This window comes from Pseudomonas sp. LBUM1662, assembly GCF_059695915.1.
In genome coordinates this window covers 4,583,521-4,698,863 of record NZ_CP166793.1, presented here as the reverse complement: position 1 = coordinate 4,698,863, position 115,343 = coordinate 4,583,521, and the positions used below count along the sequence as shown (strand labels likewise).

The window sequence follows — 115,343 nt, the reverse complement described above, 5'->3', positions numbered from 1 at the left end:
ACCGCGTGGCGTCCATTGCTGCTGTGCATCGGCGCCAACACCCTCGGGATTGCCGGGGTGTATTTCACCAACACCTTCATGATCGCCTACACCACCCAGCAACTCGAACTGCCGCGCTCGCTGATTCTCGAGTGTCTGTTTGTGGTGGCGATCATTCAGTTCTGCATTCAGCCGCTGGCGGCGTGGGTTGCCGAGAAAATCGGGGCGACGCGGTTTTTGTGCCTGATGTCGTTGCTGGCGATGGCCTCGCCTTATCCGATGTTCGTTTTGGTCAGCTCGGCCCAGGCGCCGCTGATCATCCTCGGCATCGCCCTGGCGGTGGTGTGCATGGCGTCGTTCTATGCGGTGATCGCCGGTTACGTCAGCGGCATGTTCGAGACCCGGGTGCGCTACACCGCGATCTCGTTGGCCTATCAGATTTGCGGTGCCCTGGCCGGTGGCCTGACGCCGCTGATCGGCACGATGCTGGCACACAAGTTCGCCGGCCAATGGTGGCCGATGGCGGTGTTCTACAGCCTGATCGCCGCGACGTCGCTGATCTGTGTCCTGTCCCTTGCCCGTCGCCATGCCAGTGCTGAACGCATTGAATTGGCCAACGCTTAATCCAGAATTTCCAGGAGTCACTCATGTTGAAGATCAATGGCGAACGCCTGTGGGCGAGTCTGATGGCCATGGCCGAAATCGGCGCCACCGCCCGTGGCGGTAGTTGCCGCCTGGCCCTGAGCGATGAAGACAAGGCCGGCCGCGAACTGTTTGCCCACTGGTGCCGAGAAGCCGGCATGACCCTGAGCGTGGACGCCATCGGCAACCTGTTCGCCCGCCGCGCCGGCACCGACCCGGATGCCGCCCCCGTGATGATGGGCAGCCACCTCGACACCCAGCCTGAAGGCGGGCGCTTCGACGGTGTCTACGGCGTACTCGCCGGCCTGGAAGTGGTGCGTTGCCTCAACGACCTCGGCATCCAGACCCGCAAACCGCTGGAAGTGGCGGTCTGGACCAACGAAGAAGGCGCACGCTTCACCCCGGCCATGTTCGGGTCGGCGGTGTTCACCGGCATCATGCCTCTGGACGCGGCGCTGGTGGTGCGGGACATCGATGGCATCAGCGTCGCCGAAGCGTTGCAGCGCACCGGTTATGCCGGCGAGCGTCCGTTGGGCGGCGCAGTGGATGCGTACTTTGAAGCGCACATCGAACAGGGCCCGATCCTCGAAGACAACGCCAAAAGCATCGGCGTGGTCAGCGGTGGGCAGGCGATTCGCTGGCTCGACGTGCGGGTCGAAGGCATGGCCGCCCACGCCGGCACCACGCCGATGCCGCTGCGCAAGGACGCCTTGTACGGCGTGGCGCGGATGATCCAGGCGATTGAAGGTTTAGCCACTGATTTCGCCCCGGAAGGCCTGACCACCGTGGGCGAATTAAGCATCAACAAGTCCTCGCGCAACACCATTCCCGGCCTGGTGAATTTCACCGTCGACCTGCGTCATCACCGCGACGAAGCCATCGAAGCGATGGAGCAACAGGTCCGTGCGCGACTCCAGGCAATTGCCGACGGCCGTGGCTTGAACCTGACCATCACCCCGCACTGGATCAGCCCGGCGACACCGTTCGATGCCGACTGCGTGGCAGCCGTGCAGCAGGCGGTGGACGCGCTGGGCTACGCTCAGCAATCGATTGTCAGCGGCGCCGGGCACGACGCGATTCACCTGGCGCGGTTCTGCCCGACGGCGATGGTGTTTATCCCGTGTGTTGGCGGGTTGAGCCACAACGAAGCCGAAGACGTGCTGCCCGAGGACGTGCGGCAGGGCACCGACGTCCTGCTCAACGCCGTGCTGGCCCGCGCCGAAAAAGCTGAATAAACATGATCTCTGTAGGAGCGAGGCTTGCCCGCGAAGGCGTCAGCACATTCGACATCGACGTTGACTGACACACAGCCTTCGCGGGCAAGCCTCGCTCCTACAGAAGGGCGCACCCGGTTCAAGAATAGGAATTTATCCCATGCGCAGTTTTTTCCACCCCGAACAATTGCTCCACCATCCACGCAGCTATTACTCACGGGGGCAGATGCGCACGCCGCAGGAAGTGCCCGAGCGTTTGCAGCGATTGGTGCAGGCCTCTCATTCCCTTGGCTTCAAGGTCGAGCAACCCGCCGATGCCGGACTGACGCCATTGCTGGCGGTCCACGGCGCGCCGTACCTGACATTCCTGCAGGAAGCGCATCGGCGCTGGAAGGAAATTCCCGAGGATTGGGGCGACGAGGTGATGTCGAACATTTTCGTGCGCGAGCCCAATGCCTTGCGCGGGATTCTCGCTCAAGCCGCGCGCTATCTGGCGGACGGCAGCTGCCCGGTAGGCGAGCAGACCTGGCGCTCGGCGTATTGGTCGGCGCAAAGCGCGGTTGCCGGTGCTCAGGCGTTACTCGATGGCGAGCCGGCGGCTTATGCCTTGTGTCGTCCACCGGGTCACCATGCCCGGGCCGAAGCGGCAGGTGGTTTCTGTTATGTGAACAATGCAGCGGTGGCGGCGCAGGTGTTACGCGCCGGGTTTGAAAAGGTTGCGGTGCTCGACACCGACATGCATCACGGCCAGGGGATTCAGGAGATTTTCTACGACCGCGATGACGTGCTCTACGTCTCGGTACATGGCGATCCGACCAATTTCTATCCTGGAGTTGCCGGGTTTGCCGATGAGCGCGGCGTCGGGGCCGGCGAGGGGTTTAACCTAAACTTGCCGATGGCGCATGGATCGAGTGAGGCGCACTTCCTCGAACAATTGGACGTGGCGTTGGCGGCGGTGAAGGACTTTGGTGCCGAGGTGCTGGTGCTGTCCCTGGGCTTCGATATTTTCGAACTGGACCCGCAGAGCAAAGTGGCGGTGACGCGGGAAGGGTTTGCGCTGCTGGGCGAACGGATTCGCAGCCTTGGGTTGCCGTGTTTGATTGTGCAGGAGGGCGGGTATCACCTGGAGAGCCTTGAGGATAATGCCCGGGCGTTTTTTGTGAATGCCGAGGTGTGGCAGCTCTGAGATCATTGGTGCCAGGTAGATCGCCTTCGCGGGCAAGCCTCGCTCCTACAGGTTATTTGCCTGGCGGGAAATTTTGGTTCGCCCGCGATGAACGATAACGCGGTCCCCCGGATGAAACACAAGCGCCGTAAGGCACTTGCCATCGCCCTGACGTTAACGTAAAGATTGCGGCAGGGCGCTGATCTTGAATAAGCGCAAAGCGGACCGATCCGGAGCGCTTGATGACGCTAATAAAAACAACTCTTCCCAAGCTTCACCGCGAAGCCCGGCTGGCCCGGGAAAAACTCCATCTCGAGGGCGAAGTCCCCGATGGCGTGTTGCGGGCCGAAATCGATGCGTCGTGGCGGCGCAGTCTCAGCCATGGCGTGCATTTCAATGCCAAGCACGAACTGGCGCTGGAGTCGTCCGCTAGCCTGGACGTGCTGCTGGCGAGCAATCGCCTGCTGATCGACGCCGCATTGCCGGCCATCGACTACCTGGCGGACCGCCAGGGCAAGGAAGGCCTGATTATCCTCGCCAACTCCGACGCCACCATTCTTGCCGTCGAAGGTCGCGCCGATCGCCTCAAGGGCAGCGGCCTGCAAGACATCACCCTCGGCGCCTGCTGGAGCGAAGCCGCTCGCGGCACCAACGCGCTGGGCACAGCGCTGGTCGAAGCCCGACCGACGATGATCGATTGCGGTGAACATTACCTCGATCGTCTGACCGATTTCTCCTGCACGTCGGTGCCGATTTACTGCCCCCAAGGCGACATCCTCGGCGTCCTCGACCTGACCCGCGAAGGCCCGCTCGGCCGGGTGCATGACAGCACCGCGTTGCTGGCCATGGCGGTCAGCCAGATCGAAAGCCGCGTCTTTAACTCAAGCTATCCGGATGAAATCGTCCTCGCCTTCCACAGCCGTCGGCAATACCTCGAATCCCCTTGGCAGGGCCTGCTGGCGGTGAGCCTCGGCGGGCAGATCCTCGCGGTCAGCGCCCAGGCCTGTCAGTTGCTGCGTGCCGAGCGTTCGGCGCTGGTCGGTCGCCGTTGCGAAGAGTTTCTGGGGGTCGATGGCCTGCAATTGCTGTCGCGCCTGCATCAGGGCGGCGTCGGCAGTTTGCAGACTGCCAAAGGCGAATTCTTCTACAAAACCCTGCGTGCGCCGCAACGTTCGATCAATGTCAGCACACCGCCGCGCACCACCGCGAAAACCGCCAAACCACAACCGGATCTCGAATCCCTGGCCGGCAGCAACGTCCGTTACGCCCGGGCCCTGCGCATGGCCCGCCAAGGGTTGGCCAACGAATTGCCAGTGTTGCTGCTCGGTGAAACCGGCACCGGTAAAGAAGTCATCGCCCGCGCCTTGCACATGGCCGGAACCCGCTGCGACAAACCCTTCGTCGCGGTGAATTGCGCGGCGATCCCCGAGGGCCTGATCGAGTCGGAACTGTTCGGCTACCGCGAAGGCGCCTTCACCGGTTCCCGTCGTGGCGGCATGATCGGTCGGCTGCAACAGGCCCACGGCGGCACCTTGTTCCTCGACGAAATCGGCGACATGCCGCTGGCTTTGCAGGCACGTCTGCTGCGGGTGTTGCAGGACCGTAAAGTGGCGCCGCTGGGTGCCGGCGAGGAACAAGACATCGATGTCGCGCTGATCTGCGCCACCCACCGGGATCTCAAGCGCCTGGTCGAAGAAAAGCACTTCCGCGAAGACCTGTTCTACCGGGTCAACGGCATCAGCGTGATGCTCCCGGCCCTGCGCGAGCGTGAGGATTTCAGCGGTTTGGTCGCTCGCCTGCTGGCCAAACTTGATGCCCCGGCGATGGTTCTGCATGACGACTTGAGCCGTTTGCTCGACGGCTATCACTGGCCGGGCAACATCCGCCAACTGGAAATGGTCCTGCGCACCGCGCTGGCCATGCGCGAACCGGGGGACACGGTGCTCACCCTCGACCACTTGCCCGACAGCATGCTCGACGAATTGACCGCCACCGAGCGCCCGGCATCAGGCAGCATTCGCGAAAACGAACTGGAGCTGATTCGCCAGTCCCTGGACAGCCATCAGGGCAACGTCTCGGCTGCCGCCGACGCCTTGGGCATCAGCCGCGCGACCCTGTATCGCAAGCTCAAACAGTTGCGCTCGTGATGCAGCGCTTGATCGTTCGGCTGATCGACAGCCAGAACCCCGAAGCCCTGCAGGCGGCATTGCGTTGGCTCTACAGCTTTGTGCGCCCGCATCGGCTGGCGATCGCCGGGTTGCTCGGTTTGTCGGTCTGCGCCTCGTCGCTGGTGCTGGTGCAACCGTGGCTGACAAAACTGCTGATTGACGATGGCTTGCTGGCGAAAAACTTTCCGATGCTGGTGCTGATTGCCGGGTTGATGATTCTCGCCGGGCTGCTCGGCACGGCGTTGTCGGGGATCAATCGCTACCTGCACACGCGCCTGTCCGGGCGGATGCTGTTCAGCCTGCGCGACGACCTCTATCGGCATTTGCAGACGTTATCGCCGAGCTTCTACGGGCAACGGCGCATCGGTGATCTGATGTCGCGCCTCGATGGCGATGTCGCGGAGATCCAGCGCTTCGCGGTGGATTCGCTGTTCTCGGCGGTATCGAGCATCGTTGGCCTGGTGGTTGCGGTGGCCATGCTGCTGACCCTGTCGTGGAAACTCTCGCTGCTGGCGCTGGTGCTGATTCCCCTCGACGTGCTCTGGCTGCGCTGGATGCGGCGCAAGGTCGAGCGCGATGTGCGGCAGTTGCGCGAGCGTTCGGCGGACATGTCCTCGTTCATGGTCGAGACCTTGCCGGTGATGAAATTCATCCAGTCCGCCGGCCAGCAGCAACGTGAGTCGCGTCGGCTGGAGTCGCTCGGTCAAGGCTACATGAGCCAGTTGCTGCGCCTGCAAGTCACCGAGTTTTTCACCCAGGCGGTGCCTGGCACGCTGACGTCATTGTCCCGCGCCTGCGCGTTTTTGATTGGCGGTTATTGGGTGGTGCAGGGCACTTGGCAACTGGGCGCGCTGATCGCGTTTTCCACCTATCTGGGGATGGCGGTCGGGCCGGTTCAGAGCCTGCTCGGGCTCTATGTCGCGATTCAGCGGATGACCGTCAGCCTCGGGCGGGTCATGGAACTGCGTGGTGAGGAACCGACCGTGCTCACACCGGTTGAACCCAAGCCGATGCCGGCTTCCGGTGAATTGCGTTTCGATGACGTGCACTTCAGCCATCCCGGCCGCCCGACGACCTTGCGCGGCATTGAAGCGCGAATCCCCTATGGCTTGAAAGTCGCCCTGAGCGGTGGCTCCGGTGTTGGTAAATCAACGCTCATCGATCTGCTGCAACGCCATCACGATCCGCAATCCGGCCGGGTGTTGTTGGGGGAGGTCGACCTGCGGGAACTGGATCTGTTCCAGCTGCGTCGGCGGATTGCCGTGGTCAGTCAAGACATCGTGCTGTTTCGCGGCAGCCTCGCCGACAACCTCGCTTACGCGGTGCCGGATGCCAGTCGCGAAGCGATTGCCGAAGTCGCAAGGCTGGCGCAACTCGACAGCCTGATCGAGTCGTTGCCCGAAGGTCTCGACAGTCCGCTGGGCGAGCGCGGCCAGCAGCTCTCCGGCGGGCAGAAACAGCGCATCGCCATCGCCCGGGCGCTATTACAGGATCCGCTGATTCTGGTACTTGACGAAGCCACTTCGGCGGTGGACGAAGCCACCGAACGCGAAGTCATCGAGGCCATCGACCGACTGTTTGCCGGGCGTACGCGAATCTTGATCAGCCATCGACCTTCCACGCTGGCCGATGCCGATTTGCGCTTCGAATTGCTCGACGGCGTACTCATTTCAAAAACGGTGCTGCATGAAGCCTGAGCTACGGATCGGCGTGGTCGACAGCGGCCATTCGGCGGCGCAACGGGTGCAGGTGATCGCTGGTCGGCGCTTCTCGCTGCTGGAAGATGGCCTGGCCGAAAGCGACTTGCGCGACGACCCGTTGGGCCACGGCAGCGCGGTGATCGAGGCGATTGGACGTCGGGCGCCTGCGGCGGTGTTTTGCGTGGGGCAGGTGTTTGACCAGCGCGGCGTCACCAGCGCCTTGCAGATCGCCACCGCGATTGACTGGCTGGTGGCGCAGGACGTTCGGTTGATCAACTTGAGTCTTGGCTTGCGGCAGGATCGAAGCCTGTTGCGCGAAGCCTGCGCAGCGGCGGTAGCGCGGGGCATTTTGCTGTGCGCCTCCAGCCCGGCGCAGGGAGAGGGCGTGTTTCCGGCGAATTACCCCCAAGTGCTGCGAGTCACCGGCGATGCGCGCTGCGCCGAGCATGAATGGTCGTGGCTCAACAGTGCCCAAGCCGATTTCGCAGCGTGTGTGCATGGGACCTATCCGGGGCAGTCGGGTGCGAGTCTTGGGTGTGCGGCGTTGAGCGGGCACATTGCGGGTTTTCTGGTGGCCAATCCCGACGCGAGCAACGAACACATCATTGAGTGGCTGCGCGAGAACGCCCGCTATCGCGGCCCTGAACGGCGCTTCGGGCCATGATTCTGATTCTTGGTGCGGGGCCGGCGGGAGCAGCGGTTGCCCTGGGTTTGCGGCGGCTCGGTTATGCCGTGACCCTGGTGAGTGAGTGGCGTCGGTTTGCCGCGTTGGAAGGCGTTTCCACTCGGGTATTGGAGGCGTTGCGCGGTGCGGGTCTGCATCAGGCGTTGGCGGACGCGGCGCTGCCTTCCCAGCGGCAGGTGTCGTGGAACGGTCAGCAGCATGCGCAAAACATCGAATTTCTGTTGGACCGTCCGAGCTTCGACCGAGGCTTACGCGAAGACCTGCGGCTGGCGGGCGTTGAGCTGATCGAAGGTCGGGTGCTGGGCGTTCAAACCTCGGCGACCGGACATCGGGTTGAGATTGAAGGGCGTGAGGCGTTGATCGCGGATTTCCTGGTGGAAGCCCGTGGGCGTCAGGCCCCTGCGCTTGGCAAAGGCCTGCGCGGGCCGGAGACGGTCAGCCTGCTCAATCGCTGGCAAGGCACGTCGGGCAGCACCGCCAGTGCGGTGGAAAGCCTTGAGGACGGCTGGGCCTGGATGGCGCGACGGGCCGACGGTCAGTGTTATTGGCAATGGACGGTGGACGTGGCCAGCGCCGAGTTGCCGGGCAAGGCGCAGTTACTGGATTACTGTCGCGCGCGACGTCAGGGTTCGGCGTTGGCGCGCGAGTTTTTCGGTGTCGATGCTGAAATCGATCTTCAGTTGCATGCGCGCAGCAGCACGGCGATTTTGAGCCCGCAGGTGTGTGGTGAACGCTGGATCCGGGTCGGCGATGCCGCGATGGCGGTGGATCCGCTGTCGGGCAATGGCATCTTCCAATCCTTGTCTTCAGCGTTACAGGCGCCCACGGTGATCAACACGTTGATGCGTAAACCGGAACGGGCGGCACTGGCACAACGGTTTCATCAGCAGCGGGTAGAGCAGCTTTTTTTGCGCTTTGCGCGGATCGGCCGGGATTTTTATGCCGATGAGCAGCGGTGGCGGGAGCTGCCGTTCTGGCAGGCGCGGCGGCAGTGGCCGGATGCTGAAGTGGCCCATGCCGAGGCGGATTTTGCGGCGTTGAGGATTGAGCGGGCGCCGGTGTTGAACGACGGGTTTGTGGATGAGGCCGAGGTGGTGGTGACGGCGGATCAGCCGCTGGGGATCTGGCATGTGCAAGGGGTTGAGCTGGCGCCGTTGCTGCGGCGGGTGCGGACCGAGCCGGTCGAACAGGCGTTGGCGGGGTTGACAGTGGAGCAGGGGCGGGTGGTTCGGGGGTGGTTGTTGGCTCAGGGGTTTAAACCTTGAATGTTTGGTGACTGGTCTGGCTTCTTCGCGGGCAAGCCTCGCTCCTACAGAGGGCTGCGTAATCCTGTAGGAGCGAGGCTTGCCCGCGAAGGCGGCCTGAAGGTCGCCGCAAATCAGAGCTTGATCAACACCGACTTCAACTCGGTGTAATGCTCAATCGCCGCATACCCCATCTCACGCCCGACCCCGGACATCTTGTACCCGCCAAACGGCAGCGCCGGATCGAGCGCGCTGTGGCAGTTGACCCACACCGAACCCGACTTGAGCCGCGGAATCATCCGGTGCACCGCCGCCAAGTCGTTCGACCAGATGCTCGCGCCCAGCCCATAAGGACTGTCATTGGCCATGCGCAGCGCATCGGCTTCATCATCGAACGGAATCGCCACCAGCACCGGCCCGAAGATCTCCTCCTGCACCAGCGAGTGCTTCTGGTCGACATCGACAATCACCGTCGGTTTGACGAAGAACCCCGGCCCGAACTGCTCACCCCCGCAGGCGATGGTCGCGCCACTTTCCCGGCCCTTCTCGATGTAACCGTAAACCCGTTCCTGCTGACGCGCCGAAATCAGCGGCCCCATCTCGACACTCGGGTCCAGCCCGTTGCCGAGCTTCATGGCGTTGGCGATGTCGGCGATGTCCGCCACCACATTGTCGAAATGCTTGCGCTGCACATACAGCCGCGACCCTGCGCAGCACACCTGGCCCTGATTGAAGAAGATCGCGCTGGCGGCGCCGGCGGCAGAGGACTTCAGGTCGGCGTCGGCCATGACAATGGTCGGTGATTTGCCGCCCAGTTCGAGGGTGACACGGGTCATGGACTCCATGGCGATCTTGCCGATCTGCTTGCCCACGGCGGTGGAGCCGGTGAAGGTCAGCTTGTCCACCAGCGGGTTGTGGGTCAGCGCCGAGCCTGCGGTGATGCCGGTGCCGGTGACCACGTTGAACACGCCCTCGGGATAACCGGCTTCCAGCACCAGTTCGGCGAGTTTCAGCGCGGTCAGCGGGGTTTCATCGGCGGGTTTGAGCACCACGGTGCAACCGGTGGCGAGGGCCGGGCCGAGTTTCCAGCAGGCCAGCAGCAGCGGGAAGTTCCAGGCGACGATGGCGCCGACCACGCCCACCGCTTCGCGGCGGATGAAGCTGTGGAATTGATCGTTGGGCATCAACGGCAACGACACTTCAACGCTGGATCCTTCGATCTTGGTCGCCCAGCCCGCCATGTAGCGCAGGAAATCGATGGACAGTTGCACGTCCATGACTTGGGCCACTGCAGCGCTTTTGCCGTTGTTCAGGCATTCCAGTTGCGCCAGTAGTTCGGCGTCGCGTTCCATCAGGTCGGCGAGTTTCCACAACAGGTTCTGCCGCTCCCGTGGGCGGGTGCGGGTCCAGGCGGAATCGTCGAAGGCCTGGCGGGCGGCGAGCACGGCGCGGTCGACATCCTCGGGCGTGGCCCGTGGCACCACGCACAGCACTTCGCCGGTGGCCGGGTTGTGCAGGGGCATGGTCTGGCCGTCGGCGGCCTCGACCCAGTCGCCGCCGATCAGCATGCGCGGGGCGCGCTGGATGAACGCGGAAGTGGCGGGAAGCAAATAAGGGAGGGGCATGGCGAGACCTCTTGTTGTTCGTGAGAACGGAGGCTTTCGCAATGGCTGTGCCAAGTGCCGGGAAAGGGCGGACCACCCTTGGTCGGCGGGGTTTTGGATCAGTCGTGGGTATCGCCGACGCTGTGCGGCTGTTGCAAATTGCGACAACTATGAGACGACGAGCGACCGGTTGCGACCTTGAGACACCCACTATTGGGGACTAGAATTTTCTGGCTCGGTGGATGAAGCGATGGACCGTTCATCCGGCCACTCATCTGGTGTAAGGGAGGTAACGATGTTCCTTTCAACCCTGGAAATTCAAAGCATCATTGAACACAAAATGCTGCCCGCCGTGTGCACGTGCATCATGGAGGCAGACCAGTCTCTTACGATTCGGGTCTGTGACTGCATGACTGGAAAAGTGGATCTGATCGCCACGAACGTCCCCGTATGGAACTTGAACAGTCCCCATGACATTGCGGTACTTGTGGCGGATATTCAGCAAAAAATCGAGGCTCATAAAAGCATCTCCTCGACATTGGCCAGTTGAACCGGCGTCCCCGCAACACGCAAGTGTAGCGGGGTGACGGCGGGTCAGGAATGGATCTTCCGCGAAATCTCCTCAAACGTGTCGCTATCTACGGCAGCCAACAGTTTCTTGTCATCATTGAGCGTCGCCAGGAACGTCACTTCGGTTTCCTTGCCGGCCAGCATGAATCCCGCAATCGCGCCGATAGGGCCCAGGAACATCGCGCCCGCCACGCCGAAGCCGATGGCGTCCTTGATGTTGTTGATCGATTCCTGGTTAGCGACTTCCACGCGCTTGAACGATGAGAGCGGCAGGGTGATGCCGGGCCACGGATGAAGCGACGTTCTAAGGGTGAAAACGCCGTCTCTGTACTCTCCATCACCCTGCAGAAAGTCCCCCGCCAGGACAGTGATGCTTGCCATTGTGTTATCCCCTGACTGGCAATCGGTGAACCACCATTTCGCACCCGCCTGCAACGGCCGTCAATCGTCGGGCGATGAACTGTTCCGGCCGGGGCATCTATGCTTGTCTCAGGTTGCAACACCTGTCGCGATATTAGACGCAGACGACCCCCTGTAGACGCGATTCACAGGTCTTGCCTTCGCGTAACTGCTTGATAAAAAAGGGCATCGGCAAGCTGGCACGCTCCGTGTATTGCTCATCGCAGACGTTTCTCTTGCCTCCGTCAGCGGTGCGCCGCCGGCGGCAGAAACCATAAAAACGATAAGCCACAAAAATAAGAAAGCACCGTGCGAGGTTCGACGTTGATGAAGAGAAGACTCCGATCAGGCCTGAGCGCCAGTCTGCTGGCCGTGGCCGCGTGTGTGGCGCTGCATTCGCCCGACAGCCTGGCAGCCCGCGACGCCCAGACCATCCTCAAGGAAACCTGCCAGGGCTGTCACACCCCCGAAGCCGATAACGCCCTGAGCCGCATCAGCCACCAGCGCAAAACCCCCGAAGGCTGGCTGATGAGCATCGCCCGGATGCAGACCATGCACGGTTTGCAGATCAGCGATGACGACCGCCGCACCCTGGTCAAATACCTGGCCGACACCCAAGGCCTGGCGCCGAGCGAGACCGATGGCGTGCGTTATGCGTTGGAGCGCCGACTCAATACCGTCGAAAAATTCGACGACCAGACGAGCCAGATGTGCGGGCGCTGCCACTCCGGTGCGCGGGTCGCCCTGCAACGGCGTCCGGCCCAGGAATGGGAGCGTCTGGTGAACTTCCACCTCGGCCAATGGCCGTCCCTGGAATACCAGGCGCTGTCCCGCGACCGCGACTGGTTCGACCTGGCTCGAAAAGACATGGTGCCGTTGTTGGCCAAGCGTTATCCGCTGGACAACCCGGCCTGGAAAAAATGGCTGAGCAGCGCGCCGAAAGCCGAAGCGCTGGTGGGTGACTGGAGCTTCAGCGGCCACTTGCCGGGTAAAGGCGAACTGGCCGGAGTGATGAGCGTCACGGCCGATGGCAGTGACACGTTCAAAGTCAGCGTCAAAGGCCAATACGCCGACGGCAGCCCGTTCAATGGCGATGGCAGCGCGATTCTCTACACCGGTTACGAATGGCGCGGCAACGTGACCATCGACGGCGTGACCATGCGCCAGGTGTTTGCCGCCCAGGGCAATGCGATGCAGGGCCGGATGTTCGAAGCCGAGCACGATGAGCGCGGGCTGGACTTCGTTGCCGCCAAGCAGGGCAGCAGTCGTTTGCTGGCGGTTCAACCGGGTTACCTGAAGGCGGGGGCCGAGACCGAAGTCACCCTGATCGGCAGCGGGCTCACCGGCAAACCGAACTTCGGTAAAGGCGTGGACGTGGTCGAAGTCATCGAGCAAAGCCCCGAGCGTATGCGCGTCAAACTCAAGGCTGCCGCCAATGCTCAACCGGGTCTGCGCAACGTCACTGTCGGCACGCTGAAAGGCCCGACCCTGTCGGTCTACAGCAAGATCGCCGAAGTCAAAGTCGTGCCCGAGTTCTCGGTGGCGCGAATCGGCGAGGGCGGTGGTTCGACGCCGAAAGTCCAGGGCCGTTTCGATGCCGAAGCCTGGGGCAAGGGCGCTGATGGCAAGCCGTATCGCATCGGCGTGTTCCCGGCGCAGTGGTCGGTCGAGGCTTTCGACGACCGCGCCAAGGAAGACGAAGACGTCAAGTTCGCCGGCACCATGCAGGCCGACAGTGGCGTGTTCACACCGGGCGATGCCGGGCCGAACCCGCAACGCAAGATGTCCACCAACAATGCCGGCAACCTCAAGGTGATCGCCGCCGTCGACGACGCAGGGAAATCCCTGACCGGCGAAGGCCACATGATCGTCACGGTACAACGCTGGAACAATCCACCCATTCCATGAGTTGGCTGAAACCAACGGCTTCAGACACTTTTCGGAATGACCGCAGACTCCGTCAAACGGGGTTTGCACAGGAGGTTGCAATGGGCGCTATTTTGAATCTGGTTGAGCGGAACCTGCACGAAGTGCACGTCGATGCCGACCGCATGCTGTTTCACATCCCTAGCAGTTCGCTGTTCGCCAGCGATGAGCTGACGGGCACCATCATCGATACCTTACGCGGTCCCGGCTGTTCGTCGGAGGACCTGATCCAGCGTTTGGCTTCGCGTTTCAACGGCGAAGAAATCACCGAGACCCTGCGCGAGTTGATGTCCCTGGAACTGGTCAGCGACGGCTCGCCGCTGACCCCGGACATCGGCACCAAACGGGTCGAGCGCACCGCGATCAATACCGTGGTGCTCAACGTCAACACCGGCTGCAATCTGAGCTGCACTTACTGCTACAAGGAAGACCTCGACAAGCCTTCGGCCGGCAAGAAAATGGACGTCGAAACGGCGATTGCATCGGTGGAAATGCTGCTGCGTGAATCACCGGATGAAGAGCGTTTCACTGTGGTGTTCTTTGGTGGCGAACCGTTGAGCAATCGCAAGCTGATCGAGTACATGGTCGACTATTGCGAGAAGCGTTTCCGCGAGGCCGGCAAGTTCGTCGAGTTCGTCATGACCACCAACGCCACGCTGCTCACCGAAGAGACCGTGGACTACCTGAACGCCCACCGTTTCGGGCTCTCGGTGAGTATCGACGGGCCAAAAACCGTGCACGACCGCAACCGCATCACCGTGGGCGGGCAGGGCACTTACGACGTGGTGCGGCGCAAGGCCGAAATGCTGCTGTCGCGCTACAACAGCCGTCCGGTCGGCGCGCGAGTCACGTTGACCACCGGCGTGACCGATGTGGAAACCATCTGGGATCACCTGTTCAACGAACTGGGTTTTGCCGAAGTCGGTTTTGCTCCGGTGACCTCCGGCGACATCAGCACCTTCAACCTGTCCAGCGACGAACTGATCGAAGTCTTCGCCAGCATGAAGAGACTGGGTCGGCGTTACCTGGAAGCGGCGCTGGAACACCGCAACATCGGTTTCTCCAACCTGCACCAACTGATCACCGACATCCACGAAGGCCACAAAAAAGCCCTGCCGTGCGGCGCGGGCCTGAAGATGCTGGCGGTGGATCACAAGGGTGAGCTGAACCTGTGCCACCGCTTTACCGGTTCATCGTTGCCGACTTTCGGCAACGTCCACAGCGGTGTGAAACAGGTGGAATTGAATGACTTCCTGTCCCAGCGCCTGGACCGCACCAACACCGGTTGCGAGGACTGCCAGATCCGTAATCTCTGCTCCGGCGGGTGCTACCACGAGAGCTACGCCCGTTACGGCGACCCGACCCACCCGACCTATCACTACTGCGAACTGATGCGTGACTGGGTCGACTTCGGCATCGAGGTCTACACCCGGATCATGGCCCACAACCCTGCGTTTATCAGCAGCTACATCACTCCGCGCAAGGCTCACTGATATGAAACATCTCAAGGCAATCAATAATAAAGCGTTGAAACTCGATGAGGCTGCGGCCGAAAACCGTATCGAAGAAGTGGTGGCGATGAGCTCTGTTGCGGGCTGCGCCTCGACCACCGACCCGGGTTGGGAAATCGATGCGTTTGGCGGGGTGTCGTCGCTGTGCCAGCCAATGGAGGCCGACCTGTATGGCTGCTCCGACCCTTGCTGGTGGCCGGCCCAGGTGCCCGACATGATGAGCACCTACCCGGACTGGAACAAGGATGCCCAGGCGTCCAACGACAACTGGCGCAACCTTGGCACTGTCTTCCCGAAAGACAAGTGATCGGACCTCAGAAGGATTTCAGCATGCTTACTGTCAAAGCCTGCGGCCTGGCCGCGTTCGCCGTCCTGAGCGCCAGTTCGCTCTCTGTTCTGGCCGATGAAAACACTGCATTACAAGCGGGTCACGAGTACATGGTGACCACCAATTACCCGAACAACCTGCACGTCATCGACCTGGCGACCGACACGCTGCTCAAGACTTGCAAGATGCCGGACGCTTTCGGCCCCGGCACCGTGCAGCTGTCGCCGGACCGCAAGACCGCTTACGTGCTGAACAATCACTACGCCGATGTCTATGGCGTCGAACTCGACAGCTGCAAGCAGGTGTTCCACGCGAGCATCACCCAGAAGCCGGGGGAAAAAGCCAAGTCGATGTTCGCCTTCACCCTCAGCCACGACGGCAAGGAACTGTTCGCCATCGCCAACCCGACGTTGATGCTCAACGACCGCTACGAGGTGCAACAGCCTCGGCTGGATGTCTACGCCACCGACGCCGGAATGGACGCCAAACCCGTGCGCAGTTTCCCGGCGCCACGGCAGCTGACGATCATGCAGAGCGGTGATGACGGTACGCTGTATGTGGCGGGGGCGGATGTCTACAAGGTCGATGTGAAGACCGGCAAGTTCGACGTGCTGATCCCCAGCCGCCACTGGAAACGGGCAAACTACAGCGCGCCGGACGTGCTGTATGTGTGGAATCAGCAGACCTATCGCCATGACTTCTCGCTGCTCTACACCGCTGCGAAATTCAAGGACAAGAAACAGGATCCGGCGACGGCCGAATACCTGTATGGCCTGTTCAGCATCGACCTGAAAACCGGCAAGACCGAAACCACCGACTTCGGTCCGCTGACGGAAATCTACTTCAGCGGCATGCGCTCGCCGAAGGATCCGAACCTGATGTTTGGCGTGCTCAACCGCTTGGCCAAGTACGACATCAAGGAGAAGAAAATGCTGCAGGCGGCGACGCTGGATCATTCCTACTACTGCATTTCCTTCAACAAGGATGGCAGCAAGATTTATCTGGCCGGGACGTTTAACGACGTGGCGATTTTTGATCCGGAGAGCATGAAGCAGATTGGCAGCATCAAGTTGCCAGGTGGGGATATGGCGATCACGACTGCGCAGATATTTGTCCGGTAATTGCGGCGTCTGAGCTGACGCCTTCGCGGGCAAGCCTCGCTCCTACAGGGTAGCGTCGTACCAAGTGGTGCGATCACTCCGAACCTGTAGGAGCGAGGCTTGCCCGCGAAGAGGCCCTTACAGGCACCGAATCGTCAAGCCCCCGGCACCGGGCAACTCATATCCCCTTCCTGACACTTCAGATAATTCTTGAAAGTCTCCACCCGCGCCTTGGTCAACTCCGTCACGCAGTTGCTGTAGATGAGCGGATACACACTCCCGCCTTCCACCGCGGACGCCGAGAACTTGCACTCGGCATCCCGAAACGCAACCCACGAACGCTGCGCGCCCAACAACAGTTTTTTGCTGTCCGGGTTGCTCTTCAAACGGTTGGTGATCTGCTGGTAAAGCGCATTCAACTCCTTATCCGCCGCCTTGTGCTGCTGCGCCGCACACTGGTTCATCGTGGCCTGGTCGGTGGCGTTGTCGCAGTCGGCCGCGTGGGCAACGGTGGTGAACAGCAAAGGGGTCAGCGCCAGGAGGAAGCGTGGGTGCATAGTGATTCTCGCTGTGATGGGTAAAAGTCGGGATGCAGTGTAGCGAAGAGGGTGGTCAACCAGTAACGAAGTCAGGTGCAACCCTTTTAGCCATGGGACTTGCTCTGCCATGCATTCGTCTGCGAACCAGAACTTGCCACTGCAAATGCAGCCGAATATTTCAGACATCCTTGATTACAACTCCCCATTGATACAACTTTAGGGTTGGTCTTGTGGTCTTACAGGCCTACTGTTCAGTACAGGAGGTGACTTATGAACCCAGCATCAGATCGCATCGAAAGGAAAATCCTGCTCAGAGTGCCGCGCTCGCACGTCTGGCGTGTGGTGGCCAATGCCGAAGCCTTCGGGCAGTGGTTTGGTGTGGCGCTGGAGGGCAAGCGCTTTGTCGCCGGTGAATGGACGCAAGGGCAGATTACATACCCTGGTTATGAGCACCTGCTGTGGAATGTGCTGGTGGAGCGAGTCGAGCCGGAGCGGGTGTTTTCGTTTCGCTGGCACCCGTATGCGATTGAGCCCGATATCGATTACTCCCAGGAGCCCACCACGCTGGTGAAATTCGAGCTCGAAGACATGGATGAAGGCACCTTGTTGAAGGTCACCGAGTCCGGTTTCGATCACATCCCGCAAGCGCGCAGGCTCAAGGCGTTCCGCATGGACAGCCGTGGCTGGGATGAGCAGATGAACAATATCGAAGAGTTTCTGAAAACCAGCGCCAAGGCTCGCGAGCGTCAGGCAGAGTAAGGCTGCATGTTTGAACCTTGGCTGAAACGCTGGGCACTGGTGCCGGACGGCGAACCGATCATCACGCCCGGCAGTCGTTTGCTGCCGGTACGGATGGGTAATTCGCCGGCGATGTTGAAGATCGCCTTCGATGCCGAGGAAAAGTTCGGCAATCTGCTGATGACCTGGTGGAACGGCGAGGGCGCCGCGCGGGTTTACGCCCATCACGGCGAGGTCTTGGTGCTTGAGCGTGCCGAGGGCGAGCGATCGCTGATGCACATGGCGCTCAACGGCCAGGATGACGAGGCCAGCCGGATCCTGTGTGCAGCGCTGGCTCGTTTGCATGCTCCGCGCCCCTCATCGCCACCGCCGCTGGTCCCGTTATCGTCATGGTTCGCTTCGTTGCGCCTGGCCGCCGAGCAGCAGGGCGGCATTTACGTGCTCAGCCTGCAAACCGCCGAAGCGCTTCTCGCGGAGCCGCAGGACGTGGTGGTTTTGCACGGTGACATGCACCACGACAACGTTCTGGATTTCGGCCCGCGAGGCTGGCTGGCCATCGACCCCAAGCGGGTGATCGGCGAGCGCGGTTTCGATTACGCCAACCTGATCTGTAACCCTGAATTGCCGACGGCGACTGATCCGCAACGCTTCCAAAGACAAATCGGTGTAGTGGCCGAAGCCGCGGGGCTTGAGCGTCGGCGACTGTTGCAATGGGTGTTGGCGTTTGCCGGTTTGTCGGCGGCCTGGTTTCTCGAGGATAACGATGGCGTTGCCGCGCTAGGTCAGCTGCAGGCCGCTGAACTCGCGGCTTCCATGCTGGATGCCTGAGGCGTCTAAGGGTTTTCGGAAGGCCGGGTATAGCGAATGTCTTACACGCGATGGTAGCTATGTCGTCTTTTACACATTGGATCCGATGCGTAATCTAGCCTCATCAACTGAAGCACAGGAAGTGCTCCAGGATCACGGATGATCGACCATTAGCAAGGATTCGCTGCCGACAGGGAGTCGATATGGTCTTGGGAAAACCCGCTTCGGCGGGTTTTTTTTCGTCTGCTGAAAACTGTAGTAGCGAGCGCTGCGGTGATCCGACTTGCCCGTGAAAAAGACGCCTCGGGGATTCAGTGGAACCGCGTTATCGTTCTTCGCGGGCAAGCCTCGCTCCTACACGGTCCGTGTGGATTTTGATTTTATGGTCAAAGGCTTACACCACCTGACGGGTATGTCGTCTTTTGATGCTTCGCCGATACGCTTATTCTGGATCCATCAACTGAAGCGCAGGGAGTGCTCAGGGTCAAGGATGATCGGCCATTGGCCAGGACGGCTGCCGACAGGATGTCGAAAATGGTCTTGAGAAACCCGCTGAGGCGGGTTTTTTTTCGCCTGTCGAAAAGTCCACCTACAGCCTGGCGGCCGCCCGCTCAGTGATCTGCGCCCTTTGCTGCAGGGATTGCGCCGAACGCCGATGAGCTTCTGCCAATACGCTTGGCGGCGCTGTTTCAGGGCTGCCGGACTGGAACGGTGGTGCCGGGGCGTATTCCAGTTGCAACTGCACCAGCTCGGCCGTGTCCTTATCGAACAACTCGGCGGCCAGGGTCAGGGCAAAGTCGATCCCGGCGGTAATCCCGCCACCGGTCAGCAGATTGCCGTCGCGCACGACGCGATCCTTCACCGGAGTCGCCCCCAAAGGCGCCAACAGTTCGTGATACGCCCAGTGCGTGGTCGCGCGCTTGCCCTTCAGCAGACCGGCCGCGCCGAGCACGAGCGCTCCGGTGCACACCGACGTCACGTAACGCGCGTTGGCCGCCTGAGCCTTGATGAAGGCCAATGTCTGCTCATCCTCCATCAACGGCCCGACACCGCTGCCCCCGGGAATGCAGATCACATCCAGCGCCGGGCAATCCTCGAAGGTCGTGGTCGGCTTCAGCACCAGCCCGGTACTCGCGGTAACCGGCACCAGGTCCTTCCAGATCAGATGCACCTTCACGTCCGGCAGCGAGGCCAGCACGTCGTAGGGGCCAGTGAGGTCCAGTTGTTGAACCTGTGGAAACAACAGAAAACCGATCTGCAACGTCATGGCTTTTTTCTCATGAAGTGGGTGGACGGCTTCACTCTAGGCTCGTAGGATCTGGCGCATACGCCAATCACCCCACGAATTACGCCAACATGCCGAAAACCATTCATGTGCTCGCGTTCGCCAACGTGCAATTGCTCGACGTCACCGGGCCGCTGCAGGTGTTCGCCTCGGCCAACGACATCGCCCGTCAACAAGGCTTGGCGCTGCCCTACGCGCCGACGGTGATTGCCAGCGGTGGCGGGGCGGTGATGTCGTCGGCGGGGCTTGCGCTGCTGGCCGAGCCGTTACCCGAGCAAGGCAGTGACACGTTGATCATCGCCGGCGGCTGGGGTGTTTACGCGGCGGCGGAAGACCCGTCGCTGGTGGCGTGGGTGCGAGAGCATGCGACGGCATGTCGGCGGGTGTCATCGGTGTGCACCGGGGCGTTTTTACTGGCGGCCAGTGGTTGGCTCGATGGTCGGCGCGTGGTCACTCACTGGACCCGTTGCAAGCAGTTGGCACAAAAGTATCCCCTGTTGCAGGTCGAACCCAATCCGATCTTCATCAACGACGGCCCGGTCTGGACCTCGGCCGGCGTCACGGCTGGCATCGACCTTTCGCTGGCGATGGTCGAAGAGGATCTAGGCCGCACGATGGCCCTGGAAGTCGCCCGGCAACTGGTGGTGTTCCTCAAGCGTCCGGGCGGTCAATCGCAGTTCAGCGTGACCTTGTCCCTGCAAAAGGAAGGCAACCGGTTCGACGAACTTCATGCCTGGATTAGCGAACATCTCACCATGGACCTGGGTATTCCGACCCTCGCCTTGCAGGCCGGCATGAGCGAACGCAGCTTCGTTCGCCACTACCGCGCCGACACCGGCCAGACCCCGGCGCGGGCCATTGAATTGATTCGGGTCGAGACCGCACGCCGCTTGCTCAGTGACACCGGTCTGCCGATCAAACGGGTGGCGGTGCAGTGCGGGTTCGGCAGTGAAGAGACACTGCGACGCAGTTTCCTGCGCGCCATGGGCGTCACGCCACAAGCCTATCGCGAGCGGTTTTCCGTCAGCGCTGAAGCAGATCCAGTAATGCCTTGAGTGTCGCTTCGGGCGCTTCTTCGGGGATGTTATGACCGACGCCCGCCAGCACTCGCCGCTCGTAAACGCCAGTGAAATGCTCGATGTCGTCATCGATCTCCTCTGCCGGTCCGACGCCATCGTCGGCCCCACACAGGGAAATCGTCGGGACGCTGATCGGCGGCTGGTGGGTCAGCGCTTCTTCCATCCATTCCAGTGCCGGATCGCCTGACGTGTACATGAACCGATGACGATACGAGTGAATCACCACCTCGACGAAGTCCGGATTGTCGAAGGCCGGCGCGCTCAGCGGGTAGCGCTCGGGGCCTTGGGTCCAGGTCGGTGACCACAGCTTCCAGAGCAATTGGCACAAGTCCCGGCGATTTTTCGTCAGGCCTTCGACCCCACGCTGGGTGTGAAAGTAATACTGATACCAGAGGCGATGCTCGGTTTCCGGGGCCTGCGGCTGGGTGGAGCCGGGAATGTTCTGGAGGTTGTAGCCATCACCCGTCACCAGGCAACGAACCCGCTCCGGCCAAAGCGCCGCCACGATACACGCGGCGCGACCGCCCCAGTCGTAGCCGCAGAGGGCCGCTTTTTGGACGGCCAGCGCGTCCATCAAGTCCAACAGGTCTTGGGCGAGGGCGGCTTGCTGGCCCGAGCGCAGGGTGTCGGGGCTGTTGAAACGCGTCGGACCGTAGCCACGCAGGTACGGGACGATGACGCGGTAGCCCTGGGCGGCGAGGGCTGGCGCGATTTCATCAAAGGCGCGAGGCGAGTAGGGGAATCCGTGAAGGAGGATGACGGGGTCGCCGGTGGTTGGGCCGTGTGCTTCGTAGGCGACCGTCAAAACCGGGGTTTTGGCGTATTGGATCAACGTTTCATTGTTCATCGGACACTCCAGAGGTGTTTTTTGAAACGAATGATGCACATCGACCAGGGCGCCGCCGTCTCAGGTCTCGACTTCCGCCACTTGGTTGAAGTATTTCGATCGGTCCGGCGTAAACGTCACCGCCATCCTGGTCCGCGAACAGGTCAGCGCCCGCTCTTCATCAAGACCCACATCCAGATCCTCTCCACGCAAACCCTGCCACTGGGCGAGGTATTTGAGCGATCCGTATTTTTCGAGTTTCTTCAGGCTTCGGCTGACCCCACCTTTCCAGCCCAGCACCGGCAGTTCGCCGGCACGGCAGCGTTGGGCGAGTTCGGGGAAACGGACGGCGCGTTGGCGGCCGATTTCCCAGCATTTGATCAGGCCCTTGTCGTGGGCTTCCCACAAATCATCGCGGTTCAGGCCTGTACGGAGTGGGGAGTCGATGGGGCGGTGGATGCGTTGGCTCATTCTGGTTCCTTGAATTCGGGTTTTATCGGGCAGCTCCGCTGCACCCGTTGAGCGTGGATGTTAGGGGTGGATGTAACGGCTGGCAACAAACGTTTTCGGGCGGTTGGAATGAGCGGTTTCGGGTGATTGGGCAGGTTTGTTTAATGGTTGCAGGTGCTTCACTGGTTTTGCGGGCAGGCAGTCAGTCTTGTGTATGGCTGATGGCCTCTTCGCGGGCAAGCCTCGCTCCTACAGGGTTTGTGTCGTACACATTATTTGCTAACGACACAAACCCTGTAGGAGCGAGGCTTGCCCGCGATCGGGGCGACGCGGTCTCAAGGCTGCCAGTAATTCTTCTCCCCACTCAATTTGCGATCCAGAAAACTCGCCGCGCTGATCAACGCCAAATGCGTCAGCGCTTGCGGCGTGTTGCCCAGATGCCGCGCATGGCTGTCGAACTCCTCGGCGTACAACCCCAGCGGGTTGGCATACCTCAGCAACTGTTCAAATTCCAGATGCGCCTTTTCCACCTGACCTGCCCGGGCCAGGCATTCGACGTACCAGAACGAACACGCGGCAAAGGCGCCTTCGGTGCCGTCGAGGCCGTCGATCTGGCTGTCTTCGTTGCGGTAGCGGTAAACCATGCCGTCACGGACCAGGGTTTTCTGGATGGCTTCGAGGGTCGAGAGCCAGCGCGGGTCCTTGGCGCTGACGAAGCGCACCAGCGGCATCAGCAACATCGAACCGTCCAGTGCGGTGCCGCCGATGTGCTGCACAAAATGCCCGCGCTCTTCGTTCCAGAAGTTGTCCCAGATGTCGGCGTAGATCGCCTGGCGAGTCTGGTCCCAACGGGCGAACGGGGCGGGCAGGGAGCGTTTGGAAGCGAGGCGAATGGCCCGGTCCAGCGCGACCCAGCACATCAGCCGAGAGTGCAGGAAGTGATGCTGCTCGCCGCGCATCTCCCAGATACCCACGTCCTTTTGCTGCCAGGTTTCGCAGACCTGATCCACCACTTCCACCGCATGTTTCCAGCCCTCATGGGAGATGGCGTCCCCGTATTTGTTGACCAGGTACACCGCGTCCATCAGCTCGCCGAAGATATCGAGCTGGACCTGATCGTAAGCCTGATTGCCGATGCGCACCGGCGTCGCGCCGCCGTGACCGGACAGGTGCGAGAGCTCGGTTTCCGGCAATTTCTGGCGACCGTCGATGGCGTAGAGGATATTGAGTTTCATCGGTTTGCCATGACAATCGCTGACCCGCCCGCGCAGCCAGCGCATGTAATCGTTGGCCTCCTGCACGAAGCCCAGGCGCATGAAGGCGTAGACGGTGAACGAGGCGTCGCGGATCCAGGTGTAGCGGTAGTCCCAGTTGCGTTCGCCGCCGGGCGTTTCCGGCAGGCCGAACGTGGCCGCGGCGAGGATCGCGCCGTGTTTGCGCGAGGTCAGCAGCTTCAAGGCGAGGGCCGAGCGGTTGACCATTTCCCGCCAGCGACCGCGGTAGTTGGACTGGCCGCTCCAGTCGCGCCAGAACTTCAGCGTGCGTTCCAGACACAACCCGGCGGCGCCTTCCTTGAAACGCGGATCGTCGATGCCGCCGAGCAGGAATTCGGCGCTCTGGTCTTGTTTGAGGGTGAATTCGGCCACTGCCGCGTTGCCATCCAGGCTCAACACCTGGTCCGAAGACAGGCGCAGAGAGGGCTGATCGTCCGCCTCGAACGCCACGTCTTTTTCATCCAGACGTGCGCGAGTCTTGGCGCGCGCGTAGTCATGCCGCACGGCGCAGCGCATGTGAAAGGTCGCCTGGCCGCTTACCACGCGAACCCGGCGCATCAGCACCGGAAAATCATCTTCGCTGTCGCCGATCGGCAGCAGGTCGGTGACTTCAACCACGGCGCGGTCGCTGAGCCAGCGGGTTTGCAGCACGTTGGTGTCAGGCAGGTAAATCTGCTCACGACGGGCATCGGGCAAGTCCGGCGACAGTTGGAAAATACCGGCCTCGGGGGTGTCCAGCAGCGAGCAGAAGATCGACGGGCTGTCGAATTCCGGCCAGCAGAAAAAGTCCACGCTGCCCTTGTCATTGACCAGTGCCGCGCTGCGCATGTCGCCGATGATGCCGTGGGCGTCGATGGCGCTTTGTCGTTCGGGATGATGATCAGCCATTGCCGCGAAACTCCGGATAGAGGCTCATGCCGCCGTCGATGAACAGGGTGGTGCCGACGATGTAGTCGGAGGCATCGGAAGCGAGGAAGACCACCGCGTTGGCGACATCCTCGACTTCACCGACCCGGCCATAAGGAATGAGTTTGAGCAGGTCCTGCAGGTGGTCGCCCGAGGTGGCGTCGCGATTGATCGCCGTGCGAATCGCCCCCGGCGCGATGCCATTGATGCGGATGCGCTGGTGGCTGACTTCCTGGGCGAGGGTTTGCATCAGCATGTCGACCCCACCCTTGGACGCGGCGTAATTGACATGTCCCGCCCAGGGAATCCGCTGGTGCACCGAACTCATATGAATGATCTTGCCGGCAGCCCGGGACACGCCTTCGCGAACACCTTGCCGGTTGAAAATGCGCAGGGCGGCGCGGGCGCAGAGGAACTGGCCGGTGAGGTTGACGCCGATCACCTGGTTCCAGTCGGCGAGGGTCATGTCCACGGCGTTGGCGTCTTTTTGCAGGCCTGAGTTGGCGACGAGAATGTCCAGCGAACCGAAGGCTTCAAGGGTTTGGGCGAAGAGCCGTTCGACGTCTGCTTCTTTGGAAACGTCGGCGCCAATGGCGATGGCGCGACCGCCTTCGGCATTGATCTGCCGGGCCAGTGCTTCGGCGGGTTCAGCCTGGGAATTGTAGTTGATCACCACCGCAGCCCCAGCGGCGGCCAAAGCCTTGGCAGCGCCTGCGCCGATGCCGGAGCTGGCACCGGTGATGAGGGCGACTTGTTGGTCGAGAGAAATCTGCATCAGCGATGGCGCCTTGAGTTGAGGGCTTAATTAGCTGACTGGCGGGGGCTGGCGAGAGTTCAGGGCAGACCATGAAAAGATCTTAATCTTCGTGCATTCAGCGCAGGCGTTTGATGATCAGGTCGGCCAGTCCATGAAGGCGGTCGGTTCTGCCTGCCAGGGTTTTCAATGCGTCATGTGCTTGCTCACCCAGTTGGTGCGCAAGCTCTGTGGAGCGCTCCAGTCCGAGCACCGAGACATAGGTCGGCTTATGGGCAGCGGCATCCTTGCCGGCGGTTTTTCCCAGGGTTTGCGTGTCCGACGTCGCATCGAGAATGTCGTCGACAATCTGAAACGCCAGGCCGAGGGCGGCCGAATAGCGGTCCAGGCTGTCGAGGTTCAGCACGGAATGTTCTGCACACAGCGCGCCCATACGCACGCTGGCCTGGATCAGGGCGCCGGTCTTCATCCGGTGCATCTGTTCCAGCTGCGCCAGGTCGATTTCGGTATCGATGCTGGAGATGTCGATCATCTGGCCGCCAGCGATGCCACTGGGGCCGCACGCCGTGGCCGCTTCGCCCATCAATCGGGCTTTTGTGTTTTCCGGTACCGGCGCCCGACTCAAAACTTCAAACGCCCGGGCCAGTAAGGCGTCGCCCGCCAGAATCGCGGTGGCTTCGTCGTATTGCACGTGTACCGTGGCCACGCCACGCCTCAGGGAATCGTTGTCCAGGGCAGGGAGATCGTCGTGTATGAGGGAGCTGACATGAATCAATTCCAGCGCGGCGCCCACCACATCCAGCGCTTCGAGTGAGGCCGCGGCGGCTTCACCGGCGGCATGGCACAGCAGTGGACGCAAGCGTTTTCCAGCGCCCATCGCGGCGTATCTCATTGCTTCATGCAGGCGCGCCGGGTGCTTGTCGCTGGCAGGCAACGCGTGTTCCAGTGCTGACTGGATGCGCTGCACAACCTCTTGCTTCCAGGCTTCGAACGTAAACAGAACCGGAGACGGCTCCTTTTCCGCCAAGGGTGTGGTTGAAACCGTCCGCGAGCGGTCATTCATGAGCCAGTGCTCCTTTTCGCTCGGCAACCGCTTGCTGGCCGGCTAGGGCTTGGTCTTTCCAGGCGTTTAGCCCGGTAGGTCCGATGATTTCGAGCACCCTGCGAAACCAGATAGTGAAGGTCTCGGGCGCGGCGGCAATACGCTGCGCAAGCTCGGGCAGCGTTTGCCATTGCCAGTCATTGGCTTCTTCGGGATTGGCGACGGGCTCGCAATCGGTGACCCCGACGAATATGTGGCCGTACTCGTACTCGATGAGCTGGTTTGAAACCGGCTCACGGTAGAGAAGGGTAAAAACTTTACGCAACGGACACGTGATGCCCATTTCTTCAAACAAGCGCCGTTTCGCTGCGGCAGCGGTCCGTTCGCCCGGGCGGGGATGACCGCAGCAGGTATTGCTCCACAAGCCTTGGGAATGGTATTTGCCGAACGCGCGCTGTTGCAGCAGCAGGCGGCCGTCGCTGTCAAAAATGAGGATTGAAAAGGCGCGGTGCAAGAGGCCCTGTTGATGGGCTTGCAACTTCTCGGCGATACCTTTTTTACGATCCTGTCGGTCAACCAGGATAAGAAATTCGTCCATAGCCAGACTCCGTGGTGTCTTCGCTACCGGACCTTTACTGCTGACCAGACGACGTAGGGAAATTCAGACGTGTACCTGTATGAATCGAAATTTAGTCAAAGCTTTTGCCCTCTGCAAATTTTCATTAGACCGTTTTTCTTGTCTTGTTAAAGCGCCCGCAGGTGTGCCGAACTAAGCGTTTTGTACAAGGCTTGACTCCAGACTAATTCCCGCCCCACCTCATCCGTTCCCTTGGTAGACAACTTTTCGAGGTAAGCCCGGTGACCCAGCTGACATTGCTGTGCCTGCCCTATTCAGGCGCGAGCGCCATGGTCTATAGCCGCTGGCGGCGCAAGCTGCCGGAGTGGCTCAAGCTGCAGCCGGTGGAACTGCCGGGCCGAGGCGCGCGGTATGGCGAGCCGTTGCACACCGACATGCGGCGCCTGGCGTTGCAGCTTGCGCAGGAACAAAAAGCCACGCTCAAGGCGCCGTACGCGTTGTTCGGCCATAGCCTGGGTGCCTTGCTGGCCTGTGAAATGGCCCATGCGTTTCGCTCGCTGGGCTGCCCGGAGCCGGTGGCGCTGTTCGCTTCCGGCACGGCTGCGCCGACCCTGCGGGCTGATTACGATCGCGGTTTCGCCGAGCCCAAGACCGATGCCGAGTTGATCGATCAACTGCGCACCCTCAATGGCACCAGCGAAGAAGTGCTGGCCAACGAGGAGCTGATGAGCCTGACGCTGCCGGTCCTGCGCGCAGACTTCCTGCTGTGCGGGCGTTTCGAGCCGCAACAGCGTCCGTTGCTCAAGTGCCCGGTGCACGTACTCGGCGGCAAGGCCGACCGCGCCACCACCGAGCAGTTGATCGGCTGGAGCAAGGAAACCCACGGCAGCTTTTCCGTGGACATGCTGGCGGGCGGGCACTTCTTTATCCATGAACACGAGGCCAAGGTGTTGCGGGTGATCAAGGATCAGCTCGACGTGCATCATCGCCGGCACGCCATGGCCGCGAGCGCCTGACGCAATCCCAAACATCACCCAATCCCCTGTGGGAGCGGGCTTGCTCGCGAAGGCGGTGTATCAGTCGACAACAATGGTGGCTGACACATCGCCTTCGCGAGCAAGCCCGCTCCCACAGGGGTTCTTTGACACCCTGACACCTCGCGTTCTACCTCCTTTCTGATACTTGTTCTCATTCGCTAATTTTTCCGGCCTGCATTCGTTTTATAGGGACGACGTGCCTTTGTGCTTCCCGCCACTGATCCGGATGCTTAGAAATGAATGCTGAAGACTCCTTGAAACTTGCTCGCCGGTTTATCGGGTTGCCCCTGGAAAAGCGCCAGATGTTCCTTGCGGCCTTGCAAAAGGAAGGCGTTGATTTCGCCCGGTTTCCCATTCCTGCCGGTGTTGAAGCCGAAGATCGCCAGGCGCTGTCGTACGCCCAGCAACGCATGTGGTTTCTCTGGCAACTGGACCCGCAAAGCGGCGCCTACAACCTGCCCGGCGCGGTGCGTCTGACCGGGCGTTTGAGCCCGCCGGCACTGGAGCAAGCCTTCGCCAGCCTCGTTGAGCGTCACGAAACCCTGCGCACGGTGTTCCAGCGCCAGGCAGAGGACACCTTGCTGCAAGTGCCGGCCAGCGTGCCGCTGGTCATCGATCAGGTGGATTTCAGTGCGCTACCGGCCACGGAGCGCGAAGTGGCGGTGGCCAACGCGGCTGAACAGCAATCGGTGCTGCCGTTTGATCTGTCGGTCGGCCCGCTGCTGCGCGTCACCTTGCTCAAGCTCGCCGAGGAAGAACACGTCCTGCTGCTGACCCTGCACCACATCGTTTCCGATGGCTGGTCGATGAACGTGCTGATCGACGAATTCATCCGCTGCTACGACGCCTTTGAGGCGGGCGTGCAACCGCAACTCGCGGCGTTGCCGATCCAGTACAGCGACTACGCCCTGTGGCAGCGCCGCTGGCTCGAGGCGGGCGAACAGGCGCGTCAACTCGACTACTGGCAGGCGCAATTGGGTGACGAACACCCGGTGCTGGAACTGCCCACCGATCACCCCCGCCCGGCGATGCCGAGCTATCGCGGCACCCGTTACGAGTTCGCGGTCGACGCGCAACTGGCCGAGCAACTGCGGGCAACGGCACAGAAACACAACATCACCCTGTTCATGCTGTTGCTCGGCGCCTTCAATGTGATGCTGCATCGCTACACCGGGCAGACCGACATCCGCGTCGGCGTGCCGATTGCCAACCGCAACCGCGGCGAAATCGAAGGCCTGATCGGCTTCTTCGTCAACACTCAGGTGCTGCGCACGAAGCTCGACGGCCAGACCCGCGTCGACGAATTGCTGCGCGCCATCAAGGAAACCGCCCTCGGCGCCCAGGCCCATCAGGACTTGCCGTTCGAGCGTCTGGTCGAGGCGCTGAAACTGGAACGCAGCCTCAGCCACACGCCGCTGTTCCAGGTGATGTACAACCATCAGCCGCAGGTCGCGGACATTTCCACGGTCAGCACCGCCTCCGGTCTGGCGCTGGGGGTGATCGAGTGGGAAGGGCGCACCACGCAGTTCGACCTGACCCTCGACACCTATGAAAAGGGTGGCAAGTTGCACGCCGCGCTGACCTACGCCAACGACCTCTTCGACGCCGCGACCATCGCGCGCATGGCGCAGCACTGGACGCATTTGCTGCAAGGCATGGTCAGCGATTCGCAGCAGCGCATCAGTGATTTGCCGCTGCTGGAAAGCGCCGAATACCAGCGCATCGTGCATGACTGGAATCGCGCTGACGAAAGCTTCCCGCAAGACCTGTGCATTCATGAGCTGATCAGCCAGCAAGTCGCGGCCAGCCCGGACGCGTTGGCGGTGACCTTTGCCACTAAGCAACTGACTTACGCCGAACTCGACGCTCAGGCCAATCGCCTGGCCCACAAGCTGATCGAGCTGGGCGTCGGCCCGGAAGTCCGGGTCGGCGTGGCCATGCAGCGTTCCGACAGCTTGCTGGTCGCATTGCTCGCGGTGCTCAAGGCCGGTGGCGCCTACGTCCCGCTGGACCCGGATTACCCGACCGAACGCGTTGCCTACATGCTCGAAGACAGCCGCGCCCTGGTGCTCCTGACCGAGCAATCGGTCGCCGCGACCTTGACGGTGGCAGCCGAAACGCAAGTGCTGCTCATGGACGATATGACGTGGACTGCTTACCCGGCCAGCGCGCCGGTCACCCGCGTCACGCCAGACAACCTGGCCTACGTGATCTACACCTCCGGTTCCACCGGCAAACCCAAAGGCGTGGCCATCGCCCATCGCAACGTGCTGGCGCTGATCGACTGGTCGAAATCGGTCTACAGCCGCGAAGACATCCAGGGTGTGCTGGCCTCGACATCGGTGTGCTTCGACCTGTCGGTGTGGGAGTTGTTTGTGACCCTGGCCAACGGCGGCTCGGTGATCATCGCCCGCAACGCCCTGGAACTGCCGCAACTGCCGGCCCGGGATCAGGTGCGCCTGATCAACACCGTGCCGTCGGCCATCAATGCCTTGCAGCGCGACGGGCAGATCCCGCCGAGCGTGCGCATCATCAACCTCGCCGGCGAGCCACTGAAGCAAAGCCTCGTGGAGGCGCTGTATCAGCAGCCAACCGTCGAGCACGTCTACGACCTGTACGGACCGTCGGAAGACACCACCTATTCGACCTGGACTCGCCGCGAGGCCAATGGCCGCGCAAACATCGGCCGACCGCTCAAGCACACCGCCAGTTATTTGCTGGACGCCGACCTGCAACCCGTGCCCCAAGGCGTGTCCGCCGAGCTGTATCTGTCAGGCGCGGGCATCACCCGCGGTTACCTGGCGCGTCCGGGCATGACCGCCGAAAAATACGTGCCGAATCCGTTCGCCAGCAACGGCGAACGCTTGTACCGAACCGGCGACCTGACCCGTTATCAGGCCGACGGCTCGCTGCAATACGTCGGGCGCATCGACCATCAGGTCAAGGTCCGTGGCTTCCGTATCGAGCTGGGTGAAATCGAAGCGCGGCTGTTGCAGCAAACGGCCGTACGCGAGCTGGCGGTGTTGGCGCAGGATGGCGTCAACGGGCAGCAACTGGTCGCGTACATCGTGCCGAGCGATCCGGCGTTGGTCGATGACGCCGATGCGCAAGCCACTCTGCGTGAATCCCTGAAAGCCGCGCTGCGTCAGCATCTGCCGGACTACATGGTCCCGGCGTTCCTGCTGTTCCTCACGCAGCTGCCGCTGACCCCCAACGGTAAACTCGACCGCAAGGCCTTGCCGGCGATTGACGGTTCGCAGCAACAGCGCGAACACGTCGCACCGCGCACGGCGATGGAAAAAGCCCTCGCGGCGATCTGGCAGGACGTGCTGGCCATCGACAACGTCGGTCTGGAGGACAACTTCTTCGAACTGGGCGGCGACTCCATCGTTTCCATGCAAGTGGTCAGCCGCGCGCGTCAGGCCGGTATCGTGTTGAGCCCCAAGGATTTGTTCCAGCACCAGACCATCCGCAGCCTGGCCCAGGCTGCCCGTTCCGGCGAACAGCAACTGATCGACCAAGGCCCGGCGAGTGGCGCGGTCGCGTTGGCGCCGGTGCAACAGTGGTTCTTCGAACAAGCGATCCCCGAGCGTCAGCACTGGAACCAGTCGCTGCTGCTGGTGCCGCGCGAGGCGTTGAACGTCGAGGCGCTGGACCGCGCACTGGAACAATTGCTGACCCATCACGACAGCTTGCGCCTGCGTTACGAACAGACCGCCGAAGGTTGGCAGCAAGCCTACGCGGCGCCGACCACGGAGTCGGTGTTGTGGCAACGTCAGGCGCAATCGGTGGAAGACCTCAACACCTTGTGCGACGAAGCTCAACGCAGCCTCGATCTGCAAAATGGCCCGTTGCTGCGCGCGCTGCTGGTGGCGATGGCGGATGGTTCTCAGCGTTTGCTGCTGGTCATCCATCACCTGGCCGTGGACGGTGTTTCCTGGCGCGTGCTGCTGGAAGACCTTCAGCAGTTCTACAGCGGCAGCACCGTGAAGTTGGCGAAAACCAGCACTTATCAGCGCTGGGTCGCCCGTCTGCAAGATCATCTGCCAGCGTTTGAAAACAGCCTCGGTCACTGGCAATCCGAACTGCGCGACGCTCCAAACGATTTGCCCTGCGAGCGCCCGAACGGCGCGCTGCAAAACCGCTTCGAACAAAAACTTGAGATCAAACTCGACGCCGAGCAAACCCGCAAACTGCTGCAACACGCGCCGGCGGCCTATCGCACTCAGGTCAACGACTTGCTGCTGACCGCGCTGGCACGGGCGGTTTGCCGCTGGAGCGGGCAGGGCAGCACGCTGATTCAGCTCGAAGGCCATGGTCGCGAAGACTTGTTCGACGGCATCGATTTGACTCGCACCGTCGGCTGGTTCACCAGTCTGTTCCCGGTCAACCTGATGCCGTCGAGTGACCTCGGCGCGTCAATCAAGACCATCAAGGAACAACTGCGGGCGGTGCCGGACAAAGGCCTCGGTTACGGCGCGCTGCGTTACCTCGGCGCCCCGGCGATTCGCGCCGAACTGGCCGCGTTGCCGCAACCGCGCATCACCTTCAATTACCTCGGCCAGTTTGACCGTCAGTTCGACGACGCCGCGATGTTTGTGCCGTCCACCGAAGGCAACGGTGTAGCCCAGGATCCTTCGGCACCCTTGGGCAACTGGCTGACGGTCGAAGGCCAGGTCTACGGCGGCGAACTGTCGCTGAGCTGGGGTTTCAGCCGCGAGATGTTCGACACCGCGACCATCCAGCGTCTGGCGGACGATTACGCGCATGAACTCAACGCGCTGATCGAACACTGCTGCGGCGTTGAAGTGCCGCAGGCCACGCCGTCGGATTTCCCGCTGGCGCGCATCAGTCAGGCGCAACTCGACGAATTGTCGGTCGCGACCCTTGAAGACCTCTATCCATTGTCGCCAATGCAGCAGGGCATGCTGTTCCACACCCTGTACGAGCCCGAGGTCGGCGCCTACATCAGCCAGTTGCGCCTGGACATTCAAGGCCTCGACCCACAGCGTTTTGCCCAAGCATGGCAAACCGCGCTGGAACGTCACGACATCCTGCGCAGCAGCTTCCACTGGCAAGGCCTCGACATCGCGCATCAGGCGATTGTTCGCCAGGTCGCGCTGCCGCTCGAAGTGCTTGAGACAACAGACACCGATGCGCTGGCCGACGTCGAACGTGCGCAAGGTTTTGTATTGGGCTGCGCGCCGCTGTTCCGCTTGAAACTCGTGCGCATGGGCGCCAATGACTGGCACCTGATCTACACCAGTCACCATATTTTGATGGACGGCTGGAGCAACGCGCAGTTGCTCGCCGAAGTGATCCAGCATTACGCCGCTGGCCAGTCGTTGCCGGCACCGACCGGGCAATACCGCGATTATCTGGGCTGGTTGCAGCAGCAATCGGCTGCCGCAGGCGAGCAGTTCTGGAAAGCCGCACTGGCACCGCTGGAAGCACCGACGTTGCTGGCCGAAGCGCTGCGTCCACCGGTTGACGCCGAAGGCAGCGAGGAACTTCGTGTCGCCCTCGACAGCCGCGCAACCCAGCGTCTGGCCGAATTCGCCCGCCTACAGAAAGTCACCCTCAACACCTTGCTCCAGGCAGCGTGGAGTCTGTTGCTGCATCGCTACACCGGTCAGGATTGCGTGGTGTTCGGAGCCACGGTCGCCGGGCGTTCGGCACCGCTGCCAGGGATCGAAGAGCAACTCGGGCTGTTCATCAACACGCTGCCGCTGGTCTGCGCGATGAAGCCTGATTGCACCGTCAGCCAATGGCTGGGCGAGTTGCAAGGGCTGAACCTGGCCATGCGCGAGTTCGAGCACGTGCCGCTTTACGACATTCAGGGCTGGGCGGGGCAGCAGGGTTCGGCGTTGTTCGACAGCCTGCTGGTGTTCGAAAACTTCCCGGTGGCCGAAGCGTTGAAACAGGGCGCACCGGCCGGTTTGTCGTTCGGCAACCTGCACAATCACGAACGCACGCACTATCCGTTGACCCTGGGCATCGAACTGGGCGAAGGCCTGAGCCTGGACTTCAGCTACGACGCGGCGCGTTTCAGTGCCGCTCAGGTCGCTGAGTTGTCGGCCAATTTGCAGCATCTGTTGGCGCAACTGGTTTCTCAGCCGGACGCCGCACTGGGTGCGCTGGAACTGCTCGATGTCGACGGCAAAAACGCGCTGCTCGCGATCAGCCAACCGCCGACGATCGAGTTATCCACAACACTTCTGGCCCACGAACACATCGCCGCTCAGGCCGCCGCGACCCCGGATGCGCTGGCGTTGCAGGTTGACGGCCAGTCCCTGAGCTACGCGCAGCTGAACACCCAGGCCAATCGTCTGGCCCATCGTCTGATTGAAAACGGTGCCGGTCCGGGCAAGCGTGTCGGTCTGGCGCTGCACCGTGGTCCGCAATTGATTGTCAGCCTGCTGGCGGTGCTGAAAAGTGGCGCCGCGTACGTGCCGCTCGATCCGAAATACCCGAACGAACGTCTGGCCTACATGATCGGCGACAGCCGTCTCGATGTGCTGCTGTGCGAATCCGGCCTGCTGGAAGAGGTGACGGATGTGCTCCGTCTGAGCCTCGACGACAGCGCTGGCTACTCCGAGACCAATCCGCATAACCACGCGGTGGCTGAAGACCTGGCCTACATCATCTACACCTCCGGCTCCACCGGCCAACCCAAAGGCGTGGCCATCGCCCATGCCGCGTTGCGCGAGTTCTGCCAGAGCGCCGCTGACTATTCGCTGCTGTCGGCGGCGGACCGCGTGTTGCAGTTCGCGACCTTCAGCTTCGACGGTTTCGTCGAACAGTGCTTCCCGGCGCTGTGCGTCGGCGCGGCGTTGATCATGCGCGGTGATGAGGTGTGGGATGCCGGTCGTCTCGCTGCTGAAATCGTCCAACACGGCGTGACCGTGGCGGACTTGCCGGCGGCTTACTGGTATTTGCTGGCCCGCGAATGCGCGAGCGGCGTGGTGAACAGTCTCGGTGCTTTGCGTCAGGTTCACGTCGGCGGTGAAGCGATGTCGGTCGAAGGCCTGCGCTTGTGGCATCAAGCCGGTTTGAGTCACGTGCGTTTGCTCAACACCTACGGTCCGACCGAGGCGACCGTGGTGTCCAGCGTGCATGAGTGCCGTCTCGACGATGCCAACGATGCGTTCGGCATTCCGATTGGACGCGCCATCGCCGGTCGTGCGCTGTACGTGCTGGACGCGGCGGGTCAATTGCTGCCTTCCGGCAGTGTCGGCGAACTGTGCATCGGCGCGCCGGCCTGCCTCGCTCAAAGCTATTTCGACCGTCCGGCGATGACCGCTGAACGTTTCCTGCCGGACCCGTTTGCCCGTGAGCCGGGTGCGCGTTTGTACCGCAGCGGCGATCTGGCGCGCTACAACGCCAACGGTGATCTGGAATACGTCGGTCGTATCGACCATCAAGTGAAGATCCGCGGTTTCCGCATCGAAATGGGCGAGATCGAAGCCTGCCTGCACGCCCGTGAAGACGTGCGTGAAGCGGCGGTCATCGCTCAGGACGGCACGCAACTGGTGGCGTATATCGTGGCCAACGGCGTGGTGGCTTCTGAAGCTGAATATCTGGAAAGCCTCAAAGCCGTCCTGCGCCAGTCGCTGCCGGAATACATGGTGCCGAATCACCTGATCCTGCTGCCGAAACTGCCGCTCAACAACAACGGCAAACTGGATCGCCGGGCCTTGCCGCGTGCCGAGGCCAGCGATGGCCAACGTGATTTCGTGGCCCCGGCCCTAGGTCTGGAAACGCAACTGGCGCTGATCTGGCAGGACGTGTTGCAGGTCGGGCAAGTCGGCCGCGACGACAACTTCTTCGAACTGGGCGGGCACTCGTTGCTGGTGCTGCAAGTGATCTCGCGGGTGCGCCAACAGTTGCAGCTCGAACTGTCGGTGAGCAGCCTGTTCTCTGCCGCGAATCTGGCGGAGTTTGCCGAGCGAGCAGCGCTGGCAAGTGTTAGCGGTCAACCTTTGCTGAAACGTGCCGTGGTCGATCAGCCGCAGGTTTTGTCTTATGCGCAACAGCGCCAATGGATCCTCTGGCAGCTGGACCCACAGAGCCCGGCCTACAACATTCCAGCCGCGCTGCGCCTCAAAGGCCCGCTGAACCGCGACGCCTTGCGCGAAGCCTTCACCCAATTGCAGTCGCGTCACCAGACCCTTCGCACGACCTTCGAACAGGATGGCCAGCAGGCGCGTCCGGTATTGCACGACAACCTGGCGCTGCAACTGGAACAGCGCACGCTCGATCAATCATCGGTCGACACCGCCGTCGCCGAAGAAATCGCCCGTCCATTCGACCTGCGTAACGGGCCGCTGTGGCGGGTGTTGCTGTTGCAAGTGAACACCGACGAACACGTGCTGGTGCTGACCGTGCACCACATCGCCGCCGATGGCTGGTCGATGCAGGTCATGGTCGATGAGTTCAGCGCGTTGTATCAGACGGCTGTCGAAGGCGGCGATACGAATCTGTCGAGTCTGCCGGTGAACTACAGCGACTACGCCCGTTGGCAGCGCGACTGGCTGGAAGCAGGCGAGGGCGCACGCCAACTGACGTGGTGGCGCGAGCAACTGGCCGGCAGCCAGGCGCCGCTGGAATTGCCGAGCGAACTGACCCGTCCGGCCCGTCGCACCGAGCGCGGTGCCAGCCTGTTGCTCAACGTGGATCGCGATCTGCTCGCCGGTTTGCGTCAACGTGCCCAGGAACAACAGGTGACTTTGTTCATGCTGTTGCTGGCGAGTTTTCAGACCTTGCTGCATCGCCAGAGCGGGCAGTCGAGCATCAGCGTCGGCGTGCCGAGCGCCGGTCGTTCGCGCCTCGAAACCGAAGGCTTGATCGGCTTCTTCATCAACACCCAGGTGCTGCGTGCCGAGATCGATGGGCAGCAGCCATTCAGTGCTTTGCTGCAACAAGTCAAACAGGTCGCTTTGGGCGCGCAGGCGCATCAGGACTTGCCGTTCGAGCAGTTGGTCGACGCCTTGCAACCGGATCGCAGCCTCAATCACAGCCCATTGTTCCAGGTGCTCTACAACCACCAGCAGCAATTGGGTGCGAGCGTTGAGCGTACGGTTGCAGATTTGAACGTCGAGCGACTGCACTGGCAGCAACACACCACGCAATTCGACCTGGTGCTCGACACTCAGGAGCAGGGCGAAGCACTCGATGCCAGCCTGACCTACGCCACCGATCTGTACGACGAAGCGTCGATGCAGCGCCTCGCCGAGCAGTGGCTGAACCTGCTGCGCGCGGTGGTCAGCGATCCGCAGCAACGCGTCGCCGAACTGCCACTCATTGACCGGTCGCAGCAAAAGGCCTTGGTGCAGCACTGGAACCCTGCGTTCCAGGCACAACCGACATCGCCGACCCTGCACCAGTTGTTCGAAGCGCAAGCCGCACAACGGCCGGACGCCATCGCACTGACTTACGAAGGCGAGCAACTGACCTACGCCGCGCTCAACGCCCAGGCCAACCGACTGGCGCACAAACTGCGCGAGCAGGGCGTCGGCCCCGAAGTGCGGGTCGGTATCGCCACCGAACGGACGATGCCGCTGGTGATCGGTTTGCTGGCGATTCTCAAGGCCGGTGGCGCCTACGTGCCGCTCGATCCGCAATACCCGGCCGAGCGCCTGAGCTACATGATCGAAGACAGCGGCATCACGCTGCTGCTGACTCAACAACACTTGATCGATGGTTTGCCAGCCCGCGACGGTGTGCAGGTGCTGAGCCTGGAATCGTTGCAACTGGATGGGTTCAGCGACGACAACCTGCCCGCACTGGCGACCCCGGACAACCTCGCTTACGTGATCTACACCTCCGGCTCCACCGGCCGGCCGAAGGGCGCATTGCTCAGCCATGGCAACGTCGGGCGTCTGTTGACCGCCACTGCGGGCGAGTTCAACTTCGGCCCGGACGATGTCTGGACGCTGTTCCATTCCTACGCCTTCGACTTCTCGGTGTGGGAGCTGTTTGGTTCGCTGTGCACCGGCGGGCGTCTGGTGATCGTGCCGTATTACATCAGCCGCGAGCCGCAGGAATTCCATCGCTTGCTCTGTGATGAGGGCGTGACGGTGTTGAACCAGACCCCGACCGCGTTCCGCCAGTTGTTGCCGATTGCCTGCGCCAGCCCACAAAGCATGGCGCTGCGTCAGGTGATTTTCGGCGGTGAAGCCCTCGAAGTCGCGAGCCTGCGTCCGTGGTTCGAGCGCTTCGGCGACCAGCAGCCCACCCTGGTCAACATGTACGGCATCACCGAAACCACGGTGCACGTCACTTACCGTGCGATCCGTCTGGCCGACCTCGACGGCAAGGCCCAAAGCCCGATTGGCCTGCCGATCCGCGACCTGCGCTGGTACTTGCTCGACAGCCAGTTGCAGCCAGTGCCTGTGGGCGTGGCGGGCGAGTTGTACATCGCTGGCGCCGGACTTGCGCGGGGTTACCACGGGCGTTTCGGCCTGACCGCCGAGCGTTTTGTGCCGAGCCCGTTCGAGGCCTCGCAGCGGCTCTATCGCAGCGGCGACCTGGCGCGTCAGCGTGCCGATGGCAGCATCGACTATCTCGGGCGCATCGACCAGCAAGTGAAGATCCGCGGTTTCCGTATCGAACTTGGCGAAATTGAAGCTGCATTGCTGGCCCAACCGGGTGTGCGCCAAGCGGTGTTGAGCGTGCACGCCGGCGACGGCGGGCCGCAGCTCTGCGCCTACGTCGTCGCCGAGCAGACCCCGACTGACCCGATCGCCTGGCGCGACAACCTGCGCGCCGCGCTCAAGGTCGATCTGCCGGATTACATGGTGCCGAGCCATTGGCTGCTGCTCGAGGCCTTGCCACTGACCGGCAACGGCAAGCTCGACCGCAAGGCGCTGCCGGTACCGGATGCCCAGGAATGGCAACGCCCGTTCGAAGCCCCCGAGGGCGACCTCGAACAGCAACTGGCGGCGATCTGGGCCGACGTGCTGGGCGTGGCGCAGATCGGCCGACGCGACAATTTCTTTGAATTGGGCGGGCATTCGCTGCTCGCCGCCCAGGCCAGTGCCCGTGTGGAACTGGAGCTGGGCATCGAGCTGCCGCTGCGCGCGCTGTTCGAATCCACCGACCTTCAGGCTTATGCCGCCATGGCCGGGCAACACGCCCCGGCTGACAACGATGCACGTCTTGATGCGCTTGAGTCGCTTCTCGACGAGATGGAGATCAACTGATGGAACACACCACTGCCCAGCGCATCGCCAGCCGCTTTGCCGGCCTGCCTGCCGACAAGCGCCGCGAATTTTTGGCCCGCATGCAAGAGCAGGGCGTGAGCTTCGGCCAACTGCCGATTCCGCCTGCCGCCGAACCGCAAACGACCTTCGAACTGTCGTACGCGCAGCAGCGCCAATGGTTCCTCTGGCAGCTTGATCCGCAGAGCTCGGCGTACAACATTCCGGCCGCGTTGCGTTTGCACGGGCCGCTGAATGTCGCGGCGTTGCAGCAGAGTTTCGATGTGTTGCTGGAGCGGCATCAGAGCTTGCGCAGCCGTTTCGTCGAAGACGACGGGAAGGTCCTGCAGACACTGGCCGAGTTCACCTCGCTGCCCATCGAACAGATCGACCTGCGCGGCGAACCTCAGGCACAGCGCCTCGATCAGGCGATGAACAGCGTCGAACAGGACATCGCCCGGCCGTTCGATCTGCAGCACGGTCCGTTGTTGCGGGTCACCTTGTTGCAACTCGACACCGAAGACCACGTGCTGCTGCTGACCTTGCACCACATCGTCACCGATGGCTGGTCGATGGGCGTGTTGGTCGAAGAGTTTTCCCGGCTCTACGCCGCGTATTGCCAAGGCCAGCATGCAGCGCTGGAAGCATTGCCGATCCAGTATTCCGACTACGCGATGTGGCAACGTCGCTGGATGGAAGCGGGGGAACTGGAGCGTCAACTCAACTGGTGGCGTGAAACCCTGAGCAGTGAACAACCGCTGCTGGAATTGCCGACTGACCGTCCGCGCCCGGCGCAACCGAGCCAGCGCGGTGCGCGTCTGGATTTCGCCCTCGACGCGACCTTGGCCAGCGGCCTGATGACCTTGGCCAAACAGCGCGGCGTGACGCCGTTCATGCTGTTGCTGGCGAGTTTCCAGGCGCTGCTCTATCGCTACAGCGGCCAGTCCGATGTGCGCGTTGGCGTGCCGATTGCCAACCGCAATCGTGCGGAAACCCGTGGCCTGATCGGCTTCTTCGTCAACACCCAGGTGATGCGTGCTGAACTGGATGGACGTCTGCCGTTCAGCCAATTGCTCGACCAGACCCGCGCGGCGTCGCTGGATGCCCAGGATTATCAGGACTTGCCGTTCGAGCGACTGGTGCAGGCGCTGCAAGGTGAGCGCAGCCTGAGCCACAGCCCGCTGTTCCAAGTGATGTTCAACCACCAGCAAGCCAAACCGGCGGCGTTCAGCGGCCTGCTCGCGGGCCTGCGCGTCGAGGCGCTGAACGCCACGGCGCACACCACGCAATTCGACCTGCAACTGGACACCCAGGAAGAGGGCGACAAGCTGTTCGCCAGCCTGACCTATGCCACCGATTTGTTCGACGCCGAGCGCATCGAGCATCTGGCTCGGCACTGGCGCAACCTGTTGGCCGGTGTGTTGGCCAATCCGCAAACCCCGCTGGCCGAACTGCCGTTGCTGGACGCCGACGAGCGCCTGCGCATCCTCGATGACCTCAACGACACCGCTCAGGCCTATCCGGGCGAAGTCTGCGTGCAGCGCCATTTCGAAGAACGCGTGGTTGAAAACGGTGAGGCGACGGCGTTGGTGTTCCAGGGCCAATCCCTGAGTTACGCCGAGCTGAACCTGCGCGCCAACCGCCTGGCCCATCACTTGCGTGCCCAGGGTGTCGGCCCGGAAGTGCTGGTGGGGATTGCCTGCGACCGTTCGTTTGAAATGGTCGTCGGCCTGTTGGCGATACTCAAGGCGGGCGGCGCGTATGTGCCGCTGGACCCGGAATACCCGGTTGATCGTCTGAGCTACATGATCGAAGACAGCGGCATCTCCTTGTTGCTGACCCAGGAACATTTGCTGGCGCAACTGCCGACCCCGGACAACGTGCGCACCTTGTGCCTGCACGCAGAGGCCGATTGGCTGAGCGATCTGCCGAGCACCGATCTGCCGAACCTTGCGGTCGCAGAAAACCTCGCCTACGTGATTTACACCTCCGGTTCCACCGGCAAACCGAAAGGCGCAGGCAACCGCCATGTGGCGCTGCATAACCGTCTGGAGTGGATGCAAGAAGCCTACAACCTGCTGCCGAGCGATCGCGTGCTGCAAAAGACACCGTTCAGTTTCGACGTGTCGGTGTGGGAGTTTTTCTGGCCGCTGATGAAGGGTGCCACGTTGGTCATCGCGGCGCCGGGCGAGCACCGCGATCCGCAACGCCTGGCCGCGTTGATCGTCGAGCAGGCGATCACCACGCTGCACTTCGTGCCGTCGATGCTCTCCGCATTCATCGGTGCCGACGAAGCGCTGGCCTGCACCTCGTTGCAGCGGATCATTTGCAGCGGTGAAGCGCTGCCGATGGAGCTGCAACGCCAGATCTTGCGCAGTCTGCCGCACGCCAATCTCTACAACCTCTATGGTCCGACCGAAGCGGCCATCGACGTGACCCATTGGACTTGCGTCGAAGAAGGTCGCGACAGCGTGCCGATCGGTCGTCCGATCGCCAACCTGCGCACCTGCATCCTCGACAGCGAACTGCAACCGTTGCCGCTGGGCGCGGTGGGCGAGTTGTACCTCGGTGGCGTCGGCCTGGCACGCGGTTACCACCGTCGTGGTGCGCTGACCGCCGAGCGTTTTGTCGTTGATCCGTTCGGCAGCGGCGAGCGCCTGTACCGCACCGGTGACCTGGCGCGTTATCGCGCCGATGGTGCCATCGACTACTGCGGACGCATCGACCATCAAGTGAAGATTCGCGGTTTGCGCATCGAACTGGGCGAAATCGAAGCGCGCCTGCAAGAACACGCCGACGTGCAGGAAGCCGTGGTGTTGGCCCTCGACGGCCCGAGCGGCAAGCAACTTGTCGCGTACATCGTGCCGCAGGATCGCGCTTTGGTTAGCGCCGATGCCGAGCAGCAAGGCGCATGGCGCGAAACCCTGAAAAGTCATTTGCTGGCGAGCCTGCCGGATTACATGGTGCCGGCGCAGACCGTGCTGATCGAGCAAATGCCGCTGAGTCCCAACGGCAAACTTGACCGCAAACGTCTGCCGGCGCCGACCGTGCAAGTCAGCCAACGCGCTTTCGAGCCTCCTCGAACCGAACATGAGCAACTGCTGGCGCAGATCTGGCAGGACGTGTTGGGCGTGGAGCAGGTCGGGCGTCAGGACAATTTCTTTGAACTGGGCGGCGACTCGATCATTTCGATTCAGGTGGTCAGCCGTGCGCGTCGTGCCGGTCTGAGCCTGCAACCGCGCGACTTGTTCCAGCAGCAGACTTTGCAAGCGCTGGCTGCGGTAGTGAAAGAACAGGCCGCACCGCTGGCGCAACAAGGACCCGTGGACGGTGTGCAAAAACTCACGCCGATCCAGCGCTGGTTCTTCGATGAGCCGATTCCTCAACGCGCGCACTGGAACCAGGCCGTCCTGCTGACGCCGCGTGAAACCCTCGAATTGCCCCGCCTGCAAGCCGCATTGCAACGCCTGCTCAAGCAACACGATGCGTTGCGTTTGCGCTTCAGTCAGGTTGACGGCCAATGGTCGGCGCGTTATGTCGGTTCCGACAGTGCCGACGTGATCGACATGCTGTGGACTGCTCGCGTCGCCAACGAGGCCTCGCTGGAATCGGTGTGCGACGAAGCGCAGCGCAGCCTCAGCCTGCAAGACGGGCCGTTGCTGCGCGTGGCGTTGATCGCCCAGGCTGATGGTTCCCAGCGGTTGCTGTTGGTGATCCACCACTTGGCGGTGGACGGTGTGTCGTGGCGGGTGTTGCTGGAAGATTTGCAAGCCGCTTACCAAGGGCAAGAGCTGCCACCGAAGACCAGCGCCTTCCAGGCCTGGGCCGACAAACTTGACGCGTACGCACGTTCCGAAGCCGCTGCCAGCGAACTGGACTGGTGGCAAACGCAGCTGAGCGAAGCGAATGATTCGCTGCCGGCGGCCAATGCCCAAGCCAGTCAGGCCGGGCATTTGCGCCAGGGCGTCAGCATCGGTCTCGACCGCGAACAGACTCGCCAATTGCTGCAACAGGCACCGGCGATCTACCGCACACAAGTCAACGATCTGCTGCTGACCGCGCTGGCGCGCACCCTCAGCCGCTGGACCGGCAACGCCTCGGCGCTGATCCAGCTCGAAGGTCACGGTCGCGAAGAGCTGTTCGACGACATCGACCTGACTCGCACGGTCGGTTGGTTCTCCAGCCTGTTCCCGGTGCGCCTGACACCGACCGCTGACCTTGCCGGCTCGATCAAGGCGATCAAGCAGCAACTGCGCGAAATCCCCGGCAAAGGCATGGGCTACGGCCTGTTGCGCTACATGGGCGATGCCTCGACCCAAGCGGCGCTGGCTGCGTTGCCGCAAGCACGCGTCACCTTCAACTACCTCGGCCAGTTCGACCAGAGCTTCGCCGAAGACGCCCTGTTCAAACCGGCCACGGAATCCAGAGGTGCCGCGCAATCGGCGGACGCACCGTTGCCGAACTGGCTGTCGGTGGACGGCCAGGTGTATGGCGGTGAACTGAAGCTCGACTGGACTTTCAGCCGCGAATGTTTCGACCAACGGGAAATCGAAGCGCTGGCCGCGGATTATCAAAGCGAGTTGCTGGCGCTGATCGCCCATTGCCTGAGCGATGGCGCGGGCGGCGTAACCCCGGCGGACTTCCCGTTGGCGCGCCTGACCCAGACGCAACTCGATGGCCTGCCGGTGCCGCCGGCACAGATCGAAGACCTGTACCCCCTGTCGCCGATGCAGGCCGGCCTGTTGTTCCACAGCCTGTACGAGTCGGAGTCCGGCGCGTACGTGAACCAGCTCAGCGTCGAAGCCCGTGGCCTCGATGCCGAGCGTCTGGGCCGCGCCTGGCAAGCGGTGCTCGACACCCATCCGATCCTGCGCAGCAGCTTCCACTTCCCGGATGGCTTCGAGGCGCCGGTGCAACTGGTCCATCGTCATCTGCAATTGCCGCTGACCAGCCTCGACTGGCGCGGCCGCAGCGATCAGGCCGAAGCGCTGGCACAGCTGATCGACAGTGAACGCCTGCAGCTCGATTCGACCCGGGCACCGCTGATGCGCTTGACCCTGGTGCGTCTCGACGATGAGCGTCAGCAACTGATCTACACCCACCATCACCTGTTGCTCGATGGCTGGAGCAACTCGCTGCTGTTGAGCGAAGTCTTGCAGCGTTATGCCGGGCAGGACGTGCAGGCACCGACCGGGCGTTTTGCCGATTACATCGGCTGGCTGCAACGTCAGGATGCCCACGCCGACGAGATCTTCTGGCGCGAGCAACTGGCGACCCTCGACAACCCGACCTTGCTGGCGCAGAGCCTGGCCCATGGCGACAGTAAAAACCTGTCGACGGCGGAATTTGCCGACCATCGCCAGACCTTCGACGTTGCCACCAGCCAGCGCTTCAGCGAGTTTGCCCGTCAGCAAAAAGTCACCCTCAACACGTTGGTGCAAGGTGCCTGGGCGTTGTTGCTGCAACGCTACAGCGGTCAACGCAGCGTCGCGTTCGGCGCGACCGTGGCAGGGCGGCCGGTAGATTTGCCGGGGGCTGAAAGCCAGCTCGGCCTGTTCATCAACACCTTGCCGGTGATCAGCAGCCCGGATGCGGTGGAAAGCGTCGGCCAGTGGTTGACCCGCTTGCAGGCACAAAATCTGGAATTGCGTGAGCATGAATTCACCGCATTGGGTGACATTCAGCGTTGGGCCGGGCGTGCTGGTGAACCGCTGTTCGACAGCCTGCTGGTGTTCGAAAACTTCCCGGTGGCCGAAGCGCTGCAACAGGGCGCGCCGGCCGGTTTGAGCTTCTCGATTCCGCAGAACCATGAGCGCACCAACTTCCCGCTGACCTTGGCGGCCACCGCCGAGAGTCAGCTGAGCCTGAACTGGAGCTACCAGTGCGCGCATTTCAGCAGCGAAGCGATTGCCCGCATGAGCGAGCATCTGGCCGCGCTGCTGGCGGCGATGGTCACTGCGCCACAGGCGGCGTTGAGTGAGCTGGACCTGCTGACCGCGCCGGAACGTGCACAACAATTGGTGGAGTGGAACCCGGCGTTCACGGCGGCGGAAAACCCGCTCTGCGTGCATCAGTTGATCGAGGCACAAGCGGACATCCGCCCGGCCGCCACCGCGCTGATCTTCAACGATCTGGAATTGAGCTTCGACCAGCTAAACCGTCGCGCCAACCAATTGGCCCACCGCCTGCGCGCTCTGGGCATCGGCCCCGAAGTGCGGGTCGGCCTGGCCATGCAGCGTTCGCCGGAAATGATCGTCGGCCTGCTGGCGATCCTCAAGGCCGGCGGCGCCTACGTGCCACTGGACCCGGCGTACCCGACGGAACGCCTGCGTTACCTGATGGAAGATAGCGGCATCGCGCTGATGATCAGCCAATCGTGGCTGCGGGAAAAACTGCCGTTGCCCGAAGGCCTGCCGGTGCTGGAAATCGACCGAGAGCCGCTGGAGCAACTGCCGGAAACCAACCCGGTCAACCTGACCTGCGGCGAAAACCTCGCGTACCTGATTTACACCTCGGGCTCCACCGGGCGGCCGAAAGGCGTCAGCGTGGCCCATGGTCCGTTGGCCATGCATTGCCTGTCGATCGGCGAGTTGTACGGCATGACCCCGGACGATCGCGAACTGCAATTCGCCTCGATCAGCTTCGACGGCGCCCATGAGCGCTGGCTGACGCCGCTGGTCTTCGGTTCGGCGGTGATGCCGCGTGACGACGAGTTGTGGAGCGTGGAGCGCACCTGCGCCGAGATCGAAAAGCATGGCATCACCATCGCCTGCTTCACCCCGACCTATCTGGGGCAGATCGCCGAATTCATGGGCGAAGCGGGGCGTGATTTGCCGATCCGTTCTTACACCCCGTGTGGTGAGGGCATGGCCAAGCACGCGTTCGATGAAGTCCAGCAGGTGTTGCAACCCAAGCGCCTGATCAACGGCTACGGCCCGACCGAAACGGTGATCACCCCGCTGATCTGGCTGGCGTATCCGGATACCGAATTCGACTCGGCGTTCATGCCGATTGGCCGGCCGGTGGGCAACCGCAGTGCCTACATTCTGGACGGTGGTTTGCAGCCGTTGCCGGTGGGCGTCGCGGGCGAGTTGTACCTGGGCGGCGAGGGCGTCGCCCGGGGTTACCATCAACGTCCGGACCTGACCGCTGAACGCTTCGTGCCGGATCCGTTTGTGCCGGGCGCGCGTCTGTATCGCAGTGGCGACCTCGCGCGATTCCGTGCCGACGGCGTCGTCGAATACCTCGGCCGCATCGACCAGCAAGTGAAGATTCGCGGCTTCCGTATCGAACTCGGCGAAATCGAAGCCTGCCTGCTCGAACACGAAGGCGTGCGTGAAGCGTTCGTGATCGACCGCGAAGGGCCGGTGAGCCGCCAGTTGGTCGGTTACGTGGTGCCACGCGATCCGCTCGCCGACGAGCAGGATCTGCGTGAAGCGCTGACGGCTCACCTGCGCAGCCGTCTGCCGGCGCACATGCTGCCGGCGCATCTGATGTGCCTGGCGGCGTTGCCGCTGACGCCGAACGGCAAGCTTGATCGCCAAGGCCTGCCGGCGCCGGAAGCCACGCGGCAGAATCACGATCACGTGGCCGCCGGGTCGCCCGCCGAAGCCTTGTTGGTGGAGATCTGGCAGGAACTGCTGGGGCTGGAGTCGGTGGGTGTCACCGAGAACTTCTTCGAGCTGGGCGGTGATTCGATCATCTCGCTGCAAGCGGTGAGCCGTGCCGGGCAGCGCGGGCTGGTGTTCAGTCCGAAGCAATTGTTTGAACAGCAGACCATTCGTGCTTTGGCCGCTGTGGCCGGCAGCCGGGAAGCAACATTGATTGAAACGCCAAAAGTCGAGGCGTTCTCGCTGGTGCCGCACATCGACATCGCGGCTCGTGAGGGGCTGCAAGACTTGTATCCGCTGTCGCCGATGCAGCAAGGCATGTTGTTCCACTGCCTCGATTCACCGGAACTCAACCCCTACGTCAACCAGTTGAGCGTGGCGGTGGACGGTTTGCAGGTGTCGCGTTTCCGCGCAGCCTGGCAGACATTGGTTGCGCGTCATGAAGTGCTGCGTGCAGCGTTCCGCTGGCGCGATGGGTTGGCCGATCCGCTGCAAGCGGTGTTTGCCGATGTCGAGTTGCCGATTGAAGAGCTCGACTGGCGGGAGCGCTCCGACACCGAACAGGCGCTGAGCGAACTGGCGGCTGCGGAACAGGCCAAGGGCTTCGACCTGAGCTGCCCGCCGTTGATGCGTTTCATCCTGGTGCGTCTGGGCGATGACCGTTACCAGATGATCTGGATCTACCATCACCTGTTGCTCGACGGCTGGAGCGCTTCGCGTCTGCTCGGCGACATGCTGCGCCTGTACCACAACGACAGCCTGCCGACCCTGACCGGTCGCTACGCCGACTACATCGCCTGGCTGCAACGCCAGGACGGTGCGCAAGCCGAAGGCTTCTGGCGTGAGCGCCTGGCGTTGCTTGAAGAACCGACCATTCTGGCCAAGGCTTCCGGTGCCGCAGGTTCCGGTCACGGCGTGATGTACAGCAACCTCGACGCCGAAGCGACGCGCAAATTGCACAGCTTCGCCAAACGTCAACGAGTGACCCTGAACACGCTGGTGCAAGGCGCGTGGCTGCTGTTGCTGCAACGTCACAGCGGCCAGCGCAGCGTCGCGTTTGGCGCCACGGTGGCGGGACGTCCGACCGGTCTCGCCGGTGCTCAAGACATGCTCGGCCTGTTCATCAACACCTTGCCGGTGATCCAGACCCTTGACCCGCAACAGCCGCTGGGCGAGTGGCTGCGCGACTTGCAGGATTACAACCTGATGGTCCGCGACTACGAACACACACCGTTGTCGGACATTCAGCGCTGGGCCGGGCAGGGTGGGCAGGGCTTGTTCGACAGCATCATCGTGTTCGAAAACCATCCGGTGGACCGCGCCTTGAAAGGCGGCGAGGAAGGCGAGTTACGCTTTGCCGAAGTCGGCAGTGGCGGGGTGACCAACTTCCCGATGGACTTGATGGTCAGCGCCAATGAAGAAGGCCTGGAAGTTGAATACCTGTTCCTGCGTGATCGCTTCAGTGATGTGGAAGTCGAGCGGATTCGTGCGCAGCTGGAAGGGTTGCTGCGTGCGTTGCCGGAGGATGCTGCGTGTCTGCTCGGCAACATTGGTTTGCCTGAGGCGCGATTCAGTCTGCCGCAGGTGTCCGATGACACCGCTGATTTGCTGCACGCATTCAATCAACACGTAAAAGCGCAACCACAGAAAATCGCCTTGATCTGTGAGGATCGGGAAGTCAGTTATGCCGAGCTGGAGGCGCAGGCCAACGGTCTGGCACAGCAACTGATCGGTCGCGGTATCGGCCCGGAAAGCCTGGTGGCGGTGGCGCTGCCGCGTTCCGAGCGCACCATCGTTGCGTTCCTTGCGGTGCTGAAAGCAGGGGCGGCTTATCTGCCATTGGACCTGGCATACCCGGCCGAGCGACTGGCGTACATGCTGAGCGATTCGGCGGCCAGCCTGTTGCTGTGCGACAGCGATCTGGGCGAGCGCTTGACCTCGGCGGACTGTCCGCCACGTCTGTTGCTCGATCAGTTGAGCGTTGCCGACAACGTTGCGTGCCCGGTTTCCCATCCGTTGCCGGGGCACCTGGCGTACCTGATTTACACCTCCGGTTCCACGGGCCAGCCGAAAGGCGTCGCTGTGGCGCGCGGACCGATTGCCCGGCATTGCCGCGGCATCATCGAGCTTTACGAACTGGCACCGCGCAGCCGCGAGTTGCACTTCATGTCGTTCGCCTTCGACGGTGCGCAGGAGCGCTGGCTGAGTGTGATGTTGGCCGGTGGCAGCCTGGTGATCCGCGATGACAGCCTGTGGACCCCGGAACAAACCCTCGAAGTGATGCAGCGTCACGGCGTCACCGTCGCCTGCTTCCCGCCGGCCTACCTGCAACAGATGGCCGAAGTGGCTGAGCGTCTGGGCAATCCGCCGGCGGTCGAGGTGTATTGCTTTGGCGGCGATGCGGTGCCGGAGGCCAGCTTCGAGCAGGTCAAACGCGCCTTGCGTCCGCAGCGTCTGGTCAACGGTTATGGCCCGACCGAAACCGTGGTCACGCCGCTGTTGTGGCGTGCCGAAGTCAGCGAAACCTGCGACGCGGCGTACGCGCCGATCGGGCGCGGTGTGGCCGGGCGTGGCTTGTACGTGCTGGATGCCGACCTCAATCCGTTGCCGGTCGGTGTCAGCGGCGAGTTGTACCTGGGCGGAGAATGCCTGGCGCGCGGTTATCACCAGCGTCCCGGCATGAGCGCCGAACGGTTCATCCCCGATCCGTTCGAGGCCGGTGGCCGCATGTACCGCACCGGCGACCTGGTGCGCCAGCGTGAATGCGGGTTGATTGACTACCTGGGGCGGCTTGACCAGCAAGTGAAGATCCGTGGGTTCCGCATCGAACTGGGCGAAATCGAAGCACGTCTGCGTGAGTGCGTCGGCGTGCAGGATGCCGCCGTGGTGGTGCACGACACGCCGACCGGCAAGCAATTGGTCGGTTACGTGGTGGCGGCCGGTGCGGTCGGGCTGGATCGGCGCTTGAAGTCTGAACTGCAAGCGCAACTGCCCGATTACATGGTGCCGGCGCGGATCATGGTGCTGGAGCGCTTCCCGCTGTCGGCCAACGGCAAGCTTGATCGTCGCGCACTGCCGACGCCTGAATGGGCGCTCGGCGGTTATCGTGCGCCGCGCAACGATCTGGAAGCGGCGCTGACGGCGATCTGGCAAGAAGTGCTCGGCGTGCCGCAAGTCGGCATCGACGACAACTTCTTCGAACTGGGCGGCGACTCGTTGCAGGTGCTGAAAGTCATCTCGCGGGTGCGTAGCCAGCCACAACTGGGCTTTGAGTTGAAGCTGCGGGATCTGATGCAGAAACCGTGCATTGCCGAGCTCAGTGGTTATCAGGCTGCCGAGCCCGTTGCAGCAGCGCCGGACCCCTTGCTGGCGCTGAATGCGCGGATCCCGAACGTGCCGGCGCTGTTCTGCCTGCACGCCGGTTTCGGCACGGTGTTCGACTACGAACCGCTGGCCCGCCGACTGGAAGGTCGACGCACGGTGTACGGCGTGCAATGCCGCATGCTGCTTGACCCGCACTGGCAGGACGAATCGCTGCTGGCCATGGCGCAAGCCTATGCGGCACGGATTCGCAGTCAGCAGGCCAAAGGGCCGTATTACTTGCTGGGCTGGTCGTTGGGCGGTGCGTTGACGCAGTTGGTTGCCCATGAGCTGGAAAGCCAGGGTGAAAGCGTGGCGTTTGCCGGGTTGGTTGACAGTTACGTGGCTGGCACCGCAGAGGCGGGGGACTGGCGCGAGGACCTCGGTGACTTCCTGAAGTTTGTGCTCGGTTTGCCGGCTGATGAGGCTCAGGCGTTGATCGCGCTGAAAGCCGCTGGCTTGAGTGAGCGTGAGGGCTCCACTGCCGTCATCGAAGCAGCGTTGCACGGTTCCAATGAACAAGCCGCATTGGGTGCGGGGGAACTCACGCAGATCTTCGCCACCGGCTCACGTCTCAAGCAACTGGCGCTGGCGCATCGGCAACTGCCGGCGATCCAGGCCTCGACTCATCGCTGGTGGGTGGCTGAGCGCGACGACGAACGCCGGGTGTTCGAGGCTCAGGTCGGCAGTCATGGCGTTGATCGCTTGTTGGCTGGCGTGCATTACGAGCTGTTGCGCGGTGACGAACTCCTCGACGAGCTTGAGGACCTGCTGGAGCGTCGCCTGGCAATCGCATAACGGAAGCACCACAAGGCCCCCTGTAGGAGCTGTCGAGTGAAACGAGGCTGCGATCTTTTGATCTTGTTTTTAAAGATCAAGATCAAGATCAAAAGATCGCAGCCTCGTTTCTCTCGACAGCTCCTACATAAGCAAACCAATTTAGGTAGAAGGATTCGTCCCATGGCCGTGTTGCCAGAACTTGAAGCATTTCTCGAACTCGCCGAGTTCGGCCGGATGACCGGCAAAAGTCGTGCGATGCATGAACAGTCACCCCAACAGGCACGGATCGATTTTGAAGCCTCTTCCGGATTTCTCGACGTGCCGCTGGACAGCGTGGCCTGCGAAAACTTCACCATTGCTGCGCGGGACGGCCACAGCTTGTCGGCGCGGCTGTATCGCGCAGGGCAAGCAGGCGAGAGCTTGCAGCCGGTGGTGTTGTATTTCCATGGCGGCGGCTATGTGGTCGGCAGCCTGGATTCCCATGATGCGCTTTGCCGGCGACTGGCCTCGCAAGGCGGCTTTGCCTTGTTGACCGTCGATTATCGACTGGCGCCGGAGTGGCGTTTCCCGACACCGGTGCAGGACGCCTGCGATGCCGGCAACTGGCTGGTGCGCGAAGGCGCGGCGCGAGGGCTGGATGCGAACCGGGTGGCGCTGGTCGGCGACAGCGTGGGCGCGACACTGGCCACGGTGTTGTCGATCATGGCCGTGCGTGAGCCTGGGGAACTGGTGTTGAAACCCAAGGCGCAAGTGCTGCTGTACCCGGTGACGGACGCAACCACCCAGCGTGCCTCCCATCGTGATTTCGCCGAAGGCTATTTGCTGGAGACGCCGACGCTGGACTGGTTCTACGCGCATTACGGGCGCACGCCGGAGGACCTGGCGGATTGGCGTTGCTCGCCGTTGCTGGCGGCGGATCTGTCGGGCGTGGCGCCGGCGCTGGTGTACCTGGCCGGGCATGATCCGTTGCGTGACGAAGGGCTGGCGTATGCCGATCGGTTGCGCGCGGCGGGGAATGAGGTGACGTTGCTGGAGCAGCCGGGGATGACCCATGACTTCATGCGGATGGCGGGGTTGTTGGGGGAAGTGGAAGGGATTCACTCGGAAGTGGCGGGGTGGGTGCGTTCGCGGATCTGACTTGAAATGAAAAAACCGCCATGCCTGAGTCGGGGGTGGCGGTTTTTTTGTGGCCGGTCGGGGGGATTTCTGTTGAAGCGACAATTGCCTTCGCGGGCAAGCCTCGCTCCTACAGGGTTAGTGCAGGACCTGTAGGAGCGAGGCTTGCCCGCGAAGGCGGACTAATGCTCAACACAAATCCCTGGCCCAAAAAAAATGCCCGCATCTCACGACACGGGCATTTTTCAGTTCAGCTCACGACTCAGAAATCATACTTCGCGGTGATCTGCAGGTTGCGCGGCTCGCCGTAGAACGTGGTGCCGAAGTTGCCCAGGCCCGACATGTACTTCTTGTCGAAGACGTTGTAGGCGTTGGCGGTGAAGCTCAGGTGTTCGTCGTACTGATAACGGGTCATCAGGTCCACGAGGGTGTAGCCACCTTGTTTGAGCATGGTGCTGCCGCTTGTGCCATTACCCACGTTCGGGCTGAAACTCTGGCCGTAGAACGCGCTCTGCCAGCTGACGCCGCCACCGATGGTGACCTGGTCCAATGCGCCGGGCAGACGGTAGGTGGTGAACGTACGCACCACGTGTTCCGGTTTGCTGGAGGCCAGCGGGAAACCGAAGATACGTTGTTCGTCCTCGTCGCGGGTACGGGCATAGGTGTAGCCGGCAGTCACGTTCCAGCCATCTGCCAGTTCGCCCGCCAGTTCCATTTCCACACCTTTGGTGGTGGCGCCGGAGATGGCTTTATAGACGTCCTGGCCGGTGCCTACGTCGGTGGTGACGTATTGCGCGACGTTGTCCTGCTCGATCTGGAACAAGGCGAAGCTGGCGTTCAGCTTGCCTTCGAAGTAAGCCGCCTTGATGCCGGTTTCGTAGCTGTCGCCTTCAACAGGCTTGAGGGTCGAACCGGTCACGTCCTTGTAGATTTGCGGCTGGTAGATCTTGGTGTAGCTGGCGTAGACCGAGTACACATCGTTCAGGTCATAGACCACACCGGCGTACGGTGTAACGACGCCGTGTTCCTTGTAGCTGGCGTGGGTGTCGGTCTGGGTGGCGCCTGGATAGTAGGTGTAGTCTTCGTTGTACTTGAAGGTGCTCAGACGGCTGCCGAGGATGAACGACAGGTCGTCGGTCGGACGCAGGCGTGTGGCCAGGTAAAGCCCGTTCTGGCTCTGAGTGCGTTCGTACTTGCCGTTTTTCGGGAACTCCTGTTTCGGCAGGTGACCGTTCCAGTCAAAGATGCTGCCCGGCACCTCTGAGAAAGCGCTGGTGTCGTAGGTCGCACCGGTCTGACGCGAGTGGGAAGCCATGAAGCCCGCCACCAATTCATGCTCGCGACCACCCAGGGAAAATGGACCGGAGACGTTTACGTCCGCGCTGTTCTGTACGCGATGGCCTTCCCAGCGACCCCAGTAAAGGAAATTGCCTACGCCCGTGACAGGGTCGGCGGAACCACCGCTGGCCGAGGCCAGTTGGGTATCGTGATCGGTGGTTTTCTGGTCGAAGCTGGCCTTGAATTTCCAGTCATTGGCCAGTGCCTGTTCCAGCGACGAGAAATAGGTGACGCTGTCGAAATCACGACGGCTCCAGTTGGCACCCGGGTTGAAACTACGCGAGAAGTCGGTACGGCTGCCATCGGTGAAGTACGGCGCGTTACCGGTCCACGAACTGCCGCGCGGCGTTGCGCTGGACTTGTCGACGCCAAAGGTCAGCAGGGTGTCGTCGGTCAGGTCGGCTTCAAGGATGCCGTAGTAGATGTCTTTTTTCTGGGTGTAGTGGTCGATGTACGACCCTTTGTCCTGGTAGGCACCCACGAAGCGCCCGCGCACGTTGCCCGAATCGGTCAGCGAACCGGAGATGTCGCCTTCGGTGCGGTAGTTGTCCCAGGAGCCTGCGGTGGCGCTGACCGAGGCCTTGAAGTCCTTGGTCGGTTTCTTGCGGATCAGGTTGACGGTGGCGGACGGGTCACCGGCACCGGTCATCAGGCCGGTAGCGCCTTTGATGACCTCGATGTGGTCGAGGCTGGCTGCATCGTCGCTGTTGTTCGGGTTTTCGCCGTAAACGCCGTCGTAAGGAATGTTGACGCCGTCGTACTGGAAGTTGGTGATGGCAAAACCACGGGCGGAAAACTCGGTCCGGTCACTGTCGTACTTCTGCGACGTGACGCCGGGCGTGTTGCGCAACGCGTCGGCAACGCTGGTGACGCCACGATCGTCCATTTGCTGGCGGGTCACCACGGTCACCGATTGCGGTGTTTCGCGGAGGGTCAGCGGCAGCTTGGTCGCGGTGGTGGTGGCGCCGGTGGTGTAGGAACCGGTGTCTTCAGTGGTCAGGCCCAGGGCCTGGCCGGAAATCGTGGTCGCGCCCAGTTGCAAACCCGAACCGCCGCCCGATACCAGGGTGACGCTGTTGCCATTGATCTGGAACGAAATGCCGGTGCCTTTGAGCAGGGCGCTCAGGGCCTCGGACGGCTCCAGCGAACCGGACACTGCACGGGATTTGATGCCGGCGACCTGGTCAGGGCTGTAGAGGATCTGCAGATTGGTCTGCATGCCCAGCTCGGTCAGTGCGTTGGAAAGCGGCTGTACGGCGATATTCACTTTTACAGGTGCAGCATTGGCCATCGAGCTCCCCAGCAAGGTGGCGGTCAGCAGTACGCTGGTGAACAGGGTGCGATGCAAAGTCGGGCGCTGTACGGCCAGCGCGAGAGGTGTGCGGCGTGGTTGAGGTCGCATTACTTACCTGAGCTCCTGAAAAGTGTTGTGCAGAGTTTTTGTTAATAAGAATGATTATTAGACGCGGCACGAACGTAAAACCGGAAAGAAACCCGTCAAATAATTTTCAGAAAGAAAAAACGATGGGGGCAGAGTGGCTTTTGTAGGAGCCAGGCTTGCCGACGAAGGCGCCCTCAAGATCGCCTTCGCCGGCAAGCCTGGCTCCTACAGGTACGATTTATCAGGCAGGGGCGAGTTCGGTGACGACCCGGCCGCTTTCCATGCGCACCAACTGGTCGGCTACATCGAAGTAGCGGTCATCGTGGGAGATCACGATGATGGTCTTGCCCAGGCGCTTGAGGTCCGGCAGCAGCTCGGTATAGAAAATCCGGCGGAAGGTCGGGTCCTGGTCGGCCGCCCATTCATCGAACACCAGCACCGGGCGCTCTTCGAGCCAGGCATTGACCAATGCCAGGCGCTTGCGCTGGCCGGTGGACAGGTCGGTGGTGGTGAAATTGCCGTCCTTGACGCTGACCTTGTGTGCGATTTCCAGGCGTTGCAGGTATTTGTTCGCGTCCTCGGGGATGTGCGTGTCGCCCTGCACCACGTCATCGAACAGGTAATAGTCAGCGAAGATCGTGGTGAACAATTGGCGGTAGTCATCACGATTCTTCGCATCGATGGCCTCGCCGTTGACCCGGATCTCGCCCTGTTGCGGCGTGTACAAGCCCAGCAGCAACTTGATCAGGGTGGTCTTGCCACAACCGTTCTCACCGACAATAAAGGTGATGTCGCCCTGCTTGATCGTCAGGTTGACCGGCCCGAGCTGGAAGGGCGCGGCACCTTCGACAGCCGGGAAGGCGAAACGCACATCGGCCAGTTTCAGTTCGTGCACGGCTTGCTGGACGTTGCCCTGATCGCTGAGCAGCAAGTGCGGCTCAGGAGTGGAAAACTGCTCGGACAATTCGGCGATCCGGCGGAAAGCAATCTGCGCGCGGCTGACAATCGGCAACGTGCTGATCAAATGCTCCAGCGGACCTTTCATGTACAGCAGCACCAGCACAAAGCCGCTCATCACGGTCTTGTCGGCGCTTGGCCAGAAGGATTGCAGCGCCAGCACCAGGCCGATGACCACGAAGAACAGCATCGAGCCGAAGGTCTTGGCGATCACGAAGGTGTTGACCGAGCGCACCTGGGTCTTGCAAATGAATTCGGCCGTGGCCTTGATCCCCGAAACGAACATGCGCTGGCGGCGCGGGCGGTGGATGCGCAGTTCCTTGGCGCCATCGGCAATCGCGTTGTAGTGCTTTTGCAGTTCGTCTTCCGCGTCACGGGCGGCCATGAAACCCTGCACACCCTTGCTCTGGGCGTAGGCCTGGATCGCCGTGCCGATCAGGATCGCGGCGACCATGATCAGGAACATCGGCCACGACAGAATCGCCAGGTAACCCATGCAACCCAGGGTCACGGTGAGGGAAATCGCCAGCGGCGCGAAGGCGAAGGCGAAGTCGCTGATGGTGTCGACGTCGTGGGTCAGCACCGGAATCAACCGATGGCTGCGATAACGTTCGATTTGTTCGATCGGCGCCGACAGGACTTTTTCACCGAGCTGTTTACGCAGCCTGGCGATGATGTGCTGGCCGACATAGTTGGTACCGATGTCCGAACAGATCGAGCTCAGCAGCGCCAGCACGCAAAGGCCGGCGAACAAGGCGACCACGCCTTGGGTCAGGCCGGTGTCCGAATGCAGGGCGTTGTTGATGGTCGCCAGCAGCACCGTGACGCTCAAGCCGCCGACCATGCCCAGGAAAATGGACGCGGCGACGATGAGTCGAAACGGTTTCAACAGGGCGAACAACTCGCCGATGGCGCCACGGGGAGGCTGGGTCATGGAAGACAGTTCCTTGGGTATAAAGGCAGATACCCAGTAGAACGTCTGATCGCAGGCTTAATTTACAACCTGGCCGACTGGCGGCTTCACACACCACCCTGTAGGAGCTGTCGAGTGAAACGAGGCTGCGATCTTTTGATCTTGCTTGTAAAAAACAAAGTCAAAAGATCGCAGCCTCGTTTCACTCGACAGCTCCTACAGAGAGCACACCAGTCTTGGGTTAGAGGTCGCGCACGACGCGGAAGCCCATCCAGTCGCCACGCTCTTGCGGGTACTGGCTGTTGCGGTTGCCCGAGCGGGAGAACACCGGCGCTTCGCCCCAGTCGTTGCCACGAATGCGCACGGCTTCACAATTGGGTTCTACCCAGGCGCTGCCATCGGTGGGTGCACCGACGTAGTTCGGGTGTTCGCAGTCTTCGACCCATTCGTAGACATTGCCGTGCATGTCGTACATGCCAAACGCATTCGGTGCATAGCTGCCGACCGGCGAGCTGAAGCTGTAACCGTCTGCCGGCCCGTAGGTGTTGGCGTGTTTGCTGATGCTGTATTCCTTGCCTTCATCGAACGGGAAGGGGAACGGACCCTTGGTGCCGCCGCGAGCGGCGTATTCACGCTGGGCTTCGCTGACCATGTGGTACTTCTGCCCGGTCTTCTTCGAGAGCCAGGCGACGTAGTTCTTCACGTCATCGAAGTTCATGCACACCGCCGGCTGACGCGGGCCTTGTGGATAACGCGGCTTGCTGGCGACGCATTCACGACCCGGCCGGGTATCACCGTTGGCGATGGTCACACCGCTCTCGCGCACGTAGCTGTCCCATTCACCGGCGGTGACCTGGAAGCGGCTCATGGCGAACGGCTTGGCGAAGGTCACTTCGTGCATCGGACTTTCGTCGGGTTCGCGCCCGACCTCATCATCCGGCGTGCCCATGGTGAAGGTGCCGGCGGGCAGCACGACCATTTCCGGGCAGTCGCGGCAGTCCTTGAACACTTTGCCGGGTTGCGGGGCGGTGGCTGCCTGGGCGGCGGTTGGCAGCAGACCGGCCATGAGTGCGGTCAGGGCCAGGGCCTTGAGTGGCAGGGTTAGTGAATTACTGTTCATGAGGTGTCTCGTTCAAAGAAAAAACTGGAATCATGCAAGATCAATTGTGGGAGCGGGCTTGCTCGCGAATGCGGTGTGTCAGGCGACAGATACTCAGCAGACACACCGCATTCGCGAGCAAGCCCGCTCCCACAGGGTACGGCGTCAGGCGATCTTGCTCAGCAAGGCCATGAAGCGGTCGATGTGGTTCTCGGTGTTGAGCAGGCCGGGTGCGATGCGGATCACCGGGCCGACATCGCGGTCCACCGAGTCGCAGACCACACGGTTCTCCATCAACTGCACGGCGACTTTTTCGCAGTCGCGGTCCTTGATCCGGAAGAAGGTGAAACCGGCCGACAGGTCCGGGCTCTTTGGCGTGACCAGTTCGATCTGCGGATGCTCCAGCAGCCGGTTTTTCGCATAGGTATTGAGGGCGTGGATGCGCGCCTGCACCTCGGCCTTGCCCAACTCCAGGTGCAGCTTGAACGCTTCGTCCAGGGCCCAGCGGTGTTCGAAGCTGTGATAACCGCCGGGGGTCATGATGGTCGAGAACGTGGTCGCTTCGGAGAAGGTCGGAATCGTCGGCGTCACATCCTTGAGCTCAGCGGAACGGGCGCAGATGATCCCGGTGCCGCGCGGGCCGAACATCCATTTGTGGGTACCGGCGATAAAGAAGTCGCAGTGCATGTCGGGGAAATCGAGGTCGTCGACGCCGAACCCGTGCACGCCATCGACCACATACAGGATGCGGTCCTTTTCCTCGCGGTTGCGATTCTGCTCCTCAACCAGTTTGCCGATCTCGCCGATCGGCAGTTTCACGCCGCTGCCGGACTGCACCCAGGTCATGCCCAGTACGCGGGTTTCAGGGCGGATGCCTTTGGCGATCGAGCCCAGCACCTCATCCGCCGACACGGTGTGGCTGTTCTCGAACAGCTTGAGCTTGCGCACCTTGACCCCGTCCTTCTGCTGGCGGTAACCCAAGGCGTAGTTGGTGGCGTAGTGTTCGTGTTCGCTGGTGAGAATTTCCTGGTCCGGGCGCACATGGATGCCGCCGTAGATCAGCGACAGGCCTTCGGTGGTGCTGCCGGTCAGCGCGATCTGCTCAGGCTTGGCCTTGAGATAGCGGCCGGCCCAGACGCGAACCGCTTGCTCGCGCTTTTCGGTTTCGCCCAGGTCCCAGTCCATCGCCAGGCCCGGGTTGCGGTCGAGGTTGGCGCGGTGGCGTTCAATCGCCTCTCGCACCGGCCGTGGGTGGGACGTCACCAGAAAGTTGGCGAAGTGCAGGTAGTCCGGATCCTGGTCGAACAACCCACGCAATTGTGCCCATTTGTCCTTGGGCAGCGGCGTTGGGTTGGCGGCCAGCGCCGGCAGATTCACGGCAGCACTCAGGGGCAGGCCAGCGGCGAGAATACCGGCCTGCTTGAGGAATGAACGGCGGTTAGTCATGAACTCGGTTCGCTTTTGCAAAAGAGGGCATCAGTTTTTTGCCACCGGTCTGGACGACTTCTGTACCTGGTCCCAGACACGCAGGAAGTTCCCGCCCCAGAGCTTGGCGATATCGGCCTCGCTGTAGCCGCGACTGATCAGCTCGGCCGTCACGTTGCGGGCTTCGCTGACATCCTTCCAGCCATCCAGACCGCCGCCGTCGTTGAAGTCGGAACTGATGCCGACGTGGTCGATGCCGATTTTCCTCACCGCATAGTCGATCGCGTCACCGTAGTCCTTGAGGGTGGCTTTTGGTTCTTCGTCGACGATGGCGTAGAGCTGGCTGGCGTACTCGCCGAAACGCTGTTCGGACCAGACGGTGATGATCGGATCGCCCGGCATCAGTGCCATCTCCAGGCCTTGCAACGGTTGCAGGTCGAAGCGTGCGCGCAGGGCGTTGAGTTTGTCCTGGGTGGCCTGGCTCAACGGGCGGATGTAGGTCGGGAAGCCAACAATCTGCACCACGCCGCCGCTGTTTTTGATCAGCTGCATTTCCTGGTCGCTGAGGTTGCGCGGGATGTCCACCAGGGCGCGCGGTGCCGAGTGCGAGGCGACCATCGGGGTGCGGCTCAACCGGGCGACTTGCTCCAGGGCTTTGGTCGACATCTGCGAGACGTCGATGATCACGCCCAGATCGTTGAGGCGATGCACCGCTTGTTTGCCGATGTCTGAAAGGCCGCCGAGGGCGTCTCGCGAATCATTGAAGAACGGCAGCGGTCGGGACGAATCGGCCCAGGCGTTGTTGCCCACGTAACTGAAACCGAACATGCGCATGCCGCGAGCGGCCCACATGTCCAGGGCGTTCAGGTCGTTGCCCAGCGGGTAGGCGTTGAGCATGCTCATGAAGATCGCGAACTTGCCTTCGCCGTGCAGGCGGCGGAAATCGTCCGGGGTGTAGGCGATGGCGACCTGGTTGGGGAAGTCGCGAACCAGGGTGCTGATGATTTTGTAGCGGGTTTCCTGCTCGAACCGGGCTTCGTCGACGAAACCGGCGGTGGGGCGGTGCGGGGCGTTGGCACCGTTCCAGATTTCCGGCCAGCCGAAAATCGTCAAAGCCGCGCCGGACAGGCGACCGCGGCCGGTCTTGACCAGGTCGAATTGACCGGTGCCGTCCTTGTCCGCTTCATTGCCGGCGGTGCCGAAGTCCAGCGGGACGGTGACGTGGCTGTCGAAGGTGAGGATGCGCTCTTGCAGCTCATCGGCCTGTTTCATGACGTTGACCGGGTAACCGGGATTGTCTTTGAACCAGTAATCCCAAGCCGCATAGCCTGCCCCGGCACTGATCGCCAGGGCCAGCGGCAGGCCGATGTAGAGAGCCTTTTTCGAACGTGGTTTTGTCATTGCCATCTCAGTCAGGTTCGCCGCCCCGGTGCGGGCGCAGGGGCCTTTGCTATCTGGGAAGAACGAATGACCGATCAAGGAATTTAGTTGTTTGTGCTGGCCTCTTCGCGGGCAAGCCTCGCTCCTACAGGTTAATGCAGGACCTGTAGGAGCGAGGCTCGCCCGCGAAGCTTTTAAATTTTCGGAGGCAACAAACGTTCTAGCTTGGATAAAGCCTGCTTCATGGCTGACACAGGTAGGGCAATGACGATTTCTCGACGATGGTTCATGGCAGGCCTGGCGCTGACCGGCGCCGCCGTGCCTGCGGCTTTTTATGGGCATCGCGAATGGACGAAACCGGATCCGACGATCACCCCCGGCGAAGCTTCATTCGATGTGGCGGATGTCGCCGGTCAGCATTTGGCGAATACCCTGCGCGGCGTCTGGCAGATTCGTTTCGAAGGACGTGACGCCGGTATCGAAGGCCTGCCACGGGACGGGCTGGAAGTGTTTCTCGACGTTGGCCACAAAGGACGCGGCTTGATCGGGTTCCTCGACACCGCCCAGCGTCTGCGCTCCAACGATGAACCGCGCTACCGGGTGCTGGGCGATCTGGCGGAAGCCAAACCGGCCGAGTTGAGCTGGCGGCTAGTCAGTGCCAACGCCGCCAACGGCACACCGGATTACGAATTCAGTATGTCGCTGGACGAAGTCTGGGCCGGTTTCGGCAATGCCGGCAGCGGCACGCTTAGCGGCCGGGTGTTGAATCTCGATCGCCCGCTGATGATGACCGCGCAAGACAATCGCTTCATCGCCGTCAAACGGGTGTTCCCCGAGGCCCGCGAGCGCGCCGGTCTCAATGCGTCGCTGCTGGCGTGGCTGGTGTCCGCCGAACATCGACTGTTTCACCAGCTCTGGCATGCCTCGCGGGACAAGTGGCACACGCTGTCCGAAGACAAGCGCAACGCCCTGCGTGGCATCGGCTGGCAACCCGGACCGCGGGACAAGGAGCGCGATGCCCGTGGCGCCCGCAAAGATCGCAATGGCTCGGGCGTGGACTTTTTCTTCATGCACCGGCACATGCTGGGCACGGCGCGGTCGATGCAGGACTTGCCGTCGTGGCAGCATTTTCCATTGCCGCAGCCGGAACTGGCCCGCGATCGCATCGGCTTCGCCAATTACTGCGACAACCACGACGGCACCGCGCTGCCGCCGACCTGGCTGGCCGACGACGACGCCGAATATTCGCAATGGGTCAGCGACATCAAGACGGCCGAGACGTATCACAGCAACTTCCAGGTCTGGGAGTCGCGCTACCGTGATCCGCGTTACCTGTCGAAGCTGACCCTGGGTCAGTTCGGTTCGGAGGTCGAGTTAGGGCTACACGACTGGCTGCACATGCGCTGGGCCTCGGTGCCGCGTGATCCATCCAATGGCCAGCCGGTGCCGTTCGCCCGGGATCCGTCAGACTTCTCTGCGCGCTGGTATGCGCCGGAAAACGACTTCCTCGGCGACCCGTTTTCCTCCCACGTGAACCCGGTGTTCTGGCATTTCCACGGCTGGATCGATGATCGTCTGGAAGACTGGTTCCGTGCGCACGAGCGTTTTCATCCGGGGGAGGTCAGTCGGCAGGAGGTCAATGGCGTGGCGTGGTTTGCGCCGGGGCGTTGGGTCGAGGTGGATGACCCGTGGCTCGGACCGAGCACCCATGGCTGCAGCACGACGCCGGGGTTGCAGACCGGCAAGTCGGTTGAAATGGACCCGGAAACCATGAAGCTGGCGCTGCGCATTACCTTTGGCGAAGACGAGAAAAAGTTGGCGGACCTGTTCCGCAAAGTGCCGCAGCGGCCTTGGTATGCGCGGCATTTGAAGGCCAAGCCGATTACCAGTTAAACCGGTAGACCGAGTTATCGTTCTTCGCGGGCAAGCCTCGCTCCTGCAAGGGCATCATTTATACCTGTAGGAGCGAGGCTTGCCCGCGAAGAGGCCCTCCTGACGACTCAAATCACAAAACCTGCCACCCGCCCCCCAACGCTTTGTACAGCGCAATACTCGCTTGCAACCGCGACAACCGCAGCTGCACATTCAAATCCTGCGCCGCATACAACGTGCGCTGGGTTTCCAGCACCGTCAGCAAATCCTCGGCCCCGGCCTGGTAACGGCTTTGCGCGATATTGAAGGCGGTCTGCGCCTGGTTCAGTTCCTCGCTTTGCCACTGGCGCTGCGCATCCAGTCCGCGAATGCTGTTGAGGGCTTTTTCCACGTCGGCGAAGCCGTTGATGATCGCCCCGCGATAGGTCTCCAGCAGTTCTTCCTGGCGGGCCGTGGCTTTGTCGCGCTCGGCGCCCAAGCGACCGTTGTTGAAGATCGGCGCAAGCAATCCGGCGGTGAGGTTGTAGAAAGGATTGCGCAGCATGTCCGCCGCACGATCCGCGCCCGAGCCGAGTTCGGCGCTCAACGTGACCTTCGGCAGCATCGCCGCGCGGGCGACGGTGACGTCGGCTTGCGCGGCGGCCAGTTGCGCTTCGGCGCGGGCGATGTCCGGGCGGCGGGTGAGCAGTTCGCTGGGCGCGCCCGCCGCGATGGTCGGCCATGACAGCTGATCGAAGCGTTCCTGACCCAGCGCCAGTTCCTGAACCGGCCGGCCGAGCAGGGCGGCCAGACCGATCAAAGCGTCCTGAGCCTGTTGCTGCACCAGCGGCAATTGCCGTTGCTGCGCCGCCACCAGGCTCTTCTGCTGCGCCAGTTCCAGGGCCGTTGCCGAGCCCGAATCAAAACGCGTCTGCACCAGTTTCAACACGTTCTGCGCGTTGGCCAGGTTCAGCTCCGCGATGCGGCTTTGCTCACGCAGCGACAAGGCCTGCGCGTAGGTATTGGCGACGCCGCTGAGCAGCGTCAATTCCACGGTCGCCTGATCGAACTCGCTGGCCTGCAGCGCGAATTGCGCGCTGTCACGGGAAGCCCGTTGACCGCCCCAGAAATCGATTTCGTAACTGGCGCTGAGGCTGGCGTTGAAGTAATCGACGGCCTTGTTATCGCTGTCGGCATCAAGCTGGCTGTAACCGTTGCCGCGTAGCAGTTTTTGCCGATTGGCGTTCAGGGCACCCTTGACTTCGGGTAACTGCGAACCTGCGGCAACCACCGTTTCGGCTTGCGCCTGGCGCACTCGTGCGATGGCGGCGGCCAGGTCGTAACTGCCGACCCGCGCCTGTTTAATCAGCTGATCCAGCTGCGGGCTGCCGAATTGCGTCCACCAGTGCAGGTTGCTGCGGGTGGCGTTTTGCGTGTGCGGCGATTGCCACGAAGAGGGCGGCTGGATGCCGCTGTCCGGACGCTGGGCGGGCGTGCCGCAGGCGCCGAGCAGCAGGCAAAGGGTCAGTAAACTCAGTTGCGGCTTCATGGAGAGATCATTCACTGGTAAGGGCCGTGACCGGGTCGAGTCGGGCAGCTTTGCGGGCCGGCATGAAGCCGAAGACAACACCGGTGACAAGGGCGCAGCCGAAGGCGCCGAGCACCGCTATCAAAGAGAACGCGACAGCGACTTCACTGAGGATCAGCACACCGCCGACGATCAGCGCCAGGGCGATCCCGGCCAGCCCGCCGACCACCGAAAGCATCACCGCTTCCGTCAGGAACTGGCGCAGGATGTCGCGCTGACGGGCACCGGTGGCCATGCGGATGCCGATCTCCCGGGTGCGTTCGCGCACGGTCATGAGCATGATGTTCATCACCCCGATGCCGCCGACCAGCAGCGAGATCGCTGCAATCGAGCCCAGCATCAGCGACAAGGTATTTTGCGTACGCGCTTCGGCCTGAATCATTGCAGCGTTGTTGGTCAGTTCGAAATCCTTCTTGCCGTTGTGCAGGCGCAGCATCAATTGCTCGATGGCGATTTCGGTCTCCTTGACCTTGCGTGCGTCGGCGGCGGCGATGGCCACGTACTCGGGATTATGCGTGCCGAACAGCCGCACACTGGCGGCGGAATACGGAATGGCGATGCGGTCGTCGCTGTCGGAGTCGCCGGAGCTGGCGCCTTTTTCCGCAAGTACGCCGACCACCTGGAACGGCACGTTCTCGATCAGGATGTACTGGCCGATCGGGTTGGCCACGTCCTTGAGCAACTTGGTCCGCACCTTGTGGCCGATCACTGCGACCGCCGCAGCGTTGCGTTCATCGTCCTGGGTGAAATAGCTGCCTTGCACCACCGGCCAGTTGAAGATCGCCGGGAAATTGGTGTCGTTGCCGCCGACGTAGCTCAAGTGGTCGAGGTTGCCGAAACGCACCCCGGCTTCCTGGCCATTGACCGGCATGATCCGCGTCACCTGCGGCAGGCTGCCCACCGCCGCGACATCGTCCAGGGTGACGATGCCCAGCGGCGTACGCGGGTTGGGTGATGAGCCGCTGAGGTAAATAATATTCGAGCCAAAGGCGCCCATTTGCGCCATCACCTGGCGCTTGCTGCCTTCGCCGACGGCCAGCATCACCACCACAGATGCCACGCCGATGATGATGCCGAGAAGTGTCAGCGCCGTGCGAAAGCGGTTGATCCACATCACCCGCCACGCCGCTTGTACCGCGTCGATCAGCTCGCCTTTCCACGCGCCAGTCGCTTCCGCGCCTTCGGTCAGGCGCTTGCGCAGATCCACCGCTTGCAGCGCGCCGGGATTGGCCGAGGTCTGTGCTTCAGGGTTGTCGTGGGCACTGTCGCTGATGATCAGCCCGTCGCGGATTTCGATGATGCGTTTGGCCCGGGCCGCGACTTCGCGGTCGTGGGTGATGAGGATCACCACGTGGCCCTGGCTCGCCAGTTCGTCGAGCAGGGTCATCACCTCGGCGCCGCTGTGGCTGTCGAGGGCGCCGGTAGGTTCGTCGGCGAGGATGATGTGGCCGCCGTTCATCAAGGCACGGGCGATCGATACGCGTTGTTGCTGGCCGCCGGACAGTTGATGCGGACGGTTGCCGGTGCGCGAAGCCAGGCCGAGGCGGTCGAGCAGGGCAGCGGCGCGGGCGTGGCGCTCGGCGGCCGGTAAGCCTGCATAGATGGCCGGCATCTCGACGTTTTCCTGGGCCGAGCCAGACGGGATCAGATGGTAGCCCTGGAACACAAATCCAAAGGCTTCGCGGCGCAGCCAGGCCAGCTCGTCGCTGTCGAGGGCGGCGACGTTTTGCCCGGCGAAGCGGTATTCGCCCGAGGTCGGGCGGTCGAGGCAACCGAGGATGTTCATCAGCGTCGACTTGCCGGAACCGGAGGCACCGACAATCGCCACGAATTCCCCGGCATGGATCGACAGGTCGATGCCGCGCAACACGTGAACTTCCGGTGAATCGCCGCCGCCGTAGGCTTTGCGGATGTCCTGCAGGTCGATCAGGGGCGTCTGCATTCAGCCGCCACTCCCGTCGGCCGGGCCGATGAGCAGGTGATCGCCTTCCTGCAAGCCGTCGAGGATCTGCACCCGCAGACGATCGCTGATGCCCGTGCGCACGTCGCGCTGCTGGATGCTGCCGTTTTCGGCGACGACCTGGGCGATTTGCATGTTCGCCTCATTGCCGGCCTGCAGCGCCGCGACCGGTGCGGTCAGGGTGTTTTTCGCCTGATCGGAAACGAAGAACACTTGGGTGGTCATCTCCGCCATCAACGCGTTGTCGGCGTTATCGACGTCCAGCAACACCGTATACAGCACCACGCGCGCGCTGCCGCTTTTGCTCGAACTGGCCGGGCTGCCGCCACCCTGGCTGGTCTGGTCCAATGGCTTGGGTGGCACCGGCAGAATCTGCCGCACGGTGCTGCTCCAGCGTCGGTTGCCACCGCTGAGGGTGGTAAACCAGGCGCTCATGCCGGGTTTGACGTGACCGATGTCGGCTTCCGAGACTTCGGCCCACACGGTCATCGGCGACAACTTGGCGATGCGCAGAATCAGCGGTGTTTGCTGCTGGGCATTCAGGGTCTGGCCGACCCGAGCGTCGAGGGCGACCACGGTGCCGGCCATCGGCGCATAAATCCGCGTGTAACCGAGTTCGGCCTGATCGCTGCGCAGGCTGGCCTGGGCCTGACGGATCTGCGCCTGAAACATGTCGATGCGGGCCTGGGTGGCATGCAGTTCGGCCTGGGCGGTTTGCACGTCTTCTTCGCGGGTCGCGCCGCCGGCCTTGAGGTTCTGCTGGCGCTGGAATTTCTGCCGGGCCAGTTCGTGCTGGGCCCGCTGTTCCTGGAGCTGCGCCTTGAGGTTCTCGATGGAGAAGCGTCCGGCGTCAAGCTTGGCCTGCTGGGTGGACGGATCGATCTCCACCAGCAGCTGACCTTCCTTGACCACGTCGCCGACTTCCACGTGAATCTTCTGGATCTGCCCGGACGCCTGCGCGCCGACGTCGACATAACGCCGCGGTTGCAGGGTGCCCAGGGCGGTGACGCTGCTTTCAATGTCGCCACGGCTGACTTGCACGGTGGCGAATTTATCCCGGCCTGGCGGGATCACTTGCCAGGCGGCGATGGCGATAACGGGGATCAGGCAAAGTGCTACAAGCAGGGCGCGTCGGGTTTGTCGGGGACGTTTCATGCAGGGTTCCGGGCAATAGGTGTCGGCCCGTCATCCAAAGGGACGGGGAGCTGTCCTGTAAACGATGGACGCGGCGTGGAATTTAGCCGCGGACATATGGCGTAACACCTGTTCTGGATCTGTGTAGGAGCTGTCGAGAGAAACGAGGCTGCGATCTTTTGATCTTGTATTTAAAGAGCAAGATCAAAAGATCGCAGCCTCGTTTCACTCGACAGCTCCTACAGGTAGAGCAGTGTGCGTTGGCTTTGGCAGGACTATTTGTCGGGCAAGTCAAACCAACACTTTAAATCTATATGAGAATTACTATAAATTACGCACCTCGAACTGCCACCATCTTGCCATTGCCTATTTTGGCGGTCGCCGAAGTGGCTCAAGGACAGAAACCGCACCCCGTGCGGCCGGGAGTCATGTTGGAAAACTACTATCGCGAGCTGGTGTGTTTCCTGAACGCCAAGCTAGGCAACCGTCAGGTGGCCGAAGATGTGGTGCATGACGCTTATCTGCGGGTACTGGAACGCTCCAGTGACACGCCGATCGAGCAGCCCCGGGCATTCCTTTATCGCACCGCGCTGAACCTGGTGATCGACGATCATCGGCGCAATGCCTTGCGCCAGGTCGAGTCGCTGGACGTACTCGACAACGAAGAACGCTACTTCACGCCATCGCCGCACAATTGCCTCGATCACGGCCAGCGCCTGGAAATGCTCCAGCGTGCCTTGGCGGAATTGCCACGGCTGTGTCGCGAAAGTTTTCTGCTGCGCAAGATCGATGGCCTGTCGCACCCGGAAATCGCCGAACATCTCGGCATCTCCCGCGCGCTGGTGGAGAAGCACATCGTCAATGCCATGAAGCACTGCCGCATACGGATGCGCCAGTGGGATGCCCATTGATCCCTTCGCTCTAAATTTTTTTTAATTGTCCTCGTTCCTACTCAACAGACGACCTGCTGTCCTGCATCAGGTCACTTAGGCTTATTCCCCTTGTTGAGGGGTTCATCCAGAGGACACTGGAAATGACACAGGCAATTGCATCGCCCATCGTTCACGACCTGATCGGCGTCGGTTTCGGCCCTTCGAACCTGGCGCTGGCCATCGCTCTGCAAGAGCGCGGGCCGAGCCAGGGCGAGCTGGATGTTCTGTTTCTCGACAAGCAGCCCAACTACAGCTGGCACGGCAATACCCTGTCGACCCAGAGCGAGTTGCAGATTTCCTTCCTCAAGGACCTGGTGACCCTGCGCAATCCGACCAGCCCGTATTCGTTCGTCAACTACCTCAAGCATCACGGCCGTCTGGTGGACTTCATCAACCTCGGCACGTTCTATCCGTGCCGCATGGAATACAACGACTACCTGCGCTGGGTTGCCGGCCAGTTTGAAGCCCAGAGCCGCTACGGCGAAGAAGTGCTGACCATCGAGCCGGTGCTGCACAACCATCAGGTCGAAGCGCTGCGGGTGATTTCGCGCGACGCCACGGGGCATCAACACGTGCGCACCACCCGTTCGGTGGTGGTCAGTACCGGCGGTACGCCGCGCATTCCGGAAGCGTTCAAGGCGCTGAAGGACGATGGCCGCGTGTTCCACCACTCGCAGTACCTGGCGCAGATGGCCAAGCAGCCCTGCGTGAACAATCAGCCGATGAGCATCGCGATCATCGGTGGCGGCCAGAGCGCGGCGGAAGCCTTCATCGATTTGAACGACAGCTTCCCGTCGGTGCAGGTAGACATGATCCTGCGTGGCTCGGCGCTGAAACCGGCGGATGACAGCCCGTTCGTCAACGAAGTGTTCTCGCCTGAGTTCACTGACCTGGTGTTCCAACAGGCGAGCAGCGAGCGTGAGCGGCTGGTCAACGAGTACCACAACACCAACTATTCGGTGGTGGACATCGACCTGATCGAACGCATCTACGGGATCTTCTATCGCCAGAAAGTCTCGGGCATCGCGCGCCATGCGTTCCGCACCCTGACCACCATCGAAAAAGCCACCGCGACCGAGCGCGGTATCGAACTGGCGGTGCGCAACAATGCCACCGGTGAAGTGACGGTTCGTCTGTACGATGCCGTGGTATTGGCCACCGGTTACGAGCGCCAGATGCACCGCAAACTGTTGGCGCCGCTGGAGCAATACCTGGGTGATTTCGAAGTGGATCGCAACTACAAGCTGATCACCGACGAGCGCTGCAAGGCCGGCATTTATATGCAGGGCTTCTGCCAGGCGAGCCATGGTTTGAGCGACACGCTGTTGTCGATCCTGCCGATTCGTGCGGATGAAATTGCCGGCTCGTTGTATGACCATGGCAAGCACCGTGGGCATAGCCGGTCGGTGGTGGACCTGCTGTTGGCGACTGCCAGCTAAATCTTCGGCGCCTGTCAGTCCGCCTTCGCGAGCAAGCCCGCTCCCACATTTGACCTGTGTTCGCAGGACTAATGTGGGAGCGGGCTTGCTCGCGAAGAGGCCCTCAAAGGCAGCACAAGTTCTGAAAGCTGAACCCTTCCTCCCACAGTGGATCTCCATTGAACACAGATTTTGTGTATGACAGAGATCAAATGTGGGAGCGAGCTTGCTCGCGAAGAGGCCCTCAAAGGCAGTACAAGTTCTGAAAGCTGAACCCTTCCTCCCACAGTGGATCTCCATTGAACACAGATTTTGTGTATGACAGAGATCAAATGTGGGAGCGGGCTTGCTCGCGAAGAGGCCCTCAAAGGCCGCGCAAATTCAGAATCCTGAACCCTTCCTGAAGAACCCCGCAATTCCCCCACCACCCGCCGCTCCTTCGTTTACTCTCCAGAAATCGGGGCGTAAGCTTCGCGCGTTTTCATCAATAGCGGAGACCCTCAGTGGGTACTTGTTCGAGTGACAGTAGTCGGCCGGTTTCGATAACCGGCACCTTCCCGGCAAGATAACGCGCAACCTGTCGTGCCGTTGTCTCGCCGAACAGCGAGCAGCGGAAATCCTGATCGCGGCCAGTCCCGGGCCGTGTCTCGACCTCCCTCTCATCGACGCCTGACCGTGTGTGATGTTCGACGTGCCTGTCGTCATCGCCGCGACTCGACACGCCTGCTCGAAGGTCTCCCGGCTGACCCTGGGGGCAACGCCATGAACCTTACCCTGCTCAAGGAATTTTTCGCCGGATTCCTGCGCACCCGTCACATCGCTCGGCACTTTCGCCGACTGGCGCTGCTGGAAAGCTTCACCGACACCACGGTCAGCCGTGAAGTGCCGCCGACACTGGCGCAAACGTTGGTCACCGCCGCCAACAGCGACACCGGCGCCTTGCTGAAAAAACTCGGCAGCCACACCGACGGCTTGAGTGAACAGGAAGCCGACACTCTGCGCGAGCAATTCGGCCTCAACGAAGTCGAACACGAACAGCCACTGCCGTGGTGGACTCACCTGTGGCACTGCTACAAAAACCCGTTCAACCTCCTGCTGACGTTGCTCGCGGTGATCTCCTGGCTGACCGAGGACATGAAAGCCGCCATCGTGATTTTCTCGATGGTGGTGCTCTCGACCTTGTTGCGCTTCTGGCAGGAAAGCAAATCCAACCAGGCCGCTGACGCCCTCAAGGCAATGGTCAGCAACACCGCCACGGTGCTGCGTCGAGAAGCGCCACGCAGCGAACTGCCGATCAAGCAATTGGTGCCGGGCGATCTGATCGTACTTTCGGCCGGCGACATGATCCCTGCCGATTGCCGGGTGCTCAGCGCCAAAGACCTGTTCGTCAGCCAGGCAGCGATGACCGGTGAATCGATGCCGGTGGAAAAATTCCCCCGTCAACAGGACAGCGATACCGGCAATCCGCTGGACCTCGACAACATTCTGTTCATGGGCACCAACGTGGTGTCCGGCACGGCGATGGCGGTGATTCTCACCACTGGCAACAACACCTATTTCGGCGCCCTGGCCCAGCGGGTCGGCGCCACCGATCGCGCGCCGACCTCGTTCCAGACCGGGGTCAACAAAGTCAGCTGGCTGTTGATCCGCTTCATGTTCGTCATGGCGCCGCTGGTGCTGTTCATCAACGGTTTCACCAAGGGCGACTGGACCGAAGCGCTGCTGTTCGCGCTGTCGATTGCCGTGGGCCTGACCCCGGAAATGCTGCCGATGATCGTCACCTCGACCCTGGCCAAAGGCGCGGTGTTCCTGTCGCGCAAAAAAGTCATCGTCAAACGCCTCGACGCGATCCAGAACTTCGGTGCCATGGACGTGCTGTGCACCGACAAGACCGGCACCCTGACCCAGGACAAAATCTTTCTGGCGCGCAACGTCGACGTCTGGGGCAACGACTCCGACGACGTGCTGGAAATGGCCTACCTCAACAGTTACTACCAGACCGGCCTGAAAAACCTGCTGGACGTGGCGGTGCTGGAACATGTGGAGATCCACCGTGAACTGAAGGTCGGCACGGCGTTTCGCAAAGTCGATGAAATCCCGTTCGACTTCACTCGCCGGCGCATGTCGGTGGTGGTCGCCGGGCGCGATCAGCCGCATCTGCTGATCTGCAAAGGCGCGGTGGAAGAAGTGCTGGCGGTGTGCACGCGGGTGCGCCACGGCGTGGTTGACGAAGCACTGAGCGATGAACTGCTGGCGCGGATTCGCCAGGTCACCGCCGCGTTCAATGCCGAGGGTCTGCGGGTGGTCGCCGTGGCGGCACGGCCGATGATCGAAGGCCGCGACACTTACAGCCTGGCGGATGAACAGGCGCTGACGCTGATCGGCTATGTGGCGTTCCTCGATCCACCGAAAGAAAGCACGGCCCCGGCCCTCAAGGCGTTGGCCGCTCACGGCGTCGCGGTGAAAGTGCTGACCGGCGACAACGAACTGGTGACCGCGAAGATCTGCCGCGAAGTCGGCCTGGAGCAACAAGGCCTGCTCATGGGCAACGACATCGAGCGCATGAGCGACGCGCAACTGGCGGTAGCGGTCGAAACCACCAATGTCTTTGCCAAACTCACGCCGTCGCACAAGGAACGCATCGTGCGTCTGCTCAAGGGCAACGGCCACGTGGTCGGTTTCATGGGCGACGGCATCAACGACGCGCCCGCGCTACGCACCGCCGACATCGGTATTTCGGTGGACAGCGCCGTGGACATCGCCAAGGAAGCGGCCGACATCATCCTCCTGGAAAAGAGCCTGATGGTGCTGGAGGAGGGCGTGCTGGAAGGGCGCCGGACCTTCGCCAACATGCTCAAGTACATCAAAATGACCGCCAGTTCGAACTTCGGCAACGTGTTCTCGGTGCTGGTGGCCAGTGCGTTCATCCCGTTCTTGCCGATGCTGCCGATGCACCTGCTGGTGCAGAACCTGCTGTATGACATTTCACAGATCGCCATCCCGTTCGATAACGTCGATGACGAAATGCTCAAGCAACCGCAGCGCTGGCAACCGGCGGATGTCGGGCGCTTCATGCTGTTTTTCGGCCCGATCAGTTCGATCTTCGACATCACCACGTTTGCCCTGATGTGGTACGTGTTCGACGCCAACACCCCGGACCATCAAACGCTGTTCCAGTCCGGCTGGTTCGTGGTCGGGTTGCTGACCCAGACGTTGATCGTGCACATGATCCGCACCCCGAAAATCCCGTTCCTGCAAAGCCGTGCGGCGATGCCGTTGATGGTCATGACCGGGATCATCATGGCCGTGGGGATTTTCCTGCCGATGGGGCCGTTGGCGCACTACTTCAAATTGCAGGCGCTGCCGTCGCTGTATTTCGTGTTCCTGCCGGTGATTCTGCTGGCGTACATGGGGCTGACCCAGGCAGTGAAGGGTTTTTACATTCGGCGGTTCGGTTGGCAGTAATTGCCGGAGGCTGCGGTTATTTCAGAAAAGTCCTACAGAAACATCTGTGCGCCTCCCGTAGCCTCGCCGCTTCAAAAATCAGCTATTCACACATGAGGCTACGATGCCGAATAAAGCCCTGCGCATCCTGATCGCCGACGAGCAGCACTTTCACCGGATGATTATCGAGCGGCTGTTCAACCAACTCGATTATTACCGTGTGGCACCGGTGCAAGACCTTGCGTCAATGCTGACCCTGGTCGAGTACGGTTGCGAGCCGTTCGACCTGGTGGTCATCAATGCCGCGCTGGCGGCAGGCGAGCTGGACTTGATCGGCTACTTTCTCGATAACCGTCAGGTTCGCCATGCGCTGATTTTCGACGGCCAACGGGCGCAGTTGCCTTTGATCCCGGCCTGTGGGCAACAGAAGATTCAGGTGAGTCACGCGGCGCTGCCTGATCTGGCATGCATTCAGCCGTTGATGACGATTATTGACCCATCGTCGCAGGGGCTTTATCAGCGGTATGCCGGGTGATTGCGGCATACCGTTCGTCGGAACTGTCATTTCTTACAGGTAGATTCGGCCTTTACCCCATGCAAGAGTCTTGGCGCAGCCGTTGCGTCTGCCCCGGCGTTATCCGGCGGGCATTCGTTGAGTCTTTGCACTGGGAGTTGCCATGAAGAAAGTGCTGATGGTCGACGATCATCCGGTCATTCGCGCTGCACTCAAGCTTGTCCTTGAACGGGAGGGTTTCAAGCAGATTTATGAGGCGTCAAGCGTTGGGGAGGCGTTGACGATACTCCGGGAGCACCCGATCGATCTGCTGATCCTGGACCTGGTGATGCCCGGCGGCAACGGGCTGGATTTGCTTGAGCGCATCAGGGCGAGCGACTGGAAATGCGTGGTGCTGGTGTTTACCTCGCTCGATCCGCTGTTTTTCCAGGAGCGTTGCATGCGCGGGGGCGCCTTGGCGTACGTCTCGAAAACCAACAGCCTGGATCAATTGCAAAAGGCGGTGCATGCGTTGAGGGCCGGTTATACCTATTTCACGCAGTTGCTTTCCAGACCGATGAACCCGCTGCAACACAGCGAAAAAAAGTTGATCGATACGCTGTCCAACCGTGAGTTGACCATCTTGCAGTACCTCGCCCGAGGCCTCTCCAACAAGGCGATCGCCGAAGCCATGAACCTGAGCCACAAAACCGTCAGCACCTACAAAACGCGTTTGATCATAAAACTGGGGGTTGTGGCGGCGGTGCACCTGCGGGATTTCGCCATACGCAATCACCTGATCTGAGTGCGCCCGACCGTGCGTGCCTTGCTGCTGATCCTCATGGTCTGCCTCGTGCCGCCGGCGGCGGCCAGCGTCGGCGATCCTGAGCGTTTGCAGTTGCTGGGCCGTTCTACGGTGGAGGGCTACAAGGTCCATCTTGATGAACAGGACCGCCAATGGCTACGCAACAAGGGCGTCTTGCGCCTTGGGGTGAGCGGGCCGGATTACCCGCCGTTCGAGGTGAAGCGCAATCACGATGAGCTGGAGGGCATCACCGCTGATTACGCCGTTCTGGTAGCACAACTGTTGAACGTGCAGATCGAGGTGCTGCGTTATGTCACCCGCGAAGCGGCCATGGAGGCGCTTAAATTTGGCGAACTGGATGCGCTGGGGACTTCGAACAACTTCGAACTGGCCGACTCCGAGCTGATCCTGTCCAGCGCTTATGCTGACTGAAGACCAGCCGATGCTGGTCACCCGACTGGACGAGCTCATGCCCGAGGATCTGGCGGGCAAACGCATTGCCATGGCCGATGATTACTTGCCGGCGCAGACCGTTGAATCGTTCTATCCCGAGGCCAGCCTGCAACGTTATCCGTCAGCACTCGATGCGCTCGGGGCGGTGGCGTATGGGCAGGATGATGTGTACCTCGGCGACCTCATCAGCGCCAATTATCTGATCAACAACAACTACTTCAATTCCGTTCATCTTGTAGGGCCGTCGGGCCTTGACGCTAACCCGTTCGGCTTCGCACTGGCCCGGGACAACTTGCCGCTCAAGGACCTCATCGACAAGGCGCTGGCGGCGATCCCCATGGATCAGCGCTCGGTCATCGAGCAGCGCTGGAGCGCCGGCAGGGCCAAGGTGGCGGGACAGCAGCGGGTGAATCTGAGTGACAGTGAACAGCGTTGGCTGGATCAGCATCCGAGCGTCAATGTGGGGGCGGTGGAGAATTTTGCGCCCTTGACGTTCTACGATCCCGAGGGGCGATTCAGTGGGTTGACGGCGCAATTGCTGACGCTGATCAGTCAGCGCAGCGGCTTGAACTTCAACGTGTTGCGAGGCCAGACCCTGGACCAGCAGATCCAGCGACTCAAGGCCGGCGAGATCGACATCTTGCCCGCCATCATCCCCACGACCGAAGGCGTCTCCGGACTGCACTTTACCCGGTCCTATTTGACCAATCCTTACACCTTGATCAGTGCAGCAACCCCAGGTAGCCCCAAGACGCTGGGCGATATGGCTGGCAAACGCCTGGCGATTTATCCCCGTCACCCGATGCGCGCGTTTGTTCAGGCGCAGGTGCCCGATGTGCAGATGGTGGACGTACAAAACCCCTCCCAAGGACTGGAGTTGGTGGCGAAGGGACAGGCCGATGCTGCGCTCAGTTCATTGCTCATGACCCGTTACCTGATTGCCCGGTATTACCAGGGACGTTTACGGATCAGCAGCACCGTGGGCGACGAACCGGCGCGCATTTCCATGGCCACCGCCCGTGATGATTCGGTGTTGAATTCAATTCTGAACAAGGCGTTGCTGAGCATTTCGCCCGAGGAAATGGACGATCTGGCCGCCCGCTGGAGCAACGATGTCGTCGTGGATGACAGCTATTGGCTGCGTCATCGCCAAGGTATTTTGCAGGCGTTTTCCGCTGCCGGGGCCCTGTTGTTGCTGGCCCTGGGCTGGATCGCCTGGCAGCGTCGACAGATCCGCCAGCGCCAGCAGTGGTTGCAGCAGTTACAGGAGGCCAAGGATGCGGCGGACGATGCCAACCGTGCCAAAACCACATTTCTGGCGACCATGAGCCATGAAATTCGCACGCCCATGAATGCCCTGATCGGCTTTCTGGAAATGGCCTGGAAGCGGGCAGAAGAGGGCGTGGCAGACCGTAGGGCCCTTGAAGTGGCGTCAGCGGCCGCGCAACAGTTGCTGGCGTTGATCGGCGATATCCTCGACATTGCCCGCATCGAGTCCGGGCATTTATCCCTGACACCTGAACGCGCCAATCTGCGGGCACTGGTGGAGTCGGTCTGCCGGGTGTTTGAAGGGTTGGCACGGGAGAAAAACCTGGGATGGCGTGTCGAGCTGGACGCGCGCAGCGATCGCGACGTGCTGATCGACCCCACGCGCTTCAAGCAAGTGTTATCCAATCTGCTGAGCAACGCGATCAAGTTCACCCGTGAAGGCGAGGTGAGTTTGACGTTGAGTGTGGTGCCCGGATTGTCGGGGCATCTGGCGGTCAATGTGTGCATTGAAGACACCGGCATCGGCATCACCGCAGCTGACCAGAAGCGCTTGTTCAGTCCATTTGTTCAGGGGGGCAACAGCCAGCAATCCGCCCGCAAGGGTTCCGGGCTGGGGTTGGTGATCAGCCGCACGTTGTGCGAAATGATGGGGGGCCGCCTGGTGCTGCGCAGCGTCCTCGGACGGGGCTCGCAGGTCGAGATCAGCCTGTCGCTGATCGCGTTGAAACCGTTGCCCGCCGATGAATCGTTGAGCTGTCCGGGGCTGGTCCCTATGCGGTCGCTGACTATTCTGGTGGTCGACGATTACCCGGCCAATCGCCTGTTGCTCTCAAGTCAGCTGAGCTATCTGGGGCACCGCGTGATGGAGGCCGAGGAGGGCGGTCAAGGGCTGGAACTGTGGCGTGTCCACGAGTTTGATCTGGTTATCACTGACTGCAATATGCCGACGCTCAGCGGTTATGAATTGGCCGGAGCGATGCGCGATGAAGAGCGTGCGCAAGGCCTGCCGCCGACGCTGATTCTGGGGTTTACCGCCAATGCGCAGCCTGAGGAAAAAGTCCGGTGCCTCGAAGCGGGTATGGACGATTGCCTGTTCAAGCCGATTCGGCTGGCGGATCTGAGTCGCTGGTTGGCCGACCGGTTTTCGCAAATGCCGAGCGAATACCCCTCATCGTCCGAGATGGACTTGAGCGAGCTGGAGCAATACGTCGGCGAAGATCGGACGTTAATCAATCGATTGCTGCGCGAATTGGCAGTGACTAATCGAGAAGACCGTGAACATTTGCTTAAAGCACACGCCGACAACAATCTTCCTGGTCTTCGGGACTTGGCGCACCGCATCAAGGGCGGTGCGCGGATGGTCCGGGCCGAAGAATTAGTCAAGTGTTGCAAGGCGCTGGAACGTGCCTGCGCCGAAGGTCGTGCGACATTGATCGACGAGGCCGTCGATCAATTGCAGCACGCCATGCGAAGCCTCGATCAGAGCCTGAACAGGGCGGGCACTTAATCCCAGTGCGGCGCAATGCCTTTGGGGCTGGTCAATCGATGGCCGCGCTCCAGGCCGGCGATCAACGCCATGTCGCCCTCACTCAACGTCAGGGCACTCGCTTGCAAATTGCTTTGCAGGTTGGCGCGCTGGGTCGAAGAAGGGATGACCGCGTAACCCAGCTGCATGGCCCAGGCCAGTGTGACTTGAGCCGGGGTTGCCTGAAGACGATCGGCGATTTGCTGGATGACCGGGTCTTTCAATACTTCGCCGTAGGCCAGGGTCATGTAGGAGGTGATCTGGATACCGTGACGCTGAGCAAACTCGACGACCTTGCGGTTTTGCAGGTACGGGTGCAGTTCGATCTGGTTGGTCGCGATGTGCTCGGCACCGACCGCCGCAATCGCCTGTTGCATCAGGTCGATGGTGAAGTTGGAGACGCCGATCTGTCGGGTCAGGCCCAGTCGCTTGGCTTCGAGCAAGGCGCCCATGAATTCTTCGACCGGCACTTGGTCTTCCGGGGACGGCCAGTGGATCAGCGTCAGGTCCAGGTAGTCGGTCTGCAGTTTGCGCAGGCTCTCTTTGAGGCTGTCGATCAACCGGTCCTTGGCGAAGTTGGCGACCCAGATTTTGCTGGTAATGAACAGTTCTTCACGGGCGATACCGCTGGCCGCGATGGCCTCGCCGACCTCGGCTTCGTTTTCATAGATTTGCGCGGTGTCGATCACCCGATAGCCCAGCTCCAGGCCGGTGCTCACCGAATCGATGACCACCTGGCCTTGCAAGCGAAAGGTTCCGAGACCGAATGCGGGAATAGACATCAATGACTCCAGGGGTTGCAGTGGGAATGGACGGGAGTATCCGCGCCTGCCTCCCTGGGAAAAACCGCTGGCTGGGCAAAGCACTGTTTACCGCAAGTCATGAATCAAAAGATCGCAGCCTCGTTGCACTCGACAGCTCCTACACCGTACGCAATCCCCTGTAGGAGCTGTCGAGTGCAACGAGGCTGCGATCTTTTGATCTTAAGTTCTTACCCCCGAGCCTCGAGAATCATGCAAGTGGTCGACCCGGTCGCATACAACCGCCCATCCACATCATAAATCCGCCCCTCGGCCAGCGCGGTTGAACGGCCCAAATGCACAATTTTGCCTTCGGCCCGCACCGGCCCGCTGGCACCGGTCAATGCGCGGACGTAGCTGATGCGCAAATCCAGCGTCGTATACCCCTGGCCCTTCTTCAGCTGGGTATGAATCGCGCAGCCCATGCACGAATCCAGCAACGTCGCCGCATAGCCGCCATGCACGCTGCCCAACGGGTTGTAATGCCGCGAATCCGGGGTGCCCTGGAAAATGAAAAGACCGGCCGACCATTCGATGGGGATGAAATCCATCAAGGCGCCGATGGGCGGTGAAGGCAGCGCGCCGTCGCCGATTCCCTCGAAAAACTCGGCGGGCGACAGCGCACTGACCTCGGCCATGGACAGGCTGCCCGGCCCGGCCAGACGCGAGCGTATAGCCTGCTCCTGGGCGATCCATTGGGCGAGGGTGGCGTCGCGGTTGGGGCTTTGCATGATGAGGTCCTCAGGCGGGAGCGGATATTATGGTTGTAATCCCGATCGATATTATGTCCGAAATAAAAACTCCGCCAGCCCCGTGTGTCGAGTCCTCAAGCAATGACGAAAGCTTCACCATCGTTCTCCTGATAGGACGATGAGGTTGATTTTTGCGGTCTAGTGCATCAATGGGTTCGGTTTTAAGCTGTATCCATCGCGTCAAACCACGAATTTGGAGACAGGATGAAAAACATCATCGGTATTTACACCAGCCCGCGGACCCATTGGGTTGGCGACGGTTTTCCGGTTCGTACGCTGTTTTCCTACGACAACCTGGGCAAACACATCAGCCCGTTTTTGCTGCTCGATCATGCAGGCCCTGCGCAATTCTCCCCGACCACCGAACGTCGTGGCGTGGGTCAGCATCCGCACCGCGGGTTCGAAACCGTGACAATCGTTTACAAGGGCGAAGTAGAACACCGCGACTCCACCGGCAGCGGCGGCAAGATCGGCCCCGGCGATGTGCAATGGATGACCGCGGCGTCGGGGATTCTGCATGAGGAGTTCCATTCCGAAGGATTCGCGAAGAGTGGCGGCACCCTGGAAATGGTTCAACTGTGGGTCAACTTGCCGGCCCGGGACAAAATGGCCGATGCCGGTTACCAGACGATTCTCGATGGCGACATCCCGAGCCTCCCGCTCAAGGACCAGGCTGGCAGCCTGCGCTTGATCGCTGGCGAATTTGAGGGACACACCGGTCCCGCGCGCACGTTCACGCCGATCGACGTCTGGGATTTGCGCCTCAATGGCGGCAAGTTGTTGACCCTCGACCTGCACGAAGGGCGCAACACCGCGCTGGTGGTGTTGCGCGGCACGGTTGAGGTCAACGGCCTGGAGCTGGTGCGCGAAGGGCAGTTGGCGTTGTTCGAACGCGATGGCCATCAGCTCAGCCTGGAAGCCAATGACGACGCCGTGGTGTTGCTGCTCAGCGGAGAGCCGATCGACGAACCGATTGTTGGCCACGGCCCGTTCGTGATGAACAGCGAGCAAGAGATTCATCAGGCCTTCGCTGATTTTCAGTCAGGCCGGTTCGGCCGGATGAGCGATTGACGCCGGGCTCTGCCAACACACATCCGTTGTAGGAGCGAGCTTGCTCGCGATTGCGGTAGGACAGCCACCGATTCAGTGACTATCTGACCGCTGTCGCGAGCAAGCTCGCTCCCACCGTTTTTTGTGGTGTTATCAGATCCGCAATTGCTCCTACACTGTGCCCATCCGTACATGGCTGGAGTTGCTTGATGTTGTCACTGCTGACCAATCACCCCTTGATCTGCGCACTGGTCCTGATCCTGATCGATCTCGGATTGTGGCGCTTGATCAGTGCCAACGGCAGCAACTGGAAACTGGTCGTGCGGCTGCTGATTTTTGCGCTGTTCAGCGTCCTGCTGTTCAACGAAGGCATGAACCCGCTGGAACCGGCACCCTGGGCTGATAATGTGCCGCTGCACCTGGCGGCCACGGGTTTGCAGATTGGCTGGTGGCTGTTCGCCGCGCGCACCCTGACGGTATTGATCGGTGCGCTGATGATGCAGCGGGTCGGGCACACCGGGCGGTTGCTGCAGGACCTGCTCGGCGCGGTGATTTTCCTGATCGCGGTGATTGCCGCCCTGGCCTACGTGTTAGAACTGCCGGTCAAAGGCGTGCTTGCCACTTCCGGTGCGTTGGCGATCATCGTCGGCCTGGCCTTGCAAAGCACCCTCAGCGACGTGTTCTCCGGGATCGTCCTCAACACCACCAAACCCTATCAACTGGATGACTGGATCTCCATCGACGGCACCGAAGGCCGGGTCACCGACATCGACTGGCGCGCCACGCGCCTGCAAACCTCACAGGGCAGCATGGCGGTGATTCCCAATTCGCTGGCGGCCAAGGCCAAGATCATCAATTTCAGCCGCCCCAGCGATATGTTCGGCGTCTCGATCAGCCTGCAACTGAGCCCGCACGCGCGCCCGCAAACGGTGCTCGATGCGCTGGAACGGGCGATGCAGGGTTGCCGTTATCTGTTGAACAAACCGGCGCCGAGTGTTGCGTTGAAAGGCTCCAATGCCAGTGGCGTGGAGTACGAAATCAGCGGCTTCGTGGTCTCGATGGATCAGAAACGCATGGTCCGCAATCTGCTGTTCGACCTGGCGTACCGGCACTTGCAGGCGTCCGGCGTCAGCCTGTTGTCGAACGTCGAATCCAACGCGCCTGAGGGTCTGTCACGGCCGCGGGCGTTGCTGGACAGCTCGAACATTTTCTCGACCCTGCGTCAGGAAGAGAAAGAAACCTTCAGCCAGAACATGACACTGCAAACCTTCCGCGCCGGCGACATGATCCTGCCGGCGGGGGAGGTCAGCGATCACCTGTTCATTATCGAATCGGGCGTGGTCTCGGTGCAGTTGAGCCGCGGTGGGGTCAAGTTCGAATCCGGGCGCATGGGGCCGGGCGAGGTGATCGGCGAGGGCGGGATCTTGTCCGATACCGCGATGCCGGCCGATTTCAGCGCCAAGACTGCCTGCAGCTTGTACCGGATCGAGAAGGACTACCTCAAACCGTGCCTGGATGCGCGCCATGACATCAGCGAAGCGATGAAGGCGTTGCTGGATTTCCGCTTGCACAAGGCGCAGTCGTTGACTCAGGAAGTGCCGAAGGTGGTGGAGAAGAAAGGGTTTTTGCAGTGGTTGCGCAGTCGGGCTTAGTTTTTCAGGTGGATGGCCGCTGCGCGGTTCGCGGGCAAGCCTCGCTCCTACGAGGTTTCGTGTGTCCCCTGTAGGAGCGAGGCTTGCCCGCGAAGACGGCGGCAGGCCCACCGCACATTCAGATCAGAAATCCAGCGTCGCCGACACCTTCAACGTCCTCGGCGTCCCCTGGGTCAGGTACCCGCCATTGGCGGACGCCCAGTAAGCCTTGTTTGCCACGTTCTCCAGATTGGCGCGCAAGGTGATCTCCTTCTCATCGAGCGTAAAGGCATACCGCGAACCCACATCAAAACGATTCCACGCCGGGATGCTCTGGGTGTTGGCGGCATTCAGATATTGCCCGCCTGTGCGCAACATTCGCGCACTGAGCGCCGCGCCTTCGATCCCCGGCACATCCCAGTCCGCCCCGACGTTGAGCTGAAAGCGCGGCACGCCGACGGCGCGGTTGCCGTCGTTGACGCCGTTGGTGCTGCCTTCGATCTCGGTCTTCATCAGCGTCGCGCCGCTGAGCAGGCGCAGGCCTTCGAGCGGTTCGCCGTAGAGGTTCAATTCCACGCCTTTGTTCTGCTGTTGGCCGTCGACCCGGAAAATGCCGTTCTGGGTGTAGCTCGACGGTTGTTCGATGCGATACACGCCGAGGCTGGCGCCGTAGGTGTCCATGTCCAGGCGCACGCCGGCTTCGATTTGCTTGCTGCGCACCGGGGCGAAGGTTTCGTCACGGTTGATCGCACTGGTCGGCGGCGTCGGGCCCTTGGCCAGGCCTTCGATGCGGTTGGCGTAAAACGAAACGTGTTCCCACGGCTTGATCACCAAGCCATAAACCGGCGTGGTGATCGACTCTTCATAGCTTGAAGTACGCGCACCGGAGGTGGTGTTCCAGCCATCAACGTTGAGTGTCTGGCGCCGCACGCCGAGGGTCAGCAAGACGCGGTCATCGATAAAACCCAGGGTGTCGGACACCGCCGCGCTGCGCAGGGTGTTCTTGCCGACGATGCGCGGGTCGTGGATGTCGCTGCCGAACGACGTCGCCCGTGGACGCGGTTTATCGGTGACGTTGTAAATGTTGGTGCTGTAGCGCCCGGCCGTGGCGATGGTTTCGAACGCCGAGCGTTGCTCGCCCCAAATGCCCGCCAGGCCAAGGTTCAACTGATGGCTGACCGGCCCGGTGTTCAAGCGACCGTTGAGCCCGGCCATCAGGCTTTGGTTGTCCTCATCGTGCGGCGGGTAAAGCATGCCGCCACGGGCGTTGCCGTTGAGGTCGGTGAGGGTCAGCGACGAGTACACGCCGTTTTCCCGGGTGTGCTTGGCACCGCCGGCGACGTAGGCGGTCCAGCTGTCGCTGAGGTCGTACTCGGCGCGGGCCATGCCAAAGGTGTCTTCCAGTTGCGAGTAGCTCCAGCTCTGCGCGTAACCGGCATTGGCATCCGGCACCTTGGGCACTTTGCTCAGGCTCGAATCGACGTAAACTACCGAGCGGCCCTGGTTGATTACCTGTTTCTGATAGCCAAGGTCAGTCGAAATGCGCAGGCGATCGCCGCGATAATCCAGGCCCAGACTGATCAGCGACGAGCGTTGGTCTTCATCGTCGACGGCGGTGTCGCCTTCGCGTTGCAGCAGGTTGACCCGAGCGCCGAAGCGATTGTCTTCGCCGAAACGTTGGCCCAAATCCAGATGCCCGCCGACCCGGCCATCGGCACTGTAATCCAGAGTGACGCTGCGGGTCGGCAGGTCGTTGGCGCGTTTGGGTTGCAGGTTGACGCCGCCGCCAATCCCGCTGCCGCTCGGGGTCACGCCGTTGATGAAGGCGTTCGGCCCCTTGAATAATTCGACCCGTTCCAGCGCTTCGGTGGCGATGATCTGCCGCGGCAAAACCCCGTACAGGCCGTTATAGGAAATGTCATCGGAGGCCAGCGGCAAGCCGCGAATCATGAACACCTGGGAGAAGTTGCCGAAACCGGCAGACTGGCGCACCGAGGCATCATTGAGCAGCACATCGCCCACGGTCTGGGCTTGCTGGTCGGCGATGGTTTTGGCGGTGTAACTGGTGACGCTGAAGGGCAGGTCTTTGAGTTCCTGATTGCCGAGCATGCCGACCTGCGCGCTGCGCGCGACCTGGCCACCGCCGTAAGTGTCAGCGTTGTCGTCGCGCAGGGCGCTGATGCTGGTGGCGCCCAGTTCCAGCGCACCATTGGCGGCGACTCGCGGTGCCAGGGTGTAGCCGTTGCCGCCGGTACTCATCAGCTCGAAACCGCTGCCTTCCAGCAACTGTGCAAAGCCCGATTGCACGCTGTAGTTGCCCTGCAGTCCCAGACTCTGGCGATTGCCCAATTGCGCCGGATCGAACGACAGCGGCACCCCGACACTCACGGCAAATTGCGCCAGGGTATGGCTGAGCAAACCCGGGCCGATGTTGACGCTGCGGCTGGCGCTTTCATTCACGGCATCGGCGGCCTGGCTGTTGAACGGCAGCAACGCTGTGAAGGCCAGGGCAATGCTCAGGCTCAAGGCCTTGAGCGGGAAATCGTGCAGGGGTGTTGAAGTCATTCGGCGTTCCTGTCGAGCGCGTGGAATTGAAGAGGTATATCCACACACCGAACGAAGCGCAGAAAGGTATCAGGGGACATTGAAAAAAATCGCAGCGCGGTCAGACCCTCGGTTCGACCGACAACCAATACCGGGTCAGGCGGCTGATTTTCAGCGGCTGGGTATCGCTGAGCAAACGCAGGCTGGCGTCGGTATCGCGCAGGGAAAACGCCCCCGACACCCGCAACGCCGCGACGTCCTCATGACAACGCAACACGCCGGGCCGGTAACGACTCAATTCACCGAGCAATTCATCGAGGCGCATATTGTTCGCCAGCAACATGCCCTTGTCCCAAGCCAGGGCGCTGGTGTCGAAGCTTTCCAGTGGGTCGATCCGGTTGAGCTTGAAGCTCTGGCGTTCACCGGCCTTGAGGGTCGTGCTCTGTTGCAGCTTTTGTGGCGTGAGCTCTACGAGACCTTCGAGCACCGACACCTGGCTTCGCGAGCCATTGATCCGCACGCAAAACCGCGTGCCCAGCGCGCGGGCGATCCCTTGCGGGGTTTCGACAATAAACGGCCGGGCGCCGGGGTCCTTGGCGGTGCTAATCAACACTTCGCCATTCAGCAACACCACTCGCCGCTCATGCAGGTTAAAGGCAATGTCGACCGCACTTTCCGTGTTGAGCAGCAGTTGAGTGCCGTCGGGCAATTGCAGGTTTTTCTGTTCGCCCACCGCGGTACGTTGATCGGCGGTCCACTGCTGCCAGGGCATATGTTGTGAGGCGATGCCCAAGGGCCCGGCCATCAGCAACAAGCCCAGACGCGTGAGGGTCTGGCGGCGAGTGAGGCCATCCCTGCGAGCGGCTCGTTGCAAAGTCTGAATGGCGAGGTTGGCCGGCACGGCGCGAAATTCTCCGAGCAGCGCTTCGGCCCGTTGCCAGGCTTGGGCATGCTCGGCACTTCGCGTTCGCCATTGGGCAATCGCCTGGTGGTCGGACGGTGTCGCGGTGCCTGAGTGCAGCTGCACCAGCCAGTCGGCGGCCTCGCCGAGGATGTGTGGGTCGATCGCCGACGGACTCATCAAGCGACACTCAGGCAGGCGATGAACGCCGCGCGCATGTGCCGTTTGACAGTGATCAGCGACACGCTCAGGCGCGTGGCGATCTGGGCGTAGGTCAGCCCTTCGATCTGCGACAGCAGAAAAGTGTCCCGGGTGACGGCGGGCAATTCGCGCAGCAACGCTTCAATGCGGATCAGGGTTTCGAGAATCAGCAGGCGGGTTTCCGGCGACGGCACTTCGGCGACCGGCAACTGGGCAATGGTCTCCAGATAGGCGCGTTCGAGGTCCTGACGGCGCCAGCGGTCGATCACCAGGCCTTTGGCGATGTGCGTGAGCAGGGCGCGGGGTTCGCTGCCAAAGGGTTTGACGACTTGCCGGGTCAACAGGCGCAGAAACGTATCGTGGGCCAGGTCGGCCGCATCGCAGCGGTTGCCAAGTTTTCGATGCAGCCATCCCTGCAGCCAACCGTGGTGTTCGCTGTAGAGGGTGTGGATTTGCTGATTCAAAGGCTGGTCGGCGGACGACATGGGGGGCAGATACTCGTTGCGGGCATCCTGGCCTGAGTGCAATTAAGAATTGATCGCATTCTAGTGGCACTCCACGAGCGCTGGCAATTGTCTTTTTGATCGGCCCTGCCAATGGCCTCCTCGACTTCTGAAATATTGGCTATTTGTCCACGGCGTCGTCAGGACTAACTTAGCTCCACCCCTTGAAATATTGGAGTCCACCATGAAACCTCGCATCGATTTCTACACCGCTTCCCCAGACGCCCTCAAAGCCATGATCGCGCTGGAAGGCGCTGTTTCGAAGCTGCCACTGGAAAAGACCCTGATCGAACTGGTCAAGCTGCGCACCTCGCAAATCAACGGCTGCGCCTTCTGCCTGGATATGCACAGCGCCGACGCCATCAAGGGCGGTGAAGACCAGCGCCGTCTGTACACACTGTCGGCCTGGCGTGAAACGCCATTCTTCACCCCGCGTGAACGTGCGGCGCTGGCGTGGACTGAGTCCTTGACCCTGCTGAGCCAGACTCACGCACCGGATGAAGACTACGAACTGGCGGCATCCGAATTCAGCCCGAAGGAATTGGTCGACCTGACCGTGGCCATCACCACGATCAACGCCTGGAACCGTCTGGCGGTGGGTTTCCGCAAAATGCCTCAAGCCTGATCAGTGAGCGTCTGCTGACGGCGCGGCCGGTGGTTGCACCTTGCGCATCAAGGGCACCATCGCCGTGGCAATGATGAAACAGACCATGATCATCAGAAACGCGTCACCGTAGGTCTGGGTCTGCGCTTCACGGTAAGTCAGCAGCCACAGTTGATGCAGGCTGGCGGTGACGCCGGCGTCGCCGCTCTGGCCGAGGGCGGCGAAGTTGTTGCCGACCTGGGACAGCCATTGATTCAGCGCTTCGTTGGTGCTGTTCAGATGTTCGGCCAACCGGGTGAAGTGCAGGTTGGTGCGGTCGTTGAGAATGGTCGCGCACGCGGCAATGCCGATGGCGCCCCCCAGGTTTCGCATCAGGTTGAATAGCCCCGAAGCATGTTTGAGCCGCGCCGGGGCCAGTCCGCCGAGGGTTAATGTCACCGCTGGCGGCACCGCCAGTTGCTGGGCAATTCCGCGCAGCGCTTGCGGCAGCATCAATTCTTTAGCCCCCCAGTCATGGGTGATCGGGCTGAAATCCCACATCGACAGCGCGAACAGCCCGAGGCCGGTCATCATGATCCAGCGCAGGTCAATGCGATTGGCCAGAAAGGCGTACAGCGGAATCGCCATGATCTGGAACACCCCGGTGGAGAAAACCGCCAGACCAATGTCCAGCGCGCCATAGCCACGCACCCGACCGAGGAACAGCGGCGTCAGGTAAATCGTGGCGAACAGGCCGATCCCGGTGACGAACGAAAAGAAGCAGCCGAGGGCGAAGTTGCGGTCCTTCAAGGCGCGCAAATCGACGATCGGGTTGGCGACGTGCAGGGTTCGGCCGATGAAGGCCAGGCCGGCGAGGCCGCTGATCCACGCCGTGGTCAGAATAGTGCTGTCGCTGAACCAGTTCCAGCGCGGGCCTTCTTCAAGGGTGTATTCCAGACAGCCTAGAAACAGCGCCATGAACACCATGCTCAGATAGTCGGCGCCCTTGAGCAGCGACAGTTCCGGCTGGTCGATTTTCACCAGCATCGGTACGGCCACGGCGACGAAAATCCCCGGAACCAGGTTGATGTAGAACAGCCAGTGCCAGGACGAAATATCGGTGATCCAGCCACCAATCACCGGGCCCAAAGTCGGGGCCAGCGAAGCCACCGCGCCGATGGTTGCCGCTGCGATCACCCGTTGCTTGCCGGTGAAGAAAAAGAACGCGGTGGTGAACACCAGCGGGATCATCGAACCGCCGAGAAAGCCTTGCAGGGCACGGAACGCGATCATGCTCTGGATGTTCCAGGCTGCGCCGCAGAGCAGGCTGGCCAAGGTGAAACCCACTGCTGAAGCGCAAAACAGCCAACGCGTCGAGAACACCCGCGACAACCAGCCGGATAACGGAATCACGATGATCTCGGCGATCAGGTAACTGGTTTGCACCCACGCCGTTTCATCGGTGCCGGCCGAGAGCCCGCCGCCGATGTCACGCAACGAGGCGGAGACGATCTGGATGTCCAGCAGCGCAATGAACATGCCGATGCACATGGTGGCGAAGGCGAAGACTTTGGTCGCCGTCGCCATGTCGGCCGCATTGAACGGTTGCGCGGGGGCGGCGAGGGCGCGGCTCATGGCGCGCTGGCCACGGCCGGGGATTCGGGTTCTTTGCGGGTGTCCACTTCGGCGGTCACCGACAGGCCCGGACGCAAATGACCGAGCACGCCATCGGCAGGATCAAGGATGATTCTCACCGGCACGCGCTGCACGATTTTGGTGAAGTTGCCGGTGGCGTTTTCCGGTGGCAGTACGCTGAACTGCGAGCCGCTGGCCGGCGCCAGGCTGCCCAAGTGACCGTGGAATTCCTGCCCGGACAGCACGTCGGCATGAATGACCACCCGTTGGCCCGGAATCATGCGCGACAGTTGGTCTTCCTTGAAGTTGGCATCGACCCATAATCCACTGGAGGGCACCACTGAAAGCAGTTGCGAACCGGCCTGTGCGTAGGCGCCGACTCGCGCCCGGCGATTGCCGATCACGCCGTCCACCGGGGCCTTCAGTTCGGTGTAACTGACGTTCAGTTGCGCCAGATCACGTTCGGCGTGGGCCTGCATCAGCGCGGCGCGGGCTTGCTGTTTTTGCGTTGCGATCACGTTCAACTGACGTTGCGCCGCCAGCAGTTCGGCCTGGGCCCGCGAACTGAGCGCCTGAGCCGTTTTGAACGTCGCATCGGCACGTTGGGCGCTTTCCACCGAGACCGCATTGCTGCCGACCAGTTTTTTATAGCGCGCATTGTCGTCCCGTGAGCGCGCGGTTTCGGCGCCGGCGGCATCGATGCCAGCGCGGGCCTGGCCGATCACCGCGTGTTGCAGTTGTTCGGTCGCGTCGAGGTTGGCGAGCAATGCTTCTTCCGCGGCCACCGCGCCTTCGGCCTTGGCCAGATTGGCGCGGTAGTCACGGGAGTCGAGGCGGATCAACACATCGCCAGCCTTGACCTTCTGGTTGTCGGTGACCAGCACTTCTTCGATGTACCCCGCGACTTTCGGGCCGATCACCGTCACATCACCGCCGATATAGGCATCGTCGGTTTCTTCGATGAAACGGCCAGCGGTCCACCAGTGAGTCGCGTACAGCCCGGCAAACACCAGCGCCGCGATGGCGGCCGTCAGCAGGATCAACCGTTTGAGCAGGGGAGGCTTGGGTGTGCTCACCGGGACAGCAACGTCGGGTTCGAGGCTGGGCATGCTGGTCATTTGATTGAATACCTATGGGAAGCAAGTCTTTATTACGCATGTAATATGACGCAGGTAATATTTTGTGGCAAATGATTTCTGCTTCCGGTCGTCAGGTGCTTACTTGAGCCAATGGCCGGGCGTGATGCCAGTCATGTCCTTGAAGAACGCAATAAACGCACTGTCACTGGCAAAACCGGTTTCGAACGCGCTGTAGCTGATGCTGCGTCCGGTGGCGAGCAGTTCCATGGCGCGCATCAGCCGCCATTGTTGGCGCCATTGCTGATAACTCATGCCGGTTTCGCGCTGGAAAATTCGCCCGATGGTGCGGCCGCTGGCGCCGATCTGCCGTTCCAGCACCTGAAGTTCCGGCGGTAGGAGTTCGGGTGTGGCCAAGAGTGGCGCCAAGCGTTTGTCCGTCGGCAAAGGCAACAGCATCGATTGTTGCTTCGCGTCACGGATTTCACTCAGGCACAGACCCAGCAAGTGAACGAATTTGCCCTGCTGCCAATCGGTGTCGAAGTCGGCGAGGGCGATCGGTTCCAGCACCGCCCGCAACAATGGGCTGACTTCAATCACGCAGACCTGCTGCGGCAGTTCGGCGCACACATCCGCTGTCAGGTAGATGGAGCGGTAGTCAACGCTCTGCTGCATCACGGCGCGGTGTTCAATCCCTGGCGGAATCCACGCCGCACGGGAGGGCGGCAACAGGCACAACTGCTGCGCGAGGGTGATGCGCGTGCAGCCCTGGCGGGTGAACAGCAACTGCCCGCGCTGATGTCGATGCAGCTCGGAATCATGATCGCCCAAGGTCGCGGCGATGCCGACCACCGACGCCGAGTAACGATCGGGATTGAATCGCGTGTGTGCATCAATCCAGGCCATGGTTGTCTGATTTCAACGATTAAATGTCAGGGTTTGGATAATACGTCAGTCAGCGCTCTTTAAGCTGCTCGCCAGTTTTTCTTGAAGAGTGAAGTCGTGATGAATTGCAGAAGCCTGTTGATCCTGGCGATTGCGTTGCTGATGTTTCCGCAGATCGCCCAAACCCTTTACAGCCCGGCACTGGCGGACATCGGCGAAGTCTTTGCCGTGGGCCCGCAACAAGCAGCGCAAACCCTGTCGGTGTATTTCCTGGCGTTCGCCTTCGGCGTGGTGGTGTGGGGGCGGATGTGCGACCGCATCGGCCGTCGCCCCTCGATGCTCGCCGGGTTGACGGTGTATGCCGGAGCCTCGGTGCTGGCGTTGAACGCTGCCACATTTGAGGCGCTGCTGATGGCCCAGGCGCTGGCCGCGTTCGGGGCGGCGGTGGGCTCGGTCGTCACGCAAACCCTGTTGCGTGACCGCTTCAAAGGAGCAGCACTGGCACAGGTGTTTTCGATGATGGGCATCGCGCTGGCGGCCAGCCCTGCGATTGGGCTGTTCACCGGGGCGAGTCTGGTGCAAGCGTTCGGCTATCGAGGCGTGCTGGGCTGCCTGTTGCTGTTGTCCTCTGCGTTATGGCTGTGGTGCCTGCGGACCTTGCCGGAAACCCGCCCGCAAAATGTCACGACTCCCGCGCTGTTCGAGACGCTGTGGCGAATGCTCAAAGACCGCGATATCTGGCGTTCGACGCTGTTGGTGGCGCTGTTCAACATTGCCTTGTTCAGCTACTACAGCCTCGGTCCGTTCATGTTTCAGCGGCTCGGTTTGAGTGCGCAATGGTTTGGTTACAGCGGGGTGATTCTGGCCTTGGGTTCCGGCCTCGGTGCGTGGCTTAACAAACGATTGCTGGGTCGCGGGTCCAAGGGGCTTCAGTTGATTCGGCTTGCGGCAACGTTGGCATTATCGGGCGGTGTCGGCGTGTGGCTGATGCAGGACAGCGCGCTGTTTGTACTGCCGATGCTACTGGTGGTGTTGGCGTTCGGCCTGGCAATCCCGAACATTCTCGGCGCTGCCTTGACCCACTATGGCGATCGGCTGGGCACGGCCGGTGCGCTGTTCGGTTTGCTGTATTACCTGTTGATCGGCGCTGGGCTGACGCTTGCAGCCTCGGGCCAGGCGTTGGGCGAAACCTTGGTGCTGTGCGGCACGTTGGCCCTGTTATTGGCGCTAACTGCAAGGAAACCAATTGTTTAAGAAATGTAAGCGTTGTAGGACGCGTCTTGCATTTGCGTAGGAACGATCTGACTATCACTCGCATTGATGAGATGGCATTAAGCCATTTGATGATGACAAGGATGTTGAGTGCCGTATTCGTTTCGCGTTGTACTTCGTCGCAGATCTTCACCTGGCACGCTGATGTTGGTTTCTTTGTTGAGCCTGAGTGCTTCTGCACTCCAGGCCGCAGAGCCTTCCGCCCCAGGCCAGGAAGTGCTGCGCCAGCAACAACAGCAACAGCGCGATCTGCAACAACTGCAACTGGACCAGCGCCGTCGGCAACTGGAACGCGGCAGCTTTGGTTCTGCGCCGGTAGCACCGACGGTCCCCGCCAATGTGCCCGCCGATGAACGCTGCTGGCCGCTAAGTGGCACGCGCGTCGGCGGCGTCACCCTGATCAGCAGCCAGACACTCAACGAGCGAATCAAGCCGCAACTGTCGTCCTGCATGGGCGTCGGCCAGATTAACCATCTGCTGGCGACCATCACCGGCCTCTACGTGGACGCGGGGTACATCGCCAGTCGGCCGTACCTGAGCAGCGTGCCGGTCGCCGGGCAATCGCTGGATATCGTGGTCGATGAAGGCTACGTCGAGTCCATCGAACTGGCCGACCAGAGCCTGCCGGTATCACTCGGTGGAGCGTTCCCCGGCATGCTCGGCAAGCCGCTGTACCTGCGCGATCTTGAGCAAGGCCTGGATCAACTGAACCGCTTGCGTTCGCTTGACCTGACCGCCGACATCGCCCCCGGAACCCAGCCCGGCGCCTCGCGGATCATCCTGCGTTCGCGCACCAGCGGTCAGTCACGTTGGGCGTTGGGCATGGGCGTCGACAACCTCGGCAGCGCCAGCACCGGGCGTGACCGCGACACCTTGAGCCTGAGCCTCGACAGTCCGCTGGAACTCAACGACGCCCTCAATGTGAGCGTCAGCGACACCCTCAATCGCGGCGATCGCTACAGCCGCAACGCCAGCCTTTACTACGCCATTCCTTACGGCTACTGGACCTACAGCGTGTTCGCCAGCCATGCCGAATACCGTGCGCCGTTCAAACTCAGCACCCTGGAGTTCCACAGCAGCGGCATCACCGACCAGCTCAGCGTGCGCGCTGACCGGGTGTTGTGGCGCGATCAAAGCCGTCAGCTCAGCGCGAATCTGCAACTGGCCCACAAGGACGTCGACAGTTACCTGGAGAACATTCGCCTGGGTATCCAGAGCCCGACCCTGACCGTGGCCGAAGCCGGTTTGAACCTTTTCTGGCTCAACAGCGCGGTGTGGAACCTGGACCTCAATTACGCCCAGGGTCTGCGCTGGTTCGGTGCCGATGACGATGCCCAGCGCCAGGTCAGCAACCTGCCCAAGGCGCAGTTTCGCAAGTACCGCGCCGGCCTCAGCCAGTGGCGCAACGGTCGGTTCGGCCAGCAGGCGTGGCAGTGGCAAAGCCAGCTGAACATGCAGTACAGCCCCGATCCGCTGCCGGCCATCGAACAACTGCTGGGCACCGACGATTCTGCCGTGCGCGGATACCGGGTCAACAGTGCGTCCGGTGCCAGCGGCGCGATCTGGCGCAACACGTTGCGCCTGCCGTTGCGCAGCGATTGGCCGGTGCTGATGACTCCGCGCCTGGGCCTGGACAACGGCTGGATCAAGGCCGACCACGGCGCCCAGGGCCAACGCCTGAGCGGGGCCAGCGCCGGGGTCAACCTGAGCTGGAAAAACCTGCAAGTGGACGTCGACTACCAACGCAGCCTCAACACGCCCAACGGTTTAAGGCACGAGCCAGAGACCTGGCTGATGCGCGTGGGGTTGCAGATATGAACAAAAGCCGTCGGACCTGTGCGCGACAGCCACGGCAATCACCCCAACGCGCAACGTGATGCCGCACTTTAATTGAGAGGTCTTTATGCCTGCACAGACATTTGCGTTTCATCTTTCCCCTCGGGGCAAATTGCGCTGGGCGATTGCCAGCCTGTTCCTGATTGCCCAACTGCCAAGCGCTTTCGCGGGCGGCGTGGTGGTCGCGCCGGGCCCCGGCGGCACTGCGCAACTGCAAACCCAGGGCGGCGTGCCGATCGTCAACATCGTTGCACCTAATGGCTCGGGCCTGTCGCATAACCAGTTCCTCGACTACAACGTCGATCGCCAGGGCCTGGTGTTGAACAACGCCTTGCAGGCCGGGCAATCCCAGCTCGCCGGGCAACTGGCCGCCAACCCGCAGCTTCAGGGCCAGGCCGCGAGCGTGATCCTCAACGAAGTGGTCAGCCGCAACGCGTCGGCCATCAACGGTGCCCAGGAAATCTTCGGCCGCGCCGCCGATTATGTGTTGGCCAACCCCAACGGCATCTCGGTGAACGGCGGCAGTTTTATCAACACGCCGAACGCCAACCTGGTGGTCGGCCGTCCCGAATTGAACGACGGCAAGTTGCAAGCCCTGAGCACCCGGGATGCCACCGGGACGTTGCAGATTCAAGGCGCGGGTCTGCAAAACCGTGAGGGCTCGATCAACCTGATCGCCCCGCGTATCGATAGCCAGGGCAGCCTCAACGCTCGCGATCAACTGAACCTCACCGTCGGCCGCAATCAGGTGGACTACGCCTCCGGTCAGGTGAAAACCGTGGACCCGGCCGGCCACACCACCGATCAACGCATCGACGCCAGCCTGTTTGGCGCCATGCAAGCGGGGCGCATCAACATCGTCAGCACCGCCGAAGGCGCGGGTGTGCGAGTCGGGCCGGTGCAAGTCGCGGGCCGTGATGGCGTGCAGATTCGCTCGGCAGGGGATTTGAGCATCAGCGGCCAAGCGATTCCCGATAGTCTCGATGTGGTCCGGGCCGGCGTGCGCAGCAGCCAGGGCGACGTCGGCCTGCACAGCGGCAAGGACCTGACCCTGGCGGCCGCCGATGTCAGCGGTCGCGACGTCAAACTCGACGCCGGACGCAACCTGACCCTGAGCACAGTCGAAAGTCGCCGTCTCCAGGAGCAGCGCGAAAACTGGAACAACAGCACGATCGGCATCACCTGGGAAACCTACGACCGCACGCAGACCGACAGCGATTCACGCCAGCACGGCAGCCAGATTCTGGCCAGTCGAGACGCGCAATTATCGTCCGGCGCTGACACCGAATTGAAGGCGGCCAAGGTCGAAGCAGGGAAAAATCTAAGCGTGCAAAGCGGCGGCGATCTGCGCCTGAGCGCTGCCACCGAAAGCCACACTCAGACCGATCAGGGCCATCACCGCAAACACCTGTGGAAAGCCGATTGGAACAGCAGCAGCGAAGAGCAACGCAGCATCACCAGCCAATTGAAGGGCGGCAACATCGCCTTGCAGACCGCCGCACTGCTGCATTCCGAAGGGGCTGGGTTGAACAGTGCCGGTGACATCCACCTCGCGGGCAAGCAGGTGGACATCACCAGCGCCAGTCGCACTCAGCGCAACACCGACAACCGTTACTCGGGCGATCTGGTGGGCGGCGGTTTCTTCGGCAAGACCGGCGACGCCGATCAGGGCAAGACCCAAAACCAGGGCAGCAAAATCAATGCGGCCGGCAAGCTGATCGTCAAGGCGGACGACGTGCGCATCAGCGGCAGTCAGGTGCGCGGCGGTAGCGAATCCAGCGTCATCAGCGACAAGGGTTCGCTGGTAATCGATGGCGTGCAGGACACTTCCCACACGAACAGCCACGACAAGGACAGCAAGTTCTTCGGCATCACCAAGGACGAAACCCGCCAGAACGCCAAGGACAGCAGCACCGTGCGCAGCGAGCTGACGTCGGACAGCAACCTCACGCTCAAGAGCGCCAAGGACATCGAAGTTGCCGGCTCCACGGTCAAGGCCGGCGGCACCCTGAGCGCTGACGCGTCGGGGGATGTGAACGTGCATTCCAGACAAAACACCCGCGACAGCAGCAGGACCACCGAGACACGCGGCTTCGACGCCTACGCCAAGGAAAACGCCCCGGACGCGGGTCAGTATCGTGCCGGTGTGCATTACGAAGACAAGCAGCAAACCGTGACTGGCAACGACGTCAAGCAGCAAGGTTCCAGCCTCAGCGGCGGCACCGTGCAACTGGTGACGGGTGGCGACCTGACGCTTAAGGGCGCCGAGGTCAACGCCACCCACGGCGACGCGACACTGACCGGCAAAAACGTCTCGCTGCTGGCCGAGCAGGACAGCCACAGCACCTCGACCGATAAAACCAGCACCAGCGGCGGCTTCTACTACACCGGCGGTCTCGACCGTGCTGGCAGTGGCGTCGATTTCACGCACACCACCTCGCAAGACACCACCGGCAAAACCACTGCACAAACTACCGGCATGCAGAGCAGCGGCAACCTGACCATCAACACCGGCAAACTCACCACCGAAGGCGCGCGTCTGGATGCCGGCAAAGGCCTGAATGTCGCTGCCGCTGAGGTCGACAATCGCGCTGCGAACAACACCGACAGCAGCACCCATAAAGACAGCAACTGGTCGGCGGACATCGGCGCCAACGTCGAGTACAAAGACATCGCCCGGCCAATCGCCGGCGCGGTCAAGGACGTGCTCGCCGGCAAGGTGCCGGACAAGGATGCACTGGCGGATCTCGGTCAACCCAACGTGGGCATCGACGTCGCCATCGGTCATCAGAACGCCAGCCACACCGAGCAAACCAGCAACGCCGTGGCCAGCCAGTTCAAGGGCAGCACCGTGGATGTGAACGTGGCCGGGACGTTGCAGGACCAAGGCACGCACTATCAGGCGAGCGCGGGCAAGGTCAATATCAACGCTGATACGTTGGTGGCGAGCGCTGCGAGCAATACCCACAGCAGCACCGATCAGGCACTGGACGCCAAGGCTGACGTGCGGGTCTACACCAAGACCGGTGAGGACGTGAACGTCGCCGGCAGCGGCGCGGGCGGCAGCAGCCAGACGCGCAAAGACAGCTCCAGCGCCGTCGTCGGCAGCTATGCCGGCAGCGAAGGGGTGAACATCAACCTGCGTCGCGATGGCCAGTTCGAAGGCAGCCATTTCGACGGCGGGCAGGGCGGTGTTGCGATCAAGACTGGCGGCGAACTGGCGCTGAACCAAGCCAATGACCGCCAGAGCAGCGACACCTCCAGCCTGCGCGGCAACGGCTCGTTGAGCGTCGGCACTGCGCCGGGCACCAACGGCACCAATGTCGATCTTGGCGCTGGTTTCCAGCTCGACCACACCGGCAAACAGACTGAAGACAGCCAGGCGCGTGTGGCGAGCATTCAGGGTAAAGGTCCGGTGCTGCTGAGCAGCGGTGGCGACCAGATCCAGCAAGGGACCAAGGTCGACACAGTGGGCGGCATCGACCTGAAGGCTGGCGGCAAACTCGATCTGCAAGCGGCGACCGACACCCACAACGCGACCGGCAGCAACCTCGGTGGCGGCCTCAAGGTGGGCGGCAGCAAAACCAGCACGGAGAAAAGTGCCGATCAGGGCGGCAACGTGAGCGGCAATTTCAACATCGGTCGGGTCAACGAATCGACCCGGACCTTGACCGGTGGCCAGCTCAACAGCCAGGACACGATCGCCCTCAGCGGTGAGGAGATCCACCTGCAAGGCACTCAGGTCAACGCCCCGGGCGTCAGTCTTGATGCGCAGATGGGCGGCATCTTTCAGGAGTCGGCCGAGTCCACACAGAACCGCACAAACTGGAATGTGGCACTGAATGCCGGCGGCAACCTGAGCAACAGCACGCCGGTTGTGGTGGATGAACAGAACGTCGCCACGAGTGATCACGGCTTCAATGCCGGGGCCAAGGTTGGCGTGGATTACCAGCAAGGCACGAGCCAACAGAACAGCCAGATCAAGGCTGAAAGCGTGGTGTTGAACAGCGCGGGGGATACGCATCTGACGGGCGCGCGCATCGATGCGGCGAGCGTCAGCGGCAAGGCCGGCGGTGACCTGAACGTGGAAAGCCGCCAGGACAGCCAGACTAGCGCCAAGCTTGATGTTGACCTCGGCCTGACGGGCAAGAAGGCTGCACCGTCCGACAAGGACACAGTCGCAGAGAATGTGAAACCGGGCGGGACCGACTACAAACCGACACTGAAACTTGAGGGTGGCTACGCGCATAAAGACAGCGTCAGCCAGGTTTCCGGTATCAGTGGCACCCAAGGCGTGAACCTGAAGGTAGGCGGCGCAACGCAGCTGACCGGTGCATGGGTTTCGTCCACTGAAGGCCGCGTTGATCTGGGTGGGTCGAAGGTCAGCACGACGACCGTGGACAACCGTGATTACGGGGTCAACGCCGGTGTGGATTTACCTGAAAAGGCAGAGGGTGAAGCCAGTAAACCGGTCGTTTCAACCCCGGGTGAACACAGCGTCAAACTGGGTCCTGTCACCCTTGGTGGTCATTTCGATAGTCAGTCGTTGAAGGCTGGGATCGACGAAAAAAACATCTAAAACGCAAGACCCTGTGGGAGCGAGCCTGCTCGCGATAGCGGCGGTACAGCCGAGAAAATTCTCGCCTGGAACACCGCATCGCGAGCAAGCTCGCTCCCACATTTGTTTACCGTCGCTCTAGCATTTAAACCCGCTCAAAAATCGCCGCAATCCCCTGACCACCACCAATGCACATAGTCACCAGCGCATAACGCCCGTTGACGCGCTGCAGTTCGTGGATGGCTTTGGTGGCAATCATCGCCCCGGTCGCGCCCACCGGGTGACCGAGGGAAATGCCCGAGCCGTTCGGGTTGACCTTGGCCGGGTCGAGTTCCAGTTCCTGGCTGACGGCACAAGCCTGGGCGGCGAAGGCGATGTTGGCTTCGATGACGTCCAGATCCGCCACGGTCAGGCCTGCGCGTTTGAGCGCCAGGCGTGTGGCGGGAATCGGTCCCAGGCCCATCAGTTCTGGCTCGACACCGGCGTGGGCGTAGCTGACCAGGCGGGCGAGCGGGCGCAGGTTGTTGGCCTGGACCGCGCTGCCGGTGGCCATGACCAGTGCAGCGGCACCGTCGTTCAGGCCCGAGGCATTGCCGGCTGTGACCGAACCGTCGCTCTTGAACGCTGGCTTCATCTGCGCGAGTTGTTCCAGAGAGGTGGCGCGCGGGTGTTCGTCGATGCTGAACAGCGTCGTTTCCTTGCGACCACGGATTTCCACCGCAGCGATCTGCTCGCTGAAGTAGCCATTGGCGATCGCGAACGCGGCACGCTTTTGATCTTCCAGGGCGAGGGCGTCCTGCATGTCGCGGGTGATGCCGTTGCGCTGGGCGACGTTCTCTGCGGTGATGCCCATGTGTATGCCGTGGAACGGGTCATGCAGGATGCCCAGCATGTAGTCGATGGCCTGGACGTTGCCCATGCGCGCACCCCAACGGGCGGACGGCATCAGGTACGGGCCGCGGCTCATGGACTCGGCACCGGCACCGATCGCAATCTCGGCATCGCCCAGCATCAAGGTCTGGGCCGCGCTGATGATGGCTTGCAGGCCGGAACCGCAGAGGCGGTTGACGTTGTAGGCGGGGGTTTCTTTCGGGATGCCGGCGTTCATCGCGGCGACCCGGGAGATGTACGCGTCACGGGTTTCAGTCGGGATCACGTTGCCCATCACCAGATGGCCGATTTGCGCCGGGTCCACGCCGGAGCGCTCCAGCGCGGCCTTGACGGCCGTGGTCGCCAGATCGGCCAGCGGCACATCTTTGAGCGAGCCACCAAAGGAGCCGATGGCGGTGCGTGCGGCGCTGACAACAAATACGTCTGGGGTGTTCATGAAGGCGTTCCTGTAGATGGGTTCTTTTCAGTGCTTCGATTAAGGAGTGCGTTCAACGCTGACTGCGCTTCAGGGGTTGTCAGGCGCTTGATGAACAGCAGGTTCTCTTGACGGATGGTGGCTTGCAGTTCCGGCATCGATGTCTGTTTGAGTAACTGCCGGGTTTGACGCAGGGATTCCTGGGGCAGCGCCAGCAGTCGACGAGCCATGTGCTCGGCGGCCTCCAGGCATTGTTGCCCGTCGTCGAACAGTTCGTTGGCCAATCCGCACGCGACGGCGGCGGCACCGTCCAGGCTGTCGCCCCACAGCAGCAGGCGCGCCGCCCGGGCGTGACCGAGCAAGCGTGGCAGCAGCAGGCTCGCGCCGAACTCCGGGCACAGGCCCAGGTTCACGAACGGCGTGCGTAACCGGGCATTGCGGGTGACCAGCACCTGATCGCAATGCAGCAGCAGGGTGGTGCCGATCCCGATGGCCGCTCCGCACACCGCCGCGATCAACGGTTTTTGCAGGTGGATAACCACGCGCATCAGGCGAAACGCCGGGCTGTCCAGATCGGTCGGCGGATGCTGGAGAAAATCCGCCAGGTCGTTGCCACTGGTAAAGCACGAGGCGCCACCCGTGAGGATGATCACGCCAATGTCGGCGTCCTCATCAGCGGCCAGCAACAGGTCGCCCAGCTGCATGTACATGCTGTTGTTCAGCGCGTTGAGTTTGTCGGGGCGGTCAAAGGTCAGCGTCAGGACGCCTTCGTGTCGTTCTTGTTTGATCAGGTCGTTCATGTACGTGCCCTGGGTGATCTCTATGTACGGCACTCTAAGCGTGGGACTGGCGCTGGATCTATGACAAAACAAGTCAACGAAACTGCTGTTTTTTGCCATGTCGGGCCATCGCAAGGCTCACACACCCATTCGGGGTATGGCGCGGTTGGCTGAATCGACCAATAGTGGATTCATCCGCTCATCCAGATCGGAACTCGCTTGATAAGGTGAATTTGCTATGCGCAAGGCCTTCTTGGTGATGCTTGGTACGTTACTTGTGCCGCTGTCGGTAGCCGTCCACGGCGCCGAAGTGGACGATAACAACACGTTGCGGCTGTACAACTGGGCGGATTACATCGGCGAAAAAACCATTGCCGACTTTCAGAAAGCCACCGGCATCCGCGTGATCTACGACACGTTTGATGCCTATGAAACGGTTCAGGCCAAGTTGCTCACCGGCCATTCCGGTTATGACCTGGTGGTGTTGAATGCCTCTCTCGCGCCACCGCTGATCAAAGCCAAAGTGTTCCAGCCACTGGATAAAAAGTTGCTGCCGGGCTGGACCAACCTGGACCCGAAAGTCTTGCAGGACTTGCAGGGCTTTGATGCCGGCACGTTGTACTCCGCGCCTTATACCTGGGGCAGCAACGGCATCACCTACAACGTCGACAAGATCAAGGAACGCATGCCGGATGCGCCGATTGGCTCGCTGGCGATGATCTTCGATCCGAAAATCGTCTCGCGCTTCGCCGACTGCGGCGTGACCCTGGTCGATGCGCCCACAGAAGTCATTCCACTGGCGCTGAAGTACCTGGGACGCGACCCGAGAAGCGCCGCACCGGCCGATCTGGAAGCGGCGCAAGCGTTGCTGTTGTCCATCAGGCCTTACATCCGCAAGTTCGACTCGGTCAACTACCTGACCAGCCTGCCCAATGGCGATGTGTGCATGGCCATGACCTGGTCGGGCGATTACGCGACCGCCATGGCCCGCGCCGAAGAAGCCAAGTTGAACATCAAACTGGCTTATTTCATTCCCAAGGAAGGTTCGCTGATCTGGTTCGACAACCTGTACATCCCCGCCGATGCGCCGCATGTGGCCAACGCACACAAGTTCCTCGATTACTTGATGCAGCCACAAGTCATGGCGGATGTGACGGACTTCATTCACTACGCCAACAGCAATGCAGCGGCCACGCCGTTGGTGCACGCCGATGTGCGCAACAACCCGGCGATTTATCCCGATGACGAAACGCGCCAGCGGCTGTTTCCGCAAAAGACTCAGGACGCAAAAGAGATGCGCGCCATGACCCGGGTCTGGAGCACGGTGAAGAGCGGAATTTGATCGTTTAATTGTTCGGTTTGAGGTTTTTTGTATGGCGACTCCAATCAAGAAAATCGTGTCTGACGTTGATAACGCGCAACTGGTCAAAGCCGACAAAGCGCACTACATGCACGGCTATCACATGTTCGACGAACACGCCGAACAGGGCGCGCTGAACATTGTGGCCGGTGATGGCGCTTATATTTACGACACTCAGGGCAACCGCTTTCTCGATGCGGTCGGCGGCATGTGGTGTACGAACATCGGTCTGGGCCGTGAAGAAATGGCACTGGCGATTGCCGACCAGGTCCGTCAACTGGCGTACTCGAACCCGTTCTCCGACATGTCCAACAACGTCGCCATCCAGTTGTGCGAGAAACTCGCCAGCCTCGCGCCCGGCGATCTCGATCATGTGTTCCTGACCACCGGTGGCTCCACCGCCGTGGACACCGCGTACCGGCTGATTCAGTACTACCAGAACTGCCGCGGCAAACCGGAAAAGAAGCACGTCATCGCCCGTTTCAATGCGTATCACGGCTCCACCACCCTGACGATGTCGATCGGCAACAAGGCCGCCGACCGCGTGCCGGAATTCGACTACGCCAACGACAAGATTCACCACGTCTCCAACCCCAATCCCTACCGGGCGCCGGAGGGTATGGACGAAGCGCAGTTTCTCGAGTTCCTGGTCAAGGAGTTCGAAGACAAGATCCTGTCCATTGGCGCGGACAAGGTCGCGGGCTTTTTTGCCGAGCCGATCATGGGTTCCGGCGGCGTGATCATTCCGCCCAAGGGCTACCTGAAACGCATGTGGGAAGTCTGCCAGCGCTACGACATTCTGTTTGTCGCCGATGAAGTGGTGACGTCGTTCGGGCGTCTGGGCAAGTTCTTCGCCTCGTGGGATCTGTTCGATGTTCAGCCCGACATCATCACCACGGCCAAAGGCCTGACGTCGGCTTATCTGCCGTTGGGCGCCTGCATTTTTTCCGAGCGCATCTGGAAAGTCATTGCCGAGCCCGGTAAGGGCCGCTGCTTTACCCACGGCTTCACCTACAGCGGCCACCCGGTCTGCTGCACGGCGGCGTTGAAGAACATTGAAATCATCGAGCGGGAAAACCTGCTGGAACATGTCGACGTCGTCGGCGCGTATCTGGAACAGCGTCTGGCGACACTCAGCGACTTGCCGTTGGTGGGCGATGTGCGCTGCCAGAAGTTCATGGCCTGCGTGGAGTTCGTAGCGGATAAACGCACCAAGGCGCTGTTTGCCGACGAGATCAACATTGGCGAAATGATTCACTCCCGGGCGCAGGCCCGAGGGCTGTTGGTGCGGCCGATCATGCACCTCAATGTCATGTCGCCGCCGCTGATCCTGTCGTGTGAGCAGGTGGATGAAATCGTCGAGATCCTGCGGGTGTGCATTCTTGAAGTGGCGGGTGAGCTTGAGCAGAACGGCCAGTATTTCGGCCAATGAGTTCGTCGACTCCGCGGTTACCAGGTGCCGGTTCACCGGCTAGACTGCGGGGCATGAGCAAACCAAACGACGACACGTTGATCGCATTGCCTTTCGGCGCCTTGCATAAATGGCACGGCGAAATGCGCCAGGCATTCGCCCATATCGATGAGCCCGACGCGCTGCACTTTTTGGCGTCGGCCTTCGGGCATCTGGTGGCGATCGAATCGGTGATGATCAGCCTGGAACACAAGGACCGTCCGCCGCAGTTGTTGTATCAGCGTGGCATACCGGAAAAGTATCGGGAGTCGATCATCGACCGCTATTTTTCCGGGGGCTACCTGCTCGACCCGTTTTGCCTGGCGGTGGAGCAGGGGCTGGCCGAAGGGTTTTATCACCTGGAGGACATTGCCCCGGACAACTTCTTCGACAGTGAGTACTACAAGACTTACTACTTGAAGGCCGGGAGTTCGGAAGACAGTTTTTACATTGTCGATACCGGCAATGACACCAAGGTGTCGGTGAGCCTGTTTCAAGGTTTTGGCGGGGAAGGGCTGCGGGTTGAACAGCTGAATCTGCTGCGGGCGGTCGAACCGCTGGTGCGCGGTTTCATCAGCGAGTTCGGACGCCGGGGCTTGCAACACCGCGCCGTCAATGAGGGAGTGCGTGACGATCTCAAGCAACGTGTGCAGTCGGCCTTCGAACACTTTGGCTGCGACTTGCTCACCGAACGCGAGCGGGAAGTGGCGCACATGGTGCTGCGGGGCCACTCCGTGAAATCCACGGCCAGCCAGATGAGCATCTCGCCGGAGACGGTGCGCATGCACCGCAAGAATCTTTATCTGAAGTTGGAGATCGGATCACAGTCGGAGCTGTTTGCACTGTTTATCGAGTGGCTGCGCAAGCACTGATCCGTGATTTTCTGCCAACCCCGGAATCCTGTGGGAGCTAGCCTGCTAGCGATGAACGTCAACGATAACGCGTGCTGTCTGAATCAACGCGGTGTCTGAGCGTCCATCGCTAGCAGGCTAGTTCCCACATGGATTCAGGTTGACCAATATTGAGGGTCGATTCGTCGCAGATCATCGAAGTTCAACTAGAATTCTAGACTTCAGCAGGCAGGTTGCAGCCGCGCTCAAACAACAAAAATAGTGCAAAACAAGGGGCACCCAACCTTGAAAATTTCAACCCTCTGCGCTACCGGGAGCCTGTTGGTTTCGACCGCGGCGTCCGCCAACGGCGTTATTCCGGTACTCGACCTGGACTTCACACGACCGGCCGCCGAGACCCTGAAAAAACTCGGCATCGACGACGCGTGTATTGTTGCCGCCTCCAACCCGGCAGCGTTCACTTACTGTCGTGAAGGATCATCGACGCTCTGGAAATATCAGGCTCTGGATCTGGAACAACAGGCATCGATCATTAAAGGCGAACTGCGGGCCGCCACGGATTACGGGCGAATCACTGTCGTGGAAGTTGACAGCGCCGCCTGCCACGAAGACACCCCAGCGCCTTTGATCAAGCCGGTTATCACTCGCGGGTTCGCCCTTGGCATGATCCTGCTGTTTTTGTTGATTGGCGTTCGATACACCTACCGGGCATTCATGCGCCACCGCGATGACTACGCCGTGCTGTCGGACGCGTCCTTGCAGCAATTGACCGGATACTTGCCGGCCAAGGCGTTGGGAGCGTTTAGTATTGCCGCGGCCGCGGCCCTGTTTTACTGCTTCTGGTGACATCACCGGCAACAGCGTTCGTCCGGACAATTCGACCCCCTGTGGGAGCGAGATTGCTGCCTGTTCGGAGTACATGTTTAAAGGCGTTTAAGGTTACTTCCTGAAAGCTACAGCGCCTTGCGCCATTACCTACGACTACGCCAGAATCCGCCGGCTTGTGCGCTTTGGACCCCCTCGGTAACTTGGTCCCCGTCACTGATTCCCAGTGAACGGGTTTAGTAGCCCGAGGTTCGAATAATGCGACAGGCGTCTGTCAGACAGGTATTTCCATGCCTGCTACTGATGGTGGCTGTGCGCAGGGCGCCCTCGGGCGCGCCGGTCTTCTATTCGTTCCCCGGTCTACTAACCTGCGTACAGCCGCCACCCCTCGTATTAGTAGCGAGGCGAGGCTGCCCATTCAGGAACGAATAAATATGTGCAAAATAACTCCAAACCCGCCAGACACTGATCCGGCATCCCCCTACGAATCACTCGATTCCAAAAAACTCCACGAAGCCGCCGAACGCGCCCTCGACCATTACCTCAACCCCGCCGCCCTCAAAATTCCGGTCATTCGAAAACCGAGCACCATGTTCATGATCGCACCGGACATCAAAGACGAAGACCTGCTGGCGCACACCTGCGAATCACTGGCCTCGGCCAGCGTCATGACTGCCGACTTCGCGGCCTACCTGGAAGGACCGCACCGGCATACGGCGCTGGGAATCCAGCAAATCATCATGCAGGCGGAACTGGCGGTGAACCGGATGATGGATAACGCCGAAGTGCCGAAGTAAGCACCGTAATACCGCGTCATCGTTCTTCGCGGGCAAGCCACGCTCCCACAGGGTTTGAGGTGATCACACAATAAGTGAACGCCACAAAACCTGTGGGAGCGTGGCTTGCCCGCGATGGCAATAGACCAGGCACCATCACCCTTGAATCCGAAAACTCCCCACCACCTGACGCCCGTCTTCGTCCGTTGCATCGCGCACTGATCCAGAGGTTTACGACAGCCCCAGCAACAGGGACCGTTGGCTCGACTGACTAACGGACACCCCAGCGATGTGGAATCCATTGCTTCCCCTTAATAGGAAGAATTACTATTCACGCCCCGTCTCCACAGCACACCGCAATGACCCCCAAGTTGCCCCGCAGACACGGCTTTTTCGAGCATTACGAAGAGTTGGTTGGCACCTGGACCCGTCGCCTGAGAAATCGTCAGCAGGCTGAGGATCTGGCCCACGACACCTTCGTGCGGGTGCTTGAGTCCGATTCGTCGGCGGTGGAGCAACCCCGGGCGTATTTGCACCAGACCGCGCGCAACATCGCGGTGGATGGTTATCGGCGTGAGGATCGGCGGGGCGCCATGGAGTCGGAGGCGGTTGATCACAGTGTGTCGTCGTCCGGCGACCCGGAGCATTTCATGCATGCGATCCAGTTGGCTGATTCCATCGAGCGGGCGCTCACCGAGCTGCCGGTCAACTGCCGCAAGGTGTTCGTCTGGCAGAAGATCGAAGGCCTGACCCAGGCGGAAATCGCCCAACGCCTGGGACTGTCCAAGAACATGGTGGAAAAGTATATGATCCGCACCTTGCGGCATCTGCGCGACCGCCTCGACGGACTGCACCCATGATCGGCCGCGCCTTCTCACCCCCAGCCAAACAGGAACTTCCATGATGGATACTCGTGATTGTGCGTGCGGGCAAACAACGGTTCGCGACGATGCGGCGCGGTGGTTTGTGCGTCTTCAGGAACCGGCCGTGGACGTCGAGGAATACCGGCGTTTCGAAGCGTGGCTGGCGGAACATCCTCAGCATCGCGATGAATTCCAGGTGCTTCAGGGCCTGTGGACGGCGGCCGATCTGCTGCCCGCCAAGCGTCTGCAAGCCCTGTGCGAAACTCCGCCGGCCCGGCGTAAACGCCAGCCGCTGGTGCGTTATGCGGTGGCGGCCAGTGTGTTGGCCGTAGCGCTCGGGTTGGGGCTGTTCAGCGGCTTGAATCACCCGGCGATTTATACCGCCGAATATTCCACGGCCTTGGGCGAGCGCCGTCATGTGGCGTTGCCCGACGGCTCGGTGATCGACTTGAACAGCCGCAGCCGCATTCAGGTGCGCTATGAAAAAGACCGTCGTGGCATCGAGTTGACCGAAGGCGAAGCCATGTTCAGCGTCGAACACGACACAAGCCGCCCGTTTGTAGTCGAGGCGGGCAGCGGCAAGGTGACGGTCACCGGCACACGCTTTGATGTGCGCCGCGATCTCACGGAAACCCGGGTGGCGGTGGAGCAGGGCACGGTCAAGGTTCAGGGGCAGGGACAGGATGTCATCAGCCTCACCGCAGGCCTCGGCACTCGCGTCGATGCCAAGGGCGTGGTTGCTGCCGCATACGCAGTCAATCCGGCAGAACTGACCGCTTGGCGCAGCGGCAAACTGGTGTTCAACAACGCCAGCCTTGCCGATGTCGCCGCAGAAGTCTCGCGCTACCGCGAGAAGCCACTGACGGTCGGCAACGACAAAGTGGGCAATCTGCGCCTGACCAGCGTGTTCAAATCCGACAACACCGACGCGCTGCTCAAGGCCTTGCCGAGCATTCTGCCGGTGGCCGTGCGGACCCTCGATGACGGCAGTCAGGAAATAATTTCCAATTAATTTCCAATTAATTTCCAAACCGATTCAGGTTTTTTTTGAGTTCTTCGTCTTCTTGTCCAACTGCAACTGGTTTGCATTAACAGCCGCACACTCTTGCGATCTACAGGACAATGTTCGACGTGAAGAAAACCACCGCTAAAAACAACAATTCCCCTTGGTTGCGGCTCGCGCTCGCCCTGGCCGTCAGTGCCGCGCTACCCCAGGCATTCGCCGCCGACGGCATCCATATTCCGGCTCAGCCGTTGGGCCAGGCCTTGAGTGAACTGGGTCAGCAAACGTCGTTGCAGGTTTTCTTCAGTCCTGAATTGGTAGCGGGCAAACAGGCGCCAGCCGTCGACGGCGACCTCTCGCCGGAGCAAGCCTTGCGCCAATTGCTGCAAGGCAGCGGTCTGCAATATTCGATCGATGAAGGCTCGGTGACCCTGACGCCTGCACCGACTTCCGCTGGGGCTGGCCCGATCGAACTGGGCGTGACCGACATCAAGGTGGTCGGCGACTGGCTCGGCGATGCCGACGCGGCGGTGGTGCAGAACCATCCCGGCGCACGGACAGTGATCCGCCGCGAAGCGATGGTCGAGCAGGGCGCGATGAACGTCGGTGACGTGTTGAAGCGCGTGCCTGGCGTACAAGTGCAGGACGCCAACGGCACCGGCGGCAGCGATATTTCCCTGAACGTCGGCGTGCGCGGCCTGACCTCGCGTCTGTCGCCTCGCTCCACCGTGCTGATCGACGGTGTGCCGGCAGCCTTCGCGCCGTACGGCCAGCCGCAACTGTCCATGGCACCGATTTCCTCCGGCAACCTCGACAGCATCGACGTGGTGCGCGGCGCCGGTTCCGTGCGTTATGGACCGCAGAACGTCGGTGGCGTGATCAACTTCGTGACTCGCGCGATCCCGGAAAAAGCCACCGGCGAAATCGGCACCACCCTGGAAACCTCTCAGCACGGTGGCTGGAAGCACATCGACACGGCGTTTCTCGGCGGCACTGCCGACAATGGCATCGGCATGGCGCTGTTGTACTCGGGCGTAAACGGCAACGGTTATCGCGAGCGCAACAACGGCAATGACATCGACGACGTGATTCTCAAGACGCACTGGGCGCCGACCGATGTCGACGATTTCAGCCTCAATTTTCATTACTACGACGCCAGCGCCGACATGCCCGGCGGCCTGACCCAGGCGCAGTACGACGCCAATCCGTTCCAGTCCGACCGTAACAACGACAACTTCAGCGGACGCCGCAAGGATGTCTCGTTCAAGTGGACGCGGCAGCTCGACGACCGCACCCAGGCCGAAGTCCTGACTTACTACACCGACAGCTTCCGCGGCAGCAACATCGCCGCCCGCGATCAGAAAACCCTGGGCTCGTTCCCGCGCACTTACTACACCTTCGGCATCGAACCGCGGGTGTCCCGTGTGTTTGACGTCGGCCCGACCACCCAGGAAGTCAGTGTCGGTTATCGCTACCTCAAGGAAGCCATGCACGAACAGGCGAGCCGCCTGGCGCTGGTCAACAACGAGCCGGTGATTCGTCCCGGTTCGGACGGCCACGTGTACCAGGATCGTACCGGCGGCACCGAAGCCAACTCGGTGTACGTCGATAACAAAATCGATGTCGGTAACTGGACTATCACCCCTGGCATTCGCTTCGAACACATCAGCACCGACTGGCATGACCGCGCCGTACTCGACACCGCTGGCAGACGTGTACCGGAGAAGAACCGCAGCATCGAAAGCAACGAGCCGCTGCCGGCCCTGAGCGTGATGTATCACCTGTCGGAAGAGTGGAAGCTGTTCGCCAACTACGAAACCTCGTTCGGCAGCCTGCAGTATTTCCAGCTGGGTCAGGGCGGGACGGGGGACGAACCCGCCAATGGCCTGGAACCGGAAAAGGCCAAGACCTATGAGGTCGGCACGCGCTACAACAATGAGGTGTGGGGCGGCGAGTTGACGGCGTTCTACATCGACTTCGATAAAGAGCTGCAATACATCAGCAACGACGCGGGCTGGACCAACCTCGGCGCGACCACACACCAGGGCATCGAGGCGTCGGTGCACTACAACATGGCGGCACTCGACCCACGACTCGACGGCTTGACCGCCAACGCCGGGTTCACTTACACCCGCGCCGTGTATGAAGGTGAAATACCAGGCTTCAAGGGCCGTGACCTGCCGTTCTACTCGCGCCAGGTGGCGACCGTCGGGCTGCGTTACGACATCAACCGCTGGACCTACAACCTCGATGGCTTTGCCCAGTCCAAGCAGCGCTCACCGGGGGTTGCGGTCAACGCCGACGGCAGCTTCAGCAACAACTACATCACCGAAGGCACCGCCGATGGTCAGTACGGCGACATTCCGGGCTACGTGACCTGGAACGTGCGTGGGGGTTATGACTTTGGTGCACAACTGTCGAACCTGAAAGTCGGCGCCGGGGTGAAAAACATCTTCGACAAGCAGTACTTCACTCGCTCCAGCGACAACAACTCCGGGATGTACGTCGGCGCGCCGCGCACGTTCTTTGTGCAGGCCAGCGTCGGGTTCTGATAGACCGAGGTGACCCCATCGCCAGCAGGCTGGCTCCCACATTGATCTCTGCTAAACACAGAATTTGTGTTCACTGAAGATCCACTGTGGGAGCGGGCTTGCTCGCGAAGACGGCTTCACAGTCGACAAAGTTGTTGAATGACGCACCGCTTTCGCGAGCAAGCCCGCTCCCACATTGAATCGCTGGCGTACACAGAATTTGTGTTCACTGAAGATCCCTGTAGGAGCGAGGCTTGCCCGCGAAGCTTTTAAACCTTCAACACTTTACCGCCAATGGCCACCGCCACCAGCAACACCGCCATCAACCCGAAGGCAAAGCTCAAACTGCTGCCATGGGCGATAAACCCGATCACCGCCGGGCCCGCGAGAATCCCCGCGTAACCCAACGTGGTAATGGCTGGCACCGCAATGTGCTCAGGCATGACCGTCTGTTTACCGACCGCCGTATACAGCACCGGCACAATGTTCGAGCAACCCGCCCCCAGTAACGCATAACCGACCAGCGCCGCCTCCCAGACTGGCGCGAACGTCGCCAACGCCAGTCCCGCCGCGGCCGTCAGGCCACCGAACACCATCACCCGCGTCGCGCCCAGACGCCGGACAATCCTGTCGCCGGTCAGCCGCCCGGCGGTCATGGTCAGCGCAAACGCCGCGTAACCCAGCCCCGCGTACGCCGTGTCGATCCCGCGTTCCTGCACCAGGAACACCGCGCTCCAGTCGAGCGCCGCGCCCTCGGCCAGGAACACAATGAAACACATACCGCCGATAAACAGCACGATGCCATGGGGCACGGCAAACGCCGGTCCCGAGCTTTCGCTGCCGTAAGGCAACAGGTGCGGCGCCGCTTTGAGCAAGGCCAGCACCAGCACGACAACCACCACCGCCATCGCCCCCAGCGGCGACAGACCCAGGCCGAGCAGGGCACTGACACCCGCCGCGCCGACAATCCCGCCGAGGCTGAACATCCCGTGAAACCCCGACATCATGTTCTTGCCGCTGGCGCGTTCGACGATCACCGCTTGCAGGTTCACCGTCGAATCTACCGTGCCCAAACCGGCACCGAACAGGAACAGCGTGGCGATCAAGGCCGGCACCGACGACACCGTTGCCAATAGCGGCAGCGCCACGCAGATCAACAACGTTCCCCCAGTCGCGACCCGACGGCAGCCGAAACGCGTGGACAACAGGCCAGCCATCGGCATCGCCAGAATCGAGCCCACCCCCAGACACAACAGCAACAAACCGAGCGTCCCTTCGTCGAGCCCGGCGCGCACCTTGGCATACGGCACCAGCGGCGCCCATGCGGCAATCCCCAGACCTGCGATGAAAAAGGCGATGCGGGTGGACATCTGCTCCAGGCGTCCGGGAACAAAGGTGGTTTGGGCATTGAGGCTGGTCATATCGATCCTTGGCAAAAAACGTCGCGTCTCCAAGGGGCAGTAATCGACCGGTGAGGGTTCGATCATCACGTCCACGAGGATTTGCAGTCAGGCAGGGCGCCATCGTTGCACAGCGTGACCCTTTGCCGCGAGCGCAGCTGCGGCCTTCTTCCGACCGGTATACGCGGCCTGCCTGTTAGTTCCGACAGTTTGCCGTTGATGACAGGGCTTGGCGCTCAACGGGCTTGCCCGGTTGACTGCCTGACCGACGATTCAAGCGTCCGTATTACGGCCGTGCCTTCGCCTTAATGGTCGCGCAGATTCTTAAACCGGGCATCGAAGGTGTCGAACATCCGCAGATCGACTTCGCCATCAGGAACGGCGCGGCCGTTATCGCGAAACACGTCGTTACGGCCTCTGAGGAACAGGGGTTCATCGTGAATGATTTTCGACATGGGGTTCGGCGCATCTTCCCCTGTGCCATTGCGAAGGGCGACTTTTGGATCGGCGATGACCACTGCGCCCAATATCAGGGTAACCAGCAGGGCCAGCAGGGAAGTCCGTTTCATGACCTTCCTCCGAACGTGAATCAAGAGCTTCACTCTCACCCACTAGTGAAGGCTTGTCTGCTGTCATAACTGACAGGTCTTGCAGACTCGTTCGCAATAAGCGGCGATGGAGTTATAACTGTTCCGGCGTGCTTTTGGCGTGACGCCGGGGCGGTATTTCATCGCAGCACGTTGACGCCTACAGTACAGACTCTTTTTCAGGCTGATTTCAGGACCGACCCATGACGCCGTTCTACGATGCTCGAGGCAATCTCTACGCGGTGGTGGCGCCCGACGAGGTGCGCGGTCGCGGTATCGAATTGCCGGACCAGGCCAGCCACGCGGCGCAAATCCGCGAGCGCTGGGCGTTGGCGGCCATCGAGGCGTTCTGCAGTTGGGCGCCCGGTACCCAACCGCCGGGCAGCAAAGATCATCGCTGCGACGGTCTGTTGGTGGGACCGTTCCAATCGTCGCCGCCCTTTGATCTGCTGATCGTCAATACCGACGGCACCCTGGCCGAGCGCAGTGGCAACGGACTGACGATTTTTTCCCAGGCGCTCAGTGAGCAAGGGTTGATGCCCAAAGTGGAGGCGTGCCTGCTTCGGGTTCATCACGACAAGCGCGATGCGGTTTCGCCGGTGGAAACCTCGGTGAAATCCGCTGAGGTCGATGGCGTGCAAGGGTTCTGGCTGGATTTGGGCAAACCTTCGTTCGGGCCGCCAGCGGTGGGCGCGCAGGAGGTTGAGAGCGTGACGCTGAATGAGCGCGAAGTCAGTCATGTGCAACCGTTGTCGGCGCTTGAGCCGGCCTGGAACCGCAGCCAGTTTGTGCGCATCGGTAATCCGCATTGTGTGACGCTGCTGGCGAATGCCGAGGCGTTGCCGAGCAATGAGCAGATGCGCGAACCGCCCTTGGCGCAAGGCTTGATGCGTATCGCCTACGCCGCGCCGACCGGGGCCGGGGTGCCGTGCTCGGCGGGGGTGAATTTGCAATGGGCGATGCTTGAGTCCGAGGGGCGCGTGGTTGCGCGGGTGTTTGAGCGTGGGGAAGGGCCGACGGCGTCGTCGGGCACCAGCGCCAGTGCGGTGGCGTGTGCGGCGTGGCGGGTGGGTTGGGTGACGGCGGGAGAAGTGAAAGTCGTCATGCCGGGCGGCACGGCGCCGGTTTTGTTGGAGGAATCGGAGGGCGAATTGAGTCGGGTCAGGCTATTCGGCACGGCTCGGTTGATGGGTTGAATTGACGATTGCCTTCGCGGGCAAGCCTCCCTCCTACAGGTCGCCAAACCTGTAGGCGCGAGGCTTGCCCGCGAAGAGGCCATCTCATTCAACGAAAATCTCAGCTCAAACCGTCACTGAACTCCACCACCGGCATCGTCCGCTTCATCAACACCTTGCCATCGCGCACCGAATACAGCGGCAAGCCCTGGCTGCGAATCACCTCGTAATCGCTGTCCGCCGACAGAATCAGCAAATTCGCCGGCCGTCCGGCCTCCAGCCCATAGCGGTCCCCGAGGTTCATCGCCTTGGCACTGTTATCGGTGACCAGGTCCAGCGCACTTTGCAGGTTGCGATACCCCAGCATGTGGCATATATGCAGACCGGCTTCCAGCACCCGCAAAATGTTGCCGTTGCCCAGCGGATACCACGGGTCAACAATCGAATCCTGGCCGAAACACACGTTCATCCCCGCTTCCAGCAACTCATTGACCCGGGTCACTCCCCGGCGTTTCGGGAAGGTGTCGAAGCGCCCTTGCAGGTGGATGCTTTCGGTGGGGCAGGAGACAAAACTGATGCCTGAATGCCCGAGCAGACGGAAGAGTTTGGCGCAGTAGGCGTTGTCGTAGGAACCCATCGCCGTGGTGTGGCTGGCGGTCACCCGCGAACCCATGTCACGGCTGCGGGCTTCTTCGGCCAGCACTTCAAGAAAGCGTGAATGCGGGTCGTCGGTTTCATCGCAATGCACGTCCACCAGGCAACCGGTGCGCTCGGCCAGGTCCATCAGGAATTTCACCGAGCTGACGCCCTGATCCCGGGTGTATTCGAAATGCGGAATGCCCCCGACCACGTCGGCGCCCATGGAAATCGCTTCTTCCATCAACTCCCGACCGTTGCGGTAGGACTCGATGCCTTCCTGCGGGAACGCGACGATTTGCATGTCGATCAGGTGACGGCTCTGCTCGCGCACTTCGAGCATCGCCTTGAGTGCGGTCAGTTGCGGGTCGGTGACATCGACGTGGGTGCGCACGTGCTGGATGCCGTGGGCGGCGAGGGTCTGGATGGTTTTTTTTGCGCGGGTCTTGGTGTCTTCCTCGGTGATGGTCACCTTGCGTTCACCCCAGCACTCGATGCCTTCGAACAGGGTGCCGCTCATGTTCCAGCGCGGTTCGCCGGCGGTGAGGGTGGCGTCGAGGTGAATGTGCGGCTCGACGAAGGGGGGCACCACCAGGTTGCCGCCGGCGTCGAGGTCGTCGGGGCCCAGGGTCGGGGCTTCGGTCTGACGGGCGATGGTGCGGATCAGGCCGTTTTCCAGGTGCAACTCATGCAGGCCTTCTTGGTTGCGCAGGCGGGCGTTGATGATGTGCATCAGGCGAATCCTTTTATAGATCTTGTAATGGAGCTTCAGCAGCACGGGCACCCAGTACGCTGGTCAGTAACACATACGTTAGCGCGGCAGCGGCAATCCCTACCAGTGGCGCGATCCAGGGCGAGCTGAACGCGGCGATAGTGCCGACGGCATAGGCCATCAAGCCGGGCCAGTTGAACGCCGGCAATCGAGCATCGGCCAGACGAGGATATTGACCACGATAACGGAAGAAGAAATCCGCCATGATCACGCCGCCTATCGGCGGAATCACCGTGCCCAGCAGAATCAGGTAAGGCACCAGCATGTCGTACATGCCCAGCAGCGCGAGCAAGGTGCCGATCACTGCGCCGGCCAGGGTCACGGTTTTGCGACGACCGGTACGCAGCAGGTTGCAGCCGGCGACGGCGAAGTTGTAGATGGTGTTGTCCTGGGTGCTCCAGATGTTGAGCAGCAACATGGCCATCGCGGCCATGGCGAACCCTTGCAACAGCAACACTTCGACCACGTCCGGTTGCTGGTAGACGATGGCCCCGTAGGCACCGATCAACACCATCAGGCCATTGCCGATAAAGAAGCCGATCAGGCTCGCCAACACGGCGACCCGGGCGGAACGGGAGAAGCGTGTCCAATTGGTCGCCTGGGTGGCGCCGCTGACGAAGGTGCCAAACACCAGGGTAATCGCGGTCGACCAGTCCAGCGTTCCCGTCGGCACCACCGCAAGCAGCCCATCGAACCCGCCGACCTTCACCGTGGCGACCCACATCGACAGCATCAGCAGCAACATCATTGCTGGCACCGCGATGTACGAGAGGATTTCCAGTCCGCGATAGCCGACATACGCGGTGGCGCAAAACGCCAGGCCGAACAGCACCATCAGGCCCAGCACGGTGCCTTCGCTCAGTTCGAAATACTTGCCCAGCACCACGGCGGCCGTGGCCGTGCCCCAAGCGTACCAGCCGATCTGGGTGAAGCCGAGGATCAAGTCGCTGAGCTTGCTGCCCACTTCACCGAAGCAGAAACGGCCCATCAGCACCGAGTTCAAGCCGCTCTTGAAGGCGATGTAACCCAGACCTGCGGCGTAAATCCCCAGCAGCAGATTGCCGACGATGATCACCGCCATCATCTCGCCAAAGCTGAACGCCACGCCGAGCTTGCCGCCGGCAAACATGGTGGCGGTGAAGAAGGTAAAACCCAGCAGCACCATGGCGGTGGAAGCGAGGCCCTTGCGGGCATGCATCGGCACTTCGCTGAGGGGGTAGTCGTTGCCCGGATCTTTTTGCGTCATGTGGCGTTCCTTGCTGAATGGGGGACGCGGGAGAGGTTGCAGTGGTCGTGCCAAACGGGGATGGCTTAGTTATGTATAGCCGAGCGGCGGGATTGACGCGGGGGAGGGGCACAAAAGCGGTGCACCTGAAAGAACACAGAACCATGTGGGAGCGGGCTTGCTCGCGAAGGCGGTGTGTCAGTCACCATCTACATTCACTGACACACCGCCTTCGCGAGCAAGCCCGCTCCCACAGGGGATTCGGTTTCTTCAAGGGGACTGGATTAACGGCAAAAACTTCAGCAACGCCGCGACGATGGCTTCGGGCGCATCTTCCTGAACCAGGTGCCCGGCATTGGGAACCGGATGGAACTGCGAACCGGCAATCATCTGATGCAGCGCCCGTCCGCGCTCGATTGGGATCCACTGGTCATCCTCGCCCCATAGAATCTGCACCGGGCAACGCACTGTCGGGTACAACCCTTCGGCCTCACGGGTATAACGCTCGTCCATCTGCGCAATCTGCCGATAGAACGCCGCTTGCCCGGGATCGCCCAGCCACGGTTGCACGTACGGGTCGAGTTCTTCATCGGGGA

General features: G+C 61.5%; 73 protein-coding genes and 1 pseudogene (2 of these 74 only partly in view). 41 read left to right on the top strand and 33 right to left on the bottom strand.

From position 1 onward, the window contains the following. From ACA049_RS21185 to qhpG, 7 genes are all read left to right on the top strand, one after another. Positions 1 to 603 carry the 3' portion of an MFS transporter gene (locus ACA049_RS21185; protein ID WP_497329577.1) on the top strand. It extends 708 nt beyond the left edge of the window, so 603 of the gene's 1,311 nt are visible here — the last part of the coding sequence; its start codon lies beyond the left edge, outside the window; the stop codon is at positions 601 to 603. Between the two features lie 23 nt (positions 604 to 626). Beyond that, positions 627 to 1,856, top strand: a complete 1,230-nt coding sequence (locus ACA049_RS21180) for a Zn-dependent hydrolase (protein WP_497329575.1) — start codon at positions 627 to 629, stop codon at positions 1,854 to 1,856. A gap of 139 nt (positions 1,857 to 1,995) precedes the next feature. Continuing rightward, positions 1,996 to 3,021 (top strand): histone deacetylase family protein, encoded by a 1,026-nt coding sequence (locus tag ACA049_RS21175; protein WP_497329573.1) that lies wholly within the window; start codon positions 1,996 to 1,998, stop codon positions 3,019 to 3,021. Between the two features lie 221 nt (positions 3,022 to 3,242). Further along, a complete protein-coding gene (locus tag ACA049_RS21170) occupies positions 3,243 to 5,147 on the top strand; it encodes a sigma-54-dependent Fis family transcriptional regulator (RefSeq protein ID WP_497329571.1) in 1,905 nt (634 codons plus the stop codon). Next, entirely contained in the window at positions 5,147 to 6,865 is a 1,719-nt protein-coding gene (locus ACA049_RS21165; RefSeq protein WP_497329569.1) for an ABC transporter ATP-binding protein, read from the top strand. The genes ACA049_RS21170 and ACA049_RS21165 overlap by 1 nt, the downstream gene beginning before the upstream one ends. Next, on the top strand, positions 6,855 to 7,532 hold the full coding sequence (qhpE, locus tag ACA049_RS21160; RefSeq protein ID WP_497329567.1) for a subtilisin-like serine protease QhpE: 678 nt from the start codon (positions 6,855 to 6,857) through the stop codon (positions 7,530 to 7,532). The genes ACA049_RS21165 and qhpE overlap by 11 nt, the downstream gene beginning before the upstream one ends. After that, positions 7,529 to 8,818 (top strand): flavin-dependent monooxygenase QhpG, encoded by a 1,290-nt coding sequence (qhpG, locus tag ACA049_RS21155; RefSeq protein ID WP_497329565.1) that lies wholly within the window; start codon positions 7,529 to 7,531, stop codon positions 8,816 to 8,818. The genes qhpE and qhpG overlap by 4 nt, the downstream gene beginning before the upstream one ends. Before the next feature lie 113 nt (positions 8,819 to 8,931). On the opposite strand, the gene ACA049_RS21150 is transcribed toward qhpG, so the two are convergent. Next, positions 8,932 to 10,422, bottom strand: a complete 1,491-nt coding sequence (locus ACA049_RS21150; RefSeq protein WP_497329563.1) for an aldehyde dehydrogenase family protein — start codon at positions 10,420 to 10,422, stop codon at positions 8,932 to 8,934. A 274-nt stretch (positions 10,423 to 10,696) separates the two neighbouring features. On the opposite strand from ACA049_RS21150, the gene ACA049_RS21145 reads away from it, so the two are divergent. After that, positions 10,697 to 10,951, top strand: coding sequence for a DUF1652 domain-containing protein (locus ACA049_RS21145; protein WP_497329561.1), 255 nt, complete (start codon positions 10,697 to 10,699; stop codon positions 10,949 to 10,951). Between the two features lie 44 nt (positions 10,952 to 10,995). Here ACA049_RS21145 and ACA049_RS21140 read toward each other — a convergent pair whose 3' ends face one another. Next, complete coding sequence (locus ACA049_RS21140; protein WP_497329559.1) at positions 10,996 to 11,352, bottom strand: hypothetical protein; 357 nt, start codon at positions 11,350 to 11,352, stop codon at positions 10,996 to 10,998. A 345-nt stretch (positions 11,353 to 11,697) separates the two neighbouring features. Here ACA049_RS21140 and peaA point away from each other — a divergent pair, with 345 nt between their 5' ends. From peaA to peaD, 4 genes are all read left to right on the top strand, one after another. Further along, positions 11,698 to 13,278 (top strand): quinohemoprotein amine dehydrogenase subunit alpha, encoded by a 1,581-nt coding sequence (gene peaA / locus ACA049_RS21135; RefSeq protein WP_497329557.1) that lies wholly within the window; start codon positions 11,698 to 11,700, stop codon positions 13,276 to 13,278. An 80-nt stretch (positions 13,279 to 13,358) separates the two neighbouring features. Continuing rightward, positions 13,359 to 14,789 carry a quinohemoprotein amine dehydrogenase maturation protein gene (peaB, locus tag ACA049_RS21130; protein WP_109633447.1) on the top strand — a complete coding sequence of 477 codons (1,431 nt, stop codon included), beginning with the start codon at positions 13,359 to 13,361 and terminating at the stop codon, positions 14,787 to 14,789. 1 nt (position 14,790) lies between these two features. Next, the gene (gene qhpC, locus ACA049_RS21125) at positions 14,791 to 15,114 is read left to right on the top strand and encodes a quinohemoprotein amine dehydrogenase subunit gamma (RefSeq protein WP_008027961.1); all 324 of its coding nucleotides are present in this window, start codon (positions 14,791 to 14,793) and stop codon (positions 15,112 to 15,114) included. Positions 15,115 to 15,137: 23 nt separating this feature from the next. Next, the gene (gene peaD, locus ACA049_RS21120) at positions 15,138 to 16,256 is read left to right on the top strand and encodes a quinohemoprotein amine dehydrogenase subunit beta (RefSeq protein WP_497329555.1); all 1,119 of its coding nucleotides are present in this window, start codon (positions 15,138 to 15,140) and stop codon (positions 16,254 to 16,256) included. A 134-nt stretch (positions 16,257 to 16,390) separates the two neighbouring features. Here the strand turns inward: peaD and ACA049_RS21115 are convergent, their stop codons facing one another. Then, positions 16,391 to 16,792 (bottom strand): lysozyme inhibitor LprI family protein, encoded by a 402-nt coding sequence (locus ACA049_RS21115; protein WP_497329553.1) that lies wholly within the window; start codon positions 16,790 to 16,792, stop codon positions 16,391 to 16,393. 252 nt (positions 16,793 to 17,044) lie between these two features. Here ACA049_RS21115 and ACA049_RS21110 point away from each other — a divergent pair, with 252 nt between their 5' ends. Next, the gene (locus ACA049_RS21110; RefSeq protein ID WP_497329551.1) at positions 17,045 to 17,533 is read left to right on the top strand and encodes an SRPBCC family protein; all 489 of its coding nucleotides are present in this window, start codon (positions 17,045 to 17,047) and stop codon (positions 17,531 to 17,533) included. 6 nt (positions 17,534 to 17,539) lie between these two features. Beyond that, positions 17,540 to 18,340, top strand: coding sequence for an aminoglycoside phosphotransferase family protein (locus ACA049_RS21105; RefSeq protein ID WP_497329549.1), 801 nt, complete (start codon positions 17,540 to 17,542; stop codon positions 18,338 to 18,340). A 568-nt stretch (positions 18,341 to 18,908) separates the two neighbouring features. Here ACA049_RS21105 and inhA read toward each other — a convergent pair. Then, positions 18,909 to 19,586, bottom strand: coding sequence for an isonitrile hydratase (gene inhA / locus ACA049_RS21100; RefSeq protein ID WP_497329547.1), 678 nt, complete (start codon positions 19,584 to 19,586; stop codon positions 18,909 to 18,911). An 89-nt stretch (positions 19,587 to 19,675) separates the two neighbouring features. Between inhA and ACA049_RS21095 the strand changes: the two genes are divergently transcribed. Beyond that, complete coding sequence (locus ACA049_RS21095; protein WP_497329545.1) at positions 19,676 to 20,659, top strand: GlxA family transcriptional regulator; 984 nt, start codon at positions 19,676 to 19,678, stop codon at positions 20,657 to 20,659. Here ACA049_RS21095 and ACA049_RS21090 read toward each other — a convergent pair. From ACA049_RS21090 to idi, 6 genes are all read right to left on the bottom strand, one after another. Beyond that, on the bottom strand, positions 20,628 to 21,530 hold the full coding sequence (locus ACA049_RS21090; protein WP_497329543.1) for an alpha/beta fold hydrolase: 903 nt from the start codon (positions 21,528 to 21,530) through the stop codon (positions 20,628 to 20,630). The genes ACA049_RS21095 and ACA049_RS21090 overlap by 32 nt on opposite strands. Positions 21,531 to 21,590: 60 nt before the next feature. Beyond that, on the bottom strand, positions 21,591 to 21,980 hold the full coding sequence (locus ACA049_RS21085; protein WP_497329541.1) for a hypothetical protein: 390 nt from the start codon (positions 21,978 to 21,980) through the stop codon (positions 21,591 to 21,593). Positions 21,981 to 22,294: 314 nt separating this feature from the next. Then, positions 22,295 to 24,121, bottom strand: coding sequence for a glycoside hydrolase family 15 protein (locus ACA049_RS21080; protein WP_497329539.1), 1,827 nt, complete (start codon positions 24,119 to 24,121; stop codon positions 22,295 to 22,297). Then, entirely contained in the window at positions 24,114 to 24,914 is an 801-nt protein-coding gene (locus ACA049_RS21075; RefSeq protein WP_497329537.1) for a glucose 1-dehydrogenase, read from the bottom strand. The genes ACA049_RS21080 and ACA049_RS21075 overlap by 8 nt, the downstream gene beginning before the upstream one ends. A 97-nt stretch (positions 24,915 to 25,011) precedes the next feature. Beyond that, positions 25,012 to 25,956: a polyprenyl synthetase family protein gene (locus tag ACA049_RS21070; protein WP_497329535.1), complete on the bottom strand. Its 945-nt coding sequence runs from the start codon at positions 25,954 to 25,956 to the stop codon at positions 25,012 to 25,014. Next, a complete protein-coding gene (gene idi / locus ACA049_RS21065) occupies positions 25,949 to 26,533 on the bottom strand; it encodes an isopentenyl-diphosphate Delta-isomerase (RefSeq protein WP_497329533.1) in 585 nt (194 codons plus the stop codon). Before idi ends, ACA049_RS21070 begins: the two co-directional genes overlap by 8 nt. A gap of 260 nt (positions 26,534 to 26,793) precedes the next feature. Here idi and ACA049_RS21060 point away from each other — a divergent pair, with 260 nt between their 5' ends. The 4 genes from ACA049_RS21060 (at position 26,794) to ACA049_RS21045 (ending at position 51,637) form a co-directional block, all read left to right on the top strand. Continuing rightward, positions 26,794 to 27,528 (top strand): thioesterase II family protein, encoded by a 735-nt coding sequence (locus tag ACA049_RS21060; RefSeq protein WP_497329531.1) that lies wholly within the window; start codon positions 26,794 to 26,796, stop codon positions 27,526 to 27,528. A 257-nt stretch (positions 27,529 to 27,785) separates the two neighbouring features. Next, entirely contained in the window at positions 27,786 to 38,753 is a 10,968-nt protein-coding gene (locus ACA049_RS21055; protein WP_497329529.1) for an amino acid adenylation domain-containing protein, read from the top strand. After that, entirely contained in the window at positions 38,753 to 50,518 is an 11,766-nt protein-coding gene (locus ACA049_RS21050; RefSeq protein ID WP_497329527.1) for a non-ribosomal peptide synthase/polyketide synthase, read from the top strand. The genes ACA049_RS21055 and ACA049_RS21050 overlap by 1 nt, the downstream gene beginning before the upstream one ends. 162 nt (positions 50,519 to 50,680) lie before the next feature. Then, positions 50,681 to 51,637, top strand: a complete 957-nt coding sequence (locus ACA049_RS21045) for an alpha/beta hydrolase (protein ID WP_497329525.1) — start codon at positions 50,681 to 50,683, stop codon at positions 51,635 to 51,637. A gap of 241 nt (positions 51,638 to 51,878) precedes the next feature. On the opposite strand, the gene ACA049_RS21040 is transcribed toward ACA049_RS21045, so the two are convergent. The 5 genes from ACA049_RS21040 to pvdM all read right to left on the bottom strand — a co-directional run bounded on the left by ACA049_RS21040 (position 51,879) and on the right by pvdM (position 60,130). Next, the gene (locus tag ACA049_RS21040) at positions 51,879 to 54,356 is read right to left on the bottom strand and encodes a TonB-dependent siderophore receptor (protein ID WP_497329523.1); all 2,478 of its coding nucleotides are present in this window, start codon (positions 54,354 to 54,356) and stop codon (positions 51,879 to 51,881) included. Positions 54,357 to 54,576: 220 nt separating this feature from the next. After that, on the bottom strand, positions 54,577 to 56,226 hold the full coding sequence (locus ACA049_RS21035; RefSeq protein ID WP_497329521.1) for a cyclic peptide export ABC transporter: 1,650 nt from the start codon (positions 56,224 to 56,226) through the stop codon (positions 54,577 to 54,579). Positions 56,227 to 56,446: 220 nt separating this feature from the next. Further along, positions 56,447 to 57,325, bottom strand: a complete 879-nt coding sequence (gene pvdO / locus ACA049_RS21030; protein WP_497329519.1) for a dihydropyoverdine dehydrogenase — start codon at positions 57,323 to 57,325, stop codon at positions 56,447 to 56,449. A gap of 144 nt (positions 57,326 to 57,469) precedes the next feature. Further along, on the bottom strand, positions 57,470 to 58,750 hold the full coding sequence (gene pvdN, locus ACA049_RS21025) for a pyoverdine-tailoring periplasmic protein PvdN (protein WP_497329517.1): 1,281 nt from the start codon (positions 58,748 to 58,750) through the stop codon (positions 57,470 to 57,472). A 30-nt stretch (positions 58,751 to 58,780) separates the two neighbouring features. Next, positions 58,781 to 60,130 carry a pyoverdine-tailoring dipeptidase-like protein PvdM gene (gene pvdM / locus ACA049_RS21020; protein ID WP_497329515.1) on the bottom strand — a complete coding sequence of 450 codons (1,350 nt, stop codon included), beginning with the start codon at positions 60,128 to 60,130 and terminating at the stop codon, positions 58,781 to 58,783. A 243-nt stretch (positions 60,131 to 60,373) separates the two neighbouring features. On the opposite strand from pvdM, the gene pvdP reads away from it, so the two are divergent. Continuing rightward, positions 60,374 to 62,002 (top strand): pyoverdine maturation tyrosinase PvdP, encoded by a 1,629-nt coding sequence (gene pvdP, locus ACA049_RS21015; RefSeq protein ID WP_497329513.1) that lies wholly within the window; start codon positions 60,374 to 60,376, stop codon positions 62,000 to 62,002. 112 nt (positions 62,003 to 62,114) lie between these two features. On the opposite strand, the gene ACA049_RS21010 is transcribed toward pvdP, so the two are convergent. Genes ACA049_RS21010 through ACA049_RS21000 form a run of 3 tightly spaced genes read right to left on the bottom strand, consistent with a single transcriptional unit; the run spans position 62,115 to position 66,663 of the window. Beyond that, on the bottom strand, positions 62,115 to 63,509 hold the full coding sequence (locus ACA049_RS21010; RefSeq protein WP_497329511.1) for an efflux transporter outer membrane subunit: 1,395 nt from the start codon (positions 63,507 to 63,509) through the stop codon (positions 62,115 to 62,117). Between the two features lie 7 nt (positions 63,510 to 63,516). Beyond that, positions 63,517 to 65,490, bottom strand: coding sequence for a MacB family efflux pump subunit (locus ACA049_RS21005; RefSeq protein WP_497329509.1), 1,974 nt, complete (start codon positions 65,488 to 65,490; stop codon positions 63,517 to 63,519). Next, positions 65,491 to 66,663, bottom strand: a complete 1,173-nt coding sequence (locus ACA049_RS21000; protein WP_497329507.1) for an efflux RND transporter periplasmic adaptor subunit — start codon at positions 66,661 to 66,663, stop codon at positions 65,491 to 65,493. It lies immediately after the preceding gene. Positions 66,664 to 67,070: 407 nt separating this feature from the next. On the opposite strand from ACA049_RS21000, the gene ACA049_RS20995 reads away from it, so the two are divergent. The 6 genes and pseudogenes from ACA049_RS20995 to ACA049_RS20970 all read left to right on the top strand — a co-directional run bounded on the left by ACA049_RS20995 (position 67,071) and on the right by ACA049_RS20970 (position 76,963). Next, positions 67,071 to 67,553 carry a sigma-70 family RNA polymerase sigma factor gene (locus ACA049_RS20995; protein WP_109633400.1) on the top strand — a complete coding sequence of 161 codons (483 nt, stop codon included), beginning with the start codon at positions 67,071 to 67,073 and terminating at the stop codon, positions 67,551 to 67,553. A gap of 122 nt (positions 67,554 to 67,675) precedes the next feature. Beyond that, on the top strand, positions 67,676 to 69,013 hold the full coding sequence (locus ACA049_RS20990) for a lysine N(6)-hydroxylase/L-ornithine N(5)-oxygenase family protein (protein WP_497329505.1): 1,338 nt from the start codon (positions 67,676 to 67,678) through the stop codon (positions 69,011 to 69,013). 741 nt (positions 69,014 to 69,754) lie between these two features. Further along, positions 69,755 to 72,457, top strand: a complete 2,703-nt coding sequence (gene mgtA / locus ACA049_RS20985) for a magnesium-translocating P-type ATPase (RefSeq protein ID WP_497329503.1) — start codon at positions 69,755 to 69,757, stop codon at positions 72,455 to 72,457. 103 nt (positions 72,458 to 72,560) lie between these two features. Continuing rightward, positions 72,561 to 72,971 (top strand): response regulator, encoded by a 411-nt coding sequence (locus ACA049_RS20980; RefSeq protein ID WP_497329501.1) that lies wholly within the window; start codon positions 72,561 to 72,563, stop codon positions 72,969 to 72,971. Positions 72,972 to 73,113: 142 nt separating this feature from the next. Further along, positions 73,114 to 73,734 (top strand): response regulator, encoded by a 621-nt coding sequence (locus ACA049_RS20975; protein WP_497329499.1) that lies wholly within the window; start codon positions 73,114 to 73,116, stop codon positions 73,732 to 73,734. Further along, a pseudogene (locus ACA049_RS20970) lies at positions 73,735 to 76,963 on the top strand (ATP-binding protein). Here the strand turns inward: ACA049_RS20970 and dkgB are convergent. Both dkgB and ACA049_RS20960 read right to left on the bottom strand, forming a co-directional pair. After that, a complete protein-coding gene (dkgB, locus tag ACA049_RS20965) occupies positions 76,960 to 77,763 on the bottom strand; it encodes a 2,5-didehydrogluconate reductase DkgB (RefSeq protein WP_497329497.1) in 804 nt (267 codons plus the stop codon). The pseudogene ACA049_RS20970 and the gene dkgB sit on opposite strands and share 4 nt — an antisense overlap. Positions 77,764 to 77,972: 209 nt before the next feature. Next, positions 77,973 to 78,512 (bottom strand): PaaI family thioesterase, encoded by a 540-nt coding sequence (locus tag ACA049_RS20960; protein ID WP_497329495.1) that lies wholly within the window; start codon positions 78,510 to 78,512, stop codon positions 77,973 to 77,975. 225 nt (positions 78,513 to 78,737) lie between these two features. On the opposite strand from ACA049_RS20960, the gene ACA049_RS20955 reads away from it, so the two are divergent. Both ACA049_RS20955 and ACA049_RS20950 read left to right on the top strand, forming a co-directional pair. Further along, positions 78,738 to 79,604, top strand: coding sequence for a pirin family protein (locus tag ACA049_RS20955; RefSeq protein WP_497329493.1), 867 nt, complete (start codon positions 78,738 to 78,740; stop codon positions 79,602 to 79,604). Between the two features lie 188 nt (positions 79,605 to 79,792). Beyond that, positions 79,793 to 81,235, top strand: a complete 1,443-nt coding sequence (locus ACA049_RS20950) for a mechanosensitive ion channel domain-containing protein (RefSeq protein WP_497329491.1) — start codon at positions 79,793 to 79,795, stop codon at positions 81,233 to 81,235. Between the two features lie 123 nt (positions 81,236 to 81,358). On the opposite strand, the gene ACA049_RS20945 is transcribed toward ACA049_RS20950, so the two are convergent. From ACA049_RS20945 to ACA049_RS20935, 3 genes are all read right to left on the bottom strand, one after another. Beyond that, complete coding sequence (locus tag ACA049_RS20945; protein ID WP_497329489.1) at positions 81,359 to 83,779, bottom strand: TonB-dependent siderophore receptor; 2,421 nt, start codon at positions 83,777 to 83,779, stop codon at positions 81,359 to 81,361. Positions 83,780 to 83,879: 100 nt separating this feature from the next. Continuing rightward, on the bottom strand, positions 83,880 to 84,839 hold the full coding sequence (locus ACA049_RS20940) for a FecR domain-containing protein (protein WP_497329487.1): 960 nt from the start codon (positions 84,837 to 84,839) through the stop codon (positions 83,880 to 83,882). After that, positions 84,839 to 85,345, bottom strand: coding sequence for a sigma-70 family RNA polymerase sigma factor (locus ACA049_RS20935; protein ID WP_497329485.1), 507 nt, complete (start codon positions 85,343 to 85,345; stop codon positions 84,839 to 84,841). Before ACA049_RS20935 ends, ACA049_RS20940 begins: the two co-directional genes overlap by 1 nt. A gap of 202 nt (positions 85,346 to 85,547) precedes the next feature. On the opposite strand from ACA049_RS20935, the gene ACA049_RS20930 reads away from it, so the two are divergent. Beyond that, on the top strand, positions 85,548 to 85,988 hold the full coding sequence (locus tag ACA049_RS20930; RefSeq protein WP_094468235.1) for a carboxymuconolactone decarboxylase family protein: 441 nt from the start codon (positions 85,548 to 85,550) through the stop codon (positions 85,986 to 85,988). Here ACA049_RS20930 and ACA049_RS20925 read toward each other — a convergent pair whose 3' ends face one another. From ACA049_RS20925 to ACA049_RS20915, 3 genes are all read right to left on the bottom strand, one after another. Beyond that, entirely contained in the window at positions 85,989 to 87,581 is a 1,593-nt protein-coding gene (locus tag ACA049_RS20925; RefSeq protein ID WP_497329483.1) for a DHA2 family efflux MFS transporter permease subunit, read from the bottom strand. Further along, positions 87,578 to 88,699 (bottom strand): HlyD family secretion protein, encoded by a 1,122-nt coding sequence (locus ACA049_RS20920; RefSeq protein ID WP_497329481.1) that lies wholly within the window; start codon positions 88,697 to 88,699, stop codon positions 87,578 to 87,580. The genes ACA049_RS20925 and ACA049_RS20920 overlap by 4 nt, the downstream gene beginning before the upstream one ends. A gap of 99 nt (positions 88,700 to 88,798) precedes the next feature. Continuing rightward, the gene (locus ACA049_RS20915; protein WP_497329479.1) at positions 88,799 to 89,563 is read right to left on the bottom strand and encodes an AraC family transcriptional regulator; all 765 of its coding nucleotides are present in this window, start codon (positions 89,561 to 89,563) and stop codon (positions 88,799 to 88,801) included. 99 nt (positions 89,564 to 89,662) lie between these two features. Here ACA049_RS20915 and ACA049_RS20910 point away from each other — a divergent pair, with 99 nt between their 5' ends. From ACA049_RS20910 to ACA049_RS20900, 3 genes are all read left to right on the top strand, one after another. Beyond that, positions 89,663 to 90,796 carry an MFS transporter gene (locus ACA049_RS20910; protein ID WP_497329477.1) on the top strand — a complete coding sequence of 378 codons (1,134 nt, stop codon included), beginning with the start codon at positions 89,663 to 89,665 and terminating at the stop codon, positions 90,794 to 90,796. A 108-nt stretch (positions 90,797 to 90,904) separates the two neighbouring features. Then, on the top strand, positions 90,905 to 92,632 hold the full coding sequence (locus tag ACA049_RS20905; RefSeq protein WP_497329475.1) for a ShlB/FhaC/HecB family hemolysin secretion/activation protein: 1,728 nt from the start codon (positions 90,905 to 90,907) through the stop codon (positions 92,630 to 92,632). Between the two features lie 85 nt (positions 92,633 to 92,717). Further along, complete coding sequence (locus tag ACA049_RS20900; protein WP_497329473.1) at positions 92,718 to 97,229, top strand: hemagglutinin repeat-containing protein; 4,512 nt, start codon at positions 92,718 to 92,720, stop codon at positions 97,227 to 97,229. A gap of 124 nt (positions 97,230 to 97,353) precedes the next feature. Here ACA049_RS20900 and ACA049_RS20895 read toward each other — a convergent pair whose 3' ends face one another. Both ACA049_RS20895 and ACA049_RS20890 read right to left on the bottom strand, forming a co-directional pair. Then, positions 97,354 to 98,535 (bottom strand): acetyl-CoA C-acyltransferase family protein, encoded by a 1,182-nt coding sequence (locus tag ACA049_RS20895; RefSeq protein ID WP_497329471.1) that lies wholly within the window; start codon positions 98,533 to 98,535, stop codon positions 97,354 to 97,356. Further along, positions 98,532 to 99,314: an enoyl-CoA hydratase gene (locus ACA049_RS20890; RefSeq protein ID WP_497329469.1), complete on the bottom strand. Its 783-nt coding sequence runs from the start codon at positions 99,312 to 99,314 to the stop codon at positions 98,532 to 98,534. Before ACA049_RS20890 ends, ACA049_RS20895 begins: the two co-directional genes overlap by 4 nt. 217 nt (positions 99,315 to 99,531) lie before the next feature. On the opposite strand from ACA049_RS20890, the gene ACA049_RS20885 reads away from it, so the two are divergent. From ACA049_RS20885 to ACA049_RS20850, 8 genes are all read left to right on the top strand, one after another. After that, positions 99,532 to 100,635 (top strand): polyamine ABC transporter substrate-binding protein, encoded by a 1,104-nt coding sequence (locus ACA049_RS20885; protein ID WP_497329467.1) that lies wholly within the window; start codon positions 99,532 to 99,534, stop codon positions 100,633 to 100,635. 31 nt (positions 100,636 to 100,666) lie between these two features. Further along, positions 100,667 to 102,085 carry an aminotransferase gene (locus ACA049_RS20880; RefSeq protein WP_497329465.1) on the top strand — a complete coding sequence of 473 codons (1,419 nt, stop codon included), beginning with the start codon at positions 100,667 to 100,669 and terminating at the stop codon, positions 102,083 to 102,085. Between the two features lie 53 nt (positions 102,086 to 102,138). Next, positions 102,139 to 102,975 carry a helix-turn-helix transcriptional regulator gene (locus ACA049_RS20875; RefSeq protein WP_497329463.1) on the top strand — a complete coding sequence of 279 codons (837 nt, stop codon included), beginning with the start codon at positions 102,139 to 102,141 and terminating at the stop codon, positions 102,973 to 102,975. A gap of 264 nt (positions 102,976 to 103,239) precedes the next feature. Then, positions 103,240 to 103,800 (top strand): hypothetical protein, encoded by a 561-nt coding sequence (locus ACA049_RS20870; RefSeq protein WP_497329461.1) that lies wholly within the window; start codon positions 103,240 to 103,242, stop codon positions 103,798 to 103,800. Between the two features lie 413 nt (positions 103,801 to 104,213). Beyond that, a complete protein-coding gene (locus tag ACA049_RS20865; RefSeq protein WP_497329459.1) occupies positions 104,214 to 104,576 on the top strand; it encodes a DUF6124 family protein in 363 nt (120 codons plus the stop codon). A 338-nt stretch (positions 104,577 to 104,914) separates the two neighbouring features. Then, positions 104,915 to 105,415, top strand: coding sequence for a sigma-70 family RNA polymerase sigma factor (locus ACA049_RS20860; protein WP_497329457.1), 501 nt, complete (start codon positions 104,915 to 104,917; stop codon positions 105,413 to 105,415). Positions 105,416 to 105,455: 40 nt separating this feature from the next. Beyond that, positions 105,456 to 106,430, top strand: a complete 975-nt coding sequence (locus ACA049_RS20855; protein ID WP_497329455.1) for a FecR family protein — start codon at positions 105,456 to 105,458, stop codon at positions 106,428 to 106,430. Between the two features lie 119 nt (positions 106,431 to 106,549). Further along, the gene (locus ACA049_RS20850; protein ID WP_497329453.1) at positions 106,550 to 108,973 is read left to right on the top strand and encodes a TonB-dependent siderophore receptor; all 2,424 of its coding nucleotides are present in this window, start codon (positions 106,550 to 106,552) and stop codon (positions 108,971 to 108,973) included. A gap of 248 nt (positions 108,974 to 109,221) precedes the next feature. Here ACA049_RS20850 and ACA049_RS20845 read toward each other — a convergent pair whose 3' ends face one another. Together ACA049_RS20845 and ACA049_RS20840 are read right to left on the bottom strand one after the other, a co-directional pair. Beyond that, on the bottom strand, positions 109,222 to 110,373 hold the full coding sequence (locus ACA049_RS20845; protein WP_497329451.1) for an MFS transporter: 1,152 nt from the start codon (positions 110,371 to 110,373) through the stop codon (positions 109,222 to 109,224). 284 nt (positions 110,374 to 110,657) lie between these two features. Continuing rightward, complete coding sequence (locus ACA049_RS20840; RefSeq protein WP_497329449.1) at positions 110,658 to 110,921, bottom strand: hypothetical protein; 264 nt, start codon at positions 110,919 to 110,921, stop codon at positions 110,658 to 110,660. A gap of 221 nt (positions 110,922 to 111,142) precedes the next feature. On the opposite strand from ACA049_RS20840, the gene ACA049_RS20835 reads away from it, so the two are divergent. Beyond that, positions 111,143 to 112,135 carry a diaminopimelate epimerase gene (locus ACA049_RS20835; RefSeq protein WP_497329447.1) on the top strand — a complete coding sequence of 331 codons (993 nt, stop codon included), beginning with the start codon at positions 111,143 to 111,145 and terminating at the stop codon, positions 112,133 to 112,135. A gap of 100 nt (positions 112,136 to 112,235) precedes the next feature. Here ACA049_RS20835 and codA read toward each other — a convergent pair whose 3' ends face one another. From codA to ACA049_RS20820, 3 genes are all read right to left on the bottom strand, one after another. Next, positions 112,236 to 113,483 (bottom strand): cytosine deaminase, encoded by a 1,248-nt coding sequence (gene codA / locus ACA049_RS20830; RefSeq protein WP_497329446.1) that lies wholly within the window; start codon positions 113,481 to 113,483, stop codon positions 112,236 to 112,238. 13 nt (positions 113,484 to 113,496) lie between these two features. Further along, positions 113,497 to 114,768 carry a cytosine permease gene (codB, locus tag ACA049_RS20825; RefSeq protein ID WP_497329444.1) on the bottom strand — a complete coding sequence of 424 codons (1,272 nt, stop codon included), beginning with the start codon at positions 114,766 to 114,768 and terminating at the stop codon, positions 113,497 to 113,499. A 249-nt stretch (positions 114,769 to 115,017) separates the two neighbouring features. Next, positions 115,018 to 115,343 carry the final stretch of an alpha/beta fold hydrolase gene (locus ACA049_RS20820; protein ID WP_497329442.1) on the bottom strand. Its footprint extends 508 nt past the window's final position, so the window shows 326 of its 834 coding nt (coding positions 509–834); its start codon lies off the right edge, out of view — the gene reads right to left on this strand; it ends in the stop codon at positions 115,018 to 115,020.

What these genes read in the sequence shown, in the direction of transcription:
- ACA049_RS20885 (WP_497329467.1), top strand. Translation starts at nt 99,532, where the DNA reads ATGCGCAAGGCCTTCTTGGTGATGCTTGGTACGTTACTTGTGCCGCTG.
- ACA049_RS20995 (WP_109633400.1), top strand. Translation starts at nt 67,071, where the DNA reads ATGTTGGAAAACTACTATCGCGAGCTGGTGTGTTTCCTGAACGCCAAG.
- ACA049_RS21075 (WP_497329537.1), bottom strand. Translation starts at nt 24,914, where the DNA reads ATGCAGATTTCTCTCGACCAACAAGTCGCCCTCATCACCGGTGCCAGC.
- ACA049_RS21145 (WP_497329561.1), top strand. Translation starts at nt 10,697, where the DNA reads ATGTTCCTTTCAACCCTGGAAATTCAAAGCATCATTGAACACAAAATG.
- ACA049_RS20915 (WP_497329479.1), bottom strand. Translation starts at nt 89,563, where the DNA reads ATGGCCTGGATTGATGCACACACGCGATTCAATCCCGATCGTTACTCG.
- qhpG (WP_497329565.1), top strand. Translation starts at nt 7,529, where the DNA reads ATGATTCTGATTCTTGGTGCGGGGCCGGCGGGAGCAGCGGTTGCCCTG.
- ACA049_RS20955 (WP_497329493.1), top strand. Translation starts at nt 78,738, where the DNA reads ATGAAAAACATCATCGGTATTTACACCAGCCCGCGGACCCATTGGGTT.
- ACA049_RS21170 (WP_497329571.1), top strand. Translation starts at nt 3,243, where the DNA reads ATGACGCTAATAAAAACAACTCTTCCCAAGCTTCACCGCGAAGCCCGG.
- qhpE (WP_497329567.1), top strand. Translation starts at nt 6,855, where the DNA reads ATGAAGCCTGAGCTACGGATCGGCGTGGTCGACAGCGGCCATTCGGCG.
- ACA049_RS20875 (WP_497329463.1), top strand. Translation starts at nt 102,139, where the DNA reads ATGAGCAAACCAAACGACGACACGTTGATCGCATTGCCTTTCGGCGCC.
- ACA049_RS21180 (WP_497329575.1), top strand. Translation starts at nt 627, where the DNA reads ATGTTGAAGATCAATGGCGAACGCCTGTGGGCGAGTCTGATGGCCATG.
- ACA049_RS20960 (WP_497329495.1), bottom strand. Translation starts at nt 78,512, where the DNA reads ATGCAAAGCCCCAACCGCGACGCCACCCTCGCCCAATGGATCGCCCAG.
- ACA049_RS21105 (WP_497329549.1), top strand. Translation starts at nt 17,540, where the DNA reads ATGTTTGAACCTTGGCTGAAACGCTGGGCACTGGTGCCGGACGGCGAA.
- ACA049_RS21040 (WP_497329523.1), bottom strand. Translation starts at nt 54,356, where the DNA reads ATGCGACCTCAACCACGCCGCACACCTCTCGCGCTGGCCGTACAGCGC.
- ACA049_RS20845 (WP_497329451.1), bottom strand. Translation starts at nt 110,373, where the DNA reads ATGACCAGCCTCAATGCCCAAACCACCTTTGTTCCCGGACGCCTGGAG.
- peaD (WP_497329555.1), top strand. Translation starts at nt 15,138, where the DNA reads ATGCTTACTGTCAAAGCCTGCGGCCTGGCCGCGTTCGCCGTCCTGAGC.
- ACA049_RS21010 (WP_497329511.1), bottom strand. Translation starts at nt 63,509, where the DNA reads ATGAAGCCGCAACTGAGTTTACTGACCCTTTGCCTGCTGCTCGGCGCC.
- ACA049_RS20860 (WP_497329457.1), top strand. Translation starts at nt 104,915, where the DNA reads ATGACCCCCAAGTTGCCCCGCAGACACGGCTTTTTCGAGCATTACGAA.
- pvdM (WP_497329515.1), bottom strand. Translation starts at nt 60,130, where the DNA reads ATGACAAAACCACGTTCGAAAAAGGCTCTCTACATCGGCCTGCCGCTG.
- pvdO (WP_497329519.1), bottom strand. Translation starts at nt 57,325, where the DNA reads ATGAACAGTAATTCACTAACCCTGCCACTCAAGGCCCTGGCCCTGACC.
- ACA049_RS21165 (WP_497329569.1), top strand. Translation starts at nt 5,147, where the DNA reads ATGCAGCGCTTGATCGTTCGGCTGATCGACAGCCAGAACCCCGAAGCC.
- ACA049_RS20880 (WP_497329465.1), top strand. Translation starts at nt 100,667, where the DNA reads ATGGCGACTCCAATCAAGAAAATCGTGTCTGACGTTGATAACGCGCAA.
- dkgB (WP_497329497.1), bottom strand. Translation starts at nt 77,763, where the DNA reads ATGTCTATTCCCGCATTCGGTCTCGGAACCTTTCGCTTGCAAGGCCAG.
- ACA049_RS20835 (WP_497329447.1), top strand. Translation starts at nt 111,143, where the DNA reads ATGACGCCGTTCTACGATGCTCGAGGCAATCTCTACGCGGTGGTGGCG.
- ACA049_RS20840 (WP_497329449.1), bottom strand. Translation starts at nt 110,921, where the DNA reads ATGAAACGGACTTCCCTGCTGGCCCTGCTGGTTACCCTGATATTGGGC.
- ACA049_RS21055 (WP_497329529.1), top strand. Translation starts at nt 27,786, where the DNA reads ATGAATGCTGAAGACTCCTTGAAACTTGCTCGCCGGTTTATCGGGTTG.
- ACA049_RS20895 (WP_497329471.1), bottom strand. Translation starts at nt 98,535, where the DNA reads ATGAACACCCCAGACGTATTTGTTGTCAGCGCCGCACGCACCGCCATC.
- ACA049_RS21070 (WP_497329535.1), bottom strand. Translation starts at nt 25,956, where the DNA reads ATGAATGACCGCTCGCGGACGGTTTCAACCACACCCTTGGCGGAAAAG.
- ACA049_RS21140 (WP_497329559.1), bottom strand. Translation starts at nt 11,352, where the DNA reads ATGGCAAGCATCACTGTCCTGGCGGGGGACTTTCTGCAGGGTGATGGA.
- ACA049_RS21035 (WP_497329521.1), bottom strand. Translation starts at nt 56,226, where the DNA reads ATGACCCAGCCTCCCCGTGGCGCCATCGGCGAGTTGTTCGCCCTGTTG.
- ACA049_RS20945 (WP_497329489.1), bottom strand. Translation starts at nt 83,779, where the DNA reads ATGACTTCAACACCCCTGCACGATTTCCCGCTCAAGGCCTTGAGCCTG.
- ACA049_RS20920 (WP_497329481.1), bottom strand. Translation starts at nt 88,699, where the DNA reads ATGACCAGCATGCCCAGCCTCGAACCCGACGTTGCTGTCCCGGTGAGC.
- ACA049_RS20900 (WP_497329473.1), top strand. Translation starts at nt 92,718, where the DNA reads ATGCCTGCACAGACATTTGCGTTTCATCTTTCCCCTCGGGGCAAATTG.
- ACA049_RS21005 (WP_497329509.1), bottom strand. Translation starts at nt 65,490, where the DNA reads ATGCAGACGCCCCTGATCGACCTGCAGGACATCCGCAAAGCCTACGGC.
- ACA049_RS21095 (WP_497329545.1), top strand. Translation starts at nt 19,676, where the DNA reads ATGCCGAAAACCATTCATGTGCTCGCGTTCGCCAACGTGCAATTGCTC.
- ACA049_RS21085 (WP_497329541.1), bottom strand. Translation starts at nt 21,980, where the DNA reads ATGAGCCAACGCATCCACCGCCCCATCGACTCCCCACTCCGTACAGGC.
- peaA (WP_497329557.1), top strand. Translation starts at nt 11,698, where the DNA reads ATGAAGAGAAGACTCCGATCAGGCCTGAGCGCCAGTCTGCTGGCCGTG.
- ACA049_RS21150 (WP_497329563.1), bottom strand. Translation starts at nt 10,422, where the DNA reads ATGCCCCTCCCTTATTTGCTTCCCGCCACTTCCGCGTTCATCCAGCGC.
- ACA049_RS20930 (WP_094468235.1), top strand. Translation starts at nt 85,548, where the DNA reads ATGAAACCTCGCATCGATTTCTACACCGCTTCCCCAGACGCCCTCAAA.
- ACA049_RS21050 (WP_497329527.1), top strand. Translation starts at nt 38,753, where the DNA reads ATGGAACACACCACTGCCCAGCGCATCGCCAGCCGCTTTGCCGGCCTG.
- ACA049_RS21080 (WP_497329539.1), bottom strand. Translation starts at nt 24,121, where the DNA reads ATGGCTGATCATCATCCCGAACGACAAAGCGCCATCGACGCCCACGGC.
- ACA049_RS20975 (WP_497329499.1), top strand. Translation starts at nt 73,114, where the DNA reads ATGAAGAAAGTGCTGATGGTCGACGATCATCCGGTCATTCGCGCTGCA.
- ACA049_RS21115 (WP_497329553.1), bottom strand. Translation starts at nt 16,792, where the DNA reads ATGCACCCACGCTTCCTCCTGGCGCTGACCCCTTTGCTGTTCACCACC.
- ACA049_RS21175 (WP_497329573.1), top strand. Translation starts at nt 1,996, where the DNA reads ATGCGCAGTTTTTTCCACCCCGAACAATTGCTCCACCATCCACGCAGC.
- inhA (WP_497329547.1), bottom strand. Translation starts at nt 19,586, where the DNA reads ATGACGTTGCAGATCGGTTTTCTGTTGTTTCCACAGGTTCAACAACTG.
- pvdN (WP_497329517.1), bottom strand. Translation starts at nt 58,750, where the DNA reads ATGACTAACCGCCGTTCATTCCTCAAGCAGGCCGGTATTCTCGCCGCT.
- ACA049_RS21090 (WP_497329543.1), bottom strand. Translation starts at nt 21,530, where the DNA reads ATGAACAATGAAACGTTGATCCAATACGCCAAAACCCCGGTTTTGACG.
- qhpC (WP_008027961.1), top strand. Translation starts at nt 14,791, where the DNA reads ATGAAACATCTCAAGGCAATCAATAATAAAGCGTTGAAACTCGATGAG.
- ACA049_RS20990 (WP_497329505.1), top strand. Translation starts at nt 67,676, where the DNA reads ATGACACAGGCAATTGCATCGCCCATCGTTCACGACCTGATCGGCGTC.
- ACA049_RS20890 (WP_497329469.1), bottom strand. Translation starts at nt 99,314, where the DNA reads ATGAACGACCTGATCAAACAAGAACGACACGAAGGCGTCCTGACGCTG.
- ACA049_RS20865 (WP_497329459.1), top strand. Translation starts at nt 104,214, where the DNA reads ATGTGCAAAATAACTCCAAACCCGCCAGACACTGATCCGGCATCCCCC.
- ACA049_RS20935 (WP_497329485.1), bottom strand. Translation starts at nt 85,345, where the DNA reads ATGTCGTCCGCCGACCAGCCTTTGAATCAGCAAATCCACACCCTCTAC.
- mgtA (WP_497329503.1), top strand. Translation starts at nt 69,755, where the DNA reads ATGAACCTTACCCTGCTCAAGGAATTTTTCGCCGGATTCCTGCGCACC.
- idi (WP_497329533.1), bottom strand. Translation starts at nt 26,533, where the DNA reads ATGGACGAATTTCTTATCCTGGTTGACCGACAGGATCGTAAAAAAGGT.
- pvdP (WP_497329513.1), top strand. Translation starts at nt 60,374, where the DNA reads ATGACGATTTCTCGACGATGGTTCATGGCAGGCCTGGCGCTGACCGGC.
- ACA049_RS20855 (WP_497329455.1), top strand. Translation starts at nt 105,456, where the DNA reads ATGATGGATACTCGTGATTGTGCGTGCGGGCAAACAACGGTTCGCGAC.
- ACA049_RS21110 (WP_497329551.1), top strand. Translation starts at nt 17,045, where the DNA reads ATGAACCCAGCATCAGATCGCATCGAAAGGAAAATCCTGCTCAGAGTG.
- codB (WP_497329444.1), bottom strand. Translation starts at nt 114,768, where the DNA reads ATGACGCAAAAAGATCCGGGCAACGACTACCCCCTCAGCGAAGTGCCG.
- ACA049_RS20910 (WP_497329477.1), top strand. Translation starts at nt 89,663, where the DNA reads ATGAATTGCAGAAGCCTGTTGATCCTGGCGATTGCGTTGCTGATGTTT.
- ACA049_RS21000 (WP_497329507.1), bottom strand. Translation starts at nt 66,663, where the DNA reads ATGAAACGTCCCCGACAAACCCGACGCGCCCTGCTTGTAGCACTTTGC.
- ACA049_RS20940 (WP_497329487.1), bottom strand. Translation starts at nt 84,839, where the DNA reads ATGAGTCCGTCGGCGATCGACCCACACATCCTCGGCGAGGCCGCCGAC.
- ACA049_RS20950 (WP_497329491.1), top strand. Translation starts at nt 79,793, where the DNA reads ATGTTGTCACTGCTGACCAATCACCCCTTGATCTGCGCACTGGTCCTG.
- peaB (WP_109633447.1), top strand. Translation starts at nt 13,359, where the DNA reads ATGGGCGCTATTTTGAATCTGGTTGAGCGGAACCTGCACGAAGTGCAC.
- codA (WP_497329446.1), bottom strand. Translation starts at nt 113,483, where the DNA reads ATGCACATCATCAACGCCCGCCTGCGCAACCAAGAAGGCCTGCATGAG.
- ACA049_RS20925 (WP_497329483.1), bottom strand. Translation starts at nt 87,581, where the DNA reads ATGAGCCGCGCCCTCGCCGCCCCCGCGCAACCGTTCAATGCGGCCGAC.
- ACA049_RS21045 (WP_497329525.1), top strand. Translation starts at nt 50,681, where the DNA reads ATGGCCGTGTTGCCAGAACTTGAAGCATTTCTCGAACTCGCCGAGTTC.
- ACA049_RS20980 (WP_497329501.1), top strand. Translation starts at nt 72,561, where the DNA reads ATGCCGAATAAAGCCCTGCGCATCCTGATCGCCGACGAGCAGCACTTT.